Annotated in this window: 92 protein-coding genes, 1 tRNA gene and 1 pseudogene; 21 read left to right on the plus strand and 73 right to left on the minus strand. The window is 44.8% G+C overall.

What is annotated here, in order from left to right; all coding sequences use genetic code 11:
- Nucleotides 1–76: 76 nt before the first annotated feature.
- Nucleotides 77–1387: an RNA polymerase factor sigma-54 gene (gene rpoN / locus LNN34_RS17545; protein WP_229044003.1), complete on the minus strand. Its 1311-nt coding sequence runs from the start codon at nucleotides 1385–1387 to the stop codon at nucleotides 77–79.
- A 78-nt stretch (nucleotides 1388–1465) separates the two neighbouring features.
- Here rpoN and yvfG point away from each other — a divergent pair, with 78 nt between their 5' ends.
- Entirely contained in the window at nucleotides 1466–1684 is a 219-nt protein-coding gene (gene yvfG / locus LNN34_RS17550) for a protein YvfG (RefSeq protein WP_024122922.1), read from the plus strand.
- Between the two features lie 9 nt (nucleotides 1685–1693).
- Here yvfG and LNN34_RS17555 read toward each other — a convergent pair whose 3' ends face one another.
- From LNN34_RS17555 to LNN34_RS17625, 15 genes are all read right to left on the minus strand, one after another.
- Entirely contained in the window at nucleotides 1694–2662 is a 969-nt protein-coding gene (locus tag LNN34_RS17555; RefSeq protein ID WP_229044004.1) for a polysaccharide pyruvyl transferase family protein, read from the minus strand.
- Entirely contained in the window at nucleotides 2641–3807 is a 1167-nt protein-coding gene (locus tag LNN34_RS17560) for a DegT/DnrJ/EryC1/StrS family aminotransferase (protein ID WP_229044005.1), read from the minus strand. The genes LNN34_RS17555 and LNN34_RS17560 overlap by 22 nt, the downstream gene beginning before the upstream one ends.
- Nucleotides 3808–3823: 16 nt before the next feature.
- Nucleotides 3824–4462: an acetyltransferase gene (locus LNN34_RS17565; RefSeq protein ID WP_059334963.1), complete on the minus strand. Its 639-nt coding sequence runs from the start codon at nucleotides 4460–4462 to the stop codon at nucleotides 3824–3826.
- The gene (locus tag LNN34_RS17570) at nucleotides 4459–5067 is read right to left on the minus strand and encodes a sugar transferase (protein ID WP_044159209.1); all 609 of its coding nucleotides are present in this window, start codon (nucleotides 5065–5067) and stop codon (nucleotides 4459–4461) included. The genes LNN34_RS17565 and LNN34_RS17570 overlap by 4 nt, the downstream gene beginning before the upstream one ends.
- The gene (locus LNN34_RS17575) at nucleotides 5064–6581 is read right to left on the minus strand and encodes an MATE family efflux transporter (protein ID WP_229044006.1); all 1518 of its coding nucleotides are present in this window, start codon (nucleotides 6579–6581) and stop codon (nucleotides 5064–5066) included. The genes LNN34_RS17570 and LNN34_RS17575 overlap by 4 nt, the downstream gene beginning before the upstream one ends.
- On the minus strand, nucleotides 6578–7612 hold the full coding sequence (locus tag LNN34_RS17580; RefSeq protein WP_095712970.1) for a glycosyltransferase: 1035 nt from the start codon (nucleotides 7610–7612) through the stop codon (nucleotides 6578–6580). The genes LNN34_RS17575 and LNN34_RS17580 overlap by 4 nt, the downstream gene beginning before the upstream one ends.
- Nucleotides 7609–8685 (minus strand): polysaccharide pyruvyl transferase family protein, encoded by a 1077-nt coding sequence (locus LNN34_RS17585; protein WP_103671289.1) that lies wholly within the window; start codon nucleotides 8683–8685, stop codon nucleotides 7609–7611. Before LNN34_RS17585 ends, LNN34_RS17580 begins: the two co-directional genes overlap by 4 nt.
- Before the next feature lie 4 nt (nucleotides 8686–8689).
- A complete protein-coding gene (locus LNN34_RS17590; RefSeq protein WP_229044007.1) occupies nucleotides 8690–9724 on the minus strand; it encodes a glycosyltransferase family 2 protein in 1035 nt (344 codons plus the stop codon).
- Between the two features lie 24 nt (nucleotides 9725–9748).
- Nucleotides 9749–10852: a biofilm exopolysaccharide biosynthesis protein EpsG gene (gene epsG, locus LNN34_RS17595; RefSeq protein ID WP_024122931.1), complete on the minus strand. Its 1104-nt coding sequence runs from the start codon at nucleotides 10850–10852 to the stop codon at nucleotides 9749–9751.
- A 2-nt stretch (nucleotides 10853–10854) separates the two neighbouring features.
- Nucleotides 10855–12003 carry a glycosyltransferase family 1 protein gene (locus LNN34_RS17600; protein WP_198098040.1) on the minus strand — a complete coding sequence of 383 codons (1149 nt, stop codon included), beginning with the start codon at nucleotides 12001–12003 and terminating at the stop codon, nucleotides 10855–10857.
- Nucleotides 11996–12832: a glycosyltransferase EpsE gene (gene epsE, locus LNN34_RS17605; protein WP_024122933.1), complete on the minus strand. Its 837-nt coding sequence runs from the start codon at nucleotides 12830–12832 to the stop codon at nucleotides 11996–11998. The genes LNN34_RS17600 and epsE overlap by 8 nt, the downstream gene beginning before the upstream one ends.
- Nucleotides 12829–13974 carry a glycosyltransferase family 4 protein gene (locus LNN34_RS17610; RefSeq protein WP_229044009.1) on the minus strand — a complete coding sequence of 382 codons (1146 nt, stop codon included), beginning with the start codon at nucleotides 13972–13974 and terminating at the stop codon, nucleotides 12829–12831. The genes epsE and LNN34_RS17610 overlap by 4 nt, the downstream gene beginning before the upstream one ends.
- A gap of 11 nt (nucleotides 13975–13985) precedes the next feature.
- Entirely contained in the window at nucleotides 13986–15806 is a 1821-nt protein-coding gene (locus LNN34_RS17615) for a polysaccharide biosynthesis protein (protein ID WP_229044011.1), read from the minus strand.
- A 234-nt stretch (nucleotides 15807–16040) separates the two neighbouring features.
- On the minus strand, nucleotides 16041–16724 hold the full coding sequence (gene epsB, locus LNN34_RS17620; protein WP_024122936.1) for a protein tyrosine kinase EpsB: 684 nt from the start codon (nucleotides 16722–16724) through the stop codon (nucleotides 16041–16043).
- Nucleotides 16725–16746: 22 nt separating this feature from the next.
- Nucleotides 16747–17439, minus strand: a complete 693-nt coding sequence (locus tag LNN34_RS17625; RefSeq protein ID WP_198098043.1) for a YveK family protein — start codon at nucleotides 17437–17439, stop codon at nucleotides 16747–16749.
- Nucleotides 17440–17684: 245 nt separating this feature from the next.
- Between LNN34_RS17625 and slrR the strand changes: the two genes are divergently transcribed.
- The 3 genes and pseudogenes from slrR to LNN34_RS17640 all read left to right on the plus strand — a co-directional run.
- Nucleotides 17685–18143 (plus strand): HTH-type transcriptional regulator SlrR, encoded by a 459-nt coding sequence (slrR, locus tag LNN34_RS17630; RefSeq protein WP_198098044.1) that lies wholly within the window; start codon nucleotides 17685–17687, stop codon nucleotides 18141–18143.
- Nucleotides 18144–18217: 74 nt separating this feature from the next.
- Nucleotides 18218–19678, plus strand: a complete 1461-nt coding sequence (locus LNN34_RS17635) for a carboxylesterase/lipase family protein (RefSeq protein WP_229044012.1) — start codon at nucleotides 18218–18220, stop codon at nucleotides 19676–19678.
- A gap of 10 nt (nucleotides 19679–19688) precedes the next feature.
- Nucleotides 19689–19875 (plus strand): annotated as a pseudogene (locus tag LNN34_RS17640) (hypothetical protein); the annotation flags it as partial.
- 28 nt (nucleotides 19876–19903) lie between these two features.
- Here LNN34_RS17640 and padC read toward each other — a convergent pair.
- From padC to LNN34_RS17685, 9 genes are all read right to left on the minus strand, one after another.
- A complete protein-coding gene (gene padC / locus LNN34_RS17645; protein WP_229044013.1) occupies nucleotides 19904–20389 on the minus strand; it encodes a phenolic acid decarboxylase in 486 nt (161 codons plus the stop codon).
- 22 nt (nucleotides 20390–20411) lie between these two features.
- Nucleotides 20412–20867 carry a DUF3237 domain-containing protein gene (locus LNN34_RS17650; RefSeq protein WP_105953964.1) on the minus strand — a complete coding sequence of 152 codons (456 nt, stop codon included), beginning with the start codon at nucleotides 20865–20867 and terminating at the stop codon, nucleotides 20412–20414.
- A 107-nt stretch (nucleotides 20868–20974) separates the two neighbouring features.
- Nucleotides 20975–21682 (minus strand): aspartate/glutamate racemase family protein, encoded by a 708-nt coding sequence (locus LNN34_RS17655; protein ID WP_101864738.1) that lies wholly within the window; start codon nucleotides 21680–21682, stop codon nucleotides 20975–20977.
- 5 nt (nucleotides 21683–21687) lie between these two features.
- Complete coding sequence (locus LNN34_RS17660) at nucleotides 21688–23052, minus strand: serine hydrolase (protein WP_229044016.1); 1365 nt, start codon at nucleotides 23050–23052, stop codon at nucleotides 21688–21690.
- A 132-nt stretch (nucleotides 23053–23184) separates the two neighbouring features.
- On the minus strand, nucleotides 23185–23751 hold the full coding sequence (locus LNN34_RS17665) for a C1q-like domain-containing protein (protein WP_024122943.1): 567 nt from the start codon (nucleotides 23749–23751) through the stop codon (nucleotides 23185–23187).
- A gap of 200 nt (nucleotides 23752–23951) precedes the next feature.
- Nucleotides 23952–24104: a hypothetical protein gene (locus LNN34_RS17670; protein WP_180948913.1), complete on the minus strand. Its 153-nt coding sequence runs from the start codon at nucleotides 24102–24104 to the stop codon at nucleotides 23952–23954.
- Nucleotides 24085–24504: an arsenate reductase (thioredoxin) gene (arsC, locus tag LNN34_RS17675; protein WP_229044018.1), complete on the minus strand. Its 420-nt coding sequence runs from the start codon at nucleotides 24502–24504 to the stop codon at nucleotides 24085–24087. The genes LNN34_RS17670 and arsC overlap by 20 nt, the downstream gene beginning before the upstream one ends.
- 22 nt (nucleotides 24505–24526) lie before the next feature.
- Nucleotides 24527–25825, minus strand: a complete 1299-nt coding sequence (locus LNN34_RS17680; protein ID WP_229044020.1) for an arsenic transporter — start codon at nucleotides 25823–25825, stop codon at nucleotides 24527–24529.
- A gap of 11 nt (nucleotides 25826–25836) precedes the next feature.
- Complete coding sequence (locus LNN34_RS17685; protein WP_024122946.1) at nucleotides 25837–26178, minus strand: ArsR/SmtB family transcription factor; 342 nt, start codon at nucleotides 26176–26178, stop codon at nucleotides 25837–25839.
- 598 nt (nucleotides 26179–26776) lie between these two features.
- Between LNN34_RS17685 and sacB the strand changes: the two genes are divergently transcribed.
- The 6 genes from sacB to LNN34_RS17715 all read left to right on the plus strand — a co-directional run bounded on the left by sacB (nucleotide 26777) and on the right by LNN34_RS17715 (nucleotide 32900).
- Entirely contained in the window at nucleotides 26777–28198 is a 1422-nt protein-coding gene (sacB, locus tag LNN34_RS17690; protein WP_024122947.1) for a levansucrase, read from the plus strand.
- A gap of 75 nt (nucleotides 28199–28273) precedes the next feature.
- Entirely contained in the window at nucleotides 28274–29824 is a 1551-nt protein-coding gene (levB, locus tag LNN34_RS17695) for a 2,6-beta-fructan 6-levanbiohydrolase (RefSeq protein ID WP_024122948.1), read from the plus strand.
- 106 nt (nucleotides 29825–29930) lie between these two features.
- A complete protein-coding gene (gene aspP, locus LNN34_RS17700) occupies nucleotides 29931–31493 on the plus strand; it encodes an aspartate/proton symporter AspP (RefSeq protein ID WP_024122949.1) in 1563 nt (520 codons plus the stop codon).
- 95 nt (nucleotides 31494–31588) lie between these two features.
- Entirely contained in the window at nucleotides 31589–32173 is a 585-nt protein-coding gene (locus LNN34_RS17705) for a TetR family transcriptional regulator (protein WP_024122950.1), read from the plus strand.
- Between the two features lie 77 nt (nucleotides 32174–32250).
- Nucleotides 32251–32586 carry a DMT family transporter gene (locus LNN34_RS17710; RefSeq protein WP_044160350.1) on the plus strand — a complete coding sequence of 112 codons (336 nt, stop codon included), beginning with the start codon at nucleotides 32251–32253 and terminating at the stop codon, nucleotides 32584–32586.
- On the plus strand, nucleotides 32586–32900 hold the full coding sequence (locus LNN34_RS17715; RefSeq protein WP_024122952.1) for a DMT family transporter: 315 nt from the start codon (nucleotides 32586–32588) through the stop codon (nucleotides 32898–32900). Before LNN34_RS17710 ends, LNN34_RS17715 begins: the two co-directional genes overlap by 1 nt.
- A 44-nt stretch (nucleotides 32901–32944) precedes the next feature.
- On the opposite strand, the gene LNN34_RS17720 is transcribed toward LNN34_RS17715, so the two are convergent.
- The 3 genes from LNN34_RS17720 to LNN34_RS17730 form a co-directional block, all read right to left on the minus strand.
- Nucleotides 32945–33460, minus strand: coding sequence for a DUF3231 family protein (locus tag LNN34_RS17720; RefSeq protein WP_024122953.1), 516 nt, complete (start codon nucleotides 33458–33460; stop codon nucleotides 32945–32947).
- 288 nt (nucleotides 33461–33748) lie between these two features.
- The gene (locus LNN34_RS17725; protein ID WP_024122954.1) at nucleotides 33749–35092 is read right to left on the minus strand and encodes an FAD-binding oxidoreductase; all 1344 of its coding nucleotides are present in this window, start codon (nucleotides 35090–35092) and stop codon (nucleotides 33749–33751) included.
- 150 nt (nucleotides 35093–35242) lie between these two features.
- Nucleotides 35243–35318: transfer RNA gene (locus LNN34_RS17730), tRNA-Arg, on the minus strand.
- A gap of 280 nt (nucleotides 35319–35598) precedes the next feature.
- Here LNN34_RS17730 and clpP point away from each other — a divergent pair.
- Nucleotides 35599–36195 (plus strand): ATP-dependent Clp endopeptidase proteolytic subunit ClpP, encoded by a 597-nt coding sequence (gene clpP / locus LNN34_RS17735; protein ID WP_044159265.1) that lies wholly within the window; start codon nucleotides 35599–35601, stop codon nucleotides 36193–36195.
- 117 nt (nucleotides 36196–36312) lie between these two features.
- On the opposite strand, the gene pgmB is transcribed toward clpP, so the two are convergent.
- The 10 genes from pgmB to LNN34_RS17785 form a co-directional block, all read right to left on the minus strand.
- Complete coding sequence (pgmB, locus tag LNN34_RS17740) at nucleotides 36313–36993, minus strand: beta-phosphoglucomutase (protein ID WP_059292489.1); 681 nt, start codon at nucleotides 36991–36993, stop codon at nucleotides 36313–36315.
- Complete coding sequence (locus tag LNN34_RS17745; protein WP_229044022.1) at nucleotides 36990–38675, minus strand: glycoside hydrolase family 13 protein; 1686 nt, start codon at nucleotides 38673–38675, stop codon at nucleotides 36990–36992. The genes pgmB and LNN34_RS17745 overlap by 4 nt, the downstream gene beginning before the upstream one ends.
- A complete protein-coding gene (locus LNN34_RS17750; protein ID WP_229044023.1) occupies nucleotides 38668–40941 on the minus strand; it encodes a glycoside hydrolase family 65 protein in 2274 nt (757 codons plus the stop codon). Before LNN34_RS17750 ends, LNN34_RS17745 begins: the two co-directional genes overlap by 8 nt.
- Nucleotides 40919–41803: a DUF1189 domain-containing protein gene (locus tag LNN34_RS17755; protein WP_199398111.1), complete on the minus strand. Its 885-nt coding sequence runs from the start codon at nucleotides 41801–41803 to the stop codon at nucleotides 40919–40921. The genes LNN34_RS17750 and LNN34_RS17755 overlap by 23 nt, the downstream gene beginning before the upstream one ends.
- A 4-nt stretch (nucleotides 41804–41807) precedes the next feature.
- Nucleotides 41808–42644, minus strand: a complete 837-nt coding sequence (gene mdxG / locus LNN34_RS17760) for a maltodextrin ABC transporter permease MdxG (protein WP_082687833.1) — start codon at nucleotides 42642–42644, stop codon at nucleotides 41808–41810.
- Nucleotides 42645–43952 carry a maltodextrin ABC transporter permease MdxF gene (gene mdxF, locus LNN34_RS17765; protein WP_229044025.1) on the minus strand — a complete coding sequence of 436 codons (1308 nt, stop codon included), beginning with the start codon at nucleotides 43950–43952 and terminating at the stop codon, nucleotides 42645–42647.
- A gap of 39 nt (nucleotides 43953–43991) precedes the next feature.
- Complete coding sequence (locus tag LNN34_RS17770; RefSeq protein WP_229044032.1) at nucleotides 43992–45245, minus strand: maltodextrin ABC transporter substrate-binding protein; 1254 nt, start codon at nucleotides 45243–45245, stop codon at nucleotides 43992–43994.
- Between the two features lie 94 nt (nucleotides 45246–45339).
- Complete coding sequence (locus tag LNN34_RS17775; RefSeq protein ID WP_229044034.1) at nucleotides 45340–47109, minus strand: glycoside hydrolase family 13 protein; 1770 nt, start codon at nucleotides 47107–47109, stop codon at nucleotides 45340–45342.
- Nucleotides 47110–47217: 108 nt separating this feature from the next.
- Nucleotides 47218–48168, minus strand: coding sequence for a LacI family DNA-binding transcriptional regulator (locus LNN34_RS17780; RefSeq protein ID WP_202647715.1), 951 nt, complete (start codon nucleotides 48166–48168; stop codon nucleotides 47218–47220).
- Nucleotides 48169–48333: 165 nt separating this feature from the next.
- Nucleotides 48334–48909 (minus strand): TIGR00730 family Rossman fold protein, encoded by a 576-nt coding sequence (locus tag LNN34_RS17785; RefSeq protein ID WP_024122955.1) that lies wholly within the window; start codon nucleotides 48907–48909, stop codon nucleotides 48334–48336.
- A gap of 116 nt (nucleotides 48910–49025) precedes the next feature.
- Here LNN34_RS17785 and LNN34_RS17790 point away from each other — a divergent pair, with 116 nt between their 5' ends.
- Complete coding sequence (locus LNN34_RS17790; RefSeq protein ID WP_059292481.1) at nucleotides 49026–49346, plus strand: MazG nucleotide pyrophosphohydrolase domain-containing protein; 321 nt, start codon at nucleotides 49026–49028, stop codon at nucleotides 49344–49346.
- Between the two features lie 27 nt (nucleotides 49347–49373).
- Here LNN34_RS17790 and LNN34_RS17795 read toward each other — a convergent pair whose 3' ends face one another.
- The gene (locus LNN34_RS17795) at nucleotides 49374–50984 is read right to left on the minus strand and encodes a SulP family inorganic anion transporter (RefSeq protein ID WP_193659761.1); all 1611 of its coding nucleotides are present in this window, start codon (nucleotides 50982–50984) and stop codon (nucleotides 49374–49376) included.
- 18 nt (nucleotides 50985–51002) lie between these two features.
- Nucleotides 51003–51587, minus strand: coding sequence for a beta-class carbonic anhydrase (locus LNN34_RS17800; RefSeq protein WP_229044035.1), 585 nt, complete (start codon nucleotides 51585–51587; stop codon nucleotides 51003–51005).
- Between the two features lie 403 nt (nucleotides 51588–51990).
- On the opposite strand from LNN34_RS17800, the gene LNN34_RS17805 reads away from it, so the two are divergent.
- Nucleotides 51991–52968, plus strand: coding sequence for a 2-hydroxyacid dehydrogenase (locus tag LNN34_RS17805; RefSeq protein WP_082687834.1), 978 nt, complete (start codon nucleotides 51991–51993; stop codon nucleotides 52966–52968).
- Between the two features lie 37 nt (nucleotides 52969–53005).
- Here the strand turns inward: LNN34_RS17805 and LNN34_RS17810 are convergent, their stop codons facing one another.
- The 4 genes from LNN34_RS17810 to LNN34_RS17825 form a co-directional block, all read right to left on the minus strand.
- Nucleotides 53006–54946: an FtsX-like permease family protein gene (locus LNN34_RS17810; protein ID WP_044159298.1), complete on the minus strand. Its 1941-nt coding sequence runs from the start codon at nucleotides 54944–54946 to the stop codon at nucleotides 53006–53008.
- Entirely contained in the window at nucleotides 54921–55700 is a 780-nt protein-coding gene (gene psdA / locus LNN34_RS17815; RefSeq protein WP_044159302.1) for a lantibiotic ABC transporter ATP-binding protein PsdA, read from the minus strand. Before psdA ends, LNN34_RS17810 begins: the two co-directional genes overlap by 26 nt.
- Nucleotides 55701–55784: 84 nt before the next feature.
- Nucleotides 55785–56855, minus strand: a complete 1071-nt coding sequence (locus LNN34_RS17820; RefSeq protein ID WP_069486873.1) for a HAMP domain-containing histidine kinase — start codon at nucleotides 56853–56855, stop codon at nucleotides 55785–55787.
- A complete protein-coding gene (locus LNN34_RS17825; protein WP_024122963.1) occupies nucleotides 56849–57562 on the minus strand; it encodes a response regulator transcription factor in 714 nt (237 codons plus the stop codon). The genes LNN34_RS17820 and LNN34_RS17825 overlap by 7 nt, the downstream gene beginning before the upstream one ends.
- A gap of 141 nt (nucleotides 57563–57703) precedes the next feature.
- Here LNN34_RS17825 and LNN34_RS17830 point away from each other — a divergent pair, with 141 nt between their 5' ends.
- Nucleotides 57704–57913, plus strand: coding sequence for a hypothetical protein (locus tag LNN34_RS17830; protein WP_106295464.1), 210 nt, complete (start codon nucleotides 57704–57706; stop codon nucleotides 57911–57913).
- Between the two features lie 51 nt (nucleotides 57914–57964).
- Here the strand turns inward: LNN34_RS17830 and LNN34_RS17835 are convergent, their stop codons facing one another.
- The 23 genes from LNN34_RS17835 to LNN34_RS17945 all read right to left on the minus strand — a co-directional run bounded on the left by LNN34_RS17835 (nucleotide 57965) and on the right by LNN34_RS17945 (nucleotide 80687).
- On the minus strand, nucleotides 57965–58726 hold the full coding sequence (locus tag LNN34_RS17835; protein ID WP_069486871.1) for an arylamine N-acetyltransferase family protein: 762 nt from the start codon (nucleotides 58724–58726) through the stop codon (nucleotides 57965–57967).
- Between the two features lie 10 nt (nucleotides 58727–58736).
- Nucleotides 58737–58994 (minus strand): HPr family phosphocarrier protein, encoded by a 258-nt coding sequence (locus LNN34_RS17840; protein ID WP_024122965.1) that lies wholly within the window; start codon nucleotides 58992–58994, stop codon nucleotides 58737–58739.
- Between the two features lie 23 nt (nucleotides 58995–59017).
- Nucleotides 59018–59968, minus strand: a complete 951-nt coding sequence (gene whiA, locus LNN34_RS17845) for a DNA-binding protein WhiA (RefSeq protein ID WP_024122966.1) — start codon at nucleotides 59966–59968, stop codon at nucleotides 59018–59020.
- 22 nt (nucleotides 59969–59990) lie between these two features.
- Nucleotides 59991–60944 carry a gluconeogenesis morphogenetic factor gene (mgfK, locus tag LNN34_RS17850; RefSeq protein WP_059335364.1) on the minus strand — a complete coding sequence of 318 codons (954 nt, stop codon included), beginning with the start codon at nucleotides 60942–60944 and terminating at the stop codon, nucleotides 59991–59993.
- 1 nt (nucleotide 60945) lies between these two features.
- Entirely contained in the window at nucleotides 60946–61833 is an 888-nt protein-coding gene (rapZ, locus tag LNN34_RS17855; protein WP_059334990.1) for an RNase adapter RapZ, read from the minus strand.
- 24 nt (nucleotides 61834–61857) lie between these two features.
- Nucleotides 61858–62334 (minus strand): 8-oxo-dGTP diphosphatase, encoded by a 477-nt coding sequence (locus LNN34_RS17860; protein WP_081638370.1) that lies wholly within the window; start codon nucleotides 62332–62334, stop codon nucleotides 61858–61860.
- Nucleotides 62335–62652: 318 nt separating this feature from the next.
- Nucleotides 62653–63603, minus strand: coding sequence for a thioredoxin-disulfide reductase (trxB, locus tag LNN34_RS17865; protein WP_106295460.1), 951 nt, complete (start codon nucleotides 63601–63603; stop codon nucleotides 62653–62655).
- Between the two features lie 217 nt (nucleotides 63604–63820).
- The gene (gene cwlO / locus LNN34_RS17870) at nucleotides 63821–65233 is read right to left on the minus strand and encodes a peptidoglycan DL-endopeptidase CwlO (RefSeq protein ID WP_059334991.1); all 1413 of its coding nucleotides are present in this window, start codon (nucleotides 65231–65233) and stop codon (nucleotides 63821–63823) included.
- 381 nt (nucleotides 65234–65614) lie between these two features.
- The gene (locus tag LNN34_RS17875) at nucleotides 65615–67069 is read right to left on the minus strand and encodes a tetratricopeptide repeat protein (protein ID WP_229044037.1); all 1455 of its coding nucleotides are present in this window, start codon (nucleotides 67067–67069) and stop codon (nucleotides 65615–65617) included.
- A 127-nt stretch (nucleotides 67070–67196) separates the two neighbouring features.
- Nucleotides 67197–68960, minus strand: coding sequence for an ABC transporter ATP-binding protein (locus tag LNN34_RS17880; RefSeq protein ID WP_059292470.1), 1764 nt, complete (start codon nucleotides 68958–68960; stop codon nucleotides 67197–67199).
- 178 nt (nucleotides 68961–69138) lie between these two features.
- Complete coding sequence (locus LNN34_RS17885) at nucleotides 69139–69498, minus strand: hypothetical protein (RefSeq protein WP_059334995.1); 360 nt, start codon at nucleotides 69496–69498, stop codon at nucleotides 69139–69141.
- A gap of 14 nt (nucleotides 69499–69512) precedes the next feature.
- On the minus strand, nucleotides 69513–71423 hold the full coding sequence (locus LNN34_RS17890) for a DUF6792 domain-containing protein (RefSeq protein WP_229044040.1): 1911 nt from the start codon (nucleotides 71421–71423) through the stop codon (nucleotides 69513–69515).
- Nucleotide 71424: 1 nt separating this feature from the next.
- On the minus strand, nucleotides 71425–72153 hold the full coding sequence (locus LNN34_RS17895) for a lipoprotein YvcA (protein ID WP_229044042.1): 729 nt from the start codon (nucleotides 72151–72153) through the stop codon (nucleotides 71425–71427).
- A 305-nt stretch (nucleotides 72154–72458) separates the two neighbouring features.
- Complete coding sequence (locus tag LNN34_RS17900) at nucleotides 72459–73121, minus strand: lipoprotein YvcA (RefSeq protein WP_229044044.1); 663 nt, start codon at nucleotides 73119–73121, stop codon at nucleotides 72459–72461.
- Nucleotides 73122–73310: 189 nt separating this feature from the next.
- On the minus strand, nucleotides 73311–74021 hold the full coding sequence (locus LNN34_RS17905) for a lipoprotein YvcA (protein WP_229044046.1): 711 nt from the start codon (nucleotides 74019–74021) through the stop codon (nucleotides 73311–73313).
- Nucleotides 74022–74271: 250 nt separating this feature from the next.
- Nucleotides 74272–74892, minus strand: coding sequence for a bifunctional phosphoribosyl-AMP cyclohydrolase/phosphoribosyl-ATP diphosphatase HisIE (hisIE, locus tag LNN34_RS17910; protein WP_229044048.1), 621 nt, complete (start codon nucleotides 74890–74892; stop codon nucleotides 74272–74274).
- Nucleotides 74889–75647 carry an imidazole glycerol phosphate synthase subunit HisF gene (gene hisF, locus LNN34_RS17915; protein ID WP_229044050.1) on the minus strand — a complete coding sequence of 253 codons (759 nt, stop codon included), beginning with the start codon at nucleotides 75645–75647 and terminating at the stop codon, nucleotides 74889–74891. Before hisF ends, hisIE begins: the two co-directional genes overlap by 4 nt.
- The gene (hisA, locus tag LNN34_RS17920; RefSeq protein ID WP_044159352.1) at nucleotides 75644–76381 is read right to left on the minus strand and encodes a 1-(5-phosphoribosyl)-5-[(5-phosphoribosylamino)methylideneamino]imidazole-4-carboxamide isomerase; all 738 of its coding nucleotides are present in this window, start codon (nucleotides 76379–76381) and stop codon (nucleotides 75644–75646) included. Before hisA ends, hisF begins: the two co-directional genes overlap by 4 nt.
- A complete protein-coding gene (gene hisH, locus LNN34_RS17925) occupies nucleotides 76378–77016 on the minus strand; it encodes an imidazole glycerol phosphate synthase subunit HisH (RefSeq protein WP_229044052.1) in 639 nt (212 codons plus the stop codon). The genes hisA and hisH overlap by 4 nt, the downstream gene beginning before the upstream one ends.
- Nucleotides 77017–77601 carry an imidazoleglycerol-phosphate dehydratase HisB gene (gene hisB / locus LNN34_RS17930; RefSeq protein WP_229044054.1) on the minus strand — a complete coding sequence of 195 codons (585 nt, stop codon included), beginning with the start codon at nucleotides 77599–77601 and terminating at the stop codon, nucleotides 77017–77019. It abuts the gene before it with no gap.
- Nucleotides 77598–78881 carry a histidinol dehydrogenase gene (gene hisD / locus LNN34_RS17935; RefSeq protein ID WP_229044056.1) on the minus strand — a complete coding sequence of 428 codons (1284 nt, stop codon included), beginning with the start codon at nucleotides 78879–78881 and terminating at the stop codon, nucleotides 77598–77600. Before hisD ends, hisB begins: the two co-directional genes overlap by 4 nt.
- Nucleotides 78878–79519 (minus strand): ATP phosphoribosyltransferase, encoded by a 642-nt coding sequence (gene hisG / locus LNN34_RS17940; protein WP_059292460.1) that lies wholly within the window; start codon nucleotides 79517–79519, stop codon nucleotides 78878–78880. Before hisG ends, hisD begins: the two co-directional genes overlap by 4 nt.
- Nucleotides 79512–80687, minus strand: a complete 1176-nt coding sequence (locus tag LNN34_RS17945; RefSeq protein ID WP_229044070.1) for an ATP phosphoribosyltransferase regulatory subunit — start codon at nucleotides 80685–80687, stop codon at nucleotides 79512–79514. The genes hisG and LNN34_RS17945 overlap by 8 nt, the downstream gene beginning before the upstream one ends.
- A 247-nt stretch (nucleotides 80688–80934) precedes the next feature.
- On the opposite strand from LNN34_RS17945, the gene LNN34_RS17950 reads away from it, so the two are divergent.
- Together LNN34_RS17950 and pelC are read left to right on the plus strand one after the other, a co-directional pair.
- A complete protein-coding gene (locus LNN34_RS17950) occupies nucleotides 80935–81681 on the plus strand; it encodes a C39 family peptidase (RefSeq protein ID WP_044159370.1) in 747 nt (248 codons plus the stop codon).
- A 249-nt stretch (nucleotides 81682–81930) separates the two neighbouring features.
- Nucleotides 81931–82596 (plus strand): pectate/pectin lyase PelC, encoded by a 666-nt coding sequence (gene pelC / locus LNN34_RS17955; RefSeq protein WP_010332018.1) that lies wholly within the window; start codon nucleotides 81931–81933, stop codon nucleotides 82594–82596.
- Between the two features lie 26 nt (nucleotides 82597–82622).
- Here pelC and LNN34_RS17960 read toward each other — a convergent pair whose 3' ends face one another.
- From LNN34_RS17960 to hprK, 5 genes are read right to left on the minus strand one after another with little or no spacing between them, the layout of a single operon-like run.
- Complete coding sequence (locus LNN34_RS17960) at nucleotides 82623–83138, minus strand: acyltransferase (protein ID WP_044159373.1); 516 nt, start codon at nucleotides 83136–83138, stop codon at nucleotides 82623–82625.
- A gap of 3 nt (nucleotides 83139–83141) precedes the next feature.
- Entirely contained in the window at nucleotides 83142–83792 is a 651-nt protein-coding gene (gene ppaX, locus LNN34_RS17965; protein ID WP_059335014.1) for a pyrophosphatase PpaX, read from the minus strand.
- A complete protein-coding gene (locus LNN34_RS17970; RefSeq protein WP_229044058.1) occupies nucleotides 83789–84727 on the minus strand; it encodes a nucleoside recognition domain-containing protein in 939 nt (312 codons plus the stop codon). Before LNN34_RS17970 ends, ppaX begins: the two co-directional genes overlap by 4 nt.
- A 23-nt stretch (nucleotides 84728–84750) precedes the next feature.
- A complete protein-coding gene (gene lgt, locus LNN34_RS17975) occupies nucleotides 84751–85560 on the minus strand; it encodes a prolipoprotein diacylglyceryl transferase (RefSeq protein WP_229044060.1) in 810 nt (269 codons plus the stop codon).
- 13 nt (nucleotides 85561–85573) lie between these two features.
- Entirely contained in the window at nucleotides 85574–86506 is a 933-nt protein-coding gene (hprK, locus tag LNN34_RS17980; protein ID WP_044159384.1) for an HPr(Ser) kinase/phosphatase, read from the minus strand.
- Nucleotides 86507–86688: 182 nt separating this feature from the next.
- Between hprK and nagA the strand changes: the two genes are divergently transcribed.
- Genes nagA through LNN34_RS17995 form a run of 3 tightly spaced genes read left to right on the plus strand, consistent with a single transcriptional unit; the run spans nucleotide 86689 to nucleotide 89349 of the window.
- Nucleotides 86689–87879, plus strand: coding sequence for an N-acetylglucosamine-6-phosphate deacetylase (nagA, locus tag LNN34_RS17985; RefSeq protein WP_229044062.1), 1191 nt, complete (start codon nucleotides 86689–86691; stop codon nucleotides 87877–87879).
- Complete coding sequence (gene nagB / locus LNN34_RS17990; protein ID WP_215510112.1) at nucleotides 87876–88604, plus strand: glucosamine-6-phosphate deaminase; 729 nt, start codon at nucleotides 87876–87878, stop codon at nucleotides 88602–88604. Before nagA ends, nagB begins: the two co-directional genes overlap by 4 nt.
- Before the next feature lie 13 nt (nucleotides 88605–88617).
- Nucleotides 88618–89349: a GntR family transcriptional regulator gene (locus tag LNN34_RS17995; protein WP_229044064.1), complete on the plus strand. Its 732-nt coding sequence runs from the start codon at nucleotides 88618–88620 to the stop codon at nucleotides 89347–89349.
- Nucleotides 89350–89368: 19 nt separating this feature from the next.
- On the opposite strand, the gene LNN34_RS18000 is transcribed toward LNN34_RS17995, so the two are convergent.
- Entirely contained in the window at nucleotides 89369–93244 is a 3876-nt protein-coding gene (locus LNN34_RS18000; protein ID WP_229044066.1) for a metallophosphoesterase, read from the minus strand.
- Between the two features lie 548 nt (nucleotides 93245–93792).
- Between LNN34_RS18000 and LNN34_RS18005 the strand changes: the two genes are divergently transcribed.
- Nucleotides 93793–94302: a MarR family transcriptional regulator gene (locus tag LNN34_RS18005; RefSeq protein WP_229044068.1), complete on the plus strand. Its 510-nt coding sequence runs from the start codon at nucleotides 93793–93795 to the stop codon at nucleotides 94300–94302.
- Between the two features lie 19 nt (nucleotides 94303–94321).
- Nucleotides 94322–95536: an MFS transporter gene (locus LNN34_RS18010; protein ID WP_199398098.1), complete on the plus strand. Its 1215-nt coding sequence runs from the start codon at nucleotides 94322–94324 to the stop codon at nucleotides 95534–95536.
- Nucleotides 95537–95606 lie beyond the last annotated feature (70 nt).

A 95606-nucleotide genomic window follows, 5' to 3' on the forward strand; every position in this document is an offset into this window, starting at 1 on the left:
AACTGTATAAAACAAAAAAGCTTGTAGAAAAAACATCGTTTTCTCTACAAGCTGATCCTCCCTTACAGGGAGGATTTTATTTGTACCGTTTTCTTGCTGCCGATGACGGAATGTTCAATTGATCGCGGTATTTCGCCACTGTGCGTCTGGAGATTTGGATGCGGTGCTGTTCATATAACAGGTCGGCAAGCTTTTGATCTGAGAGGGGTTTTGTTTTATCCTCTTGCTGAATCAATGCTTGAAGATGCGTTTTGACCGCATAGTTGGATGTATCGCCATCCCCAGAGGCCTCTGCTTTTCCTGTGAAGAACATTTTCATCTCAACCAATCCGTAAGGCGTTTGTATCGTTTTTCCTTTAATGGCCCGGCTGATGGTTGATTCATGCAGGCCCAGACAATCCGCCACCTCTCTCAGTGTCAGCGGCTTCATGGCGCTCCGCCCTTTCAGGAAAAAATCTTTTTGACGTGCGGTCAGCTCATTTACAATTCTGGTGATCGTCTGCTTCCGTTGCCTCAGCGCGCGGCTCAGCCAGCGCCATTCCTGATATTTCGTAGATAAATAGGAAACCGTATCCTGACAGGCGCCCGACGATAGAAGCGGCCTGTACTGCGGATGCAGCTCAATCTCCGGGAACGAGCGGCTGTTCAGTTCCGCTGTGATCTGGCCGTTTTTAACGATGATGAAAATGTCAGGTTCAATATACATATCCTGCTCCGGACTGGCAAACAAAAGGCCGGGTCTTGGGTGAAGCGCAGCAATTTTATCAGAAATGTCCTGAATCGCGTGCAGCGGGATTCCAGTTTCTTTTGAAAGCGCTTTCCAGTTTTTTTGTGCAAATACATCAAAGTGTTCTGAAACAAGCAGTTCTGCCTGTTCATTTCTGTTCGGGAGACGCTGTAATTGCAGCAGAATACACTCTTGAAGAGATCTTGCGCCGATCCCCGCTGGTTCAAGCGACTGTAGTTTTCTCAGAACCGCTTCCGCTTCCTCTGCCGAAACGGACAGGCGCCGGGCTGCCTCCTCCACATCTTCCTCCAGATATCCGTTTGAATCAAGCGAATGTATCAGATAATTAAAAATCTTTTTTTCAGTGGTTGACAGATTCATATCCAGCGACTGCTGTTTGAGGACATCCTGCAGTGTTTTTTGCGGATTGCTTAATTGAAGGCCCGCCTCCTGCCTGCTGATCCTGTTTTTGCTTGTTTTATGGTAAGATAGTGGCGGTGTGTCTGTTTCCTTTCGTTCAATAAGAGGGTTTTCCAGTGAGAGCTCATCAATGTATTCGGCCAGTTCCGCCGAATTATAGCCAAGCAGCGTGATGGCCTGCCTGAGCTCCTGTGTCAGTTGAGGCTTTAGTACTTGTACTTGCTGAAGTTTCATATCCATCTTGCTCACTCCCCTTTCTTCATTGTACATGATTGGGATGACACCGTATACATTTATGAAAAAGGAGCTGCCAAAGAAATGTCTGAACTTTTTTCTGTACCGTATTTTATTGAAAACTTAAAGCAGCATATTGAAATGAACCCGTCTGAGGATAAGATCCACGCAATGAACAGCTACTACCGTTCTGTCGTTTCAACACTTGTGCAGGATCAGCTGACAAAAAACTCAGTTGTCCTGAAGCGGATTCAGCATTTAGATGAAGCCTACAACAAAGTAAAACGCGGAGAATCAAAATAAACCTTCCGCTCACATGTGAGCAGGAAGGTTTTCCTTCTTTGAGGCGTCCCGAATGATTTGAGTGTTTGGCACTCCCTCCATCCAAGTATGATAGTAATTGGCGTTTTTTCCGTAGGAATTATCAATGACCGTGTTTTCTTTTTGCAGAAGAGAGGACAAAATATGGCCGTGCAGCCTTGACGTTTCCACCGATTGGTAACGGCTGAAAAAGCGAATGGCTTTGGTGACGATGTAATCCGAGTATTTTCTCCATATCAATGCGATCGGCAGAGGATTGCCCGCTTTTTTGTTCAGGACGTTCAGCGTTTGGAGAAAAGCGATTGTCCGGCGGTCTGAAGCTGACAGCACTGTACGCCAGTCATAGCTTTCCGCTTGCGCATGTCTTTGAAGCTCATCATTTGCTTCATGATCTGTTCTGATAAATCTCAGCTTTTGGCCGGTCGGCTGCTGTGTCGGAATGATGGGAAACAGCTGGTGGGCCATATCAGGCAATAGCTTGATATGATTGTTTAGAAAGTGCGCCTGTGCCGTTGCATAGGAGGCTTTTTCCCTTGTGATGATATGCAGATTTGAATGGGCAGAGAAAATGTCAGCCGTCCGTTTTAAGTTGTCTTCATTTTGAAAATAGATGGATTGCGGCAGAATGACGATTTTGTGGTTTGGATAGGCTTGAACGATTTTCTCTCTAAATCCTTGATAGTACGGATACAAATCCCCGAAGTTGCCGCCTCCCTGACAGACGATGATCAGATTCGGATCAAGCTTACGCCCGATTGGGAAATTGTCTGGATTCCAGCGGTTTCTGACCCGAATATCATTTTCTTCAAAAAAGGCTTCCGTTCCTTTCATAATAAAAAGATCCCCTACATTTCCGTATAGAGGATAGTCGGCGTAAATGATTTCGGATTGCTTCGGAATCATTTCGAGCAGCCCGGTCAGTTTTTTCTTCAGGCTGATCATTGAATGCTTGCTGTCCATCTCTTCACCTCTGTTGTTTGGAATAAGTGTGACAACACATCGATTACTCGGTCTTGATCATCTTCGGTCATATTTGTTCCGGATGGGAGGCAGATCCCCCGCCTGAATAAGTTTTCGCACACACTTTCAGAATCTGTATGGGAATAAAATGCAGATGATGTAAACAGAGGCTGGGTATGCAGCGGCTTCCAAAGCGGTCTCGCTTCAATCTCTTCTTCAGCAAGATGCTGAACCACGTCATATGGAATCAGCCCGTTATCGAGCGTGAGTGCAGTAAGCCAGCGGTTGGACACGCCTTCTGAGTATTCCGGCATAAAGCAAACGCCATCTAGGCTGCCAAGCGCTTTTTCATACCTCGCAAAAATCTCCCGTCTTTTCTCCACCCGCTCATCCAGCACCTCAAGCTGGGCAATGCCGACTCCGGCAAGGATATTGCTCAATCTGTAGTTGTGCCCGATTTCACTGTGCTGATAATGAATAGCAGGATCGCGGGCCTGTGAAGCGAGAAATCTTGCTTTTTCAATGGCAGCTTCATCGTCTGACACAAGCATCCCGCCTCCTGAAGTGGTAATGATTTTGTTTCCATTAAATGAATAAACGCCGAAACGGCCGAATGTCCCGCTCTGCTTCCCTTTATAGACCGAACCGAGGGATTCAGCCGCATCCTCAATAACCGGCACTCCGTATAAGCCGCACAGGCTTACAATCTCATCCATTTTCGCGCTTTGTCCGTACAGGTTGACGGCAATAACCGCTTTTGGCGGATTTCCATTTCGTTTTGCTTCCTCCAGTGCTCTTTCAAGTGCTTTCGGAGACATATTCCACGTATCCGGCTCAGAATCTATAAAAACAGGCACCGCTTTTTCATATAAAATCGGGTTTGCCGTTGCCACAAATGTAAAGGACGGACAAAACACGGTGTCTCCCGCTTTTACATCCAGCAAACGCAGCGCCAAATGAATCGCGGCGGTGCCTGAGCTGACCGCAGCCGCCCCTTTGGTCCCAACTCGTTCAGCCAATTTTTCTTCAAATGTATTCACAAGCGGCCCAAGCGGCGCAATCCAGTTTGAGCGAAAGGCTTCTGAAATATAGTGCTGCTCCCTGCCGCTCATATGAGGGGCGGATAAGTAGATTTTTTTATGCATGTAACCATCCTTTGCTTTAGGTTTGAATAGAAGAAATCACGCGCGCCGGGGTGCCGGCTGCCGTTACCCCGGCAGGGATGGAGCGGATCACCGCGGAGCCTGCGCCGACAATGCTCCAAGAGCCAATAGTAACCTGCGGAATGACCGAGGCCCCGGTGCCCACATGAGCCCCTTCTTGAACCGCAATACCACCAGAAAGCGTGGCGCGCGGAGAAAGATGTACGAAATCGCCGATCTGATTATCGTGCTCTGCAATCGCGCCCGTATTGATGATACAATGGGCGCCGATCTGAACATCCGCCTGAATAATCGCACCGGCCATAATAACCGTTCCTTCCCCGATGACAGCCGATTTGCTGATGATGGCTGACGGGTGGATTAATGTGATGAAATCTTCTTTGTATAACCCCAGCCGCTCCGCCAGCTGTTTTCTGACGCTGTTGTTTCCAATTGCAATCACAAACATGACGTCAGGGATCAGCCTGCGCAATTCAGGAATTGCTTCCGGGGGGCCTGTGTACAGCTCTTTCCCGGCATCAAATGTGCTGAATTTATCGTCCAGCACTGCAGCTAAGCGCGTGTCTGAACGGGCGCTTATGAGTTCTCTGATCACCTTTCCGTGACCGCCGTCTCCCACAATGGCCACGTTTCTCATGAGGACACATCTCCGCTTCCTGTAAAGCGTTCTGCGGTCACATGATTGGTTTGCTGAATCCCTTCTGAAACAAGAACTTTGCGTACTGTCAGACATAAAATTTTCAAATCGAGCAAGAATGAACGATTGTCAACGTACCAAACATCCAGTTCAAATTTCTTTTCCCAGGAAATCGCGTTTCTGCCGTTGACCTGCGCCCAGCCTGTAATCCCGGGTTTCACCTCATGGCGCCGTGCCTGTTGTTTCGTATAAAGCGGCAGATAGTCCATCAGCAGCGGCCGGGGACCGACGAGGCTGAGGTCTCCTTTCAAAACGTTCAGAAGCTGCGGCAGCTCATCAATGCTCAGCTTTCTGATCAGCCTGCCTGTTTTCGTAAGCCTGACTGCATCCGGCAGCAGGTTTCCCTCACTGTCCCGTTCGTCCGTCATCGTTCTGAATTTATAAAGGGTGAACGGCTTCCCATGCAGGCCGGGCCGTACTTGTTTAAAAAAGACAGGCGATCCTATTTTCAGCCTGACTACGGCGATAGTGAATAGAATAATGACACCCGTGCAGCACAATAAAAAAATAGCGGCCGTCAGATCAAAAAGACGTTTCAGGATCAAATATTTACAGCTCCTTTCGTTTTTCTAAACCGTCTCAGCACAAGCTGTCGTTCCTCTTTCGTACAAACAAACATAAAAGCGAAAACCGCGTAGCAGCAGCTGACGGCAGCACCTGCGGCAATCAGTGATGTCCAGCTTTCAATGGTGATACATAACTGGATGGCCTCACAAACCGCCCAGGCAAATAAAGCGGCAAGGACCGGACCGAACATGCCTGTAAAGAACACATGTTTTTTGTAGCCCGTAATGCGTGATACATAAAGCGGCGTAAAGATGACATTTTTCAGCACAAGCGAAATCGCCCCGGCCAGCGTAATGCCGTAAAGCCCCAGATGCGCCGGCCCGCTTAATGTGACCGCCAGCACAACATTCACTGCGCCTAACAGCAGGGTGACGAGCGCCGGTGTTTTTTGTTGATTAAAGGCGGTCCATATATAAAACAGCGGCATAAAGGCAAGACTGACCGCCAAATATCCGGCGTGAATATATAAAAGCGGCGCTACAGAGGAAAAGGACGGTCCAAGCCAGATCGTCAGAAAAGGCCCGGCCAAACCTCCCAATAATGCAGCCGGAAGCGCAAGCAAAAGCCCGTTCAGTCTCACTGCCTGATTGGCGTACTTGACCAAGCCGTCCATATCGCCTTTTGAATAATAAGAAGTAATGACAGGCGCAAATAGAGATGCAACTGTTCCTGCCAAACTGCGCAGCAGCAGCGGAAACTGGATAATCGCCGCGTATTTTCCCGCTTCAGATGCACCCAGCACCAAGTTGGCGGTTAATAGGTCGATCTGCAAAAAAAGCAGCACGCCGATCTGATTGACTGAGTTCCAGGTTCCTGCCTGAAACAGTTCCTTGCTTATGCGGAATGACAAGTCTTTCAGCCTAAATGAAAACCATGGAATCAGTTTTCTGAAAAAGCAGAAAGACAGAATAGACGCTATGACGGCACCGGCTAAAGCGGCAAGCTGAATCTGCCAGATTTTTGGCGTAAAGCAGGCAAACAGCGCCAGCACACACAGTACGCGGATGAGCATTTGCACCGCCTGAATCGAACTGGTGATATACAGCCGGTTGGCATAAAACGGCGCCGCCCCAAACCCCGCCATCAAAAATGTTAAAAGAAACAGCAGACTCCCAATCAAAATCGACAGCCGAACATCAGCCAATAGATCCTGAGGGACATTCATAACGCGGTCAATAAAAAAAGCCGCACTCACAAGAGGCAGCAGAAGCAGCAATGAAATCAAAACAGATGCAGCCAAATAATTGCTGATATACGCATTTGCTTTTTCCTGCTCTCCCCTGTGGGCTGCGACAGAAAAAAAACGCACAACCACGGAGCTGAGCGCCACCGTGATAATGGAAAAATAATTAATCACATTTTGCGTTAAATTCACAAAGCCAAAAGCCTCGACACCGAGCGTTTTGACAATAAAAGGCGTCATCCAGACAGACAGGAATACGGACAGAAGAAAAGCTGTAAGATTGGCGCTGAAGTTAATAGTGAATTTCATGCCTGCTTTGCACTGCCTTTCATGGTTCCGCGTGTCTCAAAAAACAGCTTGATGAGAAAGATCAGCCGCCATTTGCACAGTCCTAAGACCAATCGCTCGCCTCTGCCTAATTTCTCATGCTGGAACGGTGTGTGTCTGACAGCCTGCCGAACCATGTCATAGGATAAAATCTGTCTGATCTGTTTTTTGATGTCTTTCGCCGGCTGCGATGAGGCACAGGCGTTTGCCAGAAGCATCGGAAGCTGGTGCTTGCAAATGTACACATCTAAATCTTCTTTGCACACAGCCGATAAGCCGCACTGATTGTAAAATGCGAGTTTGGCTTGATATTGTTTTTGGATATTTTCATCCATCGCAGGTTTATAAGGGAGTTCCGTCAGGCTGTTCGGATTTTCACGGTATATGTACAAGCCTTCATCCAGCATTTTTACCCGCTCGGCTTCATAAAAAGCAGATAAATTAAAGGGTGAATCTTCAGCAAAACGGATGTCTTCATCAAACCACAGGTTCGCCCTTTCCAAAAGCTCACGGCGATACACATATCGCCATACATACCAGATAAATCTCGTTTCGTGGGCACATTGGAGCTGTACAGCTATATCCGCTTTTGTCAGCATACGGCCTGTTTCGAGCTGCGGCGGTACGTATACCCGTTTGTCTTCAAACTGTTTATAAAATCCGCAGCCAGCGATATCGAGCCGGTGCTGCTCCGCTTCTTCTGCAAGCCTTTGAAACATGGCGGGAGAGACATAATCGTCTCCGTCTACAAACCCGATATACGTGCCGCGCGCCGCTTTGATTCCCGCGTTTCGTGCCGAACTCAAGCCGCCATTTTTTTTATGAATGACTTGAACTCTTGCATCCCGTTTCGCGTATGCCGCTGCCATCTCACCAGATCGATCGGGTGTTCCATCATTAACAAGGATGATTTCTATATCGGAAAGCGTTTGGGCAAGCAGTGAATTGATGCATTCTTCAATGAATGGTTCAACGTTATACATCGGGACAATAATGCTGACGAGCGGTGTCATTGTGCTTCACCGCTGATTTTATCCCGCAGCCCTTTAAAATACATATCCCGCGGAAAGCCGGCACGGTTTGTTTCTTTTGTCAGCAGCTCTTTCACTGCGGCTGTCACAATTTCCGGCTCCGGCTGTTCAATCAGCTTCATGGTTGGAATACCTTTCAGCCATTGGTAGCCTTCCATGACTTTATGATCAAAAGACCGGATCACTACACACGGCGTTCCTGTCAGCGCACAAAAAATCATGCCGTGCAGCCTGTCTGTGACAACGGCTTCAGCACTTTGCAGCTTAGACCAAAGCGCTTCCAGCTCCTGTTCCCGTGTGCCGCGGCTGACCCGGCGACCGATCGTTGTCGTAAAAGCTTTGATATCACCAAATTCATCAAAAAGAGCGGCCTTCACGCGGTTTCTCTGATCCTCCTGAAGCACGCTTTCCTGATCCTCGCGCAAACACATATAAACCCCTTCGCGATCCGCAGGGGTGCTGCTTCTATCTAAATACAGCACCATATCAGGCTGCTTCAGGATCTTTTTTTCTTTAAAATGCCGCTTCATAAATTGATACGTAGTTTCATCCCGGGCCATCAGCAATAAACCGGGGTGCGCGTTATAAATTTTCTGCGCCCGTTTCAGCTCTCTTCGTCCCTTTTTCGTATCAGAAAAATGAACGGTTGCCGGTAGCTGGACGATTTGATAATCATGAAACGTTTTAATGATAAAGCGGCGCGTCCACTCTTCATACCGGTATAAATCCCCCATGTTTCCGCCGCCGATGATAAAGACCATATCCTCCGGGTGGCGGGAGCGGATCAGCGCTTTTGCTGATTTGTATATGTCCTTCATATCGACCTCAACGATTTCAAAATCGGAGTATTCCTGCTCAAGAAACGCTTTGCTGGCATAAGCAATGGCATGATCCCCCAAATTGTCATGGGAAGGCAGCAGGGTCAGTATGATTTTCTTCTTATGTGCGGCAGCCTTTACCGGCTGATCGGCCGCACCCAGCCAAAATTGGGACGGGTACTTGACCTTTAGCAGCAGCCATTCTGCAAGATTGATTTTCAATGAATGTAACGACATGTCTTCACCCTCTGATTTTCATTTTGTACTCGATCACTCGCTGATACACGGCGGACGCCATAGCAACGAACGGTATCATTCTGTATTTCGCCATCAGCAGCAGGCATGACCGTTTTGCATCAAAAGGCGCTGTCCCCGTTTTCGACAGACTGCCTTGAAACACCGGATCAGCGCAAATCACGCCGACCGTTTTGAGCCTTTCCAAAAGACGCCGGCTGCCGCTTGTTTTCCATTCGTTCAAGAGACAGATGGTCCCATGGAGAACGATAAAGAAATCAAGCTCCTTTCGGTACTCCTCCAGCTTGTTGTTCTCCTGTAGGAACCCTGCGTTCGCCTGATACAGCGCCAGTCCTGATTCAAACAGTTTTTTCTGATAACCCTGCACGATGGAGGAAAGGTGAATTCGATAATGGTAGAGAGGCGCTTTTACATAGGAAACCGAGCGGGCGAAAAAATGTGCCCTGAAGCTGAAAAACTGATCCTCGACATGCTCCAGCTCACCTCTGAGCGGGAACGAAAGCCGGTGTGCGTCAATCATGCTTCTTCGGTACAGTTTATTCCATGAAAATCCCCTGACCTTCCCTTCGAATAACGCCTTGATATAGGACTCCTTCGGCTGATCCTGATAGGTTTCCGCAATGTCTGAGACAACGGTTTTTTCAGTGTCCTCAAACTCCGCGGCATAGTTGCAAATGACCAGATCGGTTTCCTCCGATGCTGCCTGAACCATTTGCAAGCAATAATCAGGCTCGATCCAATCGTCTGAATCAATAAAAGCCACAAATTCGCCGCGGGCCGCCTCGATCCCTCTGTTCCGGACCGCACCGAGCCCTTGGTTTTCCTGGTGAATGACTCTGAATCGTTTATCCTTTTCTGCATATTCCTCCGCGATGTCCGGGCTGGCGTCTGCCGAACCGTCATTGACGATGATGATTTCAATATTGTCCAATGTCTGGTTCTTTAAAGATTCAAGGCAGTTTCTGATATAGGTTTCTGTATTATAAACAGCGACTAACAGACTAACCGCAGGTGTTTCCATAATGACCGGCTCCTCTTGCATAAATTACCGGGAAAAAATCGTTCTGTACGGCAGAACGGAAGAATCAACCGGCATAAGCAAATAACTGTATAAAAAATAACAAACCACAATGGCGATATAGATCAACGCATTCGATTTCTCATCAAATATTCTGACAAAATAAGGGACTAGGATCATTTGATACAGTCCGAAGTAAATATTAAACCTGGCAAAGATCACGTCCTTTGTGGCCAAGAGACCGAATAAAAACCCGAGAAGGCACAAATTGACGACAATATCGATTTGCGGCCACAGCTTTCGGAGACGCTCCCTGTAACAAAAGGCCAAAAACAGCGGCAGGACCAAAACAGCGATTTTGACCACATTCATTCCGTTTGTATTTGTCATCAGCCACTTTTCATAATGGCTGTATGAGCTGTTTTCAAGGACAACGACAAATACCGAAATAAATTTCTGATATAAAAAGGTCATGCCGAGAAATAAAGCTGAGAGGCCGAATATTGCCGGTGACCAGGCTTTTCTTCTGACAATAAAATAGACCGGAATCATCACCAGCGCCGAGGAGTGAAAGAGCGAACTGACCAGCACAATCAGAAAATAACGCTTCCAGTTTCCATTGATGATATAGCGAATCGCCCAAAACAAAGCGGCTGCCACCATGTATTGTCTGATTCCGTTAAAGGATGCGTAATAATGAAAGGTCCCTAAAAATAAAAAGACACTCAGCTCAAACGGTCTTCCGTAGTCTGCCAGCGTCTTGATAATAAAGATATAGGTCACGGCCGCAACGGTCACATACATGATTTGCGGGTCCTTCGTGATGAAATTCATCAGCCATAGCAGTGCGGTAAAGCCCGGATCTGTTGCCGTTTTCGCCGTGCCGAAACCGAATATCTGCCAAATATTTTGATAATCTCCTGCCATTTGATACAGCAGCGTATACGTCTGAAAATCTGTACCGACCCTGTAACGCAGGCCCGAAACAAGCACAAGCGAGGCGAGCGGAATCCAAATGAGAAGCTTGTTCGGACGATAGCCGGTAGCAAGTGACTCATCCCGGCCGCCGCACATTTTAGCAAACCAAGACCAAATATATACAATTCCCATATTGACGACATACACAATCATTTTTATTGTCCTTTTTCAGTGCTAATCTGATATAAATTCATCAATGCACCCACATTTCGCCGCGCATCATAGCCAAGTTTCGCAAGGGTATCTTTCACGAGCTCCCGCTTCGGCCTGCCTGCGGCGGCCGCTCTTACAATCGTTTCAGCCCAAATGTCCATCGGCTTAGAGAGACTCACCCTTTTCACAAGTCCGAGGCCCGTGTCGACTTTTTCTGTGATCGTGTCGGAAATAATGCACGGAAGGCCCGAAGCCTGCGCTTCCACAAGCACAACAGGCAAGCCTTCGTACAGCGACGGCATGACAAATACATCAAAAGTGCGCATGAGCTCATGAATGTGTTCTTCAGTTCCTAAAAAGAGGACATCTGAAAGTAAATTCAGCCGCCGCGCTTCCTCCTCCATCTGCTCCCGCAGCGGTCCGTCTCCTGCGAGAACCATCTGAAAGCGAACTCCCCGTTTTTTCAGGTGAACGGCAAGCTTCAGCAAAAACGCGTGATTTTTCACTTCATGAAATCGGGCCACATGACCAATGATCAGACGGTCAGACGCTATGCCGCGTGCTTTTTTTTCGTCATCGGCCGCCTGCCCGGCGGGAGAGAACAAATCAAGGTCGATTCCGTTCGGCAGCAGATGAACACGCTTCCGCTCCATATTTGATCGCCCGAACAAAAACCGGCCCGCATCCTCTCCGCAAGCGCACAATTCAGTCGCATAAGCCAAAATGAGGCGTCTGAACACCATCAGCTGCAGGCGGTCCTTCCAATTGAAGCCGGTCTTCCACGAGGTGTTATGGGAATGGCATACTCTGACCTGCACCCCGGCTAGCCTTGCCGCAAGCGCGATAAAGCCGGTTTGAAAATCTGTGTGCGCATGAACCGCGCTGAACGGCCCGTTTTCTTTTATTGTGTTTCTTACATTCTTCACAAATGTGAGGGGATTGCTTTGTCCGATACTCGGGACATAAAAAAGCCGCCCGCCTAGCGATAAAATTTCTTCATCATAAGCGCATGGATCATTTCGATAGGTTAAAAAATCAAATTGCACCTTGCTTCTATCCATTTTCCGATATAAATTCATGACCATGGTTTCCGCGCCGCCCCTGTTCATGCCACTGAAAACATGGAGCACGCGCTGCTGGCTGTTATTCATGCTTCACAAGCCCTTCCTTCTGATTCATCACTCTTTTTTTATGGTAACGATTCATCACAGCAGGAGGCATAAACGCGCGAATGAGCGGTTTTGCGATATAGATGTAAGCGGAAAAAGGAAGCTTCAGGCGTCTGCATGCCTGGTACACAAGAATAGCGTTGTCGATTGAATAGGTAAAAGACCGCCTCTTGAATGCGTCGCTGTCTTCCCTTACTTTATACAGCGCTTCTTGGAGGTTATAGCCTCGGAAGCCCTCTCCAAAAAAGCGGAGCCACAAATCGATATCCTCCATTCGTCTTGTCCGCCGCACCGAACGATAGCCTTTCAGCGTACGGTAAGCGCTGGCTCTCATCATGATTGTCCCATGACAAAACGGCGTCCCTTTCGCCATGATGGCCGGCTCCGGAACAGAAGGCAGCATCCGTGTGCCCCTTACGCCAAATTCATCAAACACTAGCATGCCGGTGCCGACCACCTGGTAGTGCCGATGCTTTTCTAAAAAGGCAACCTGCTTCTCCAGACGGCGCGGAAAGGACAGATCATCTCCGTCCTGACGGGCGATATACTCGCCTGTCGCATAAGAAAGACAGTGATTTAACGAAGCGGCCAGCCGCTTGTTTGTTTGATTGTGAATCAGCTTGATGCGGTCGCTGTAATGAGCGGCATACTGCTTCGCAATACGGAGCGTGCCGTCTGTTGACGCATCATCGCACATAATCAGCTCCCAATTTTTATAGGATTGGCTGAGAATGGATTCAATGCTTTCCGCCAAAGTGCGTTCACAATTATAAATGCCCATAATGACAGAAACTTTCGGTCCTGAATTCATACGCTTTTCTCCTTTTTATCCATATCCATGTACACGGAATAAATATCTGCCATTTCTTCTACCGTTCGCGCTTCCGAAAAGCGCAAGGCTGTTTGGCGTCCTTCCTGTCCGAGTGTTCTCCGCAGTTCCGGCTCAAGGTAGAGCTGTTCAATCCGATCGGCAAAAGCGGCGCTGTCGCCAATTTTGATGAGAAACCCGTTTTTTCCGTCCCGGATGATTTCCCGGTGTCCGCGGTTATCAGTGGCAATCGCCGGCTTCCCCGCCGCCATGCCCTCAAGCACATTCATGCCGAGGCCTTCTCTGATGCTGGAGGCGACAGATACATCCGCAAGCTGAATCAGCTCGTGAATATCGCGGCAAAAGCCGTAAAAGCAAACATTGCGGGAAGATCCAAGCTTTTCAGCTAAGGCCCGATACGTTTGTTCCATCGCTCCTTCTCCGGCAAAAACAAGACGAAGCTCAGGAATCTTATCTTTCAGCAGTGCGGCAGCTTCAATTAACAGCTTCTGATTTTTGTTGAGGTTCAGTTCAGCCGGATAGATCAATATAAAGTCGTCTTTTTGGAAGCCGTGCTTTTCTCTCAACCTATGCTGCTCTTCAAGGCTGACTGGCCGGAACCTGTCTGTATTAACGCCGATGCCATGAATTTTTTCTGTCATTCCGCCCGGTCTTTGAAGCCCTTTCGCTCGTGTGTAATCTTCTTCATTTATGGTGATCAGGCAGTCTGTATAGGCAGAAAGCCATTTTTCAACCGGATAATAAAGGACCCAGTTTTTCATCGGCGCTCCGCTGCAAAAATGAAATCCGTGAGCGGTGTAGAGCACCTTTGTTCCGTTTCGTCTCGCATGCCGTGACGCAAGCCGGGCAAGAACGCCGCCGACCGGCGTATGGCAATGGACGATGTCGTACTCGTTGGTTTCGATCACTTTCTTCAGCTGTCTGTAAACGGCAATGTTCTGAGGATGAAAGGGTGACCTTCGGATCGGAATGGAGAATTTCTCATCGACATACGGCAGCCGCGTCTGCCCGCTCGCAGCGACATGAACCTCCCAGCCCAATTGTTTAAACCATTTAAAGTAAGGAAGATGAAAGGCTTTAAAGTGATAATCGACAGTGGCACAAAATAGTATTTTTTTCGTCATCTCCACTCCCCCTAACGAACGCCGGCAGCCGTCATTTCGTTTGATGTGTCTATTGCCGCAAACAGCCGCTCTCTGAGCTCGGCTTCCGGCAGCTGATTGAAATCTTCTATAAAGCGCATCAGCAATGGCCAGTCGCCGTCCACCGCTTTGCCGATATGGATTTTCGGAAAAACTTGTTCGGCGTGAACTTCATTTTTGTTCAGCAGCTCCTCATACATTTTTTCACCCGGGCGAATGCCTGTGAACTCAATCGGAATCTGCTCTGTCGTGTAGCCCGATAAATGAATGAGATTTTTGGCGAGATCGACAATCTTCACGGGCTCGCCCATATCAAGAACAAAAATTTGGCGTCCTTTCGCCAGCGCTCCAGCTTGGATGACAAGCCGTGACGCTTCGGGAATGGTCATGAAATAGCGGGTCATCGCCGGATGTGTCACCGTAACGGGACCGCCTTTTTCAATCTGTTTCTTAAAAACCGGAATGACGCTGCCTCGGCTGCCGAGCACATTGCCAAAGCGGACAGCGACGAATTTTGTTCTGCTGAATTTCCCCAGATTCATAATAATCATTTCAGCAAAGCGTTTTGTTGCCCCCATTACATTGGCCGGGTTCACCGCTTTATCAGATGAAATGAGCACAAATGTCTCTGTCCCGCACATATCTGCCGCTTCCGCCACATTTTTTGTTCCGATGATGTTGTTTTTGACTGCCTCTTCGGGGTTGTGCTCCATTAAAGGCACATGCTTATGGGCAGCCGCATGATAGACGACGTGCGGTTCGTATTTTTTCATTAAGGTAAACATTTTGTCGCGGTCCTGCACATCCGCAATTTCTGTGCGGAACACGATGTGTTTTCCGAATCGTCCATTCAGTTCAGAATAAATAGAATGAATGCTGTTTTCCCCATGACCGAGAAGAACGATTTCCTTAGGCTGGAACGCGCTGATTTGCCGGCAGATTTCCGAGCCGATTGAACCGCCCGCTCCTGTGACGAGAACTGTTTTTTCTTTGATGCGGTTTGAAATTTCGCTTGTGTCGAGGGTTATCGGCTTTCTGCCGAGTAAATCCTCAGCCTTTACATCTCTGATTTGCCCGGCAGTGCGCGTTCCAAGCAGCATTTCATCAAAATGAGGCATGATTTTGATGTTCACCCCGGTCCGCACGCATTCTTTGTATAGCACCTGCAGTTCATGGGTACGAAGAGAAGGAATCGCAATAATAATATAGTTAATTTTGAGCTTTTGCACCGCAGGCATGATACTTTCTTTTCCGCCGATGACGGGCAGCCCCATCATTTCCAGCTTATGTTTCGTTTGATCGTCATCAATAAAAGCGACAGGTGTAATGTCGGGATCGTCTTTCTGCAGCAGCTGCCTGACCATCAGGGTTCCGCCTGATCCCGCTCCGATAATCAGTGCGCGGGCCGACGTGCTGCGTTTTTTTCTGATGCTTTCTTTTAATATTCTCGATAAAACGCGGGTCCCCCCGATGAACAGAAGCTGAAGCACCCAGCACGCCGTTAACAGCCGGAAAAACATCGTATGATACACAGCGTACTGAATGATGCCGGTTACAGCGGCTGAAATCGTAATGACCTTAAGCAGAGCGATCAGTTCGCCGAGCCCGGTGTATGTCCAGACCTGTTTATACTGACGGAACAGGATAGCACATACATGATAGCTGAAGAGCAAGCTGACAGCGGTAAGCAATAATGCTCCGGAGTCATAAAATTGATAAGAATCTTTTAAAAATTGATATCCTGCAATAACTGAATTCAAAACGAGATAAGTATCCAGCGCGATAATCATTGACAGTCTTCTCCGGTAACTCAACCTTTTCCCCCCTAATACTTTTATCGGTTTAGCTGCGGCGGTTTTCGTCATCTAAAAAACGACAGCAGCTAAACCGATAACATTTCCTATGTATATCAAATAAGTGGGCATTTAACCCGTCCTCACGCCCCGCCAGCGACGACCAGCATCTAAGGCAGCCTGTTCAAGCTTGCCCACAGCGGAGCCGAGTGCCTCCATTGATACAGGTAAGGAGACATCACCTAAAAGCAAAAATTAATAGGAATAGTGTTCAGATTTTTTCATTTTCTTTTTATTTAAGAGAGCGCCTAAAAGCTTTGCATTGGATTGCTCCAGTGCGTCCTTCGCTTTCAGGACGGTATCGGTTTTTGTTTTTCCGCTTAAGACAACGAGCACGCTTCCATCTGTCTGGTTCGCTAAAATTTGAGCGTCCGCGACAGCTAAAAGCGGAGGAGAATCAAAGATCACCAGACTGAATTGGTCATAGATATCTGATATCAAATCTCCCATTGCCTTCGAGGATAACAGTTCTGCCGGATTCGGCGGCGTCGGTCCGCTTGTCAGCACATATAAGTTATCGATCGGGGTCTTTTGCACCGTTTCATTTAGAGAAGCATTGCCGACCAGCACATTTGTCAGCCCTGTCAGATTTTCAACCTGAAACGTCTGGTTAATTGTCGGTTTTCTTAAATCGGCGTCCACCAGCAGCACTTTCTTTTCCTGCTGCTGCGCAAAGACTGCCGCAAGATTCGCTGCACTGAACGATTTTCCTTCACCAGGCACAGAGGAGGTGACGAGAATGGACCGCAAGTTGGTCTGTACGGATGAAAACTCAATGTTTGTCCGAATGGTGCGATATTGTTCCGCAACAATTGATTTATGATGTAAAACGGATATTTGAGCCAAACCTCGCCTTGCTTTCTTTTTTCTAAAGACCACTCACTTCACTCCTCGAAATGTTTTATCCAACCCTGCGATTCCGTTTCTTTTTGACATCAGGGACGGAGCCTAAGCAGGGCAATCCGGTTTTCTCGCTGAGCTGCCGTGCGCTTTTGCACGTATCATCGAGAAAATGCAGAAAAAATGCCAGTGTAATGCCGCCCATCACGGCCGCCCCAAAAGCCATGACCATATTTCTCATTCGGGACGGCTTGATCATCGAGCTTTCAGAAGCCTTCGCCTCTGATAGAATATGTACGCCTTGGACATTCATTCTTTCATCTACTTCTTTTTCAAACTTGTTCACTAACGTGTTTGCAATCTTAGCCGCTCTCTCCGGATTGTGATCCTGAACGGCAACGGTGATGATTTCCGATTCATTTTCACTGCTGGTCATCACTTTTCCTTTCAGCGAGGAAGCCGATTCAGAAAGATGCAATTCCGCCTTGACCTCTTCCATCAAAGCCGTGCTTTTTATAATGGATTGGAACGTGCTGCTGTACTGAAGATTTCGCTGGATGTCACTGAGATTCGAGTTTTCTTCACCGTCTGATTCATGAATCAGCACTTGAGTCGACGCCTGATAAGTCGGTGAAATAACCTTAAATTGCACAAAACCTGTAATAAAGGTGACGCCTATTGTGATGAGCAGAATCAGCACGAATCTATGTCTGACAATCGCGTATAATTCTTTAAAACTCATATTCTCATTCATATATTCATAGCCTTCAGCCTTCTCACGGCTGGCTTCCCAAGCCCCTTTCTGTTAATGATTGGATTATAAAAGAAAACTTTATTATTTAAAAATTGCAAAATAAGCCAATAAGTTCTCTTTAGAGAACAATATCATGATTTTCCTCTTATTTACTGCGCTTCCCTTATTATTTTAAATTTTATAAAGAACGAATAATTCCTTATAATGAACGAAATAACGACAGGAATAGAGGAGAATTTCATATTATGATTGGAAGAATTATCCGTTTGTACCGCAAAAGAAAAGGCTATTCTATTAATCAGCTGGCTATCGAGTCAGGCGTTTCAAAATCCTATTTAAGCAAGATTGAAAGAGGCGTTCATACGAATCCGTCCGTTCAATTTTTGAAAAAAGTATCAGCAACCCTGGATGTCGAATTAACAGAATTATTCGACGCTGAAACGATGATGTATCAAAAAATCAGCGGCGGAGAAGATGAATGGCGTGTGCATCTTGTGCAAGCTGTTCAAGCTGGAATGGAAAAGGAAGAATTGTTCACTTTTACGAACAATCTGAAGAAAGAGGAGCCTGAAACCGTCTCCTACCGAAACCGAAAGCTGACAGAATCGAATATAGAAGAGTGGAAAGCGCTGATGGCGGAAGCGAGAGAAATCGGCCTGACGGTTCAGGAAGTCAAATCCTTTTTAAAAACGATGGGAAAATGAATATCGTAGAAGGGCTGAGGTTCGCATCGTAAGGTCAAATATGGCTATAATGGGGGAAAAAGGGAGAGAACGCTATGTCTGAATCAGTGGTCAAAACGCAATACGGCACAGTGAAAGGCATTTCAAAAAACGGTGTCCAAACATGGAAAGGCATCCCCTACGCAAAGCCGCCCGTCGGACAATTGCGCTTTAAAGCACCTGATCCGCCGGCGGCCTGGGAAGGCGTACTGGACGCAACTGCATACGGCCCGGTTTGCCCGCAGCCGCCTGATTTACTTTCATATTCATACCCTGAACTCCCCCGCCAGTCTGAGGATTGCCTGTATGTAAATGTATTTGCACCTGACACTCCGGGCAAAAATCGTCCTGTCATGGTGTGGATTCATGGCGGCACATTTTATCTCGGCGCGGGCAGTGAGCCTTTATACGACGGATCAAACCTGGCGGCTCAGGGGGATGTCATTGTCGTCACACTGAACTATCGGCTGGGGCCATTCGGCTTTTTGCATTTGTCTTCAATTGATGAAGCGTATTCCGACAACCTTGGACTGCTTGACCAAACCGCGGCTCTGAAATGGGTCAAAGACAATATCTCTGCGTTTGGCGGCGATCCGGAAAATGTAACGGTGTTTGGAGAATCAGCAGGCGGTATGAGCATTGCCGCACTGCTTGCCATGCCTGCTGCAAAAGGCCTGTTTCAGAAAGCAATCTTGGAAAGCGGCTCTTCCCGAACCATGACAGAAGAAAAAGCGGCAAGCACCGCGCATGCTTTTTTACGAATCCTTGGAATTGACCGTTACCAATTGGACAGGCTGCATACTGTGTCTGCGGAAGATTTGCTTAAAGCCGCCGACCAGCTGCGAAAAACCGAAAATGAAAATATCTTTCAGCTGTTCTTCCAGCCTGCACTTGATCCGAAAACACTGCCTGCTGAGCCGGAGAAAGCCATCGCTGAAGGGGCTGCTGACGGCATTCCGCTGTTAGTCGGAACAAATCGTGATGAAGGATATTTATTTTTCACTCCGGATTTAGAAGTTCACTCTCAGGAAACGATTGATGAAGCGCTTGAGTATCTATTGGGTCAGCCGCTGGCAAAGAAAGCGGCCGATCTGTATCCGCGCTCTCTCGAAAGCCAAATTCATATCATGACCGATTTGCTGTTTTGGCGCCCGGCCGTCGCCTGCGCCTCCGCCCAGTCCCGTTACGCACCTGTCTGGATGTACCGATTCGACTGGCATCCGGACAAACCGCCGTACAATAAAGCGTTTCACGCACTGGAAATGCCGTTTGTGTTCGGCAATTTAAGCGGACTGAAACGAATGGTACAAGCAGACATTACGGATGAGGTCAAGCAGCTCTCACACACGATACAATCAGCGTGGCTTGCCTTCGCAAAAACAGGAAATCCAAGCTGCGTAGATGTACAATGGCCGGCTTATACTGAAGACAAACGAGAAACCTTGATTTTGAATTCCGAACTTTCTATTGAGCATGATCCTGATGGTGAGAAGCGGAAAAAACTATTACACTCATAAGGAGAATCACATGGGGAAATCGGGCTGCATGGGTGCCGTCATCGTTGTGGCAGCGTGTATCTTCATTTTATCAGCAGTCGTTTTTTTGCGAGACACAGCCTATTACCAGCCCATTCGCTGGATTGGAATCATACTGTTTTTCGCGGGAATTGTGATGGTGCCCACATACTCAGCAAAAAGAACCCGATAAAGAGAAGTCATTCTCTTTACCGGGTTTTTGTTTTTTTACAGTTTTCCTGCGCGAATTTCGTCTGTCATTCCTTCATAAGGCGCTTTAGAAATGACTTCCTCATTATCGGCTCCCTCATTTTTCAGAAATGTAATTTCCGCAAATTCAGGCACTACGTATTTTGGATAGGTTTCATATTTTTCGCGTGATTCCTTCATCAGGTCAATGTGGTCATTTTGGTAGCAGACCGTAATTTCAGGATGTTCATGCACCCATTTCGGGAAGAAAATAATGCCGTGCATGCGTTTTTCATTCGGCATAAAGTTTAACGAAACATCTGTGCCTGTCGGCTCTGTCCAAGACACTTTATATACGCCCTCTGTCAGTTTGACAATGTTCACTTCCTGATCCCGAACCCAGCGTCCGGCAACCATTCCGCTATGAATTCTATAATCAATTGTATGGTCATTTTTAATATAAATCTCGTATTCCCAACCGTTTTCATAAGTATAAATCATGTGGCTTCCGATAAAGTTTTCCATATTTCACACTCTCCTTAGTCTTTTACTCTACTTCATAAATATCTAATCGAACGTAATCAGGGGTTCTTTCTGCGGAACCGATAAACAAGCGGTCATGCAGCCATTGATAGGTTTCACTGCCTGTCTCAAAAGTCGGCACCGTGCGGAAATAAACATGCTCGGTGTCAATCATTTCACCGGCAGCTGCTTGTGTTCGGAACGGCTCGCTGACTTGCCGTATTCCATTGTTTTCAATGTAAATCAGCTCATGATCTGCAGTTTCTATGACATATCTGGCAGATAAATCTGTTCTGCCGTCAGCGCGAATGATTTGCGAATCAGCTCCGCCCGGCAAAATACGTCCTTCCACTTCCCCGGTTATTGTTCCCGATCGAATCGGAATCCAACGTCTCAGCCCTAAGCCTGTCTCACCAATGGTGATCGGAGGATCAACCTTCATGTCTAGAGAGACGAATTTCTTTAAAACTGGCTTCTTCATAAGCACCACCTGACCTTCAGAAGAGATCGTGTAACTATTTACATGTTCACTTTAACAACATTGCATGAGGCTGTCAAAAGATAAGAACACAAAAAAACAAGAGCCGATTACATACAGCCCTTGTTGAATGGTTCGTTTTGATAGGTAAGATACGTGCTGACCGTGCTTTTTGCGAGACAATCAGAGGAATCGATAATCGGGATATCACCGTGAAAATGATCTAACACCGTGTTCAAATCTGTGCAAGCCGAAATGATGAGATCCGCTCTTTTACTGATTTCCAAATATAGCTCCCGCCATATGTCCTGAGTTTTGTGAACATGATTCGGCTGTTTGATCGCGGCGATGAGCTGATTGACCTCCCGCTGCCAATGTTTCTCATGAATAAACTCATGTCCGCCCGCCTTCAACCCTTTTTGATAAATACAGGATTGTATGGTTGAATCTGTTCCTAAAACAGCCACTTTTTGTGCTGAATCCGGAAGCTCCTTCACCGTTTCCTCAATGATATGTAACAAAGGAATCGACAATGCCTGCTGGATGTCTTCAAAATAGGCATGCGCCGTATTACAAGGAAGAGAAATAAAGTCCGCACCGGTCTTCTCCAGCTTGACGGCTCCATCAATAATCGCTTTTTTCATTTCATCATGATCGATTGGACGATCGACATAAAAGGGTGTCGGACAGGAATAAATCATCATCTGCGGGTAGTCGATATCATGTGAAGCGCCATACAGCTTCTGACAGTAATCAATGACCTTATCTAAAAACGGAGAGGTCGATTTTGGCCCCATTCCAGCTAATATGCCAATCATCAAATTCATTCCTTTCTATCCGTCCGGACCGCTTCTTCCTCTGTTCCGTCCTGATAAATGATAAAGCTCTTCGCAGCACCATCCCCTAACATAAATTCAACTTCAACAGGCAATGATTGGATAAAGAAACGGGTTTCCGAGGAAGGAAATAATTCAAACCTCATCTGTCCGGTAATTTGCAGATAAAGCCGCTCGTTCTCGGCTGTCACCGTCGCAGCTGTCCCATCATGAATGGAGTAGCTGCCAACATAGCGGCTGTAAATCGCTGTATCAATGTCTTTTTTCTTTTTATCAGCAGGACGTTCCGGGATTTCATATGGCTGGTCAAATAAAATATTCTCCGCCGCCTTCAGAATCGCTTGTTCATATTCGGCATCCTGTTCCATATTGCTCAAATAGATCAGCGTTTTACGATGGTCTATATATCGGATCATCATCGTCGAATAGCCGGGCCAGCCTCCGCTATGGCTGACAATTCGTCCTTTTTCAGGACTGTTTTGCAGCACCCAGCCAAATCCGTAGTCAACCGTTTCCCCATTGTTCAGTTGTACAGGAGAAAACGCGGCTTCCTTAGAAACCTCGCTGATCAATTTGTCCTGATATAAAGCCTGATCAAAACGAAATAAATCGCTTGTGACAGAATTCACTGTACCGTCTCCCTGTATTCCATCCAGATACACAACATAGCTCGTTTCCTCCAGGTCATCTGGAAGAACGTACTGGCCGGAATGCACATCATACACATATCCATACGCATAGCCTTCGATCTGCTCAGGACGCAGCCTCCTGTTATATACTCTCGTATTCGCCATACCGACCGGGGTGAAAATATGCTGTTTCAAATAATCCGCATAGCTTATGCCGGATGCCTTCTCAATCAAAACTGCCAGCAGCACATACCCCGTATTGCTGTACAGCCAGCCTTCATTCGAAGCAAAATAGCAAGGCGGCTGCTCATTCATCAGCATATCCACAACATCCTGATTCACTGCAATCTCGCTTTTATTCCAATTGGCAAGAAACCACTCCGTATAATCGGGAAGCCCGGATGTATGGTTCAATAAGTGCCGAATCGTAACGCCTTCATAAGGAAATCCGGGAATCCAGCGCTCCACCTTATCCTCATAACCAAGCATCCCTTTCTCCTCCAATAGAACAACTGCCAGCGCTGTAAAAGGCTTTGATAGTGATGCCAGCTCAAACAAAGAATTCTCTTGCAAAAGCCGTTTTCCCGGCAAATCCGCATAACCGAAAGCGTGATGATATAATATGTCGCCATCCTCTGCGGCTAAAACCGCCCCGTTGAAATGTTTTCTTTCACCTAATGTTTCAAATAAAGTCTTAAGTTCCTTCCTTTTCTTCTGCTTCATTGCTCCACCTCCCCTTTTTCATACGATACTGAGCTATTAATGTTTCAATTATTTTGAAAATATAAAAAAAGCTGATCAATCCTCTAACAGGAAAAATCAACTTTAGATTTACATTGAATCAAAATCTCCTTTTTACGCAGTCGGAGAAGGAACTCTGGCGGCTGCAAAACGGGTTCTCGGAGTCGCTTGAATGAATCCTGCGGCAGTACTTCTCATTGCAACTGTCACCGTATCTCCGGCGTTTAACTGAAGAATTTCCGTAATGGCTACGACTGCCGGAAGATTTCCTGCTTGAAATTGGCTATTTCCGCCTATCACATCTTGATTCACGAGAAATACGACTTCTAAGTTGAAGTCAACAATCGCATTCGTTTGAAACTCAACTGATGCATTTAAAGAATATACGCCTGCTGTTCTCGGTGAAAATGTAGATGTGTTGGGGTTATATTCATTCGCCAAATCAAATTGTACATTTTGAAATCGGACTCCGCTAGCTGCATTTGCAGCCACTGACAGATTCGCATTGCTGGTGGCTCTGAAAGCAGAAATAGGCTGGTTCGTATCTGATGTAATTGGTGCGAAGAGCTGGTTTTGTTGAGTGGATGGGGTATTTCCATTTCTGCCTTGCATGACACTTGGTGATAAAAGAGGTTCCGGTCGATCGTTTCTCTTAATCCATTTAGTTGGCCGTGGCGGCATTGACTTATTCCTCCTTATACGTTTTCTTTCGCTTCTATCATTTGTTTGCTTTCGCAATACATTATTATATTGATCGTTACAGGGTTTGAAACGGTATCTGCCCGACTAAACTCAAAACAAAAATGAAAGCTGCTAGTTCCAAAACGGATTACTGCCTCTATTAGAAGACCTATAAAAAAGATATAAGATCAATTCACATTTTAAATTGCGATTACGAGAATTACCAATGGCAATATCGTTTGGTATCCCCTGTTATCTGCGGGTACAGCCAGCATCATCACCGCGATGAGAGCCACAAAAAAGCCGGGATACCATCCTCCCGGCTTTTCCAGCTTATTTACCTGTTTCCGCAAAGCGCTTGAGCCGCTCGCCGATTTCGTCACGAACTCGCTGAAAGAACACCCATTTTTCCGCTTCCGATCCTTCCGCTTTTGCAGGGTCATCAAAGCCCCAGTGCTCGCGCTTGACGTGAGGCGGCGTCATCGGACATTTATCAGCTGCGTCTCCGCAAAGCGTCACGACAAGATCAGCACTGTTTAAAATAGCCGGATCGAGGATATCTGATGTTTGGCCGGAGATGTCAATCCCCGCTTCCTTCATCGCTTTTACAGCATTCGGATTGAGCCCGTGCGCTTCGATTCCCGCGCTGTATACATTCCATTCATCTTCTAGATATTGTTTCGCCCAGCCTTCAGCCATTTGGCTGCGGCAGGAGTTGCCCGTGCATAAAAAGTAGATGGTTTTTTTAGACATGTTTGTTCATCTCCCAAATGTTTTAGTGAATGATCAATAACCAGATATAAAGGCCAAAAAGAGTCATCAGCAGGGTCGGAACAGTCAGGATCACCCCTGTTTTCACGTATATCCCCCAAGAGATTTTCACTCCTTTTTGGGCGAGAACATGAAGCCATAACAGCGTCGCCAGCGACCCAATCGGCGTGATTTTCGGTCCCAGATCAGAACCGATGACATTTGCATAAATTAAGGCTTCTCTCATTATTCCATGTGTATCTGTACCGGCTATCGCAATAGCATCAATCATGACGGTCGGCATGTTATTCATTATCGATGATAAAATAGCCGCGATAAAGCCCATTCCAATGGTTCCCGCCAATAGCCCCTGATCTGCGGCTGCCTGTATAAGGCTGGACAGAAGGTCTGTTAAGCCGGCGTTTCTTAACCCGTACACGACGACATACATCCCAATGGAAAAAAACACAATCGCCCACGGTGCCCCTTTGACCACCTGCTTCGTATGAACGGCCGGGCTGTTCTTCGCCATAATAAGAAAGAAAACAGCCACCGCACCGGCGATAAAGGATACGGGGATGGACCATATCTCGCTTACAAAATAACCGATTAATAACATGCCCAGCACAAGCCATGACATACGAAACATGTTTATATCTTTAATGGCATCAGCCGGTTTCTTCACCTGACTGAGATCATAATGTTTCGGAATCCCTTTTCTGAAAAATAAGTATAAGACGAGTATACTTGCCGCAAGCGAAAAGAGATTCGGGACAATCATCCGTGCCGCATATTCAATGAACCCGACGTGAAAGAAATCGGCCGACACGATATTCACCAAATTGCTGACCACAAGCGGAAGCGATGTTGTATCAGCGATAAACCCGCTCGCGATAATGAATGGGAACACCAGCTTTTCTTCAAAACGCAAAGCCCGCATCATCGCAAGCACAATTGGCGTTAAAATAAGCGCCGCACCGTCATTGGCAAAAAACGCCGCCACGACGGCGCCTAAAACGGAAATATAAATAAACATACGCAGGCCGCTGCCTTTAGCCGCCTTCGCCATATGCAAAGCAGCCCATTCGAAAAAGCCAATGTGGTCTAAAATGAGCGAGATGAGAATGATCGCCACAAACGCCAGAGTCGCATTCCATACAATGCCGGTAACGTCCGCCACATCCTTTACGCTCACAACCCCCGCAAGCAAAGCCAAAACCGCTCCCCCGCAGGCTGACCAGCCAATAGACAGATTTTTCGGCTGCCAAATAACAAAAATAAGTGTAAGGATAAAGATAATTGCTGCTAAAACTGCTGAACTCAAACGAGAACCTCCTACTTACAAGAAACTTGAGTTTCTTTTTTCTGAATAGACTGCAACACGTCATCATCTGAGCTGATGTGACCGAGAATCGATTGAATCAATCCATATTCAGGACAAGCCGAATTAATTGAATAAAACCGCCACTGTCCCTTTTTCTCTTCATTCACAAATCCAGCCTGTTTCAGCTTCCGTAAATGCTGGCTGATAGCTGGCTGGCTCATGTCAAACATATCGACAAACTGGCAGACACAGTATGTTTTTTCCTCCAGCAGCTTCATGATCAAAAGCCTGGTTTGATCATGAAGAAGCTTCAGGCAGTGACTGATTTCAGCAGATGTCAAGGCATGCTTCATGAAAGCATCAGCTCCCTTCCGCGTTCATTGTATAACTCACCGATTATATAAGTCAATGCTTATATCATAGAAGAAAAAGGATCACCGTTTAAAATCTTTTTTTATTATCATTCCTTCCCTTATGAAGCTAAAATGGCTTTATTTATACTGTCACATATTGTGAATGATTTATGAATTTACATTTCTTTATCACTTTTGTGTTGTTCGGATAGGCCTGATAAAAAGGAACTTTGTGCCCATGCGAAAGCTTGTTATAACCTATAGAAGATGTAAAGAAACAATCAGCCGTATTAGTCCATAAGACCTGTACTCTTAAATTTTTTTTATTCATTTTCTATCAAACAAAAGAGGAAAATAGACCCATTGAAATAAGATTCAGTGTCTAATAGAATAATGTCGAAAAGCAAATTACGCAGGTTTGTTACTGATAAAGCAGGCAAGACCTAAAATGTGTTAAGGGCAAAGTGTATTCTTTGACGTCATCCCTTTACATATTTTAGGTCTTTTTTTATTGCACGTAATCGACTTGCCATTATCAACAGGAGGGCTGGAAGAAAGCAGACCGCTAACACAGTACATAAAAAAGGAGACAAGAACGATGAACATCAAAAAGTTTGCCAAACAAGCAACAGTATTAACCTTTACAACCGCACTGCTGGCAGGAGGCGCGACTCAAGCGTTTGCGAAAGAAGCAGATCACAAACCGTATAAAGAAACGTACGGCATTTCCCATATTACCCGCCACGACATGCTGCAAATCCCTGAACAGCAAAAGAATGAAAAATATCAGGTGCCTGAATTTGACCAATCGAAGATTAAAAACATCTCTTCCGCAAAAGGCTTGGACGTGTGGGACAGCTGGCCATTGCAAAACGCTGACGGCACAGTCGCAAACTACCATGGCTACCATGTTGTCTTTGCATTAGCCGGAGACCCTAAAAACGCGGATGACACATCGATTTACATGTTCTATCAAAAAGTTGGCGAGACTTCCATTGACAGCTGGAAGAACGCAGGCCGTGTCTTTAAAGACAGTGACAAGTTTGATGCAAATGATCCCATCTTAAAAGATCAGACACAAGAATGGTCAGGATCAGCTACATTTACATCTGACGGCAAAATCCGTTTATTCTACACTGACTTTTCCGGTAAACATTACGGCAAACAAACACTGACAACTGCACAGGTTAACGTGTCAACTTCAGACAGTTCTCTTACGATTAACGGTGTAGAAGATCACAAGTCCATTTTTGATGGCGACGGCAAAACATATCAAAATGTTCAGCAGTTCATTGATGAGGGCAACTATAGTTCAGGCGATAACCATACGCTGAGAGACCCTCACTACGTGGAAGATCACGGCCGCAAATACCTGGTATTTGAAGCGAACACAGGAACTGAAGACGGCTACCAAGGCGAAGAATCTTTATTTAACAAAGCTTATTATGGCAAAAGCTCATCATTCTTCCGTCAAGAAAGTCAAAAACTTCTGCAAAGCGATAAAAAACGCACTGCAGAATTAGCTAACGGCGCACTTGGCATGATTGAGCTTAACGATGACTACACACTGAAGAAAGTCATGAAGCCGCTGATCACATCTAACACAGTAACTGACGAAATCGAACGTGCGAATGTCTTCAAAATGAATGGCAAATGGTATCTGTTCACTGACTCTAGAGGATCAAAAATGACAATCGACGGCATTACATCTAACGATATTTACATGCTGGGTTATGTCTCTAACTCCTTAACAGGCCCGTACAAGCCGCTGAACAAAACCGGCCTTGTGCTGAAAATGGATCTAGATCCTAACGATGTGACCTTTACTTACTCACACTTTGCCGTACCGCAAGCTAAAGGAAACAATGTCGTGATTACAAGCTACATGACTAACAGAGGCTTCTATGCAGACAAACAGGCAACGTTTGCGCCAAGCTTCTTACTGAACATCAAAGGCAAAAAGACATCTGTTGTGAAAAACAGCATCCTTGAACAAGGCCAACTAACAGTTAACAAATAAAACGCAAAAGAAAATGCCGATACCCTATTGGCATTTTCTTTTATTTCTTATCAACATCATAAAGGTGAATCCCATATGAACTATAAAAAAGCAGGCAAATGGCTAACCGTATTCCTGAGCTTTTTAGGAATATTGCTGTTTATCGACTTATTTCCAAAAGAAGGACATGACCAAAAACCAAAATCAACACAGAAGCCGGACTACCGGGCAGCATATCATTTTACGACGCCGGATAAATGGAAAAATGACCCTCAAAAACCGATCTATTTTGATGGCAAGTATCATTATTTCTATCTATATAACCGGGATTACCCAAAAGGCAACGGGACAGAATGGCGCCATGCCGTATCAGACGATTTGGTGCACTGGACAGATGAAGGCGTGGCGATTCCGAAATATACAAACCCGGACGGTGATATTTGGACCGGTTCCGTCGTGGTGGATAAAGAGAACACAGCCGGATTCGGGAAAAATGCGCTTGTCGCGATTGTGACACAGCCCTCAGCCAAAGACAAAAAACAGGAACAATATTTGTGGTACAGCACAGACAAAGGAAAATCATTCAAATTCTACAGTGGCAACCCCGTTATGCCTAATCCGGGCACAGACGATTTTAGAGATCCGAAAGTGATATGGGATGACCAGGATAACAAATGGGTCATGGTCATGGCTGAAGGATCAAAAATCGGCTTTTATGAATCCGATAATCTTAAGGACTGGCATTACACAAGCGGATTCTTCCCAGAGCAGGCGGGAATGGTCGAATGTCCTGACCTCTACATGATGCGGGCAAGCGACGGAACGAATAAATGGGTTCTCGGTGCGAGCGCGAACGGTAAACCGTGGGGCAAACCAAATACGTACGCCTACTGGACCGGTAGCTTCGACGGAAAAGAATTTACAGCGGATCAGACTGAAGCCCAATGGCTTGACTATGGCTTCGACTGGTACGGCGGTGTGACGTTCGAAGACAGCAAAAGCACAGATCCATTAGAAAAGCGGTATGCGCTTGCCTGGATGAACAATTGGGATTATGCCAACAACACCCCGACAATGAAGAACGGCTTTAACGGCACAGATTCTGTCATACGCGAACTCCGGCTGCAGGAGCAGGACGGAACATACAGCCTCGTCTCACAGCCGATTGAAGCTTTGGAGCAGCTGACTGTTTCAACTGACGAAATAGAGGATCAGGATGTGAACGGATCAAAAACTCTGTCGATAACAGGTGATACGTATCAGCTTGATACGGATCTTTCTTGGTCAGAGCTAAAGAATGCAGGCGTCAGGCTCAGAGAATCAGAAGACCAAAAACGCCATATTGATGTCGGCATTTTCGCTGAAGGCGGCTATGCATATGTCAATAGAGCAGCCACAAATCAGCCTGACAAAAGCAATACCTATGTCGAAAGCAAAGCTCCTTATGATGTAAGCAAACGTAAGGTGCATTTGAAAATACTTGTCGATAAAACAACGATAGAGGTATTTGTTGACGACGGGAAAACCGTTTTTTCAAATGAAGTCTTCCCAAAGCCTGAAGATAAAGGTATTACCCTTTTTTCTGATGGCGGCACAGCCTCCTTCAAAAATATAACAGTGAAACACTTTGATTCGATTCATGAATAAAAACAGGTGCAGCGCGGGCTGCGCCTGTTTTTTATTCAGAACGGTATTCTCTGTTTCATATTGGGCATTGTAAGAAATATAAGGCTTGTTTCTAAGGAGGAAGCGGATGTCTAAACAAGGAAATTTTCAAAAATCGATGTCGCTGTTTGATCTGATTCTGATCGGGATGGGAGCTATCTTTGGATCAGCATGGCTGTTCGCTGTCAGTAATGTCGCTTCAAAAGCAGGACCCTCCGGCGCTTTTTCCTGGATTATCGGAGGAGCCATTATTCTGTTAATCGGACTGGTGTACGCAGAACTCGGAGCCGCTTTACCCCGCACTGGAGGCATCATCAGGTATCCGGTCTATTCACACGGCCATTTGGTCGGCTATTTAATTTCATTTGTCACAATTGTCGCTTACACAAGCCTGATTTCGATTGAAGTCACAGCCGTCCGGCAATATGTGGCCTATTGGTTTCCTGGCCTGACCAAAGAGGGCTCTGACTCACCGACCATTGCAGGCTGGATTTTGCAGTTTGCCTTGCTCTGCTTGTTTTTCCTGCTGAATTACTGGAGCGTTAAAACCTTTGCAAAAGCCAATTTCATTATTTCTATTTTTAAATATATCGTACCGGTCACGATCATTATTGTGCTGTTTTTTCATTTTCAGCCGGGAAACTTATCGGTTGAAGGGTTTGCGCCTTTTGGTTTTACAGGCATACAGGCCGCCATTTCGACGGGGGGTGTCATGTTTGCATATCTCGGGCTGCACCCTATTGTGTCTGTTGCCGGTGAGGTACAAAATCCGAAACGCAATATCCCGATCGCTTTAATTATCTGTATTATCGTTTCAACCATTATTTACACGATTTTACAAATCACCTTTATCGGTGCGATTCCGACAGAAACGCTGAAAAACGGCTGGCCGGCAATCGGCCGTGAATTTTCATTGCCGTTTAAAGATATTGCGGTCATGCTCGGTTTAGGATGGCTTGCAACGCTTGTCATTTTAGACGCCATTCTGTCTCCGGGAGGAAACGGGAATATTTTTATGAATACGACATCTCGCCTCGTTTACGCTTGGGCGCGGAACGGCACATTATTTGGCATATTTTCAAAGGTCAATAAAGAAACGGGAACACCCCGTGCTTCACTCTGGCTTTCATTTGCCATGTCGATTTTCTGGACGCTCCCCTTCCCTTCGTGGAACGCGCTCGTCAATGTCTGTTCTGTCGCTCTCATCCTTTCTTATGCGATTGCACCAATTTGTTCAGCCGCACTGAGAGTAAATGCGAAGGACTTAAACAGGCCGTTTTATTTAAAAGGAATGAGCATCATCGGGCCGCTTTCATTTATTTTCACAGCTTTTATTGTGTACTGGTCAGGATGGACAACCGTTTCCTGGCTTCTCGGCTCACAGCTCGTCATGTTTTTGATCTATCTCTGCTTCAGCAAATACGCGCCTAAAGAAGACGTCAGCCTGGCCCAGCAGCTGAAATCAGCCTGGTGGCTCGTCGGATTTTATGTCATGATGCTGATTTTTTCCTATATCGGCTCTTTCGGGCATGGCTTAGGCATTATCAGCAATCCCGTCGATCTCATATTGGTTGCCATCGGCTCGCTTGCGATTTACTATTGGGCAAAGTATACCGGGCTCCCGAAAGCCGCGATTGATTATGATAAATAAGAAGCAGGAGTTTCTCTTGCTTCTTTTTTCGCTTTACAAACGCCATCACTCGAGATAAAATGAATGATAGTCAGTCATTACAGGAGGTGTTCCTCGTGCCAAAACAAACATCAGGAAAATATGAAAAGATTCTGCAGGCGGCGATTGAAGTCATTTCGGAAAAGGGACTCGATAAAGCCTCCATCTCAGAGATCGTAAAAAAAGCCGGCACTGCCCAAGGAACGTTTTATTTATATTTTTCATCCAAAAATGCTCTGATTCCGGCCATTGCGGAAAACCTTCTCACTCATACGCTAGAGCAAATCAAAGGAAGACTGAATGGCGAGGAAGATTTTTGGACCGTCTTACAAACCTTAATTGATGAGACGTTTCACATCACAGAGCGCCATAAAGATATTATTGTCCTCTGCTATTCGGGGCTTGCCATCGACCATTCCATGGAAAAATGGGAGACCATTTATCAGCCTTATTATTCTTGGCTCGAGAACATCATCAACAAGGCGATCGACAGCCAAGATGTGATCGAAGGCATCAATGCAAAGTGGACGGCAAGAACCATCATCAATTTGGTTGAGAACACAGCAGAACGGTTTTATATCGGGTTTGAACAAGATGAAAACCTTGAAGTATCTAAAAAAGAAATTTTCACATTCTTAAAACGGAGCTTAGGTAAAGCTTAAAAAATGACTGGGTGACACCGCTCATTTTTTAATACCTAAAAATGACTGACGTTCATTCATAAAAAGAGGTGTTACTGTTGTATTGGGTACTTGTTTTGATAGCAGGGCTTCTAGAAGTGGTTTGGGCCTCCTCCCTCAAACATGCGGATTCGCTTTTTGATTGGATTATCGTTTTTCTATTAATAGCGATAAGCTTTATACTGTTAATCCGCTCTTATCGAAAAATTCCTATGGCCGCGGCGTATACCGTATTTGTCGGAATTGGAACGGTCGGAACCTACACGACCGGGATCTTCTTAGGCGAATCCTTCTCAGCAGCGCAAATCTTCTTTTTGATGCTGCTGCTAGCCGGTATTTTAGGAATGAAGCTTTTCACAAAAGAAAATAAAACTCAGCCGAGAGGTGAAAAATAATGGCGTGGTTTTTATTATTTATTGCGGGTATAGAAGAAATTATAGCTGCCATCGCCATGAAATATATAGACGGCACAAAGAAAAAATGGCCGATTATTGTGATGACTGCCGGATTTGCTTTATCTTTTTACTGTCTTTCACAGGCCATGCAAGTCCTGCCTTCCGGTGTTGCTTATGCCGTCTGGACCGGTATAGGCAGCATAGGCGTAACAGCAGTCAGCCTGATTTGGTTTAAGGAACGGTTTCAGCTTTCTCAGCTGATTTCTCTTTGCCTGATACTTGCCGGCGTCATCGGCCTGCGTCTTACGTCTTAGATCATAAAAGGCATATACAGAAAGCTGTATATGCCTTTTATCTTTTACTCATCATCTTGATGTTTATGAAGATGAAGCGGCGGCGGGATGAGCCAGCCTTTGTTTTTCAGCAGCCTTAAGTATTTTGCCCCTGTTGCCGCCTTGGTCATATGAAATTGCCCAAACATCATGGCGATGTCTTCGCGAATCGACTGCCCCATAATTTTGCTGCATGTCACAAGACCGGCTGCATTTTGCGCCGCTGCAGATGCGGCCACATCCGGATCGAGAAACCGCGCGCCCGGCGGAATGTCGTTAAGATCTGCATCCGGCGGCTCAGGAGAAGCGGGCGGAAGCCCCACGCCATTTTCTTTCAGGATATTGCTGACCTGTTTGATTTCATCTTGGCATTTCTCGATGGACTCACGAAGCAGCTTCTTTAAATCGCCATCACCAACATGATGCAATAACATCTGGTAATTGCCGATCATTTTATTTCCCGCCATCACATAACTCCACAAACTGAATACCTCACCGTAATGCATCGGTTCTTCCTGCGGGTTTCCGCTTAAAATACCCATGTTCATCCTCCTTGCAAATTCATATCGTACATCTCATAAGGTGCCCGAGAGAAGGAATATTTATGTTTCAGCGGGAAATTTTTATAAAACAAAAAAGACAAAAGCGCCAAAATGCCAAGCCCTTGTCTTTCCTGTTGTTCTATTGGACGCGCTCGGAGGGATTCGCTCCCCGGCAGACGTGGTAGCGGAAACCATTCAAATGCTTTTGTAGTATGAGTTATTGATTCCATCTATTTTTTAATTAAAGTTATAAACTCAGGGGGTTTTCTTTTCGAAACGAATTAATTTTTAACGAGCTGGCGGGATGCTTTGTGGAAAACAAAATAAATTTTCGGGATCATATTTCGCTTTTATTTTTCGAAGCCTTGCAAAGTTTGCACCATAATATTCTTTTCCGAAATTTTCAATGTTTTGATCTGGAACATTAACATATGAACCTGCTACATATGGTTGCATCAGCTGACGTACTCTTTCAACTGAGGCAAGGTTTGAAGCTTCTTGTGATTTATTTTGCCAACTAGCCGTCCATTCCGTATAAAACAGTGGATGGCGCCAAAAAAAGGCTGTTTCGTCTTTAGGTACTCTTCTTATAGCACCCCCCCAATTTATAAAAAAGAAGTTGGAGTCTGCTCCAGTGGCCTCTTCCAAGAATTTTCTCATGATTGAAATGGGTTCGTCAGACCAAAGATCATGTCCCCAGGCTGAGGAGAATTTAACACTCTGATCATTTCTGCCAGGGATGGGTTCGTCAGGGTCTAAGAAATCTATAGCATCTGGATAGGATAATGTTTTGATATCTGCTCGTGTTGGAGTTCCAGCATTTAATAAAGGATTTAATAATTTAATCAATTCATTTTTTGGACCGAGGAAAATTCCTTCTGCATGACACAAACCATTTACTTTGCTGTAAATTTCAAGGTAGCATCCTAATCGTTCATCTACAAACGGCGCCCATTTCTGCCAGGCTTTAAAAACCGTCTCCAATTGTTCCCATGGCCAAATAATATTGAAGACAGTTGCTGTTTTAGGGGCACGATGAACTTTGAAAGTATATTGGGTATTATATCCAAAGTTTCCTCCGCCGCCACCTCTAGAAGCCCATAGTAAATCCTCATTGCAAGATTGATTTGCGTGAATAATCCTGCCTTTTGCATCTACCGTTTTCAGTGCGAGAAGGTTATCACTTATAAGGCCAATCGATCGTGAGACTACTCCAAATCCACCGCCCATCGTAATTCCTCCGATTCCAACTGTTGGGCTGTCTCCAAACGGAGCCATAAAACCATCTCGAGCTAATCCTTTTACAAGCGGGCCAACATGAATGCCAGTTTGAACGGTTGCAATCGCGTTTTCTTCATCTAAGAAAACTTTATTCATGTCACTCACATCAATAACAATTCCTCCACTTACTACTGAAAGGTTCTTATCTAGAGCATGGCGACCACTTCTGACACGTAAGGGCACATTATTCTCACGAGCCCATTTAATAGCATTACTAACATCGTATGAATCTTGTGCAAAAACAAAGACAAGAGGATAGACATCAACATAAGGGTTCCAATTCTTAACTGCCTGTGTATAGCCGGGGTCCCCTTTGAAGATTACACGCCCTGTTAACTGTGTTGATCCCATATATTTCACTCCCAATAAAATTTGATTCCGATATCAGCATATGTAGGATCTGGATAAATTCTTAGACAAATTTTCTACGAACTTAAAAACATACAAAAAAGACAAGAGCGGCAAATGCCAAACCCTTGTCTTTCCTGTTGTTCTATTGGACGCGCTCGGAGGGATTCGAACCCCCGGCAGACGTGGTACCGGAAACCACCGCTCTATCCAACTGAGCTACGAGCGCATATTGACATATTTTCACTGCGTGATGATAACGTCAGCATAACTCATTATACGGTATTTCAGCCGAAATAACAACCCTCTATTTTAAAGGGCTGTTTTTTTAAGAAGACACATCACCTTCTTTCAGAAGCTCACATACGATGGTTTGAACCGTTGTATTTTTGGGGAAAATGGGAAAAAGAGAAGAGTTTACATGTCAAGCCAGCTTTTTGTTTGACCTTTATTGACCAAAAATGTATCATGTAACTACATACTTACCTAAAAGGTGAAGGAGGAGCATTATGAATTTAATACCTACAGTCATTGAACAAACGAACCGCGGGGAAAGAGCGTATGACATTTATTCTCGTTTATTAAAGGATCGTATCATCATGCTTGGATCTGCGATTGATGACAACGTTGCGAACTCCATCGTGTCACAGCTTTTATTCTTAGAAGCGGAAGACCCTGAAAAAGATATTTCTATTTATATCAACAGCCCGGGCGGCTCTATCACAGCCGGTATGGCGATCTATGATACCATGCAGTTTATTAAGCCGAAGGTATCTACAATTTGTATCGGTATGGCTGCATCAATGGGCGCGTTCTTGCTTGCTGCCGGAGAAAAAGGCAAACGCTATGCGCTTCCAAACAGTGAAGTCATGATTCACCAGCCTCTTGGCGGAGCTCAAGGTCAAGCGACAGAAATTGAAATTGCCGCGAAACGTATTCTCTTGCTTCGCGACAAATTAAACAAAGTGCTTGCTGAACGTACTGGCCAGCCTCTTGAAGTGATCGAACGCGACACAGACCGCGATAACTTCAAGTCTGCTGAAGAAGCGCTTGAATACGGCCTGATTGACAAAATTCTGACTCGCAACTCAGAAGATCAAAAGTAATACAGCAACCTGCAAGAGACATGTCTCTTGCAGGTTTTTTAATGCTGAAGGAACTCTCTCACTAACAAGAGAAACATACATACGAAACATCAGAAATGCAGTCCCTTTTCCCTCCGTTCATTTTTGAATACGATTTATTGTATACGACTTCCACTCTTCATTCAGCACCTCAAACGTCAAATCGCAAGTTTGCCTTACAATCAGATCGGCATCATGCATTGATTGTTCATAGCCGACTCCAACCGCAAACATTCCGGCAGATTTAATGGCGGCAATTCCCGCCTCAGCGTCTTCTACTGCCGCACAATCAGCCGGGGAGACGCCAAGCAGCGCCGCGGCCGTTAAAAATATTTCGGGATCAGGTTTTCCGTTCGCAAGAGCCGTCGGGTCAACAATGGCATGAAAATCATCAATAATCTCCAAACGTCTTAAAATCTCGGGGGCGTTGCGACTTGAAGACGCTAACCCGATTTTTATATTTTCGACTTTTAATTCACGAAGAAGCCTGCCGATTCCCGGCAAAAGATCTTCCGGCGTCAATTTGCTGATCAACGTCTGATAATATTTGTTTTTTTGGTGCAGAAGATCTTGTTTCTCCGCATTTGTATATGTTGCTTCCGCTCCGCCATAAATAAGTATGTTTTCAAGCGACTTTTCTCTGCTGATTCCTTTGAGGCTTTCATTCATACTGCGGTCAAAGGGAATATCGATTTGTTCTGCTATGTGCTTCCAAGCGAGAAAATGATATTCAGCAGTATCTGTGATCACCCCGTCTAAATCAAAAATGACCGCTTTCATATGCTGATACCCATCATAGCTTCATAGGGTTCAAGGCAAATATGCTTCATGTCAGCTCTCTCCTGCGAATAGTTGGAAATGAGCACTTTCCAACGCTCATGAATCAGTTCCTGAGGCAATTCGAACTGAGCCTTGTCTTCTGATAAATTCACAACGACGAGAAGCTTTTCCCCTTGATATTCACGGATGTAAGAGAAGATTTGCGGGTCATCCTCCAGCAGCAGCTGATAATCTCCGTCTATTATGATCTGATATTGCTTTCGTAATTGAATAAGCTTCTGGTAGTAGTAGAAAATCGAATCTTGATCGTCCAAGGACTCTTGCACATTGATTTCATGATAGCGGGAATTTACCGCTATCCAAGGGTTTCCGGCTGTGAATCCCGCATGTTTTTCGGCATCCCATTGCATCGGTGTTCTCGCGTGATCTCTTCCTTTTTTCGTTACGGCTTTTAGAAAATCTTTTTCTGACATCGTTTTGTTTTCGATGACCAGTTCACGGTATGCATTTTTTATTTCAAGATCATCATACATTTCCAGCGGCATATCACTGTTGACCATGCCGATTTCTTCTCCCTGGTAAATAAACGGGGTTCCTTTCATACCGTGAAGAACCGTTGCAAATGCTTTTGCACACTGCTTTCGCAGCTCGCCATCATTGCCCCAGCGGGAAATGACCCTTGGCTGATCATGATTTTCAAAATACAGGGTATTCCAGCCGACATTCATTAACGCGTTCTGCCACCTTGTCATCGTCTTCTTTAAAGCGACCAGATCAAACGGCTTGAGCTGCCATTTTCCATTTGGCGAATGCGGTTCCGAATCAATATCCATATGTTCAAACGTAAAGATCATATTCAGCTCATGTCTGCTTTCATCCGTATACTTTTTCGCCTCTTCTGTATCGGAACCGTTTGCCTCTCCCACCGTCATGCAATCGTAATGAGAAAGAACTTCCCGGTTCATTTCTTGAATAAACTCATGCAGGCGGGGGCCGTTTGAATGATAGCAGCCGACGATATAGCGGCGGCTGTCATCTGTTTCGTAGTCCGGAAAATCGACGTATTTGGAAATGGAGCCGATCACATCCATCCGCCAGCCGTCAACGCCTTGATCCATCCAGAACCTCATCAAATCATAAACTTCCCGGCGTACCGCTTCATTTTCCCAGTTTAAATCAGGCTGCTTTTTCGAAAAGTAGTGCAAATAATATTGCCCCGTCCGTTCATCAAGCGTCCACGCCGGGCCTGAGAAGATTGATCCCCAGTTATTGGGCTCAGATCCGTCCGGTTTTGGATCTTTCCAAAAATAATAATCCCGGTAAGGATTGTCCTTCGACTTGCGGCTTTCGTCAAACCACGCATGCTCATCCGACGTGTGGTTCACAACCAAATCCATGATGATTTTCATTCCGCGCTGATGCACTTCATCAATTAACTGAAACATATCTTCATTTGTCCCAAATTTTGCGTACATGTTTCTGTAGTCGCTGATGTCATAGCCGTTATCATCCTGCGGGGAATCAAACACCGGCGAGAGCCAGATCACATCCGCCCCGAGACGTTTGATGTAATCCAGCTTTTGAATCACGCCTTGCAAATCCCCGAATCCATCTCCATTGGAATCATAAAAACTGCGCGGGTAAATTTGATAAACGACAGCTTCCTTCCACCATCTACTCATCAGGCGTTCTCCTTTCACATCGTTCAGTTAGCACAACCGGTTCCTCATAAACTTTCATGTGCAGCGGCTCGCCTTTTAAAAGCTCAAAGATGGCGCTCTTTTCGTCAACCGTCACATTGATTAAGCGATTTCGATAATTGATGTTGAACGAATATCCGTCCCATTCTTTCGGCAACAACGGAGCAAATAACAGCGTCTCATTCGTGATACGCATGCCGGCAAAGCCCTGCACGATCGCGAGCCAGCTTCCCGTCATTGATGTAATGTGCAGGCCTTCTTCCGTGTCATGATTGTAGTTGTCAAGATCAAGCCTTGCTGTACGCTTATATAATTCTAGCGCTTTCTTTTCCATCTTGAGTTCGGCTGCGAGAACCGCATGGACAGAGGGCGACAGGCTCGATTCATGAACGGTCATCGGTTCATAGAATTCAAAGTTTCGCCGTTTTTCTTCCATTGTAAAACGGTCATGAAAAAGATAAATGCCTTGAAGAACATCTGCCTGCTTAATAAAATTGGAGCGCAGAATTTTGTCCCATGACCAATTCTGATAAAGCGGCCGCTCAGTTGGATCTAATTCTGCTGCCGATCGCAGGTCTTTGTCCAAGAATGTGTCATGCTGAATGAAAATTTGCAGTTCTTCACTATACGGATAGTACATCTGCCGGATAATATCTCTCCACACCTTCCGTTCTTCTTCCTGCACATCAAGAAGGCGGCGTTTTTCCGCTGAAATCCTTTCAATATTTTCTAATGTATACTCCAACGTCCAAGCCGCGATTACATTCGTATACCAATTGTTGTTGACATTGTTTTCATATTCATTCGGCCCTGTGACGCCGTGGATCATATATTTGTTTTTTCGTTTCGAGAAGTGAACGCGGTCAGCCCAAAATCTGCTGACTTCCACGAGAACATCTATCCCGTATTCTTCCATGTAGTCACGGTCGCCTGTATAATTGACATAATTGCAGATCGCATAGCAAATCGCACCATTGCGGTGAATTTCTTCGAAGGTGATCTCCCATTCGTTGTGGCATTCATCTCCTGTAAACGTCACCATCGGGTAAAGCGCCCCCTTCAGTCCCAATTTTGCGGCATTTCGTTTGGCAGCCTCCAGATGGTGATAACGGTATAAAAGCAGGTGTTTCGTCACTTCCGGATCGGCAGCAGCCAAATACATCGGCACGGCATATGCCTCAGTATCCCAATAGGCGGCACCTCCGTATTTTTCGCCTGTAAATCCTTTCGGCCCGATATTCAAACGGGCATCGCCCCCGTAATATGTCGAGAATAACTGAAAGATATTGTAGCGGATTCCTTGCTGAAGTTCCTCATCCCCTTTAATCACTATGTCTGCTTTTGCCCATCTTTCCTTCCATTGATCAGTGTGCCTTCGTCTTGCTTCCTCATATCCGTTCTCAAGAATATCCGCCAAAAGCTCCTTGCCTTTCGATAGAAGCTCTGCCTCCAGATAATCACGGGAAGTCGTGACAATAATAAATTTTTTTAAAGAAGCCTTCGTTTGATAGCTGTAGCGATTCTCAGCATACATGCCTGCTGTTTTATAGCTTTCACTGACAAAGCCTTCAGTCACGTTCGCCATTACGGCCGAAACAGTAAAGCGAGGTGTTCCAAACGGATTTTCGATCGTTTTTGCCACTACATGGCCGCGGTGAGAATCAGCCCCTTTCGCTTCTTCCTGCCAAAATCGTTCCTGGTAGTTAGAATCTTCATTTGCGACATTTCCATCCAGGTAAGGAACAAGTGTAATGACAGCATCTTCCGTCAGGCACTCTGCTTCGTAATGAATCGCACAAAGCTCTTTAACGGCAAGGCTAAGAAATCGCTCCGATCTGATTCTGACCGTTTTATCCTGAATGCGGACAACAGCGCTTCGCCGCAGAATTCCTTCTTTCATATTGAGTTCTAACTCAAATGATTCAATTTGAGTTTGATAAAGATCGACTTTTTTATCGTCAATATATAAATCTATGCCAATAAAGTTCATCGCATTGATTACTTTTCCGAAATATTCCGGATACCCGTTTTTCCACCAGCCTACCCGCGTTTTGTCAGGGAACCACACGCCTGCGATATATGTGCCTTGATGACTGTCGCCTGAATAGCCTTCTTCAAAATTTCCCCTGACTCCCATATAGCCGTTTGCAAGAGAAGTCAGGCTTTCCTGCAGCCGCATATGTTCCTTTTGAAAATGATTAGTTTTGATTTTCCATTCATCAATCTCAAATAACCGCTGATTTATCATATTTTCCTCCCGAATGTAAGTCTCCTTTATAACGGCGGGTTTTGGCCAAATATCTAAATGTAAAAGAGATCATCAAAGTGACGCCACACGAATGGATCATCAATACAGTGATCAAGTCAAAATGAACCATGCCGACAGCAGCTGCCACAAATGCCGGCAGTGCTGATGCGCAAATCGCTATAGATGCCGCTTCCTGGAATGACGCAATAGAAATCATGTTTGATAATTTTGTGATCCACATGCCTCCCGCAAGAACAGCAATCAAAAAAAACTGGATCATAAAAATCACCGCACATGCCAGCATCATGATCATCGGCTTATACTGTGCCAGCCACCATTCATTGATAAGGCTCACTACATCATGGGTGTTTGGATTCTTAAGCTTGGCGTCCATTTTCGCATAGCGGACAGAAAAACCCGTTCCATTTTGATCGGTGATGATCAGATGCTCAGACTGAAATATGATTGCGTTATCATATCCAGTTACTTTTAAACGCCCATTTTCACCGCTTGCCTTAAACTCATGCTCCATATCAACCGCCAGCAAATTCTGTCCATCTTCAATCCGATCAGAGCTCTTCCCGCCTGTCAGTTTTCCGTTTCTTATTTGAAAGCCTTGTAATTGATCAGCAAATCGATCATTAACCTTTTGCATAGCTGACGGCATGAAGGATTGAACGTTAAAACGATCCATTTTTATAAACGAAATCGTAAACGGCGCCATCAAACAGGCCGTCAAAAACATAAAGAGAAAGGTGAGCTGCAGCCAGCTGAATGTATTCCCATAACGGCAAACGCCCGATGGAGATGCGGCCGCTTTAAGACAGCGAATGATAAAGCTTTCATTTTGCAGATTCTTCATCGAACTACCCCTTTGTCCCGCCGGCTGTCAGCCCGGACACAAAGTTCTTTTGGAGAAAAAAGAACAAAATGCATATCGGCAGTGCGGCAAGTATCGCTCCTGCCGCAAACAGGGCGACTTTTTGCTGCTGCGGGTTTGAAATGAATGATTGCAGCCCCACAGCGATGGTCAGTCTTTCCGGTGTGCGAAGCAAAAACTTTGCCAGCAAATAGTCGCCAAACGGTGCCATAAATGCCCAAAGCGCTTGTACCGCAAGCATCGGCTTAACAAGCGGCAAAACAATTGAAGCGAAAATCCTCAGATGTCCGGCTCCATCAATTCGCGCTGCTTCATCGATTTCTCTCGGTACAGTATCAAAATAACCCTTCATCAGCCACGTGTTCATCGGAATTCCGCCGCCGATATAAATTGCTGTCAAAAACCAGTATTGATCGAGTGCGCCTATCAGCATGGCCAGGACGTAAAAAGCAGTCAGCGCTGCCATCGTCGGCACCATTTGAATGATTAAAAAGAATACCAGGCTCTTTTTCCTGCCTGCAAACCGATAGCGGCTGTACGTATACCCGGCAAGTGTCACAATCGTAACCTGCAACACCATGACCGATAGCGCGATGATTAGTGTATTGCCATACCAATGAAGATAAAGCGTCTCGTCAAATAGCCGCTTAAAATGGTCCAAAGTCCAAGAACCCGAAAAATCAAGCTGAAAAGCCGCCACATTCCCTACACGGAAAGCGGATGATGCGGTAATCAGCAGCGGATACAGAATGACGATACTTAAAAGCGTCAAAAATAAATAGGTACAAATCCTATTAAGCATTCTGGCAGTTCTCGCGTTCACCTACATAACCTCCTCATTGCCAAAGGCATTCGATTTTTTAAAAGCAATCAGGGAAATTCCAATGACAATGAAAGAAATTAACAGTGTAACAGCCGCCGCAACAGAATATTGCGGTGATGTGCCTGTTGTCAGTTTATAAATCCAAGAAATTAAAATATCGGTCGACCCGGCGCCCGCTCCCGCGCTGCCCGGTCCTCCCTCATTAAATAAGTAGATGATCGAGAAATTATTGAAATTAAACGTATACTGGGTAATCATCACGGGTGCTGTCGCAAATAAAATCATCGGGAAAGTAATATGTTTAAAACGCTGAAGAAACGTGGCCCCGTCAATCTTTGCCGCTTCATACAGTTCACCTGGAATCGCCTGAAGCACGCCTGTTACCATGACATAAATATAAGGAAAACCGAGCCAGGTCTGAATCATAATGAGGGCCGTCTTCGTCCAGAAAGGATCGGTCTTCCACGCGATCGCCGGCAGCTCTACAAACGGCAGGTGATTCAATAATGGAATCACCTGTGCATTCATCGCTCCTATGCTGTCGTTAAAAATGTTGGAAAAACTCATGATTGTAATAAAAGCCGGAACAGCCCATGGAAATAAGAAGATCATTCGATATATCCGCTTGCCTTTGATAAAATCCTGATTGACGAAAAGGGCCGTCAAGATACCCAAAATGATTTGCAGCGTTGTCGCACAGATTGTCCAGATGATCGTCCAGCCCAGTACATTCACAAATGTTTCACGATAGGAGCCGAGGAAAAAAATATTCAAAAAATTTTCAAAACCGACCCAGTCAATCAGACGATTAGGCGGAATATGATAAAAATCATAGTTTGTTAATGCAACAAACAGAGTCACCAAAACCGGAAAAATAATCACAAACACCATCATGATATATGCCGGCAGTGTAAATAAATATGGAAACCCTTTATCTCCCGCATGACAGATCATGTCCCTGGCCGTTGTATTGACCTTCAAACCCGCCGCTTTCATAGCGGCGGTCTTACGCGAATCAAAAATATTAAAGATATAGAACATGAGGAAAATCACTGTCACGATCAATTGCAGCGTGCCTTCAATCAGCATAAACAGTGAGTGATCCTCACCGGGAACACTTCCCAATGTCATCAATCCGGTTAGCGCCTGAATACCGAAAACGCATAATTCAAAAACAAACAAACCTGTGATGGCCAGAAACAAGATCCCCTTTGAAAACTGCTGATTCGCCATCTGCCCAAGCCCTGGAATGACCGATAAAAGCCCTGCCTTTCGTATTTGCTTTGCAAGTGTGTGGTGTTTATTCATTTTTTCGCCCTCTATTCTTCCGGACGCTGTCCCGCCGTTTTATTTCACATACTTTTCTTTTATATTTTCCTTCATGACGTTTACAGCATCATCCGCTGATTGTTGTGCCGCTTTTTTTCCTGAAGCCGCATCAAAAATCAAACTTTCCGCTCCTGTCCATACCTCAGCCATTTCCGGAATATTCGGAGTCGGTGTCGCTGTTTCATATTGTCTAATCACAGCTGACGTGAGCTCATTTTTTTGCTCATCCGCTTTCTTTCTTGCAGCTGTGTTGGCCGGAACTTCGTTTGTATCCTCATAAAAAACGTAAGCATTGGCGTCATTTGTAGCATACTCAAGCCATTTTTCAGCCAGTTCGGGTTCTTTTGTATATTTTGAAGCAACCCAGCCCTTGCCGCCGGCAAAAGGGGCATATTCTTCTCCGTTTGGCAATGTCGGGATAGGAGCCGCTCCGTAGTTCAATTTAGCCTCTTTATAGTTGGCAGCTGACCAAGGTCCGCCGATGATAGCAGCCGCTTTGCCATCTATAAACATCTGCTGAATAAAATCGTCGGCGCTTGAATTGTCTTGCATGCCTTTTGGCCAATAGGTTTTAAACCATTTCTCCGCATACTTCACAGCTTCTACTGCCCCTTTATTGTTCAGGCCGATGTCCCCGGAATCTGTGCCATTTTTTCCAAATACATATCCGCCGTAACCTGCCAATAAACCGTACGACATATAAAAGTCAGTCCATTTCGCTAAAAATCCGGTTGATTTTCCTTTTTCCGAAGCAAACGCAAAGCGGGAATCCTCCGCTAATTTTTCAAGGTCTTTAAATGTTTTTGGCGCTGTTTTTAAAAGATCTTTGTTGTAGTATAAAACAAGTGTTTCAATGACCAGCGGCATTCCATACACCTTGCCGTCAATTGTCACCTGCTGCATTTCTTTATCGCCAAAACTTTTTGTGTTAGATGGCTTAACGTCAAGCAAATGTCCTTGCTGGCCCAAACCGCCGATCCGGTCGTACGCTGCTAGCATAACATCAGGTGCGTTCCCCGCCGGGCCATCAAGGGGAAGCGCTTCCAATTGATCGAACATTTGCTTTTCAACGACTTTTATTGTGACATCATTCTCTTTTTCAAACTTCGCTTTGATGCTTTCAATGTATTCTTTATAGGTTTCTTCGACAGACACATTCAGTACCTTTTTACCGTCCGAGCTTGCCGGATCTTTTGAATTTGAGCAGGCGGCAAGGCCGAATGTCAGGACTGATGCCGCCAATAAGGCGAAGCCCTTTTTAAAAACTGCCATCTCTTTTCCCCCTTTTATTGATGAATCTATAACAATTGTATTGTTCTCTCGAAAGCGGTTACAAGAAGTTTCAGCTTGTTACCGATAACAGAATTTATACAGTGTCAGCAGCACCCAAAATAAAAAATTCCCCCGGCTGAACGGCAATCACATCTTCATAATGAAGCGGCTGCTCTGTCCACGCATCGTAGATTTTCTGATAGCGATCAATTTTCAAATCTCGCAAACTGACATGTTGAGCCGCGTTCCCCTGATTGAAGAAGTAAATCAGTTTTTTTTCATCGAGCGTCCTCGAAAAGCGGATAAAATCGTTTTGATCATCCAGCAGATTCCACTCAAGATCTCCATAAGTCAATAAAGTGTTTTCCTGTTTGCGTAAAGCAATTAACCGTTTCATAAATGTAAGCATCTCTTGGTTTTGCTTCTCTTTTTCCCACACCATACATTTCCGGCATAATGGATCATTTTCGCCGTCCAATCCGATTTCCGTTCCGTAATAGATGCATGGTGAACCTGTCTGGGCAAACATAAAGGCCAGCAAAGCACGTGCTTTTTTTCCGTCATTGCGGCACCTTGTCAAAAGACGTTTTGTATCATGGCTATCCAGTAAATTAAACATCACCTCATTGACCTGCTTCATCCCAGTCATCAAATGTGCATTTAACCGGTGGGCCATGCGCGAGGCTGGAATCTCCCGGTCAGCAAAATACTCAGTCATAGGTTCTGTAAAAGGATAGTTCATCACCGCATGAAATTCATCTCCTCTAAGCCAAGGTTCGGAAGAATGCCAGATTTCCCCCAAAATATAAACGTCAGGCTTTTCTGCTGATACGGCTTGCTTAAATGTCTTCCAAAAAGCGTGATCCACTTCATTTGCCACGTCTAAGCGCCAGCCGTCAATGTCAAATTCGCGAATCCAGTACAAAGCAATATCAAGCAAATATCTCTGTACCTCGGGATGAGCCGTATTTAACTTTGGCATCTCGGGTGTAAACGCAAACCTATCATATTTGCCTTCTGTGACAGGAAACGAGTGAATATGGAACCAGTCTTTATAGCGGGATTGAGCTCCGTTTTTCACAACATCCTGCCACTGCGGAGAAGAGCTGCCTATATGATTAAAAACAGCATCAAGCATAATTCTCATCCCCCGCTGATGAAGGCGGCTGACCAATGTGCGAAAAAGCTCCGGATCTCCAAAATGCGGATCAATGGTATAGTAATCCAATGTGTCGTATTTATGATTGGAAGGCGCGGAAAAGATCGGAGTTAGATAAATTCCGTTAACCCCTAAATCCTCTAAATAATCAAGCTTATCGATAATCCCTTGCAAATCTCCCCCAAAAAAATCATTTGCGTCCGGGTCCTTGCTCCCCCACGGTAACACACCCTCCGGTGACAGGTCTTCTCTTCCATTTGCAAAACGCTCCGGAAAAATTTGATACCAAACCGTTGCTTTTGCCCACTCAGGCGCTTGGAATGTATCGGCCTCATGAACAAATGGAAGTTTAAAATAATAATGGATCGTCTCCAGCGTTTTTTCGGTATAAGGGCATACACCTGAGCTTCCGAAAAAGATGTCTTCATGCTGGTCTGTTACAACAAACGCATATTGCAAACGCCTAAATGGCGGCACCACTTCAGCAAACCAATAATCATGCATGTCTGTTGCGGCGATCTTCCTCATCAGCTGCTCGTTTGCCGACCACCTGCCGCCGCTGTACTCATAAGGGTCACCCCAAATCAATCGAATGTGATCGGCATCACCTTTTTTCGTCCGAATCTTAATATGCACTGTCCGCCCGTCATAAGAATAAGCATCAGAACTGAACGGCTGATGATGAATCGCTGCATATTCCATCATGTCTCCCCCTTTGATTTCCGTTTTATATCCGGCTCAAGTTTGAAAGTATCATGATGAAATCGCAGGAACAATCCTTTTTGCCTTGTTACCGATAACAGAATAAGGCTCTTACAGAGTCGATTCACGCACAATTAACTCCGGCTCAAAAAATAGATGCCCTTGGGGAGCGCCGTCTTCATTCATTTTTTTCAGCAGCATTCTCGCACAGGCCTCACCCATTTCAACTACTGGCTGTCTGACTGTAGTCAACCGTGGCGAGGAGATGCGATCAAGAAATACGCCATCATTCCCGGTAACCGCAACGTCTTCCGGAATTCGTTTTCCAAGCGATTGCGCCGCACGAATGACGCCGAGCGCGATTCGGTCGGATGCGCAGACAAACGCTGCCTGATTGTTCAGGGATTCCAGTACTTCTCTTGCAAGGCATTCACTTTTTTTAGAACTGTTATCGATCCGAAACATATTCGTTTTTTTAAAGCTTTCATTCATCGCACGAATATACCCCTGTTCTCTCGAGCGTTCGAAAGGCTCATCTAAATCAATGCCAAAAAAGACAATCTCCCGCTTCCCCAGTCCCATGACATGGCGGGTTGCCATAAAAGTGCCTTTTTCGTTATTCACATCGATAAAGTCATAGCCCATTTCATTTTGCCCAAATACGACGAGCGGCTTCTCAAAAGCTTTTATTACACCTTCAAAATCGTTCTTTCTCAAGCCGGTGGCAATAATGCCGTCACATTGGCCAATATTAAGAGAATTTCTTGTCACAAGCTGCAAAGCATAATGATGGCGATCCAGCTCCCGGCTGATTCCGGTTAACAGGTTCATGTAATACGGTTCTGTCGTATCCATTTCCTCGAGAATCAGCAGTTTGACAACCTGTGTTCTGTTTTGCACGAGCGCCCTTGCCGCATAATTAGGGATGTAATTCAGCTCTCTCATCGCGGAATGAACAAGTTTTTTTAATTCGTCTGTCACCGTCTCAGGATGATTGATCACTCTTGATACCGTCATTTTCGAAACATTTGCTTTTTTCGCCACATCTGATAATGTTGCCATTTTCATCCCCTCCTCGCCTATGCTTATTACGCCTGTCCAAACTAGTGAAAAAGTCCTTTATTATAGTAAATTATACTATGTAACCTAAAAGAAACTAAAAAAGAGATTTCCTTCAGGAAACCTCACATTGTCGAGAAAACTCGGATATAAGCTTTAAATGGCTCATTAAATTTCTGTCCACTTTTTCTCTAAAATCGGATATGAGTAATTCTTCATTTGCTCAACTAACTCATCAGGCCGTGAAGAGCTGTGGATCAGTTTAAGATGAGAGTCGTTAGAAAATCCTTCTTGAATGCTGTATTTGACCATTTTCATCATCGGTTCAAAATATCCGTTGACATTATACAGTCCGATCGGTTTTTGATGAATGCCGATCTGCGCCCAGCAAAGCACTTCAAATAATTCTTCATATGTACCGAAACCGCCCGGCATGGCGATATAGCCGTCAGCCAGTTCGCTCATTTTTGCCTTCCGTTCGTGCATGCCGTTGACTTCAATCAGCTCTGTCAGATTTTGATGGACAACCTCTCCGCTGAACAGGCCGCTTGGCATCACGCCAATTGCGGTGCCGCCGTTTTCCATTAACGCATCGGCAATCGCGCCCATCAACCCTACACGCGAGCCTCCGTATACCAGGCCGATTCCCTGCTCTGCCATATACACGCCAAGCTCTGTCGCTTTTCTTTTATACGCTTCATTTCCCCCCGGGTTTGAGCCCGCAAATACACAAATTGTTTTCATTTCGTCATCTCCGCATCTATATATCGTGTTAACATTCAAAAAACACACTATATATTGTCCCACCTTCATGTGATAATATCAATATGAAATACATAAAGAATGCAGGAGTGATGATGTTGCAGCTGGCTGATGCTGAAAAATGGATGAGAGAGTTTTACGAAAAAAGGGGCTGGACGGAATACGGACCGTTTATTCGAGTCGGATTTTTAATGGAGGAAGCCGGAGAGCTGGCACGGGCTGTCAGGGCGTATGAAATCGGCAGAGACCGGCCGGATGAGAAAGAATCGACACGAGCTGAGCAAAAACAAGAATTGATTGAAGAAATGGGAGACGTCATCGGAAATATCGCCATCCTTGCTGATATGTACGGCGTTTCTTTAGAAGACGTGATGAAAGCCCACCAAGAAAAACTGACAAAGCGATTTGAGCATGCATAAAAAAACGGCCGCAGTCGGCCGTTTTTTTCATCCTGTGATTTCATCATGATGATCAAAGAAATGCTGCTTTCCTATTTTGTGAAAGAGGCCTGTTTTATGCAGGAGCTCTTTAGGCTGAGACTGCAGCCCTACGATCATCAGCTTTCCGTTGTGGCGCTTAATTCTGTTCATGATGTTCACAAGCACCGCTTCTGCGGACGTATCCATGTAATGCACTTTATTCATGAGTAAAATGAGGGTCTTCGGCTTTTTCTGTACATGCTCTAACAGTGACGATTCAAGCGAATCAATCGATCCGAAAAACAGCGGCCCTTCTATGGAGTACATGCTGACAGAAGGATCTGTCCCCTGCCCCCTCTCAGCCGCTTTCGCAAGAGCTGGATGAGACTCCTGATTGTGAATACGGGTCGCTTCGCTCATTCTTCTGATGAAGAACACAAATGCGAGCAGCAATCCGGTCGCCACACCGACGATTAAATCAAACAGAACCGTCAGGACAAAGGTAGCGGCTAAAATGAAGGAATCGGCGTTTTTCAGCCTCAGCATGTTTGCGACTTCCTTCCGCTCACTCATATTCCATGCGACAACCATCAATATCGGCGCCATACTTGCAAGCGGAACGTGGGAAGCATAAGGCGCGAATACAAGCAGTACAAGAAGAACCACGACGCCGTGAACGACACCTGAGACAGGTGAAACCGCTCCGTTTTTAATATTGGTTGCCGTCCGCGCAATCGCTCCGGTAGCCGGGATTCCGCCAAACAGCGGCGCGGCCATATTCGCAATCCCCTGGCCGACAAGCTCTTTGTTGCTGTCGTGCTTTGACCCTTTCATATTATCGGCAACCATCGCGGATAAAATCGATTCGAGACCGCCAAGAAGCGCGATGACAAGCGCTGCCGGAAACAGCATGACCATTTTATCTATTGTCAGCTCTGGAAACTGAAATTCCGGCAAATGGCGAGGAATATCTCCATAGGTTGAGCCAATCGTTGCCATGCGGTCAGGGAAAAACACAACCGCAACAAGCGTAGAAATGAGAAGAGCCAATAAAGCTCCGGGTATCTTTGGCATCACTTTGGCGGATACAAGCAAAATGACAAGTCCGATGACTGCTGTCAAAATGGCATATCCGTTAAAGGTGCCGAGCTTCTGTGCAATTTCAAACATGTTGTGATGAAAGTTCTCATGTTTTTCTACGTTTTTCAAACCGAGAAAATTAGCGATTTGTTCAGTGAAGATTAACACGGCGATTCCAGCCGTAAACCCGACGATAACTGGCTTCGGCACGTACTTCATAATTTTGCCGAGCTTAAACAATCCGAACAGCACCAGCATGACGCCTGCCATAAACCCCGCTATCAGCAGATTTTCCAGACCATACTGCATCACAATACCGAATAAAATCGGGACAAACGCGCCTGTCGGACCGCCAATTTGATATTTAGATCCCCCGAACAAAGAAATACAGATCCCCGCCACAACAACAGTATACAGCCCGTATTCAGGCTCGACTCCCGAGGCAATGGCAAACGCCATCCCTAAAGGAATTGCCACGACTCCTACTACGATACCTGCAATTAGGTCTTTCTGAAATTTCTGCAAATTGTATCCCTTGAATCTCCCAGAGAATCGCATATTTTGTTAAAACCTCCCTTATGGATTAGTCTTTATGAGCTCAGTTTCATAACCGTTAATCACGACGTCAAGTTTGCCTGTCTCCGGGTGTATCACAAGCCCGTGAACCGGCAGCTTTTTTGGCAGCAGCGGATGATTCTTGATCAGATTGACACTGTGGGAAACGCTTTCTTCCACACTGTGAAAGCCAGTCAGCCAGGTTTTCAAATCTAATCCGGCGTTATCAAGCAAACTCAGGCAGCTTGCTTCTACCCCGCGTTCCTTTGCTTTTTCAAGAATCGAGGCCGCATTCAGGCCTGACATCCCGCATTCATGGTGGCCGATTATGCAAACCTCTTCAGCCTGCAATTCATAAATGGCGACCAATATGCTGCGCATGACACTTCCAAATGGGTGAGAAACGATGGCTCCCGCGTTTTTTACAATCTTAGCATCGCCGTTTTTAAGCCCCATTGCTTGCGGAAGAAGTTCTGTGAGTCTTGTATCCATACAGGTAACAATAACGAGCTTTTTTGAAGGAAATTTTGTCGTTTTGTAGGGTTCGTACTTCTTCTCTCTGACAAATTGCTGATTGTGTTCCAAAATTGATGTTAAAGAAACCATTTTTATTCATCTCCCATCCCTGTGTTATTGCAAGCCTTCTTACCCAGCTTACAGTAAGGAATTATAGCATAGGAACAGGCCGCGAAAAGGCTTTCAACAAAAGACGATCTAAATGGACTGTAAAATAAAAACTCAAAAATTTATATCTTTCAAAGATAATAAAATTTATATTTATTGAATCCTATAATCCAGGTTCTGCTGGTATTTTGGTGATTTGTCTGACAAAAAATATAGGCGAATTCAGATAATTAAAAAACTTATTTAAGCAGAGGCTGCTATTTTTTCAGTCATCGCGATCATTTTAAGTTCAAAAGAACCAGAAATTTTAACAAACGCAGCAATATTTCTAACTTGTATTTCTTTCCGATATAATAAAATAGACAACAGCCATAAAGGGGGAGCCTTGTTGAAACCATTTGTATTTATCACCAAACCGATTCCTGAAGAGATTGAAAACATGATCAGTGAGCATTGCCGCTATGAGATATGGCAGGAGGATACACTTCCGCAAGAGGTGCTATTCGAAAAAATGAAAGATGCTGAAGGGCTTTTAACTACTGGAACATCTGGGCCGTCCATCAACAGTGAGCTGCTTGAACATGCTCCTAAGCTGAAGGTCGTCAGCAATCAATCCGTCGGCTACGATAATTTTGATATAGAAGCGATGAAAGAAAAAAGCGTCGTCGGCACTCATACGCCTTATACACTGGATGACACAGTGGCCGATCTGGCCTTTTCTTTAATTCTATCATCGGCCAGACGTGTTGCTGAACTCGACCGTTTCGTCCGGGCCGGTAAATGGGGTACAGTTGAAGAAGAAGACCTTTTCGGCATTGACGTCCATCATCAAACATTAGGCATTATCGGCATGGGCAGAATCGGCGAGCAAGCGGCCAAACGCGCCAAATTCGGTTTCGATATGGACGTGCTTTATCATAACCGCCATCGCAAACAAGAAACTGAAGAAAGCATCGGCGTCAAATACGCTGAGCTTGACACACTGCTGGAGCAATCAGATTTTGTTCTGCTGATTACTCCGCTGACTGACGAAACGTATCACATGATCGGGGAACGTGAATTTAAACTGATGAAGGATTCGGCAATTTTCGTCAATATTTCCCGGGGAAAGACGGTTGATGAAAAAGCCCTCATCAGCGCTCTTCAAGAAGGCTGGATTCGCGGTGCCGGTTTAGACGTGTACGAAGAAGAACCTGTCGCAAAAGACAACCCGCTCTTGCAGCTCGACAATGTCACCCTGCTGCCGCATATTGGCTCAGCAACGGCGAAAGTGCGCTTCAATATGTGTAAACAGGCCGCTGAAAACATGATCGCAGCTATCAAAGGAGAAACACCGAAAAATCTGACAAGAGAATTTCAGTAAATCAAAAAATCCGGTCTGATGAAGACCGGATTTCATATTACATATGCTGGAGAACAGCACGCTTATAAATATGACGAGTGACGATATAATAAACAGCCTGGAACACAAAATAAATGAAGATGACAATCACGGCCTCAAGAAATAAGTTAGCATTCAGCATGTTGCTTAACGCCACATACGCAAAACCGGCGTGAATCGTGCCCGCGATAAACGGGATGAAGAACAAAAATCCAATTTGTCTTCCAAGGATGGAGTGAATCTCTTTGTCCGTAATCCCCATTCTCTTTAATGCTAACACTTGCACTCTCGTATCTTCTATTTCAGTAAACATCCGCAAATACAGCATGCTCCCTTGAACGATAAAAAACAGCACGCTGACAAACAGACCGATAAACAGCATTAGTGCGACTCCCTGCTTTACAACTTGAAAACTCGGAGCACGCGTTTGAAAATCAGATGTATGTTCTTTTGGCACCATGTTTTCAAGCTTCTCAGAGACGTCCACCGTCTCCTGCCAATGCTCAAGCTCGTAGCCTACCACTCTCGTCTGATCCTTCAGCGGCACCTCCTGTGTCAGGCTGTCAAAGCTTTTTTCGCTGACAACCAATAAACGGCTGACTCCTCCGACTGACATCAATATCCCTTTGTTTTGCTGCTTTTTCATGACATAGGAAAGTGATTTTCCTGACTTCATATGAAACGCTGCTTTTTCCCCTTCTCCGAACGTATCTTTCACCATCATTTGAAACGGAACATTGATAAACGCTTCATTTTCTTGTAAATGAATAACGGGAAAACCTTTTTCCTTTGCGACTTGATTATAGATTTTCTCTGAGATCAGCAAGGCCTCTGCTTCCGCTTTCCTGTTTCCATACGGCAAGTCTGATTGAAATGTAACAGGAATACCTGTGGCATTCACCTTATATTTAATCTCAGCATCTGCTCTTTTCAATGTACTCTCAGCCGTCTCAGGCTTCATAACCTGAAAGCGGGAAGCGTCTTTTTCCACCCAGGCAACAGACTGAGGAATGCTTTGCTCCTCCTGTCTTTCTAAATCAGCATAAAACATATAGATCACACCTGTAGCGGTTAAAATGACTGCTGTAATCACAGAGGTTAAAAACAGCATGCGTGCGTGATCTTTCAGCCTGAATATCATGTTGGAACGCACAATGATATTGGTTCCTTTGTAAAAGCTGTGTTTCTTTCTGTACAGCATGCGGAAAAACGCGACACTGCTTTGTGTAAAAAAGAAATACGTGCCGATTAACACTAAAATCAAAATCGGAAAGACACGAAACATCATGTCGATCGCATTGGCTGTGGCAGACAGATAATAACCGCCAGCCAGACAAAGCAAAGACAGCACAGTGAGCCATTTTGAATAGGCCGGTAAATTTTTAGGTTTTTGAGCTGATTTAATCAAATCTATGATTTCGAGCTTACGAATCTGCCCCAGCGATAAAATAAGCAGGACTTGAAACAATATGAGAAAACCGACCGCCGTCAGCACAAATGCTTTCGGTACAATCGCAAACGAGATCGGCACCTTCACACTGAGCATCCATGTCATGACCATAAAAAACAGTTTTGAAAATAACAGCCCCGTGCCGATACCGGCCGCAATCGCAGCAAGAGAAATCAGCGACTGCTCATAATAAATCATCTTTCGGAGCTGCTGCTTTGATGTTCCGAACAGCGTAAACAAGCCGAACTCTTTCTTTCTCGCTTGTAAAAATGCTGAATTTGAATAAGAAATAAAGAATATACAAAACACGATGATGACGATAAGAGCCGCGCTCAAACACGTTTTCACAAGGCTTCCGCCATACACATTGTCTTCCGTCACATCCGGGTGAAAAATAAAAGATGTGAAGACGAAAAAGACCGAGACGGCAAACACACAGCTTAAAAAGTAAGCAACATATCTTTGCAGATTCCCAATAATGTTCTTACGGGCGATGGTTCTCAAATTCATGAAAATCGCCTCCCAACACACTCAGGGTATCCAGGATACTTTGATAAAACACCTGCTGATTCGTTCCCCTGCGGATCTCTGAAAAAAATCTTCCGTCTTTAATAAAGACGATCCGTTTACAGAAGCTTGCCGCTGTGGCATCATGCGTAACCAATAGTATTGTTGCTTCCTTTTCAGCATTTAGCTGAGCCAGCGTGTTCATGACCTGTTTTGCAGATTTTGAATCAAGGTTGCCTGTCGGTTCATCCGCCAATATCAGAGCCGGATTATGAATAATGGCTCTTGCACAGGCCGCACGCTGCTGCTGGCCTCCGGACACTTCGTATGTACGGTGGTCCAGAATATGTTTGATTTGCAATGTATCTGCCAGTTCATCTAAGCGGTTTTCCATTTCACTCAGCTTTACCTTGTCCAACGCGAGCGGAAGCAGGATGTTTTCCCGAATCGTCAGCGTATCAAGCAGATTAAAGTCCTGGAAGACAAAGCCCAGCTCTCTTCTGCGAAACAGAGCCATCTCTTGATCCTTTAACGTTTTCGGCTGAATGCCGTTGATCATCATCTCGCCCTGGGTCGGCTTATCAATGGTGGCCAGCAAATTCAGGAGCGTGGTTTTTCCGCTTCCTGACGGCCCCATGATGCCGACAAATTCTCCTTTATTTACACTGAGGTCAAAATCGCTAAGTGCCTGATATGACATCGTTCCTTTATTTGAATAATATGTTTTTGACAGCTTCGTTGTTTGCAGCACGTTCATGCCTCTGATCCTCCTTTTTTCTTTATTATAAAAAGGAAGTCAGCAGCCTCCCATCGAACTTTCTTTCAATCTCGCTTTCGAATCTTACAATGCTGTCACATTCGCCAGAGTGTCACTTGAAAAGACGATTGTCATCACGGTGCCCGCTCCCTCTTTTGATTGCGCGTACAGTTTATGGCCCAGCTGGCTGCACACCTCTTTCGCCAAATATAGGCCCATTCCTGTCGCCTGCGTCATGCTTCGCCCGTTTTCACCAGTAAAAAACGGATCAAAAATCCGGGGAAGATCCTGCGCCGGGATGCCGATACCGTCATCTGCAACTGATAAACGCGTTTCATGGCCTTGCGTTTCAATCCGGATGGTAATATGGTCCCCAACGCCTTGCTTTGAATATTTCAGGGCATTGAAAAGGATTTGCTCCACAACAAAGGAGAGCCACTTTTGATCACTGGAAACCTGGACGGCGTTTGACGGCACATGTAATTTTGGAAAAAGCCGCCGTTTAATAAACTGCCGTTTTTCCTGATTGATCAATGAGCGGACAAGCTCTGTCAAATCAAAGGTTTCTGGTTTTACATCAAAAGCGAACTCCTCCAGCCGGGCTGTTTGCAGCATCATATCCAGCCCGTGGCGAAACCGTTCATTTTCATCTTCCAGCTCCTCTAAAAATGTCTGAAAGGAAGAAGCGGTCCCGTTTTTTCCTTCTTGAATCATTAAGGAAATGACGGATACGGGTGTTTTCATATGGTGAATCCATTGATTCGTAAATGTATAATGCTGTTTTTGTTTATTGATATATTGTGAGAGCTTTCCGGCATATTGATCGCCAAGCGCGTTAATCATTTTTGTCCAGAGGGCTTGCTCTCTTGTTCTTGGCTTGCGGGCTTCAAGCGACCGCCCTATGTCATTCGAAGCGGGTGCCTGATCGGCCAGTTTTTTCAAAAATGCCAGAAAGGACACTTGCCGGATGTAATCGGCAGTAAAACCGGCCGCCAAAAGGACACCAGGCAGGACCCATATGTACATCATATTTTCTGAAGAAGGCTCGGCACCGCTCTCTATAATGCTTAAATATGCAATAAACATGGCGGCACCTATGCTTAATAAGGAAAAAAGAATAATGGCTAATCGGTCGATTATATAAGTCTTTAACACTCCCGTTCATCCTTCCGATTGACTTCAAATACATAGCCCTGGCCCCTGATGGTTGCAATGGCGTCTTTCAATCCGGCATTCTCCAGCTTTCTCCGCAGCCGGTTTACATTAACCGTTAATGTATTATCATCAACAAAATCAACGTCGTCCCATAATGCCTCCAGCAATTCATCACGCGAGACAATTTTTTTATGCTCTCTTATGAAAATCGAAAGCAGCTGAAATTCTTTTTGTGAAAACGAGATGCGGCTGTTCTTCCACTCCGCTTCATATTGATCTGGATATATCGTTAGACCGCCAAGCTCCACCAGTCTTGATTCCTGAGACAAAGAAGGAGAATACTCACCATAAGTCCGGCGCAGTACGCTTTTGATTTTGGCCATGACGACTTCTAAGTGAAACGGCTTTGTGATATAGTCATCGCCCCCGTTCTCAATCGCCATCACCTGATTCAGTTCATCAGTCCGCGCCGAGATAAAAATAATCGGAGCATTGGAAACCGTCCGGATTTGCCTGCACCAATAAAACCCGTCAAAAAAAGGGAGATTAATATCGAGCAGCACAAGATCCGGTTTCATTTCCGCAAATTCTTCCTTTATGTCATTCAGCTTTTCAGCTATTTTTATATGATATCCGTATTTCTGAAGATGGCCGCCAAGCAATGAAGCAATCCGTTCATCATCTTCCACGAGTAAGATCCGATACACGTTTATCCCCCTTATATGTCTAGCACGGTGATTTTTCTAGAAGATTCCAAAATTATTATAGCATGAAGGAGGAATAGGAAACCCGACATTCGTTATGATAGAATACGAAAGGAAAATATTTCATATTCGGAAGGTGTCTCTTTGAAGAAAATGATGATAATGCTGGTTATAACGGCAACTCTTTCAGCTTGCCAGCCCAACTATACAGGCAAATACATCGTCTGGGGAAATACACTGTCAGAAAACAACAAAGAATGCCTGAAAGACAATCAAATTCCTTACAAGAAGGAAAATGGAAATGAATATATTCCAGAGGATGCATTTGATGCAGCCATCAATACGTGTTCATAAAGGTGAAAACTGCTGAAACCAAAGAAAAAAGCTTGCAGACATTCTGCAAGCTTAACCCTTAAAAAAATGAGCTTTTAGTTTCTCTTCGAACTCCGTGCTGGTGATGTCCCTCTTCTGTACTTCTCCGTCATTTTCTTGAATCGTAAGATGACGGTCTGACATGACGATCCGTCCGTTCGGGGTCAGCTTAGAAGCAAGCAGTGATTTATTAAAGGGCGATTTTTCATGAGAGTGGATTATATCCTTCATCATGTCTAAATCACGGACGTCACTTTCATCAAGGGTAAAGGCATAACCGATTTGCCAGCCTTCTCCTTTGTCCATCAACAGAAGATGGGTGCCCATTTCCGTCGCTTTTTCCTTGATTCGGAATGCTCCCACAGGAGATTGTACCGTTTCTCCGGAAAGCGGTATCGGCTCCAGCGCCAGGTTGATGCCAAAGCCAATATCAACAATGTAATCTCCCTTTTCTGCCGACAGCCATACAGCAGCATGGGTTCCTTCTAATGCCCACTCTTCTTGCTTTCCTGCATAAACTGTTCCGCGGATGAGCTTCACATGAAAACCGGCATCGCGTAAGACATAATAAAGAAAACCATTCAGGTCGTAGCATAGTCCCCCATGCTGTTCTTTGATCAGACGGCGCCAAAGCTCCTCTTTGGTTACCTTATAATTCTCTTTTGCAAGAACTGCCCGGTTTTCAAAAGGGTATCGGTACGCCATTGCTTTTAGAAAAAGGGGAAGATCGTCGAAGCTGACATGATCCTTCTTCCAGCCGATTTTCTTAAAACAGTCTTTCAGAAAATCATTCATTTTGTATCACCTAAACTTCCTCTTGAACATATGCCGAAAGCTTTTCCAGCGCCTCTTGTTCATCTTCTCCCTCGGCAATCAATGTGACTTCTGTGCCTGTGCTTACTGCAAGGCTCATCAGTCCCATGATGCTTTTCGCATTTACTTTTTTCCCATCCTTCTCAAGAAACACATCTGACGTAAACCGGTTTGCTTCTTGTACAAACAAAGCAGCAGGACGCGCCTGCAGTCCTGTCTTTAATCGAACTTCCACTTTCTGCTGAACCATAAGATCTCCCCTTTTCTTTACGGTTATTTTAAAGTGACGGTTTGCCCTGTCCGCAGCTGTTCTGCGATTTCGTCAAGCTTTCTCAGCCTGTGATTGATCCCTGATTTGCTGATTTTTCCGCTCGCTACCATTTCCCCCAGCTCTTTCAGCGTCACTTCCTGGTAATCAATCCGCAGCTGCGCGATTTCCCGAAGTTTTTCAGGAAGCGCCTCCAAGCCGATTCTTTCATCGATGTATTTAATATTTTCTACCTGTCTGAGCGAAGCCCCGATGGTTTTGTTTAAGTTGGCTGTTTCACAATTGACAAGGCGATTAACCGAATTTCTCATGTCTCTGACGATTCTGACATCCTCAAAACGCAGCAGCGAATTATGTGCGCCGATTACGTTCAGAAATTCAGTAATCTTTTCCGCCTCTTTTAAGTAAGTGATATAGCCTTTTTTCCGTTCGAGCGTTTTGCTGTTTAAATGAAACTCATTTAACAGGTCGCATAATGAATCGTTATGCTCTTTATAAAGAGAAAAAATTTCTAGATGGTACGAGGAGGTTTCCGGGTTATTGACTGAACCTCCCGCCAAAAATGCCCCTCTCATGTAAGAACGTTTGCAGCATCTCTTTTTGACAAGCTCTTTTGAAATATTTCGCTCAAACACAAAATTCTCGCCGAGTATTTTTAAATCCTCTAAGATGAACTTTGCATTCTCTGAAAAACGCACAATATAGACATTATTCTTTTTCAGCCGCATTTTCTTTCTGACCAGCAGCTCAACCGACACATCATATTGTCTTTTCAGCAATGTATAGATGCGGCGGGCAATCGCTGCATTTTCAGTTTGAACATCAAGTACGAGATGGCGGTTAGCAAATGATAAAGATCCATTCATTCGGATAAGTGCAGACAGCTCTGCCTTAATGCAGCAGTCCTTCACTTCCAGGTTCGTTAATTCTTTTTTTGTTTCCGATGCAAATGACATATAGCCACCTCATTTCAAGGCTTCATTCTTTAAGTAAATCGACAAGAAGAGAAGCCACTTTATGTGTATCGTGACGAATTACGTCATTTTTATGTGTTACAATTTGATCTCTGATAACTTCAAGCCCCATCGCTTTCAGCTCTTCGATATCAAAATCAACAGGACGCGCCGATTCTGCTGCGTACTTACGTTTTATTTCGTCAGGAATGTCTTCACTGTTAACCAGTATGGTATCGATAAAGCCGCAGCCCATATGCTGATTGAGCGCTTTCACATGATCGGCAGCGGTATAATGCAGCGTTTCTCCGGGCTGTGTCATCACGTTGCAGATATACACTTTTTTCGCCGGCGCCTTGATCACTTCTTCTCCAATTTTCGGGACGAGCAAATTAGGGAGAATACTGGTATAAAGGCTTCCCGGTCCGATAATAATCAGATCCGCTTCCCTGATTACTTCTATCGTTTCCGGCAGCGGATCAATGTTTTCAGGCGTCAGAAAAACGCGCTTAATACGCTGGCCGTACTCCGGAATAGTGGACTCGCCTGAGACCACGCGCCCGTCCTCCATTTCGGCATGCAGAACAACACTGGCATTGGCTGCCGGCAACACCTTTCCTCTTACATTCAGCACCTTGCTCATTTCTGTGACAGCGTGAAAAAAATCACCGGTTATATTCGTCATCGCTGCCAAAATTAAATTTCCGAGTGAATGGCCGGTTAAGTCGTTCCCTTTATTAAAGCGGTGCTGAAAGAGGTCTTCAACTAGCGGCTCCACATCGGATAAAGCGGCAAGTACATTTCTGATGTCTCCTGGTGGCGGGATTTGCAGTTCGTTCCGCAGCCGCCCCGAGCTACCTCCGTCATCAGCAACTGTGACAATCGCCGTAATATCAACGGGTTTATGCTTTAAGCCCCGAAGCAATACAGAAAGGCCCGTGCCGCCGCCAAAGATTGCGATTTTCGGTTTTTGTCCCATCTTATTTCCGGCTTCTCTTTTCAATGTCCCGGTGAGTAACATGAGTATAGTAATCCTTTTTGAAATAGTCAGCTAAATACTCGGCAAGTGTCACAGAGCGGTGCTGGCCCCCTGTGCAGCCAATCGCAATGACGAGCTGGCTCTTTCCTTCTCTTTTGTAGGACGGCAGCATGAAGCTGAGTAAATCGATTAATTTTTCATTGAACTTTTGTGTTTCATTCCACTTCATGACGTAAGAGGATACCTCTTCATCTTTTCCGGTCAGCGGCCTCATGCTTTCGATATAATATGGATTCGGCAAAAATCTGACATCAAAGACGAGATCGGCATCAATCGGAATACCGTATTTAAAACCAAATGACATGACATTTACCGTAAATGTCTCTCCTTGGTTTGTCGCAAAATGCTTTACAATTTTCTCGCGCAGATCGCGCGGCTTCATGTCTGATGTATCATAAATCATTTGAGAGCGGCCTTTTAATTCCTCAAGCAGCTCGCGTTCCAGCGCGATGCCTTCGAGCGGAAGACCAGTCACTGCCAGCGGATGCGAACGTCTCGTTTCTTTATATCTTGTCACGAGAATCGAATCCTTCGCGTCTAAAAATAAAATTCGCGGTGTAATCCACGGATTTTCCGCCATTTCATCCAGCGCCTCAATCAGCCGGTCAAAAAATTCACGGCCGCGCAAATCCATAACAAGCGCGACCTTGCTCATTTTCGAATTTGATTCCTTCATCAGCTCTAAAAATTTCGGAAGCAATGAAGGCGGCAGATTATCGACGCAGAAATAGCCGAGATCTTCAAAGCTTTGAATCGCAACGGTTTTTCCCGCTCCCGACATACCGGTTATAATGACAAGCTGAATATCATGTGATTCACTAACACTCATCTTTCTCCCCCCTGACTTGTCTTTCTATTTGATGTGCTGCGGATCTAAACGATAACTGAGCAGCTCAAACTCCGGTGTATACGTAAATGTGCCGTGCAGCAGCCCTTGTCCCTTCATCATAAAGTCGAGGATATGGCCGTCTCCCGGGGCCATAGGCAGGTTTTGAATATCCTTCACATTGTGCCACTGCAAAATGCCTTCTTCTGATTCAGACACATTTTCTCCCGTATAGGAATCAGCAACAAACGTAAACATCATCCACTCAGACACAATGTGGTCACCGTCTTTAATAATAAAGGTAAAAACGCCTTTTAGCTGGGGATTTATGATATAGATACCAGTCTCTTCTCTGAATTCTCTGATGACGGAATCCCTGACTGATTCTCCGCTCTCCATCTTGCCTCCCGGCGCGACCCACCAGCCGCGTCTTGGCTTTTGAAGAAGAAGAACTTTGTCATCCGCCTTGAGAACACAATTTGTCACTCTTTGCAAGTACGTCACCTAACCTTCTCGTCCTGTCATCGTCTCTTTATTATACCGTTTCAAGATGCCTCTCACAATGAAGAGACATTGACAATCTTTTCTTCTATTTTACAGCATATTCTTTCCCGCGTTCAGATGATTTTATTGTGAAAGGAAATTGTCTTTTATTTTTGGACAAAAAAAGGACACGGATAACTGGAGAATCCGTGCCAAAAGTGTATTCATTATAAAAAGGGGGTCAATTACTTTATTAATCATAACCGATAAGTTTTACACAACTGTTACAGCGGAATTAAAACCCAGTAACGTTATGTGAAACTCGTATGACAGCCCTTTTTATTTTAAGGTTTTCAGCGTTTCCTGGAGCTCTTCGACATAATGCTGTACGCTTTGTGCCGCAATACTACCGTCACCTGTAGCCGTTACGATTTGGCGCAATGATTTTTCGCGAATGTCTCCGGCTGCGAAAATCCCTTCAACCTTTGTTTCCATTCGGTCGTTGGTTTCGATGTAGCCTTCTTCATTTGTGATGCCAAGGTTTTCAAACGGTTTAGACAGAGGAAGCATACCGATATAAATGAATACGCCGTCTGTTGTGAATTCACTTTCTTCACCAGTTACCGTATCCACAAGCGTCACTTTGCCGACTTTGCCGTTTTCCTCATGAATTTCCTTCACGGTTTTATTCCAAAAGAAATCTACTTTTTCATTATCAAACGCTCTCGCTTGGAGAATGCTTTGCGCACGTAGTTTGTCACGTCTGTGTACAATCGTTACTTTTGAAGCGAAACGTGTTAAGTACACGCCTTCTTCAACCGCTGAGTCTCCTCCGCCGACAACAACCAGCTCTTTGCCTTTAAAGAAAGCGCCGTCACATACTGCACAATACGAAACACCGCGGCCGCCCAATTCTTTTTCGCCAGGCACGCCGATTTTTTTATACTCTGCACCTGCGGCAATGATAACAGCACGTGCTTTATATTCTTTTGAACCGGCTTTCACAACTTTGTACTCTTTGCCGTCCACAATTTCTTTAATATCGCCATAAGCGTATTCCGCGCCGAATTTCTTCGCGTGTTCAAACATTTTGTTGGAAAGCTCAGGTCCGAGGATGCTTTCGAAACCAGGATAGTTCTCCACATCTTCCGTGTTTGCCATTTGGCCGCCCGGAATTCCTCTTTCAATCATTAATGTCGATAAGTTTGCTCTAGATGTGTATACAGCGGCCGTCATCCCAGCAGGACCCGCGCCGATAATAATCACGTCATATATTTTTTCTTCTGACACACTCATTCACTCCTTAAAACGTCTTTTCGAGTTGGGCTCTTCCTTATATGATAAGAATCCCCATCAAACGTATTCCTTACCCATATCCTATAAAATCTCATGGTGATACGCCATTTTTTTGCTCATTTTTTTCGAAACGCGATTAAATGTATTTCAAAAGGGTATGTATTTAATAAAGAAAGAGCCTTCTGTCCATAGAAGGCCCTTGTCTTATTTATTATTGAACAACACGTCTTACAACGCCTTTAAATGCTTTTTTCCAGTACACGTTGTTCATAGAGTCAACAGATACACCATGAGATGTATTGTCGTTAAGGAACGTACCGTTTCCTAAGTAGATTCCAACGTGACCATTTGTTTTGTATGTGTCAAAGAAAACTAAGTCTCCGCGTTTCATGTCTGACGCGCTTACAGCTTGTCCTCTTCCAACTAAAGTATCAGTCGTTGTTCCGCCGACAGGTCCAAGGTTGACACCTGCAGAAGCGTAAGCCCAGCGAACGAATGATGAGCAGTCAAAAATACGGTTGTTGATATCAGACTGAGAGCGTCCGCCGCCAAACTTGTACGGAGATTGTCCGACAATGCTTGAACCAACGCTGATCGCGCCTTCAATTCCGCCTGAGTTGCTGATGACAGTGCCGCCTGAGTTATTGCTTGAGCTGCTGCTCTTCTTAGAAGATGAGCCGTTAGACGAACTGTTAGATGAACCCTTAGAAGAGTTGTCTGAAGAATCATCATCAGATGAGCTTGCTTTTGCTGTTTCAGTTGTAGCCGTTTGGCTGTCATCTGTTTGTGTTTCATCAGATGCTTTTTGTGCTTCTTCCTGCTTTTTGATCAGGGCAGCCGCAGCTTCTTGTTGTTTTTTGATACGCGCTTGTTCTTCTTCAGTATCTGCTTTTTGGTTTGCAAGGTCAGCTGCTTCTGATTTTAATTCAGAAATCGCTTTAGCCGTTTTCTTCTGGCTTTCTTTTGCTTCGTCGAAAAGCTTGTCTTTTTCATCAAGCTGTTTATCAAGATCTTTTTGCATTGTTTCTAATTTAGCCAGTGCAGCTTGTACTTCTTTCAGCTTATCATTCAGATCCGCTTCAGAGTCTTCAAGCTTCGCTTTATCCTGCTCTTGCTGCTTGATTAAATCTTTGTCTGCATCCACAATAGATGAAACCGCAGTCGCACGTGAGATAAAATCACCAAAGCTCGTTGATCCTAAAAGTACATCTATGTATCCTTGAGATCCGCCGCTTTCCTGTAAAGAACGAACGCGTTTTTTTAGGATTTCGTTGCGTTTTTCGATGCGTGCTTCTGTTTCTTTAATCTCTTTTTTCAGTTTTTTGATTTCTTCTTTTGTTTTATCGTTTTCTTCTTTTTTATCATCGATTTTGTTGCTTGTATCGAGCGCCTTAGCGTTAATGTCTTTCAGTTCTTTTTCAATCTTTGATTGGTTTTCCTGAAGTTCAGTTAATTCTTTTTCCTTCGCTTCAATGCTGGAAGCAACCTCAGATTGCTTGCTTTCGATTTTTTGTTTCTTTTCATCTAATGTTTCCGCCGATGCAGTTTTACTTGTAAATGGGATCAAAAAACTGCTTGTCCCGATGACGGAAGCCAAACCAAGTGTCAATAAACTCTTTCTCACTTTTTATATCCTCCCTTTTACTGTGAACCTGTTCTCATTTGGAATTGTATTTTGAACATCAAGTTTCGTTCCTCATACTCTACGAGGAATGATGATTGTTTATGGTTAATTATTCTGTGCATCTCTTAATCTGGGTGTATAGCGTTTATTTCACATCATATGTAAAAAACACTAATTCCTTATGTACGAGAATCATTATACCATCAAGTTTCGACAAATTAGCGATAAATTTTATTACATTTGTGTTTCAAACAGATGTCAGGTTGCACATCATTTGTCATTTTTCTTAAATTGATAAAAAACCTGTCGACATTACTTTCTTAATATACTTCTTAGAACAAAAAGAGAGTTGATTCTGCGAATCAACTCTCCATCAATATATTATTCTAAAATATCATCAATATATTTCATATATTTCGTCAAAGTAGCCGGAGAGATGCCAAATTGGGCTGCCGTATCTTTTTTGGTGTCATGTTTGCCATGGGCTTCTTTCCAAATATAGTAGATAGCCGCAGCCCATCCGCTCACATTTTTCAGCGGCCCCGCTGCGCGGATTTGCTGTATCACATGGAATACCCAGCAGCTCATGACTTCTGTTTTCATCTCATCCTGTTCTGCTTCTTCCAGCAATTTAACCGTTTGATAAGCGAAAAGCGCATCCTCTGACACATCTGCTGCTTCGGAATCTCCGTTTAAGAGCAGCTTAACAAAATGGTTTTCAAAAGGAGCGGTGATGCGCTTCGAGCGTATCACGGCTTCAAGATGCTCCGTTTCACCCTTGGTGCTGCTGATATAATAGGCCGCCAATCGCTGTTCTACTGACGAAGGAAGTACTTCCCGCCGCTCAATCCACGGAGCCGGACGGTCTGCTCCTGGATATTGCGACTCGACTTTTCTCCATACCGTTTCGGCAAATTCTTTATGGTCCGTAAAGTAAGCAGAGCACGAGAGCCAGTAGTAAAATGTGTCGTCTCCTTCAAAACCGCTTTTATATAGTGATCTGAGCCATTTGTACCCGATATCATACCGGCCGACAAGCGACAGAGTGGCACCCAGTTTATAGCGCTGTTCAAATAACATCGGATATACATTTGAAAGCTGTTCACTCAGCTCTGCCACCTTTTCATCTTCTCTTTCATAATAGTAGAAAACAAGAAGATTACATAATGCGTGAAGATTTCCTTCATTATGATTCAGCACTCGATAAGCCGTTTGTTTCGCTTTCACAACATTGCCGGAATAAAAGTGGGCAAGGGCGAGATTATTATAAGCGGACCAAAGCTCAGGATATTCGTGTGTGATTTCCTCAAGGGCCGCAACGGCTTCAGCAAGCTGACCGCTTTCAAGCAAGGACTTCGCCCGGTCCTGTTTGATGAGCAATTCATCCTGATCATATAAAGAATCCTCAGGCCCGCCGTCTCCTAAATCGAGCAGTTCAAGCAGACTATCGTTCTCTTCGGAAAACTCACCGTCCGGATCAGCGTCTGAATAAGCGGCAGCTTCTTTATAAGCTTCCTGAAAGAGTCCCAGATGGGCAAAGTTATTTGCTTTAAAATAATGGCATTCCGGCATTTCCGTCTCAAGATTCGCCAAAATATAATCAAGCAAATCGTTTGATTCCTGGTATTGCCCCATCTCAGAATAAATGACCGCAAGCTGCGAAAGCATCTCTGAATCCTTCGGCTCCAAATGAACCGCGCGCTGGATCAGTTTGCTTGCCCGCTTCAGATTGCGTTCTTTATACGCTTTCAAACCTTTATGAAAAAAATAATGTCCATCTTGAAGCAGCTGGACAATTTGTGCGTGATTTTTATGTTCAGAAGTGTGTTTTCCCACAACTACCCTCCGTTTTATACAATATTACCGTCAGTAGTATACCATAAATCGCAAACCCCTCAATAGTTCAAAAGGAAGGATTGGGAAAATCCCTCCTCTTTTTTTTACTGGCTGAATCGACCAGAATTTACCCGGCTTTGTTTTCTAAATCCGCATTCATTTTAAGCTGCTGTTCAGCAAAATCTCTGTAAAGGTCATGGGAAGCCATTAATTCATGGTGCGTGCCGCGTCCCGTAATTTCCCCTTTTTCAACAAATAATAGCTGATCAGCATCTACAACAGTCGATAAGCGGTGAGCGATGACAATTGTTGTCCGGCCTTCCATCAGCACCTCAAGTGCCTGCTGCACTGATTTTTCAGATTGGCTGTCGAGGCTGGATGTGGCTTCATCAAGCATCAGGATGCTCGGATCACGGAGAAGCGCCCTGGCAATCGCAATTCTTTGTCTCTGTCCGCCCGACAGCATAATGCCGCGTTCTCCCACCTCTGTATCAAGCTGATTCGGCAGTTCCAGTATAAAATTAAGAGCGTATGCCATCTCCGCTGCTTTTTCGATTTCGGCATCCGTTACCTCTCTTTCCAGCCCATAACAAATATTGTCTCTGATCGTTCCCGACATTAACGGACTTTCCTGTGACACGTAGCCGATATGCTGACGCCACGATTCGAGCGAATACGTATCCACCGGCTCGTCTCCCAGCCGAATGGTCCCTTCAGTCGGAGAATAGAAACGTTCAAGCAGCTTAAACAGCGTGGTTTTCCCGCCGCCGCTCGGCCCAACAATTGCTGTTACTTTCCCCGCTTCAATCACAGCGCTGATATCCTTCAAGATCATCTGCCCAGGCTTATAGCCAAAGGACACTTGATCAAGCCGGATAGGCAGATGCGCGTTGTCAATTTGGTTACCTGTGGCGGTATCTTCCTCTTCCTCTGCCAAAATCTCAATCATCCGTTCCGTTGCACCGATTGATTTTTGCAGCTGTGTGAAGAACGTTGTAATCTGGCCCATCGGCATTATGATTTGAAACAAATATAAAATAAAAGCCACGAGTGCCCCGGCAGTCAATTCGCCTGATGACACCTGCATACCGCCGTATCCAATAACAGCCACGAGTGCGGCCATTAATACGAGAGAAATAAGCGGCCCGACAAGCGATTGCACCTTCGCTTCACGAACCCCCAGCTGGAATAATGAAGAAATCCCCAGCTTTCCGCGTTTGTATTCGACTTCCTCTGCATTTGAAGCCTTCACAAGCCTGATTTCCGGAAGTATTTGATTGAGCAACCCTGTAAAACGTGCGGTTTCATCTTGAGTTTCCCGAGAAATGGAGAACATCTTCTGGCCGATCGGCACTAAAATCAGCGCAGCTAATGGAACAACAACTAAAACAAGCAGCGTCAGCTTCCAGTTCATAATGAATAAGATGGTGAGTGATCCAATGACCGAAATGATGCCTGTTATAAATCCGCTGATATGGCTGGTGATCAGCTCTTTTACCACCATCGTATCATTCGTGACCCGGCTGACAGTTTCACCGGAAGCGTTAGTATCGAAATAAGATACAGGAAGCTTTATTAATTTCTTCCATAATAAATCCCTTAACCCAGAGATGATTTTTTGCCCGCTATAGTTTAGCGCGTATGTAGCGTAGGCGCTTAAAGCGGCTTGAATAAGAAATACGAGCGCGATCAGCCCGATTTGCGTGCCGGACAGCGCTGACATGGAAAAACCGTCGACAAGCTGTTTCGTTAATAAAGGAATCAGCAGGCTGACCAGTGTTGTCACAATACTGAGAATCAGCGCAAAAGCGAGCTTTCCATAGGATGGGTTTGTCTGTTTCACTAATGCAAAAAAGGCTTTGAATTTTCTTTTAGGTTGCTGTGTTGACATAGTATTTTTCCCCCTGTTTCAATCCCTTTACGCGGTCAGCAAGGTTGAACGGAATATAATAGGATTATTTTTACTCTTTCTAAATCATAACAATGGAGAGAGACTTTTTCAGTATATTTTTCTTGTACACTGAAAATAAAAATCCCCTATTCATGACTCGAATAGGAGACGTTTCATATTATAGATCCTTTTCAGGCTTCTTTTTTCGATACGTTAAGGTAACCTCTTGCTGCCTCAGGTCTTCAATGATCATTTTGAACCGGTCAACCTTTGCAGTATGCTCTTCTTTTATCGTTTGAAGTGCAGTTTTCTGCTTTTCGCTTTTCAATTCAAGCTCTTCTTTTATTTTTTTGACAATCATTCCTTTTTGCCCTTTGATTTCTTCTTTTAATGCAGACTCAAATTTTTTAGTCAGGCTGAGAATGTCGTTGATGGGTTTATTGAGACTGCCCGCTTTCCCCTTCATTTCGTCATGGGTTAGAAACATATAGGTGGTTGATACAACTTCTGTTTCACTTTCTGAAAATAAGGAAGTCACTCTGTCTATTCCTCCTAAGGCTGAAAATCGAATAGCTGTGAGATCATTTCTTCTTTTTCAAATAGCTTTTCGATGCTCTCGCGGATATTTTTGATAAAATTCTTTTTTTCCGATGTCTGTTTTTTTAGTTCTGCAACAATTCCGTCATTAGCAGGGAGAGCACCTGTATGGAACGATTCATGAACTGATATTTTCTCTAATTTATCGAATGTGTGACTGAAACCGGCCGCAAGCCGGAATTGAAGATCGAAGGCATAATGCGAAGGATTTTCTTCCATATGTTGAATCGACGTGATGATTGCCTGTTTTTTGTCTATAAACTCTTCATCGATTTCCTGACGGAATACCTTTTGGTACGCGGAAATCGCATCTTCCATATCTTCAACAATCTTCATGCCGTTTTGATAGATTCTGACAGCGGATGAGATATTGACTTTAATCGTTTCTCCCGAGCCGCCCTTCCCTGTAAAGTAAATATCGGAGCCTTTGTAGCTGAAGCCTTTTTCCTTTGATAACGCGTTCAGCATTTGAACGATGCTGTGGCCGTCAACAATGAGTTTTAATGCTTCTTTTGTTTCTTTGTCGAGTGTTTCTATCGAGGACAAAATTGATTTTACGTAATCTACTATTTCACCAACGTCTTTTAGAGCTTGCGTAAATTGACCATGCTTTAAATGATCAATGAAATGTTCGTATCGTGATTCTATACCTCTCATACTCGCATTAAGATTCGTTAATTCTTTTTTGATCACTTTCTTTTGCGTTCCATCAATATACCCATTTTCAGCAAGCTGATCTACGACCGGGCCGCTGTTTCTCAATAAGGTATGGAGAAAACCTAAAAACGCTGGCAAATTCTCTTTAATTCGGCCATACATTTGCTTAACGTCATCAAAGTTTTCATAAATGACACTCGCTTTCGCTAAAGCACCATCTGTGTACTTCACTTTATCTATCAGCTCTATGTCAATCCCGCTTGCAGCCTTTACAAAACCGTTCAAGCCATCTTTTTCATAGTCATCCTTATATTTTTGAAGGAATTCTTGAATCGCTCTCACGTCTTCATCAGGAATCCCATCCATAATGTTTCGAATGCCTTTTACACTTGTATTTGTATCCGCCATCTTCATATCACCGAATGTAATGAAGTCTGCCTTGCCGCTCGCACCGTACAGAGGGTCATCCTTTGAGATGCGCTGGGTGATGTTTGCTGTTACGCCTTTGCCTTCATAATATTTTTGGATTTCTTTTTTTAGCTTTTCTGGTGGGATAGAATCAATATCTTCGTATTTATAACTAAATTTCCTAATAACATATCTATATAAACTTTCATCAGTTTCAAGTAATTGATCGATATTGACTTGAGCCCCATTTACACCATAAACCTCATCATATTCTCCATTAATCAATTGCACCATTACTTGGTTATTATTAGCAAGGGAATGTCCTAAGGCGAATGTTTTTAAATCCTCCGAGTCACCTGCTGCTTTCTTTACTTTTTTAGTAAACTCCTTTGTAGCCTCATACTGACTATGATCGATTCCTAAAAAAAGACCAAAAAAGTTATACGACCAATCCTTATTATCAGCACTGCCTTCTGAAATAATATGAAGCTGATCGATATGTTTTTTCTTATCTATTATATGGATTGCCGTCCCATCGTAACCTGATTCTCTGGTCGAACTTTCTATACTTGTATTCTGGTTTACAAGTTCACTGGAGGTGTATATTTCAATTTTTGTATTCTCCGGAAGATCGTGGCGGGTTTCCTCTTTATAAATTCTCCGTACATCTGATTCGAAATCCGCTTTGGCTTCCTTAACTTCACTTGCATTGATTGAGGCAAACTTTTGTTTATAGTCATATTCTAAATCAATTAGCCGTAACTTTACGTTCTCATTCTCAAATACATTTTTATTTTCCATCTTATTTCTCCTTTTTATCTATTAAAAAGGTGATAGAATTAATTAATTTCTCTACTTTATTTTTAGCCTTTTCTTCATCTAAGGAGCATGGTTGATTTTCATTTTTGCATCCGAAAGTAAAGGCGTATTCTACTCCTAAGTTATCTTCTTCTGTAGATTTCACATACCCGAAGTAACTGTATGAATCATTATATTTTCTATCAATATCGTCAAAGATGTCTTTTTTCTTAGCAAAGTAGATATCGGTTTTCTTTTTGCTACTTTTTTTGTATTCACCTTTATAATCATTTTTTCCACTAACAATATCTAACATTGTCTCAGGTTCATTCACAAAACTTTCTTCTTTGTAATATGTTACATGGCCATCAAACATTACATTGGTGTCTTTATCATAACTATTAAATCCAATACTTTCTTTGTTTTTCCCAGTTAAAGATGACCTTCTTGATAGATATTCCGCATCCTCCGGAAACAACATCCTAAACCCTTTCAGCTTAGACTCCAACAAATAATACTCCGGCTCTTCTTCCTTCGTTGACACCATGTACTCTCTCGTTTTCTCATCCTGAAACGCTGGAACTTGCGGCAGGTCTTTTGGATCCATGTCTTTTGGTTTTACGGCTTCTGTTTTATTTTCATTGTTTTTGCTGTTTTTTTCGTTGTCGTTCATACTGCATCCTCCTGTCAGGGCAAGTAATAAGCCGAAGCAAATAAAGATAATTTTTTTCATTACGAACCTCCAAGGGTTTTGTGAGATCATTCTATTTTTCAAAAGTAATACTATTGACCCGGTTTCGGGGTGATTATATTATCCTTTTCCATGTTACATCATGGCGGAATTTGGATAAATAGGAAATCAGACTTGGTTTTGATCTCTTTTTATTAACAAATCAAGCAAAACACCTCGTACACACCCAAATACCTATTTCTTTTTTCATAAAATATGACTCTTACCTTATTTTTCAGAATGGCTTCTATATAATTGTACTCTAAGTTATTTTAACGCCTTTTCAATATATTCTTATTTTCCACTCTCTATTTCCCCTTTTTAAGTATTAAAAAGGTAATAGAGTCTATTATTTTTTGAACTTTTTTTCTTGCTTCTTCTTTCTTTAATGAACAAGTCTCTTCATCTTTATAGCAGGCAAATCGAAAAGAATACTCTATCCCCAGATAATCCTCTTTTGTTGATTTAACATAACCAAAAAATCTATAAGACAAATTATTCTTTCCCTCTACATCATCAAAAACGCTTTTCTTTTGAGCAGAATATACAATTTTATCAGATAGCTTTCTTTCTTCATATTTTCCTTTATAGCTATTTCTACCGCTTACAATGTCCAGCATTGTATCCTTGTCATTCGCAAAACTTTTTTCTCGATGATAATCCAATTGCCCATCATATTGAATGTTAGTTTTTTTATTGAAACTATCAATTATTATTGTTTCCTTATTTTTGCCAACACTTGAAAATTTAGATACGTACTTCGCTTCTTCCGGAAACAACATCCTAAACCCTTTCAACTTAGACTCCAGCACATAATACCCCGGCTCCTCTTCCTTCGTTGACACCATATACTCTCTCGTTTTCTCGTCCTGAAACGCCGGAACTTGCGGCAAGTCTTTTGGATCCATGTCTTTTGGTTTTACGGCTTTCGTTTTATTGTTATTTGTGATGCTTTTTTCACTGTCGTTCATACCGCATCCGCCTGTCAGGGCAAGTTATAAGCTGATGCAAATCAAGATGATTCTTTTCATGACGAACCTCCATGGGTTTTCGGCTTATTTACCTAAATCATATTTTGACCTTATTACAAAGTGATTTTTAGCCTTACCTTTATATTCTCAACTTCCAATCTATTTTTGTTTTCCGTTTTATTTCTCCTGTTAATGATTTAAAAAGGTGATGGATTTTACGTGCTTTTTAACCTTATCTCCTAAATTGTCTTTATCTAACGTACAAGGCTTCTCATGATTTGGACATCTAAACATAAACCAAAATACGATACCTGATTGATTTTTTTCGGGTGACTTGATATAACCGAAATATCTGTATGAAAAGCTGTATTTATTTTTATCGTTTTGAAAATGATTTTTCTTATGAGCAATATAAATAGCTTTATCTTCGTTCTCTAGCTTTTCAAAACTGCCATTATACCCATTTTCACTCCTAACTTGCTCTAACATTGTCTCAGGATTATTTATAAAGGATGTTCTTTGGTAATACTCTATTTGTGCATTTAACATTTTATTTTTTGTTTTATCATAACTATCAAATGCGATCATTTCTTCATGTTCATCACGGCTAGACAAATAGCTTGAAAATTCCCCATCCTCCGGAAACAACATCCTAAATCCTTTCAGCTTAGACTCAAGCAAATAGTACCCAGGCTCCTCTTCCTTTGTTGACACCATGTACTCTCTCGTTTTCTCATCCTGAAACGCCGGAACTTGCGGCAGGTCTTTTGGATCCATGTCTTTTGGTTTTACGGCTTCTGTTTTATTGTCATTTGTGGTGTTTTTATCATTGTCGTTCATACTGCATCCTCCTGTCATGGCAAGTAATAAGCTGAAGCAAATAAAGATAATTTTTTTCATTACGAACCTCCAAGGGTTTTGTGAGATCATTCTATTTTTCAAAAGTCATACTATTGACCCGGTTTCGGGGTGATTATATTATCCTTTTCCATGTTACATCATGGCGGAATTTGGATAAATAGGAAATCAGACTTGGTTTTGACCTTCTTTTATCCATTCGGAATGTGAAACACCTGTTGTATTACTAAATACCCTTTATATTTTTCTCACAATAAAAAAAGAGCCGTTATCCATAGGCTCTTTCTATTTACTATTCAGAATGGCGTTTTCTCAGCACTTCCAGCACATCATCCAGCGGCAATGCTTGTTCTCTGAGCAGGACAAGGAGGTGATACAGCAGGTCTGCCGCTTCCCATTTCAGTTCCTCGTGATCGCGGTTTTTGGCGGCGATGATGACTTCTGATGCTTCTTCACCGACTTTTTTCAAAATTTTATCGACGCCTTCGTCGAAAAGGTAAGTGGTGTAAGCTCCTTCAGGCATTTCCGCTTGGCGTTCTGCGATGACGCGCTCCAGCTCGCTTAAGATGTCAAATCGGCCGGAAGTTTGTTCTTCTGTCTGTTCCTTTGTAAAACAGCTGTAGCTGCCTGTGTGGCATGCCGGACCGGACGGCTCTACAAGCACGATCAGTGCATCTTGGTCGCAGTCATATCGGATGCCCTTGACGGCTTGCGTATTCCCCGATGTTTCTCCTTTGTGCCATAGCTCTTGCCGCGAGCGGCTGTAAAACCACGTTTCTTTCGTTTCCAGTGTTTTTTCGTACGATTCCCTGTTCATATATGCAAGTGTCAGTACTTCTTTGCTTGCCGCGTCCTGGACGATGGCAGGGATTAATCCTTCTTCGTTAAAACGCAGTTCATCTGCCTGTTTCATCTCACATTCACCCCGTGCTCTTTCAAGTATGATTTCACTTCTTTAATTGATGTTTCTTTATAATGAAAAATGGAGGCAGCCAGCGCGGCGTCCGCTTCCCCTTTTGTAAAAGCCTCGAGCATATGCTGCGCGTTTCCTGCTCCCCCTGAGGCGATGACAGGAACCGGAACAGCTTCTGACACGAGCTTTGTCAGCCTGTGGTCAAAGCCTTTTTTCTCCCCATCTGAGTCCATGCTGGTCAGGAGGATTTCTCCGGCTCCGCGTTTGACAGCTTCCTTCGCCCATGCTGTAACTTCCCAATCCGTTTTCTTTCTGCCGCCATGCGTGTAAACCTTATACGTGTCAGACTCTTCGTTGTACTTGGCGTCTATGGCGAGTACGATACATTGAGAGCCGAAAAACTCCGCGCCTTCGGTAATCAGCTCGGGACGGAGAACAGCTGCCGTGTTTACAGAAACTTTGTCCGCGCCGGCACGCAGAATCGTTTTCATATCGCTAAGCTGATTGATGCCGCCTCCGACTGTAAATGGAATCGCAAGCTTTGCAGCAACCTGCTCTACGACGTCAACCAACGTTTTGCGGCCTTCATGCGAGGCTGAAATATCAAGAAACACCAGTTCATCCGCGCCTTCCTGATCATATACTTCCGCCAGCTCGACAGGATCGCCGGCATCCTTCAGCTCAAGAAATTGAATCCCTTTGACAACGCGCCCTTCTTTCACATCAAGACATGGGATAATCCGCTTGGTTATCATTTCCCCTTCATCCTTTCAAGCGCCTCGCCAAGTGTAAACTGGTTGGTATACAGTGCTTTTCCGATAATAGCTCCAGAAACCCCATTCGCATGATAACGGGCAAGAGCTTCAAGATCCGCAACGGAGCTGACTCCGCCAGAGGCGATGACAGATTTTCCGGTTTCCTTTGCGAGTTCCACTGTGCTTTCGATATTGGGGCCTGACAGCATCCCGTCTGTCGCGATATCAGTAAAAATAAAAACTTCTGCGCCTTCATTGGCGAGCTCTTTGCCGAGTTCAGCCGCCTTAAGATTTGATGTTTCCAGCCACCCTTCTGTTGAAACAAAGCCGTTTCTTGCGTCCAGCCCGATGGCTATCCTTTCGCCATACTCTTTCAGCATTTTTTTTACAAACGGCGGATCAGAAACAGCGGAGCTTCCCAGGATCACGCGATCGACTCCTGCCGATAAGTAATCGTAGACGTCGCTTTCCGAACGAATGCCGCCGCCGATTTCAACTTTCAGATTGAGCTTTTGTACAATTTCGATGACATGACGGTCATTTACTTTTTTTCCTTCCTTCGCGCCGTCGAGATCGACAAGATGAATCCATTCAGCTCCCTCACTCGCAAATAAAGAGGCCATGTCGAACGGTGAATCACCGTATACAGTTTCCTTGCTGTAATCACCTTGAACGAGGCGTACGCATTTGCCGTTTCTCATATCAATGGCCGGGTATAATGTAAAAGCACTCATTTTTTCACCTTCTGTTCTGCTGCCATTTTTGTGAATTGGATGAAGATAGACATTCCAACCGTGCTGCTTTTTTCCGGGTGAAACTGGGCGCCGAAGATGTTCTCTTTTCCGACAACCGCAGGCACCCGCACACCGTACTCGGCGCTTGCCAAAAGCGCGCCGTCATCCATTCCGTCAATATAATAGGAGTGGACAAAATAAGCGTAGCCTTCCTCCACTCCTGCCAGCAGCGGAGATTCGTTATGAAAGGAAAGGCGGTTCCATCCCATATGCGGAACCTTCAGCTTGTTTCCCTCCTGATCTTCCGGCTTCAGCCTGACCGCTTTTCCCTTTAACAAACCGAGGCCTGCAGCGGTTCCATGCTCTTCGCTCTCATCAAACAATAGCTGCATGCCAAGGCAGATCCCAAGAAGCAGTCTCCCCTCTGATACCATATCGTGAATGAATTGATCGAGTTTGGCGTTGCGCAAATTGTCCATCGCATCCCCAAATGACCCGACTCCCGGCAAAATGAAAGCATCGGCTTTCCTCAGCTCCTTTGGCATGCCAGAAACAAAGTACGGCATGCCGACACGCTCCAGCGCCTTTGAGACGCTGTATAAATTGCCCATTCCGTAATCTATCACACCGATCATTTACAGCATCCCTTTCGTTGACGGAATCCCTTTGACACGCGGGTCAATCGTTGTCGCTTCATCAAGCGCGCGTCCTAATGCTTTAAAAACAGCTTCTATCATATGGTGCGTATTTGTGCCGTAATGAACGATCACGTGCAAGTTCATCCGTGCTTCAAGCGCCAGCTTCCATAAAAATTCATGTACAAGCTCAGTATCGAAAGTTCCGACTTTCGCTGCCGGAAAGTCAGCACGCATTTCCAAGTGCGGCCGATTGCTTAAATCAACCGCCACCTGCGCAAGCGCCTCATCCATCGGTACAAACGCCGAGCCGTAGCGTTTGATTCCTTTTTTATCGCCTAGTGCTTCAAGCAAAGCCTGCCCTAAGCAAATGCCGATATCTTCAGTTGTATGGTGATCATCTATATCAACATCGCCTTTCGCGTTAATGGAAAGATCAAATTGTCCGTGTTTCGTGAATAAATCCAGCATGTGTGTCATAAACGGCACGTCTGTTTTGATATCCGCTTGTCCCTCGCCGTCTATTGCAAATGCCAGCTCAATATCTGTTTCATTTGTTTTTCTGGCGCGATCTGCTTTTCTCATTTCGAATTCCTCCGTCCTCTCGCTTCGATTGATCTCGCGTGCGCTTCTAATCCTTCCAGTCTGGCAAAAGCCGCGATGCTATCCGCATGTTCTTCAAAGGCTGATTGGCTGTATGAAATAATGCTCGATTTCTTTTGAAAATCCGTGACGTTTAATGGGCTTGAAAATCTGGCTGTTCCATTTGTCGGGAGCACATGGTTCGGTCCGGCAAAATAATCTCCGACCGGTTCAGGGCTGTATCGGCCTAAGAAAATCGCACCTGCGTGCTTGATATTGCCAAGCAAAGCTTCGGGAGACTGTGTGATGATTTCTAAATGCTCCGGGGCGAGCGTATTGACTGTATTGACTGCTTCATCTATCGTTTCAGCCACATAAATAGATCCATAATCTCTCACTGAAGCTTCCGCAATATCTCTGCGCGGCAAGGTTTTAAGCTGCTCGTTCACCTCGGCTGAAACGGCCTCAGCCAGCAGCATGGAATCTGTGACAAGCACACATGAGCTGAGCATGTCGTGTTCCGCCTGTGACAGCAGGTCGGCGGCAATTTCCCGCGGGATAGCTGTTTCATCAGCCAGCACGACGATTTCACTCGGTCCGGCAATCATATCAATATCGACATCACCGAACACCTCTCGTTTGGCAAGCGCGACATAAATATTTCCCGGGCCTGTGATTTTATCCACCGGCTCAATGGTTTCTGTTCCGTACGCCAGCGCCGCAATTGCCTGAGCCCCTCCCATTTTGTATATATCTTTGATGCCCAGCTCGGCAGCGGCAGCTAAGACTCCCGGAGACAGCCGTCCGTCTTTTCCCGGAGGTGTGACAAGAACGATTCTTTCCACGCCCGCTGTAAACGCCGGAATGACATTCATCAAAACAGATGACGGATATGCGGCAGTTCCGCCCGGCACATAAACGCCGGCAGAATCAAGTGCTGTCACTTTCTGTCCCAGCATTGTGCCATCCTTTCTGTGATAAAACCAGGAAGACTGAAGCTGCCTTTCGTGATAGTCAGTAATGTTTTTGATCGCTTGCCTGATCACCTGCAGCAGCTGGGGATCCAGCAAGCTGTATGCTTCTTCAATTTCTTCTGTTGTGACCAATGCGCTGTCGAGCTTGATGCCGTCAAACTTGGCCGTGTAGTCACGAACGGCCTGATCACCGTTTGCTTTTACATGTTCAATAATGGATCGGACCGCTTTTCTTTGTTCTTCCGTTCCGGCATCAATTGACCGCTTGAGAGAAAGCCGGTCCGCGCCGCTGATCGTTTTGATTTTCATTTTGCCGTTTCTCCTTCCACAACAAGAGATAAACGGGATGCCATTTCGTCGATGACATCGTCCTTCATGCGATAGCTTACGGGGTTGACGATAAAGCGGGAGGTGATATCACAAATATGCTCTGTTTCAACGAGTCCGTTTTCTTTGAGCGTCTGTCCCGTAGATACGATGTCGACTATTCTGTCCGCAAGCCCGATAAGAGGTGCCAACTCGATAGAGCCGTTCAGTTTAATAATCTCGACTTGCTCTCCCTGCTCCCTAAAATAACTGGAAGCCACATTCGGATACTTTGTGGCGATTCTCGGCGCGACGCCGCTCCAGTTTGTATCGTGAAGTCCGGCAACCGCCAGATGGCATTTGCTGATTTTCAAATCCAGCACCTCATATACATCGCGTTCCTCTTCCAGCATGACATCCTTCCCCGCAATTCCGACGTCTGCCACACCGTGCTCCACATATGTGGTAACATCCATCGGCTTTGCCAAAATGAAGCGGAGATTTTCCTCCGGCACGTCGATGATCAGCTTTCTGGAATCCTCAAACTCTTCCGGCAGCTTGTATCCCGCCTGCCGCAGCAGCCCTGCTGCTTCTTCAAATATTCGCCCCTTCGGCATTGCCATTGTGAGTAACTTACCCATTTTGCTCTTCCTTTCTGGCACCGATAAAATAGGTGACATTCGCAAATGATTTTGTCATCTGATCAATATTTTCAATCCCCAGTAAATCCTGAAGAACAACTTTTTTACCTTTCAAACGCTCTTCATTCGCAAAAGCAATGGCCTGCACCCGCTGTTCTTTGCTGAAAATGACAGCATCCATTTCACAAGGTTCGTCTTTCATATAAAGCGCTTCAATCATCCGGTCAATCCGAAGCCCAAAACCCGTCGCCGGCGCCGGTGAATTAAAATGTCCCAGAAGCTTGTTATAACGGCCGCCGCTGCCAATCACAAAGCCTACATTATCCGCGTACACTTCAAATAAAATCCCAGTGTAGTAGCTCATATGGCTGACCATATTCAGATCAAGACGGACATTTTCCGTACATCCGTAGTCCTCAAGAATCTCCCACAGCGCCTTCAATTCATCAACCACACTTTTACCTTGCGCTGAATCGACGATTTCTTCAGCACGTCTGCAAACTTCTATGCTCCCTCGCAATTCGAGAAGCTCAAGCAATCTGTTTTTATCAATGGAGGAAAGCGGAAGAGATTTGACGTGCTCTCTGTAGCCGACATAATTCTTTTCATATAAAAACCTCCGCAGCACGTCCGCTCGTTCAACATTCCCGAGCACCTCGACAAACAGGGCATCTGCAATGCCTGCGTGGCCTATTGCAATTTTAAATGAAGTCAAGCCGGCATTTTTTAACGCACCGATTACTAAGGCAATGACCTCTGCGTCCGCACTTGTCGTGCCATCACCGATCAATTCCACTCCAACCTGTTCAAACTCGGCAGGACGTCCGCCCTCGCGTTCCTGAGCTCTGAACACATTTGCCGCATAGCCGACTCTGAGGGGATGATCATGTTTCAGCAGCTTTGATGCCGCCACCCTTGCGATCGGCCCTGTCATATCCGGGCGAAGCACCAGTGTCTTTCCATCCTGATCCAGAAGCTTAAACAGCTGCTGCTCTTTAATTGCTGACTGCACACCAACCGTATCGTAAAACTCCAGCGTCGGTGTTTCCATAAATTGATAGCCCCATTTATCTATCATATCGGTTAATGATTGCCTCACCTTTTTTTTCGTTTCATATAAACCGGGCAGTGTATCTCTCATGCCGTGCGGTTTTTCAAACATAAACATCAACCCGAGCACCTCCGTAGTCGTTTGAAGGAAAATTCCGAATCCTTTAGTTCGCTAATATGATAATATGTTAGCAGATGAAAGAGCGGAAATCAATGCTTAACTTTCGCACGAATCTTTTTCGTTCAGAAATCCTCCTCCTAAATATGAAAAAGTCATGAATAAATGATGAAAGGTAGGTCATATCTCAAATTCTTGATGTTTGGCATGCTATAATACAAATCAAATAGAGAACAAGGAGTTAAAGATGAAAACACTGCGAACGTTATGTGTACTGATCATACTTTCTGCTGTCATTTTCTTCGGCATCAAAATATATGCAAAAGATATAGATATTTCGTTTTTCAAAATTGATTTAGGTGCAACGAAGAAGGAATCTGAAGCAGCAAACAAAGAGAAGAAACTGAAAGGAAGCGCTGAGCCGATGGACGTCACGCTTTTCAATCAGATGGATGCCCCAAAGCTCTATAATGGCTGTGAGGTGACGAGCCTTGCAATGGTACTGAACTATGCGGGATACAGCGTGACAAAGAATACACTGGCAAACCAGATCGCAACAGTGCCTTTGACATACAGCAGCGGATTAAAAGGTGATCCGAATGACGGATTTGTCGGTGATATGGCGAACGGCCCGGGGCTAGGTGTCTATCACGGCCCGATCTATCAGCTCGCTAAAACCTATGCGGGGGACAGCGTTTCTGATCTGACAGGAAAAAGCATCTCTGCTGTTTATGAGCAGCTTGAGAAAGGCAACCCGGTTTGGGTTATCACGACAGCCAACTTTACGCCGGTTGACAACATGCAGACATGGAAAACGCCAAACGGAACGATCGATATCACGTACAGCGAACACAGTGTCGCCGTCACGGGTTATGATGAAAATTACGTGTATGTGAATGACCCTTATGGCTATAAAAACAGAAAAACAGACCGGACCAGCTTCGAAAAAGCGTGGGTGCAAATGGGCAGCCAAGCCATCGTCGTTCAAAAGTAAAGCTGCCCGCTTTCACAAGCTTTTCTTATGCTCTCTCCTGAGCAAATACGCCAATATTCATGCTTAATGTTTAAATCAAGTAACAATGACGCATTTTCTATTTCCCATCCAAATTTGTCTTTACTTTCAGGCTGGCTATTTTTATGATTAAAACAGATTCAGCCTTGCCCCGATCTATGTGAGAGAAGCCGGTGCAAGATGCTGACGCTTCTCTTACAAAACTAAAGATATCCGGGGAGGATTTTATCATTGAAAAAAATCGTGTCTATCCTATTTATGTTCAGTTTGGTTATGGGCTTCAGCCAGTTTCAGACATCAACTGCTTTTGCAGCTGACAAAGTGGTTCATGAAACAATTATCGTGCCAAAAAACACAACATATGACGGGAAGGGACAGCGGTTTGTAGCAGGAAAAGAATTGGGTGACGGAAGCCAATCCGAAAACCAAAAGCCTGTTTTTCGTGTGGAAGACGGAGCAACTCTGAAAAATGTAGTGCTCGGAGCTCCTGCTGCTGATGGCGTGCACACTTATGGAAACGTTAACATTCAGAATGTGACGTGGGAAGATGTCGGTGAGGACGCGTTAACTGTGAAGAAGGAAGGAAAAGTAACCATTGACGGCGGTTCTGCTCAAAAAGCTTCTGATAAAATCTTTCAAATCAATAAAGCCAGCACGTTTACAGTGAAAAACTTCACTGCGGATAACGGCGGAAAGTTTATTAGACAGCTGGGCGGATCGACCTTCCATACCGATGTCATTATCGACAGATGCACCATCACAAACATGAAGGAAGCGATTTTCCGTACGGACAGTAAAACGAGCACTGTCACCATGACGAACACAAGATACTCCAACGTCGGCAAGAAATGGATCGGCGTCCAGCACGTAACGGAAAAAAACAATACCCAATTTTAATATACAAAAAAAGCCCGCGCTATTTATTACAGCGGGCTTTTTATTCTTTCCTGCATTTCTTCCCTTGTGTATATGATTTTCATCGGATTTCCGCCGACAAATGCTCCGGCTGGCACATCCTTATGGACAAGCGTTCCGGCGGACACGACTGCGCCATTCCCTATTTCTACGCCTGGCAGAATGGTCGTGTTGGCTCCGATCATCACTTCGTCTCCGATCAGGACTTTACCGGTTCGATACTCCTGAATTAAATACTCATGGGCCAAAATGGTCGTATTGTATCCGATGATTGAATTCGTTCCGACTGAGATCTTTTCCGGAAACATAATATCGGGCATCACCATGAGGGCAAAGGATGTCTGCTTTCCGACCTTCATCCGCAAAAATGTACGGTACAGCCAGTTTTTCATCCCTATAAACGGTGTGTATCTCGCGATTTGAATAATCATGAAATTCTTCACTACCTTCAAAAAAGGCACCGTTTGATAGACATGCCACAGTGAGTTAGCACCTGATACCGGATGCCGGTCTGTTTTTCTCACAGATTACTTCACTCCAACGATTTGTAATAGATCACTCATTTTCTCAAGCATATAGTCAGGCTCATGTTTCGCCAGCGCTTCCGTGCCTTTAATCGTCCAAGCGACCCCGGCTGTTTTTGTGCCGGCGTTTTTACCCGCCAGAATATCGTGATAGTTGTCGCCGACCATGATGGCTTCTGCAGGCTCGCTTCCCAGCTGTTTCAGCGCCAGCAGCACAGGCTCGGGATCAGGTTTTGCCATCGTGACGTCATCAAGTGTAACAACGGTTTCGAAAAATTCGCCGATGCCCGTCAGCTTAAGGCCCATATTGACAGTATCTCTTAATTTTGTTGTCACAATTCCTAATGTAAAGCCCGCTTTTTTTAGTTCATCCAGCGTTTCATAAACCGTTTCATATTCGGTGACAAGTGTGTCATGCATCTGGTGATTGTATGTTCTGTACATGCTGATCATATCTTCAGTTTTCTCAGCATCCATTGAAGAAAACGTTTCAAAAAGAGACGGGCCGATAAACGCAAGTACATCTTCACGTTTATAGCGGCTCGGGTAATAATGCTCCAGCGTATGCAAGAATGACGCGATAATTAATTCATTCGTATTAATAAGGGTCCCGTCTAAATCAAACAGAATTGTCGTAACTTGTTTATCAGTCATACTGCTTCCTTTCCAACCGCTGAGGGTTTCCATTTTTTCCACGTATACGATATAGCCATCGTCAGCAGCACAGCCGTAGTGACCCGGATCAGCAGAAGCGGCCAAACTGGAATGCCGAGCGGAATAAAGACAAGTGTATCTTCAACGACGGCATGGCAGGCAACGAGAAAAATAAAGGCCAGTGTCATGTCGCGCCTGCCAACGCCGTCATCTTGGACTGCTTTAATCATGACACCCGCTCCGTAGGCCAGGCCGATTGTCAAGCCGGCCACCATTGTCATCGAGGTATTTTTATTCATGCCGAGCATCTGCGTAAACGGAGACAGCCACTTCGAAAACGTGTGCAGCCAGCCTAAGTCTCGCATAAATTGAATGATGATCATCAGCGGGATCACAATTGCCGCCAGCTGCAAAACGCCAAGACCGGCTTTCATTAAAGCCTCGGCCAGCATCGCCAGCCAGCCGTCAGGCGCATCACCCTTTGCAGCGATAAAACCGTACTGCGCCGTTTCCTGCCCGCCATGCCAGATAAGATTGATGACGATTGCAGAAACAGCTGCCAAACCAATGCGCACTGCCAATATGATGCCAATCCTGATCCCGACCTTTGCTGCGACTGTCGATTCGATAATCAAGTTATGACAGAATGAAAGCATCACCGCTAAGATAAAAACTTCCTTCACGGATAAATCCAGTGTCAATATCCCGGCAATCCCCGCGTACAGATTCAGCATATTCCCAAGAACAAGCGGGATCGCCGCTTCACCGGAAAGCCCGAACAGGCCCATTACCGGTGTAATCAGCCGTACCAGCCAATCCATGACAGGCGTATGCTGAAGCAAAGTGACCACCAGCGTTACCGGAAAAATGACTTTGCCGAGTGTCCATGTTGTTTGAAGACCCGCCGCAAGACCGGCTAGAAAAATCTTCTTCATCCCTCATCCCCCTTTGTTACCGTCTACTCTGCGTAACGCTTCGCCGAGTACCCCTTGACGCGTCTGAAGATGATGGCTGCTACAGCCAAAACAATCAATACGATTGAGATCACCTGAGCGATGCGAAGCGAACTCGTCAGCATTAAGCTGTCAGTCCGCATTCCTTCAATAAAGAGCCTTCCGATTGAATACCAAATGATATAGGTTAAAAACAGCTCGCCTCTCCGTAAATTCGCTCTGCGCAAAAGCAGCAGTATAATAACGCCGACAAAGCTCCATAGTGATTCATATAAAAAAGTAGGATGATAATATTGGCCGTTGATGTACATTTGATTGATGATAAACTCAGGCAGGTGCAGGTTTTCTAAAAAGGCTCTGCTGACCGCCTCCCCGTGTGCCTCTTGATTGACAAAGTTTCCCCAGCGGCCGATCGCCTGACCGAGCAAAATGCTTGGCGCCGCGATATCCGCAAGCTTCCAGAAAGAAATGTTTTTCATTCTCGAAAAGACATAGCCTGTCAAAATGGCACCGATTAAGCCGCCGTGAATCGCGATGCCGCCCTTCCAGATTTTTATGATTTCCCCCGGATGTTCGGCATAATAATCCCATTCAAATGCAACGTAATAAATCCGTGCGCAAATAATCGCGATTGGGATCGCAAAAAGGACGAGATCGATAAAAATATCTTTCTGCAGTCCTCGTTTCTCACTTTCTCTCATGGCAATCCAAAGCCCCAGCAAAGCACCGAGGCCGATAATGATTCCGTACCAATGGACGGCTAACGGCCCCAGCTGAAACGCTATCGGATTGAGTGGTTCTATCGCTTCATTCATTTATTGCCAACTCCTATTCGTCTTGTTCACCGTCTTCAATGACATCCGCCAGCTTGTTGGTAAATTGCTCAGCGGCGTTTAAGCCCATCCGCTTCAATCTGAAGTTCATAGCAGCCACTTCAATAATGACCGCGAGATTTCGTCCCGGACGGACAGGGATCGTGAGTTTTGTAATTTCTGTATCAATGATTTTCATCGTTTCTTCTTCGAGTCCAAGACGGTCGTATTGCTTGCCCTGCTCCCAGAGTTCAAGATTCATCACAATTGTAATTCGTTTATTGCTTCTGACCGCACCGGCACCAAACAGCGTCATGACGTTAATAATGCCGAGCCCTCTAATTTCAAGCAGATGCTCAATGAGCTCAGGGGCGTTTCCGACAAGGGTATCCTGATCCTCCTGCCGAATTTCAACACAATCATCAGCAACAAGGCGGTGGCCTCTTTTCACAAGCTCCAACGCGGTTTCACTTTTTCCGACGCCGCTTTTCCCTGTGATCAGCACTCCGACGCCATATATATCTACAAGCACACCGTGAATGGCTGTGGTTGGCGCAAGTCTGCTTTCTAGGAAGTTGGTCAATCGGCTTGACAGTCTTGTCGTTTTCAAAGGCGATCTGAGGACAGGCACGCCGTTTTTCTCGGAAGCGTCAATGAGCTCCTGCGGGATAGGCATATCTCTAGACAGAATAATAGCTGGTGTTACATCCGTGCATAGAGATTCCATTCGCTGCTTTTTATCCTCTTCCGGCAGCTGTTCAAAGAAAGAGAGCTCTGTTTTCCCCAGAAGCTGTACGCGCTCCCTGGGGTAATATGTAAAATATCCGGCAATTTCAATGCCTGGTCTTGATAAATCGCTCATCGTAATCGGGCGGTTAATACCTTCTTCACCGCTGATTAATTCCAAATGAAACTGTTCCATTACATCTTTTGTCCGAACCTTTGCCACGATATGTTCCTCCTGTTCCGGGATAACCCGAGCTTGCTCAACAATAATTTCATTTTATCACTTTCGGGCTTGAACCTAAAACAGATTTTATAAAAGACTGGCAAACGTGCCAGCTGGTCTAGATCACTAGTCTGAAAAAGAGTAAAATAAACGTATTCATATTCCAGAAAGGCGGATCATTTATGGCAGATAGTCTTCTTCTCAGCGGAATCAGTATCGTGACAGAAAATGAAGTGATCAAAAACGGCTATGTCGGGGTCAAGGACGGAAAAATCAGCGCTGTCTCAACAGAACGGCCAAAAGAGCAATACTCAAAGGAAATTCAAGGCCCAAAGGATGCCGTATTGCTTCCGGGGATGATTGATATTCATATTCACGGCGGCTATGGCGCAGATACAATGGATGCGAGCTTTTCCGCGCTCGATGCCATGTCCTCAAGACTGCCTGAGGAAGGGACAACGAGTTTTTTAGCGACAACCATCACACAGGAGCACGGCCAAATTTCTCAAGCTCTGGTAAACGCGAGAGATTGGAAGTCTGCGGAGGAACCCTCTTCATTAGGTGCGGAATTGATCGGAATTCATTTGGAGGGTCCCTTTGTTTCACCTAAAAGAGCCGGAGCGCAGCCAAAGGAATGGATCAGGCCCTCAGATCTTGCGCTTTTCAAGAAGTGGCAGCAGGAGGCAGGCGGACTGATCAAAATCGTCACGCTTGCGCCGGAGGAGGACCAGCAATTTGAGCTGATCCGTTATTTAAAAGATGAGTCGATTATCGCTTCAATGGGACACACGGATGCAGACTCCGCATTACTTTTGGAAGCCTTTGAAGCAGGCGCCAGCCATATGACTCACTTATACAATGCGATGAGCCCGTTTCATCATCGTGAACCCGGAGTAATCGGAACAGCCCTCGCTCATGAGGGTTATGTCACAGAGCTTATTGCTGACGGCATCCACTCCCATCCGTTAGCGGCAAAGCTTGCTTTTTTAGCAAAAGGCAGCAGCAAGCTTATCTTGATCACCGATTCGATGCGGGCGAAAGGTCTGAAAGACGGAGTCTACGAGTTCGGCGGACAGAGTGTGACAGTAAAGGGAAAAACAGCTCTTCTTCCGGACGGGACGCTTGCCGGTTCGATTTTAAAAATGAATGAAGGCGCACGGCATATGCGCGCGTTTACGAATTGCTCTTGGACGGATATAGCAAATATAACTTCAGCAAACGCGGCCAAACAGCTTGGCATCTTTGACCGAAAAGGCAGTATAACAGAGGGAAAAGATGCGGATCTTGTAATTGTCAGCAGTGAATGTGAGGTGCTTCTCACCGTCTGCCGCGGAAACATTTCATTTAAATCCAAGGAGGCTGATCATATATGAAAGTAATCGAATGTCAATCGTATGAGGCATTAAGCCAAAAAGCTGCCGGCATTGTGGCTGAAACAGTCAGGGAAAAGCCTGATGCCGTTCTCGGTTTAGCAACAGGCGGGACACCGGAAGGCACGTACCGCGAGCTGATCCGCCTGCACCAAACAGAGAATCTTTCTTTTCAAAACATCACCACGATTAATTTAGATGAATACGCCGGGCTTTCCGGTGATGACCCAAACAGCTATCACTGCTATATGAATGACCGTTTCTTTCAGCATATCGACAGTCAACCGAGCCGGCATTTTATTCCTGATGGAAACGCAGGTGACCTGGAAGCCGAGTGCAAGCGCTACGAACAATTGATTGAATCACTTGGCGGAGCGGACATTCAGCTTCTCGGCATCGGCCGGAACGGGCATATCGGCTTTAATGAACCAGGTACATCATTCCAGTCCCGCACACATGTCGTGGCATTAAATGAACAAACCCGTCAGGCCAATGCCAGATATTTTCCCTCCATTGACAGTGTGCCAAAAAAAGCCGTTACAATGGGAATTCAAACGATTCTCTCAAGCAAGCGGATTCTTCTGCTTATCTCCGGCACAAGCAAAGCCGAAGCTGCCAAAAGGCTGCTGGACGGACAAGTCAGCGAGGAATTCCCTGCGTCTGCTTTGCACCTGCATCCTAACGTTTCGGTTTTGATTGATCAAGAAGCCGCGGGATTCAGGCATTGAAAGGATTTTCGCTATGAATATCAATAAACAATCTCCTATCCCGATTTATTATCAGATTATGGAGCAAGTAAAAGCCCAAATAAAGAGCGGAGAGCTGAAGCCGGATATGCCGCTTCCTTCCGAGCGGGAATATGCCGAGCAATTCGGGATCAGCCGGATGACAGTGCGCCAAGCGCTTTCTAATTTGGTCAATGAAGGTTTTCTCTATCGCCAGAAAGGCCGGGGCACCTTTGTCAGCAAGCTAAAAATGGAGCAAGCGCTCCAAGGGCTTACAAGCTTTACCGAAGATATGAAAAGCCGCGGCATGAGGCCGAGCAGCAGGCTCATCGATTATCAGCTTATCGATTCGACTGAGGAGCTGGCCGCCATACTAGGGTGCGGGCACCCGTCCCGCATCCACAAAATCACACGGGTTCGGCTGGCGAATGATATTCCTATGGCGATCGAAGCCTCACACATCCCATTTGAGCTTGCAGGTGAATTAAATCAGTCTCATTTCAAGTCGTCGATTTACGAGCATATCGAAAGGTACAACAGCACGCCGATTTCTCGCGCCAAACAAGAGCTTGAACCGAGCGCCGCAACACAGGATGAAGCAAACATACTCGGCATCCAAGAGGGGGCGCCAGTCCTGTTGATTAAACGAACAACGTATTTGCAGAACGGAACTGCTTTTGAGCATGTAAAATCTGTATACAGGGGCGACCGCTATACTTTTGTTCACTACATGGATCGGCTGTCATAAAAAAATCTCCAACCCCTTTTTAAGGATTGGAGACACGGCGAAAATCAAACTGGTCTGGCGCTGGACGATAGGTTTCTTTTTTCGTCTTGAACTTCCAGATCGGCGATTTCGTTTTTCCGTTAAAGCTGTCTTCCACAATGGTGTACCAATAATAAACAGAACTCGGCTCTAGATTCTCCCAAAGGAATTCGGCGGTTTCCCCGCTTTTCACTTTCTCGCGTTTTCCGAGCTGTTCGTTTGTATAGACATTGCATTCAAAATAATCGGTTTCTACTCTTTTCATTCTTGGCTTCAGATCAAGCTCCAGCGTAAACTCATCCTTGTTGCCGTAACTATCTGTATCATAAAAGTTTTTATCATCCAAATACGGAGAGTATGTGGATACATGCACCACATTGTTTGCCTGGTCAAACTGCATCAAACGCAAATACCCCTGGCCGCCCTCGGGCCCGCCCTGATAATCAGCAAGCATTTGATGTACGAGACGATCCGGTTTTCCGTCTCCGTCATCATCCAGCTCATCTGTTTTTCTCATCGCGCTGTGATAATGTCCGCTTAACACCATCACGACATTCGGGTTCGGCTTGACAACTTTCTTGAAAATTTTCTCGCCGATCGGGCTTCTGTTTCCGCTTACGAGTAAATATTCATGAAAAGCTAAGACAGCTGTCCTGTCAGGGTGCTTCTTCAGCACTTGATTCATCCATGCGATGTCTTCGTCCGTGATGCCCCAGCCCATGTACAGCATGATATAATCATTGCCGCTGCTTGATATGAGGTCATAATGCCCGCGGTTATTTTTGTATGATTCGCCATAATGCAGTCTCTTATCGAAACGGTGGCTCCCAAAGTATTTGCCAAATGCCCTGTAGGAGCCGTCCTTGTGACCGACATCGTGGTTTCCGGCCAGCACGCCGTAAGGAACTCCGCTGTTGTCCAGGACACGCATTGATTGATCAGCGTTTCTCCACTGTCTGATATCTGCGGAATCATCTACAATATCCCCTGTATGAACCACGTATTTCGTATTCAGCTTCCTTTGGGTATTTTTGATCCATGCAGTCTGCTTATCAAAAATATGCGGATAGCTTTTTGCATAATACTGCGTGTCTGACATCCAGACAAAGGTATACATATCCTTCGCAGGAGGAATTTCATCCTGAACAATGATATTCATCTTAGATTTCCGCACATAATCGGAAGCGATGACAGACGCCTTTAGCGTGAACTGTTTGTCATCTTTGGCAACGAAGCTGTCAATCGGCTGCCACTGGCTTGTCCGGTAATTCCAAGCGTACATTGTCACTTTCCTACCCGGCAGAGAGCTTCCTCTCCAAACGGCTTCAGCTAAATCATTCTCATCAATGGACGGGTCAACCGTCACTTCAAAACGGTGATAAGGAAAAAGCTCCTTCTCTTCAGTTGATACTGTTTTTCCGTCAGCTCCTGACACCCGATTCATTTCTTCATTGGTAAACGGCGTCTCGCTTTCCGGGACAAAGCTTTTCGGAGGTTCAGTCAGTGACGCATGCTTAAACATTTTCACATTATTTCTGTTTTGCGCCGTATATTGAAAGCCTCTGTAAAAAGACACATCCATCGCATCATTCGTCGGATCCTTCACCCGCACCGAAAGCTTGGCTTTGTGCGTATCGGCATCGCTATTTACGATTTCCGGCTGGTCCGGATGCTCCCGCACTGTCTTAAATGTCCGCTCAATAACCGTTTTATTGCCAGCCAAATCTGTTGCTGAGACTTTCAGCGTGTGTTTGCCCGGAGACAGCTCAGAAGTTGACGTATGATACGGGAGCGTAATGCTGTCACCATCTAAAAATGCCTCTGTTTCCTCTATTTTGCTCCATTTATCAAACATATCTGCCTGCAGAACCAGGTTTCCTTTATACGTCTGTCCGTCCGTCACATTCGGTTCGATGTGCGGACCTGAATTATCAACCCGCACTACAAAACTCAGGTTTTCATTCCCATCGCTTACTGCAATATGATGGGCTCCTTCAGTCAGCTTCTCTGTATCCCACTTCAGCAGCTGTGACGTAAACAGTCCGTCAGGCAAATGAAATTGAAACGGCCAGCTTTTATTTGAGCGCTGATTATCCCCAATAAAAAGCTCCTTCTCGGGAGAAATACGCTCATCCCTGATCACCGTTCCATCTGATAATACCAATCGGGCATTTTTGACTAAAAAGTCATCACGGTTTTCAGCCGTATCAAACGGAGATACCTTTGAACCCGATCGTATCGTGATACGCTGCAGCTGCTTCCCTTTTTGAAGCAGCGTCTCCGGCAAAGGGACAGAGTAGGTGCGGTATTTATTTGTCGTATCATCGAAGACTTTTAGCACCTTGCCGTCCATCGTTACAGCATTTTTAAAGTAAAGGTTCGTTTTCCGGGTATCGAACGCAAAATATACTTCTTTTTCCATGGCGGGCTCTGTCAGTTGTTTTTTTCCGTCAATCCACAGTTTAATGCTGTCAGTCCGCCCATCCGTAGTCGCTTTGAGAAACTGTGTCCCCGAAAGTGTATCTCTGTTTTCTATATTCATCCGCAAACCGTGCGACTTGCTTGTTTGCTTAATATCAATCATTTTGACAGGCGTCTTCGCTTCATTGATCCCGTCACCGGCTACGACGTAATACTCAAGCTGATCCTTCCCGATCAGCTCAGGCGAGTAGACAATATAATGGTACAAATGATCGTTGCGGTCTTTTTCAGCGAAAATGCGTTTGAACGGTTTGTTTTCATCTGTCCGATAATAAAAGGCGGCCGTTTTCACTAAACTGCGGTCACGTATGTCAGCCCGCAGTTCAATGCTTTCAGCCGGACGGACAGGCTTGCGGTCTGTTAAATCTTCTATAACCGGCTTTTCTTTATCAAGCTTCATTTTTCGTTTTTGCTCTGGAACCTGCGCCTGTAAAACCGAGCCTGGCGATGGATTTTTTTCTGCTATTGAAATATTGAGCAGTTCCGCTGTTCCATCGAGCGGATATTTATAAAGCACAGACGACAGGCGGCGCAGCGCATGCTTTCGGTAGTGCGCAACTGAAATATCCTTCCCTGTATTCGTCGATATCGCAACCGCACGCGGCCGGGTATTCGCCATGCCCTCTGTTCCTTCCAGCACCAACAGATTTTCCCCTTCTCTCAAATGTGTCTGATAGTGCCGGTTAAAATCATCCGCTGTCAATTCAGGATGTCCGGCAGGCTTGAGCCAAAATACACAGGTTTCGCCAGAAGGAATGACGACCCGCTGATCAGGTCTCCAAATCAAATCGGAGTCCGGCCCTTCCTTCGGATAGCGATAGCGGATGTGATAATCTTTAAAATCAATTGTTCTGTCGGTTGTATTATATACCTCAATAAATTCATAACCGTCTGTACGCCCGGTATTTTTGGTATCAACCGCAAGCTCGGTGATCAGCAGCTCCGGGATATGGGCGAGATCAGCCTGAAATCCATCCAGCTTCAGTGTCTTCGTTTCTGACTCCACCCGCTGCTTTCCATTCGAGAACACAATGTAATACTCGAGCTCGTTATTCCAGATTGACCTCTTCGGAATTTGCGCCAAAAACTGGCGGATAGCTCCGGGGGTTGGATCCATCGGCACCATTTTATAGCCCATTTCATTGCTTTGTTTATAAAACAAAAAGGCAGAAAACGATTGATACTCACTGTCACGCACGTGCGCCTGAATGATCAGATTGCCCTTCATTTCAGCCTTCACTTCAATTTGAGGAGGGTTTTCAAGCAAGGGTATGTAATGAGGCGTTTGGAACGGTTCCTGCTTTATGACGGGCAAGGCCCTCGCTTCATGATGGCCGCCAGACTGAACAAACAGAAAAGACAATAATAAAGAAGCTATGACTGTGTATTTTCTCATCACGACACCTCCCTTTTCACGTATTTTGCGTCTGAACAGGGAAGCTTATGAGTTTATTTTTGTGCAAAAAGAACAAAAAGACATCGGCCTCTTGAAGTTAAACCGGTTAACGATAAAATCAGAGAGGCAGATTGATGGATAACAGCATTCATAATGAATGATTTCAAGCGATACAAGAGTTCGCATTAAAAAGAGATAAGCACGGTACCGCTTCCATCTCATTCACCTCTTAAAATGAGATGGATTATTGATAGACAGCACTTAAAGCTTCAACGGATCATTTTCAGTAATAAACTTTTTTCATTTCATAGACGATGATCATCATTAATGTTTACCAGTAAACATCAGTCATTCCATCCCTTATTCTTCCATGTGTCAATATCATCAGCCTTGAAAAGTTGAAAAAAAGTGTAAATGCCACAGTTTTCAGCTTCCTTAAGCACCAGCAATTGACAACAAAAACAAGAACAGATAAAATCAAATCGTTCACTGGTAAACAATTTTTATTATTTCCTGGTAACCATTCATTCAAAGAAAGAAGGTAGCTTATGTCCGGTCTGACAAAACAGCTGATATACGACATATACGTTCGGCTTCTGCATCTTAATGAACAAAAAGCGAATACTTCACTTTGGCGGTTCTTTAAGGAGGCCGCAGAAGAAGATGTGATTGATGTTCCCAAAAACATGACTAGCATCCATGTCATTGACTGTATTGGCCAACATGAACCGATTAATAATACGGGAATTGCCAAAAAAATGAACTTATCCAAAGCGAACGTAACGAAAATCAGCACAAAACTGATCAAAGAAGAATTCATCAATCGCTATCAGCTGTCTGATAACAAAAAAGAAGTCTATTTCAAATTAACCCGTAAAGGCAGACAGATTTTTGATTTGCATGAAAAACTGCACAAAAAAAAGGAGCTGGCATTTTACCAATTCCTTGATTCATTCTCACAAGATGAACAGAATGCTGTATTGAAATTTTTAGAACAGCTTACTTCCAGACTTGAAGCTGAGCAAACAGATGATACTTCAGAGAAACCTGTAAAGTAAAAAAGGCGGTGTGTTCTTTATGGCTCAAACGAAATCAAAAGCAATGCTGATCTTGTATATTGTTTGTTTCAGCGCATTTTTTGCTTCTTTAAGCCAAAATATATATTCACCCATCATCCCGATTATTAAAGAATCATTCCATGTCTCTGTAACCCTCGTGAACCTGTCAGTTTCAGTTTTTATGATTGTGACAGCCATTATGCAAATTATTTTGGGCGCCATCATCGATTTTAAAGGCGCGCGTTATGTCTTGCTTGCTGGAATACTGGCAACGGCGGCAGCCAGTTTCGGATGTGCCGTCACCACTGATTTTACTTTGTTTCTTATTTTTAGAATCGTACAGGCAGCCGGTTCCGCAGCACTCCCTCTCATTGCGGCCACCACAATCGGCCAGCTATTTACAGGCAGTGATCGCGGAAATGCCATGGGTACGTATCAAATGCTTCTTTCGGCCGCCCCGGTTATTGCTCCTGTTCTCGGGGGATTTCTCGGCGGGGCTTTCGGACACGAAGGGATCTTTTGGATGCTGACAGCGATCTCTGTTATTTTATTAGCTACAAACAGCATTTTCTTCCCTAAGGATTCTCATAGCGCACCAAAGCAAGATGCAAAATCAGTCAGTTTGCTTACTCATTATAAATCCATTTTCACAAATAGAGCTGGAAATGTCATTTTGACCTTAAGCTTTTTTCTCTTTTTCATTTATTTTGCGGTTATTGTCTATCTTCCGATATTGCTGACGGAACATTATCATATGGATGTACAGATAGCGGGACTGTTATATTTGCCTCTGGCGTTAAGCACAATCGCTGGTACCTTTCTGTTTAAAAACATACAGGCAAAAGTTCCTCTAAGTACATTGTGTGTCTACAGCAATGCAATTGCAGCGGTCAGCATTATTTTATTTGCTTTTACCCATTCCGCCTCGATCATTCTCATGGCTCTCACATTGGCGCTGTTCGGTGTCTCGATGGGGGTTATTCCTCCCCTGTATTCCACGATGATCACCAATGAGTTTGAACACAACAGGGGGAGCGCGATCGGAATCTTTAACTTTGTCAGATATACAGGTATGGCGGCCGGCCCGGTGATATCAGCTTATCTGTTGACACGGATGCCGTCTGTCATGTCATTTGGCCTTTTGGGTATCGCATTTGCCATATTGAGCTTTTGCCTTCTGCCGTATATGCATCAGGCGAAACATGACATCAAACAAGAAAAACATCCTATGTAAAAAAGCTGCCATTTGCGGGACTGACCCCCGTTTTTGAGACAGGGATCAAAACACCTTTTATACAGCCAAT

This window comes from Bacillus sp. AF23, from assembly GCF_020861455.1.
In the GTDB taxonomy this organism is placed as follows: Bacteria; Bacillota; Bacilli; order Bacillales; family Bacillaceae; genus Bacillus; species Bacillus halotolerans.

Bases quoted from the DNA above. Each gene is read 5' to 3' on its own strand.
- whiA (WP_024122966.1), bottom strand. From the start codon at position 59,968: ATGTCATTTGCATCGGAAACAAAAAAAGAATTAACGAACCTGGAAGTG.
- LNN34_RS17995 (WP_229044064.1), top strand. From the start codon at position 88,618: ATGAATATCAATAAACAATCTCCTATCCCGATTTATTATCAGATTATG.
- hisG (WP_059292460.1), bottom strand. From the start codon at position 79,519: ATGGGTAAGTTACTCACAATGGCAATGCCGAAGGGGCGAATATTTGAA.
- lgt (WP_229044060.1), bottom strand. From the start codon at position 85,560: ATGAATGAAGCGATAGAACCACTCAATCCGATAGCGTTTCAGCTGGGG.
- LNN34_RS18010 (WP_199398098.1), top strand. From the start codon at position 94,322: ATGGCTCAAACGAAATCAAAAGCAATGCTGATCTTGTATATTGTTTGT.
- LNN34_RS17585 (WP_103671289.1), bottom strand. From the start codon at position 8,685: ATGTCGTTACATTCATTGAAAATCAATCTTGCAGAATGGCTGCTGCTA.
- LNN34_RS17770 (WP_229044032.1), bottom strand. From the start codon at position 45,245: ATGGCAGTTTTTAAAAAGGGCTTCGCCTTATTGGCGGCATCAGTCCTG.
- LNN34_RS17895 (WP_229044042.1), bottom strand. From the start codon at position 72,153: ATGAAAAAAATTATCTTTATTTGCTTCGGCTTATTACTTGCCCTGACA.
- LNN34_RS17945 (WP_229044070.1), bottom strand. From the start codon at position 80,687: ATGTTTATGTTTGAAAAACCGCACGGCATGAGAGATACACTGCCCGGT.
- hisIE (WP_229044048.1), bottom strand. From the start codon at position 74,892: ATGAAACAGGCAGATGAACTGCGTTTTAACGAAGAAGGATTAATCCCT.
- epsE (WP_024122933.1), bottom strand. From the start codon at position 12,832: ATGAATTCAGGACCGAAAGTTTCTGTCATTATGGGCATTTATAATTGT.
- LNN34_RS17745 (WP_229044022.1), bottom strand. From the start codon at position 38,675: ATGAGTAGATGGTGGAAGGAAGCTGTCGTTTATCAAATTTACCCGCGC.
- LNN34_RS17755 (WP_199398111.1), bottom strand. From the start codon at position 41,803: ATGAAGAATCTGCAAAATGAAAGCTTTATCATTCGCTGTCTTAAAGCG.
- LNN34_RS17775 (WP_229044034.1), bottom strand. From the start codon at position 47,109: ATGATGGAATATGCAGCGATTCATCATCAGCCGTTCAGTTCTGATGCT.
- mdxF (WP_229044025.1), bottom strand. From the start codon at position 43,952: ATGAATAAACACCACACACTTGCAAAGCAAATACGAAAGGCAGGGCTT.
- psdA (WP_044159302.1), bottom strand. From the start codon at position 55,700: ATGAACGTGCTGCAAACAACGAAGCTGTCAAAAACATATTATTCAAAT.
- LNN34_RS17610 (WP_229044009.1), bottom strand. From the start codon at position 13,974: ATGACGAAAAAAATACTATTTTGTGCCACTGTCGATTATCACTTTAAA.
- LNN34_RS17785 (WP_024122955.1), bottom strand. From the start codon at position 48,909: ATGAAAACAATTTGTGTATTTGCGGGCTCAAACCCGGGGGGAAATGAA.
- ppaX (WP_059335014.1), bottom strand. From the start codon at position 83,792: ATGACTGATAAACAAGTTACGACAATTCTGTTTGATTTAGACGGGACC.
- LNN34_RS17665 (WP_024122943.1), bottom strand. From the start codon at position 23,751: ATGCCGCCACGGCCAACTAAATGGATTAAGAGAAACGATCGACCGGAA.
- padC (WP_229044013.1), bottom strand. From the start codon at position 20,389: ATGGAAAACTTTATCGGAAGCCACATGATTTATACTTATGAAAACGGT.
- LNN34_RS17950 (WP_044159370.1), top strand. From the start codon at position 80,935: ATGAAAACACTGCGAACGTTATGTGTACTGATCATACTTTCTGCTGTC.
- LNN34_RS17750 (WP_229044023.1), bottom strand. From the start codon at position 40,941: ATGATAAATCAGCGGTTATTTGAGATTGATGAATGGAAAATCAAAACT.
- LNN34_RS17795 (WP_193659761.1), bottom strand. From the start codon at position 50,984: ATGCGATTCTCTGGGAGATTCAAGGGATACAATTTGCAGAAATTTCAG.
- LNN34_RS17625 (WP_198098043.1), bottom strand. From the start codon at position 17,439: ATGAATGAGAATATGAGTTTTAAAGAATTATACGCGATTGTCAGACAT.
- hisA (WP_044159352.1), bottom strand. From the start codon at position 76,381: ATGAGTGCTTTTACATTATACCCGGCCATTGATATGAGAAACGGCAAA.
- levB (WP_024122948.1), top strand. From the start codon at position 28,274: ATGAACTATAAAAAAGCAGGCAAATGGCTAACCGTATTCCTGAGCTTT.
- LNN34_RS17650 (WP_105953964.1), bottom strand. From the start codon at position 20,867: ATGAAGAAGCCAGTTTTAAAGAAATTCGTCTCTCTAGACATGAAGGTT.
- LNN34_RS18000 (WP_229044066.1), bottom strand. From the start codon at position 93,244: ATGAGAAAATACACAGTCATAGCTTCTTTATTATTGTCTTTTCTGTTT.
- LNN34_RS17970 (WP_229044058.1), bottom strand. From the start codon at position 84,727: ATGAAGAAGATTTTTCTAGCCGGTCTTGCGGCGGGTCTTCAAACAACA.
- LNN34_RS17905 (WP_229044046.1), bottom strand. From the start codon at position 74,021: ATGAAAAAAATTATCTTTATTTGCTTCAGCTTATTACTTGCCATGACA.
- yvfG (WP_024122922.1), top strand. From the start codon at position 1,466: ATGTCTGAACTTTTTTCTGTACCGTATTTTATTGAAAACTTAAAGCAG.
- LNN34_RS18005 (WP_229044068.1), top strand. From the start codon at position 93,793: ATGTCCGGTCTGACAAAACAGCTGATATACGACATATACGTTCGGCTT.
- nagB (WP_215510112.1), top strand. From the start codon at position 87,876: ATGAAAGTAATCGAATGTCAATCGTATGAGGCATTAAGCCAAAAAGCT.
- LNN34_RS17655 (WP_101864738.1), bottom strand. From the start codon at position 21,682: ATGATTGGCATATTAGCTGGAATGGGGCCAAAATCGACCTCTCCGTTT.
- LNN34_RS17720 (WP_024122953.1), bottom strand. From the start codon at position 33,460: ATGGGTATTTTAAGCGGAAACCCGCAGGAAGAACCGATGCATTACGGT.
- clpP (WP_044159265.1), top strand. From the start codon at position 35,599: ATGAATTTAATACCTACAGTCATTGAACAAACGAACCGCGGGGAAAGA.
- LNN34_RS17660 (WP_229044016.1), bottom strand. From the start codon at position 23,052: ATGAAGCAGAAGAAAAGGAAGGAACTTAAGACTTTATTTGAAACATTA.
- hisF (WP_229044050.1), bottom strand. From the start codon at position 75,647: ATGATAACCAAGCGGATTATCCCATGTCTTGATGTGAAAGAAGGGCGC.
- LNN34_RS17555 (WP_229044004.1), bottom strand. From the start codon at position 2,662: ATGGACAGCAAGCATTCAATGATCAGCCTGAAGAAAAAACTGACCGGG.
- LNN34_RS17575 (WP_229044006.1), bottom strand. From the start codon at position 6,581: ATGAAATTCACTATTAACTTCAGCGCCAATCTTACAGCTTTTCTTCTG.
- hisH (WP_229044052.1), bottom strand. From the start codon at position 77,016: ATGATCGGTGTGATAGATTACGGAATGGGCAATTTATACAGCGTCTCA.
- aspP (WP_024122949.1), top strand. From the start codon at position 29,931: ATGTCTAAACAAGGAAATTTTCAAAAATCGATGTCGCTGTTTGATCTG.
- LNN34_RS17810 (WP_044159298.1), bottom strand. From the start codon at position 54,946: ATGAATTTGAGAACCATCGCCCGTAAGAACATTATTGGGAATCTGCAA.
- nagA (WP_229044062.1), top strand. From the start codon at position 86,689: ATGGCAGATAGTCTTCTTCTCAGCGGAATCAGTATCGTGACAGAAAAT.
- epsG (WP_024122931.1), bottom strand. From the start codon at position 10,852: ATGATTGTGTATGTCGTCAATATGGGAATTGTATATATTTGGTCTTGG.
- sacB (WP_024122947.1), top strand. From the start codon at position 26,777: ATGAACATCAAAAAGTTTGCCAAACAAGCAACAGTATTAACCTTTACA.
- LNN34_RS17590 (WP_229044007.1), bottom strand. From the start codon at position 9,724: ATGGAAACACCTGCGGTTAGTCTGTTAGTCGCTGTTTATAATACAGAA.
- LNN34_RS17600 (WP_198098040.1), bottom strand. From the start codon at position 12,003: ATGAATAACAGCCAGCAGCGCGTGCTCCATGTTTTCAGTGGCATGAAC.
- mgfK (WP_059335364.1), bottom strand. From the start codon at position 60,944: ATGGGACAAAAACCGAAAATCGCAATCTTTGGCGGCGGCACGGGCCTT.
- LNN34_RS17580 (WP_095712970.1), bottom strand. From the start codon at position 7,612: ATGACACCGCTCGTCAGCATTATTGTCCCGATGTATAACGTTGAACCA.
- LNN34_RS17725 (WP_024122954.1), bottom strand. From the start codon at position 35,092: ATGGGATCAACACAGTTAACAGGGCGTGTAATCTTCAAAGGGGACCCC.
- LNN34_RS17840 (WP_024122965.1), bottom strand. From the start codon at position 58,994: ATGGTTCAGCAGAAAGTGGAAGTTCGATTAAAGACAGGACTGCAGGCG.
- LNN34_RS17900 (WP_229044044.1), bottom strand. From the start codon at position 73,121: ATGAACGACAGTGAAAAAAGCATCACAAATAACAATAAAACGAAAGCC.
- arsC (WP_229044018.1), bottom strand. From the start codon at position 24,504: ATGTCTAAAAAAACCATCTACTTTTTATGCACGGGCAACTCCTGCCGC.
- LNN34_RS17880 (WP_059292470.1), bottom strand. From the start codon at position 68,960: ATGTCAACACAGCAACCTAAAAGAAAATTCAAAGCCTTTTTTGCATTA.
- LNN34_RS17835 (WP_069486871.1), bottom strand. From the start codon at position 58,726: ATGAATGATTTTCTGAAAGACTGTTTTAAGAAAATCGGCTGGAAGAAG.
- LNN34_RS17560 (WP_229044005.1), bottom strand. From the start codon at position 3,807: ATGCATAAAAAAATCTACTTATCCGCCCCTCATATGAGCGGCAGGGAG.
- LNN34_RS17800 (WP_229044035.1), bottom strand. From the start codon at position 51,587: ATGGTTTCTTTAACATCAATTTTGGAACACAATCAGCAATTTGTCAGA.
- slrR (WP_198098044.1), top strand. From the start codon at position 17,685: ATGATTGGAAGAATTATCCGTTTGTACCGCAAAAGAAAAGGCTATTCT.
- hisB (WP_229044054.1), bottom strand. From the start codon at position 77,601: ATGAGAAAAGCAGATCGCGCCAGAAAAACAAATGAAACAGATATTGAG.
- rapZ (WP_059334990.1), bottom strand. From the start codon at position 61,833: ATGAGTGTTAGTGAATCACATGATATTCAGCTTGTCATTATAACCGGT.
- LNN34_RS17780 (WP_202647715.1), bottom strand. From the start codon at position 48,168: ATGGCAACATTATCAGATGTGGCGAAAAAAGCAAATGTTTCGAAAATG.
- pgmB (WP_059292489.1), bottom strand. From the start codon at position 36,993: ATGAAAGCGGTCATTTTTGATTTAGACGGGGTGATCACAGATACTGCT.
- LNN34_RS17890 (WP_229044040.1), bottom strand. From the start codon at position 71,423: ATGGAAAATAAAAATGTATTTGAGAATGAGAACGTAAAGTTACGGCTA.
- LNN34_RS17685 (WP_024122946.1), bottom strand. From the start codon at position 26,178: ATGAAGCATGCCTTGACATCTGCTGAAATCAGTCACTGCCTGAAGCTT.
- LNN34_RS17715 (WP_024122952.1), top strand. From the start codon at position 32,586: ATGGCGTGGTTTTTATTATTTATTGCGGGTATAGAAGAAATTATAGCT.
- LNN34_RS17565 (WP_059334963.1), bottom strand. From the start codon at position 4,462: ATGAGAAACGTGGCCATTGTGGGAGACGGCGGTCACGGAAAGGTGATC.
- rpoN (WP_229044003.1), bottom strand. From the start codon at position 1,387: ATGGATATGAAACTTCAGCAAGTACAAGTACTAAAGCCTCAACTGACA.
- hisD (WP_229044056.1), bottom strand. From the start codon at position 78,881: ATGAAAATCAAAACGATCAGCGGCGCGGACCGGCTTTCTCTCAAGCGG.
- LNN34_RS17635 (WP_229044012.1), top strand. From the start codon at position 18,218: ATGTCTGAATCAGTGGTCAAAACGCAATACGGCACAGTGAAAGGCATT.